The sequence below is a fragment of the Streptomyces sp. NPDC040718 genome (assembly GCF_055593565.1).
Map to the genome: position 1 here is coordinate 342,009 of NZ_JBVIXO010000001.1, position 112,460 is coordinate 454,468.

The 112,460-nt window shown below is 71.6% G+C and carries 108 protein-coding genes, 1 tRNA gene and 4 pseudogenes (2 of these 113 cut by a window edge); 45 read left to right on the top strand and 68 right to left on the bottom strand.

Annotated elements, in window-relative coordinates; all coding sequences use genetic code 11:
* From ACZ597_RS01500 to ACZ597_RS01515, 4 genes are all read left to right on the top strand, one after another.
* A protein-coding gene (locus ACZ597_RS01500; protein WP_471323489.1) for an acetate kinase crosses the window boundary here: on the top strand, positions 1–83 show its 3' end. It extends 1,132 nt beyond the left edge of the window; only the last 83 of its 1,215 coding nucleotides appear in the window; the start codon falls outside the window, past its left edge; it ends in the stop codon at positions 81–83.
* Between the two features lie 61 nt (positions 84–144).
* A complete protein-coding gene (pyk, locus tag ACZ597_RS01505) occupies positions 145–1,575 on the top strand; it encodes a pyruvate kinase (protein ID WP_471323492.1) in 1,431 nt (476 codons plus the stop codon).
* A 516-nt stretch (positions 1,576–2,091) separates the two neighbouring features.
* Positions 2,092–5,832: a hypothetical protein gene (locus tag ACZ597_RS01510; protein ID WP_471323494.1), complete on the top strand. Its 3,741-nt coding sequence runs from the start codon at positions 2,092–2,094 to the stop codon at positions 5,830–5,832.
* Positions 5,829–6,380: a hypothetical protein gene (locus ACZ597_RS01515; RefSeq protein WP_471323497.1), complete on the top strand. Its 552-nt coding sequence runs from the start codon at positions 5,829–5,831 to the stop codon at positions 6,378–6,380. Before ACZ597_RS01510 ends, ACZ597_RS01515 begins: the two co-directional genes overlap by 4 nt.
* 64 nt (positions 6,381–6,444) lie before the next feature.
* Here the strand turns inward: ACZ597_RS01515 and ACZ597_RS01520 are convergent, their stop codons facing one another.
* The 4 genes from ACZ597_RS01520 to ACZ597_RS01535 form a co-directional block, all read right to left on the bottom strand.
* Positions 6,445–7,740 carry a hypothetical protein gene (locus tag ACZ597_RS01520; protein ID WP_471323499.1) on the bottom strand — a complete coding sequence of 432 codons (1,296 nt, stop codon included), beginning with the start codon at positions 7,738–7,740 and terminating at the stop codon, positions 6,445–6,447.
* On the bottom strand, positions 7,730–8,281 hold the full coding sequence (locus tag ACZ597_RS01525) for a DUF6114 domain-containing protein (protein ID WP_471323502.1): 552 nt from the start codon (positions 8,279–8,281) through the stop codon (positions 7,730–7,732). The genes ACZ597_RS01520 and ACZ597_RS01525 overlap by 11 nt, the downstream gene beginning before the upstream one ends.
* A gap of 113 nt (positions 8,282–8,394) precedes the next feature.
* Positions 8,395–9,042 carry a DUF6230 family protein gene (locus ACZ597_RS01530; protein ID WP_471323505.1) on the bottom strand — a complete coding sequence of 216 codons (648 nt, stop codon included), beginning with the start codon at positions 9,040–9,042 and terminating at the stop codon, positions 8,395–8,397.
* A gap of 586 nt (positions 9,043–9,628) precedes the next feature.
* Positions 9,629–10,621 (bottom strand): tetratricopeptide repeat protein, encoded by a 993-nt coding sequence (locus ACZ597_RS01535; RefSeq protein ID WP_471323509.1) that lies wholly within the window; start codon positions 10,619–10,621, stop codon positions 9,629–9,631.
* Positions 10,622–10,851: 230 nt separating this feature from the next.
* Here ACZ597_RS01535 and ACZ597_RS01540 point away from each other — a divergent pair, with 230 nt between their 5' ends.
* Entirely contained in the window at positions 10,852–11,490 is a 639-nt protein-coding gene (locus ACZ597_RS01540; RefSeq protein ID WP_471323511.1) for a TetR/AcrR family transcriptional regulator, read from the top strand.
* A gap of 92 nt (positions 11,491–11,582) precedes the next feature.
* Here the strand turns inward: ACZ597_RS01540 and ACZ597_RS01545 are convergent, their stop codons facing one another.
* From ACZ597_RS01545 to ACZ597_RS01560, 4 genes are all read right to left on the bottom strand, one after another.
* Positions 11,583–13,283, bottom strand: a complete 1,701-nt coding sequence (locus ACZ597_RS01545; RefSeq protein ID WP_471323514.1) for an acyl-CoA mutase large subunit family protein — start codon at positions 13,281–13,283, stop codon at positions 11,583–11,585.
* Positions 13,284–13,401: 118 nt separating this feature from the next.
* Positions 13,402–13,731, bottom strand: a complete 330-nt coding sequence (locus ACZ597_RS01550) for a DUF3817 domain-containing protein (protein WP_468166331.1) — start codon at positions 13,729–13,731, stop codon at positions 13,402–13,404.
* A 90-nt stretch (positions 13,732–13,821) separates the two neighbouring features.
* The gene (locus ACZ597_RS01555; RefSeq protein WP_471323517.1) at positions 13,822–14,331 is read right to left on the bottom strand and encodes a MarR family winged helix-turn-helix transcriptional regulator; all 510 of its coding nucleotides are present in this window, start codon (positions 14,329–14,331) and stop codon (positions 13,822–13,824) included.
* 10 nt (positions 14,332–14,341) lie between these two features.
* Positions 14,342–15,616 carry an MFS transporter gene (locus ACZ597_RS01560; RefSeq protein WP_471323520.1) on the bottom strand — a complete coding sequence of 425 codons (1,275 nt, stop codon included), beginning with the start codon at positions 15,614–15,616 and terminating at the stop codon, positions 14,342–14,344.
* An 84-nt stretch (positions 15,617–15,700) separates the two neighbouring features.
* On the opposite strand from ACZ597_RS01560, the gene ACZ597_RS01565 reads away from it, so the two are divergent.
* Complete coding sequence (locus ACZ597_RS01565) at positions 15,701–16,699, top strand: ArsR/SmtB family transcription factor (protein ID WP_471323522.1); 999 nt, start codon at positions 15,701–15,703, stop codon at positions 16,697–16,699.
* A gap of 189 nt (positions 16,700–16,888) precedes the next feature.
* Here ACZ597_RS01565 and ACZ597_RS01570 read toward each other — a convergent pair whose 3' ends face one another.
* From ACZ597_RS01570 to ACZ597_RS01585, 4 genes and pseudogenes are all read right to left on the bottom strand, one after another.
* On the bottom strand, positions 16,889–17,521 hold the full coding sequence (locus ACZ597_RS01570) for a TetR/AcrR family transcriptional regulator (protein ID WP_471323525.1): 633 nt from the start codon (positions 17,519–17,521) through the stop codon (positions 16,889–16,891).
* The gene (locus ACZ597_RS01575) at positions 17,518–18,198 is read right to left on the bottom strand and encodes a DUF4166 domain-containing protein (protein ID WP_471323528.1); all 681 of its coding nucleotides are present in this window, start codon (positions 18,196–18,198) and stop codon (positions 17,518–17,520) included. The genes ACZ597_RS01570 and ACZ597_RS01575 overlap by 4 nt, the downstream gene beginning before the upstream one ends.
* Entirely contained in the window at positions 18,195–18,893 is a 699-nt protein-coding gene (locus ACZ597_RS01580) for a hypothetical protein (RefSeq protein WP_471325074.1), read from the bottom strand. Before ACZ597_RS01580 ends, ACZ597_RS01575 begins: the two co-directional genes overlap by 4 nt.
* A 170-nt stretch (positions 18,894–19,063) precedes the next feature.
* Positions 19,064–19,234 (bottom strand): annotated as a pseudogene (locus ACZ597_RS01585) (thiamine-binding protein); the annotation flags it as partial.
* Between the two features lie 55 nt (positions 19,235–19,289).
* On the opposite strand from ACZ597_RS01585, the gene ACZ597_RS01590 reads away from it, so the two are divergent.
* Positions 19,290–20,762, top strand: a complete 1,473-nt coding sequence (locus ACZ597_RS01590; RefSeq protein WP_471323531.1) for a recombinase family protein — start codon at positions 19,290–19,292, stop codon at positions 20,760–20,762.
* 926 nt (positions 20,763–21,688) lie between these two features.
* On the opposite strand, the gene ACZ597_RS01595 is transcribed toward ACZ597_RS01590, so the two are convergent.
* Positions 21,689–21,916, bottom strand: coding sequence for a hypothetical protein (locus tag ACZ597_RS01595; RefSeq protein WP_471323534.1), 228 nt, complete (start codon positions 21,914–21,916; stop codon positions 21,689–21,691).
* Positions 21,917–22,322: 406 nt separating this feature from the next.
* Between ACZ597_RS01595 and ACZ597_RS01600 the strand changes: the two genes are divergently transcribed.
* Positions 22,323–22,901, top strand: a complete 579-nt coding sequence (locus ACZ597_RS01600; protein WP_471323537.1) for a recombinase family protein — start codon at positions 22,323–22,325, stop codon at positions 22,899–22,901.
* 308 nt (positions 22,902–23,209) lie between these two features.
* Here ACZ597_RS01600 and ACZ597_RS01605 read toward each other — a convergent pair whose 3' ends face one another.
* Positions 23,210–24,316 carry an XRE family transcriptional regulator gene (locus tag ACZ597_RS01605; protein ID WP_471323540.1) on the bottom strand — a complete coding sequence of 369 codons (1,107 nt, stop codon included), beginning with the start codon at positions 24,314–24,316 and terminating at the stop codon, positions 23,210–23,212.
* A 62-nt stretch (positions 24,317–24,378) separates the two neighbouring features.
* Here ACZ597_RS01605 and ACZ597_RS01610 point away from each other — a divergent pair, with 62 nt between their 5' ends.
* The 4 genes from ACZ597_RS01610 to ACZ597_RS01625 all read left to right on the top strand — a co-directional run bounded on the left by ACZ597_RS01610 (position 24,379) and on the right by ACZ597_RS01625 (position 25,291).
* Positions 24,379–24,564: a hypothetical protein gene (locus ACZ597_RS01610; protein ID WP_471323542.1), complete on the top strand. Its 186-nt coding sequence runs from the start codon at positions 24,379–24,381 to the stop codon at positions 24,562–24,564.
* Positions 24,561–24,791, top strand: coding sequence for a DUF7848 domain-containing protein (locus ACZ597_RS01615; RefSeq protein ID WP_471323545.1), 231 nt, complete (start codon positions 24,561–24,563; stop codon positions 24,789–24,791). Before ACZ597_RS01610 ends, ACZ597_RS01615 begins: the two co-directional genes overlap by 4 nt.
* On the top strand, positions 24,788–25,015 hold the full coding sequence (locus ACZ597_RS01620; protein WP_471323547.1) for a hypothetical protein: 228 nt from the start codon (positions 24,788–24,790) through the stop codon (positions 25,013–25,015). Before ACZ597_RS01615 ends, ACZ597_RS01620 begins: the two co-directional genes overlap by 4 nt.
* A gap of 66 nt (positions 25,016–25,081) precedes the next feature.
* Positions 25,082–25,291, top strand: coding sequence for a DUF397 domain-containing protein (locus ACZ597_RS01625; RefSeq protein ID WP_403560107.1), 210 nt, complete (start codon positions 25,082–25,084; stop codon positions 25,289–25,291).
* Between the two features lie 261 nt (positions 25,292–25,552).
* Here ACZ597_RS01625 and ACZ597_RS01630 read toward each other — a convergent pair.
* Positions 25,553–25,690: pseudogene (locus ACZ597_RS01630) on the bottom strand (thiamine-binding protein); the annotation flags it as partial.
* The gene (locus tag ACZ597_RS01635; RefSeq protein WP_267032597.1) at positions 25,687–26,031 is read right to left on the bottom strand and encodes a DUF3817 domain-containing protein; all 345 of its coding nucleotides are present in this window, start codon (positions 26,029–26,031) and stop codon (positions 25,687–25,689) included. The pseudogene ACZ597_RS01630 and the gene ACZ597_RS01635, both read right to left, overlap by 4 nt.
* 162 nt (positions 26,032–26,193) lie before the next feature.
* On the opposite strand from ACZ597_RS01635, the gene ACZ597_RS01640 reads away from it, so the two are divergent.
* From ACZ597_RS01640 to ACZ597_RS01655, 4 genes are all read left to right on the top strand, one after another.
* Positions 26,194–26,832: an AIM24 family protein gene (locus tag ACZ597_RS01640; protein WP_471323551.1), complete on the top strand. Its 639-nt coding sequence runs from the start codon at positions 26,194–26,196 to the stop codon at positions 26,830–26,832.
* Positions 26,832–27,482: an AIM24 family protein gene (locus ACZ597_RS01645; protein ID WP_042801807.1), complete on the top strand. Its 651-nt coding sequence runs from the start codon at positions 26,832–26,834 to the stop codon at positions 27,480–27,482. The genes ACZ597_RS01640 and ACZ597_RS01645 overlap by 1 nt, the downstream gene beginning before the upstream one ends.
* The gene (locus ACZ597_RS01650; protein WP_471323553.1) at positions 27,479–28,297 is read left to right on the top strand and encodes an AIM24 family protein; all 819 of its coding nucleotides are present in this window, start codon (positions 27,479–27,481) and stop codon (positions 28,295–28,297) included. Before ACZ597_RS01645 ends, ACZ597_RS01650 begins: the two co-directional genes overlap by 4 nt.
* An 85-nt stretch (positions 28,298–28,382) precedes the next feature.
* Complete coding sequence (locus ACZ597_RS01655; protein ID WP_471325077.1) at positions 28,383–28,859, top strand: MarR family winged helix-turn-helix transcriptional regulator; 477 nt, start codon at positions 28,383–28,385, stop codon at positions 28,857–28,859.
* 82 nt (positions 28,860–28,941) lie between these two features.
* On the opposite strand, the gene meaB is transcribed toward ACZ597_RS01655, so the two are convergent.
* Complete coding sequence (meaB, locus tag ACZ597_RS01660) at positions 28,942–29,904, bottom strand: methylmalonyl Co-A mutase-associated GTPase MeaB (RefSeq protein WP_471323556.1); 963 nt, start codon at positions 29,902–29,904, stop codon at positions 28,942–28,944.
* A 10-nt stretch (positions 29,905–29,914) separates the two neighbouring features.
* Positions 29,915–31,117, bottom strand: coding sequence for an acetyl-CoA C-acetyltransferase (locus ACZ597_RS01665; protein WP_471323559.1), 1,203 nt, complete (start codon positions 31,115–31,117; stop codon positions 29,915–29,917).
* Between the two features lie 137 nt (positions 31,118–31,254).
* Between ACZ597_RS01665 and mce the strand changes: the two genes are divergently transcribed.
* From mce to ACZ597_RS01700, 7 genes are all read left to right on the top strand, one after another.
* A complete protein-coding gene (gene mce / locus ACZ597_RS01670; RefSeq protein WP_471323561.1) occupies positions 31,255–31,695 on the top strand; it encodes a methylmalonyl-CoA epimerase in 441 nt (146 codons plus the stop codon).
* 337 nt (positions 31,696–32,032) lie between these two features.
* Positions 32,033–36,622, top strand: coding sequence for a polarized growth protein Scy (gene scy / locus ACZ597_RS01675; protein WP_471323564.1), 4,590 nt, complete (start codon positions 32,033–32,035; stop codon positions 36,620–36,622).
* 194 nt (positions 36,623–36,816) lie between these two features.
* Complete coding sequence (locus ACZ597_RS01680; RefSeq protein ID WP_471323567.1) at positions 36,817–37,755, top strand: cellulose-binding protein; 939 nt, start codon at positions 36,817–36,819, stop codon at positions 37,753–37,755.
* Positions 37,756–37,868: 113 nt separating this feature from the next.
* On the top strand, positions 37,869–38,861 hold the full coding sequence (locus ACZ597_RS01685; protein WP_471323570.1) for an ABC transporter ATP-binding protein: 993 nt from the start codon (positions 37,869–37,871) through the stop codon (positions 38,859–38,861).
* Between the two features lies 1 nt (position 38,862).
* On the top strand, positions 38,863–39,639 hold the full coding sequence (locus tag ACZ597_RS01690; protein ID WP_471323573.1) for an ABC transporter permease: 777 nt from the start codon (positions 38,863–38,865) through the stop codon (positions 39,637–39,639).
* Positions 39,640–39,817: 178 nt separating this feature from the next.
* Entirely contained in the window at positions 39,818–40,942 is a 1,125-nt protein-coding gene (locus ACZ597_RS01695) for an ABC transporter ATP-binding protein (RefSeq protein ID WP_471323576.1), read from the top strand.
* Complete coding sequence (locus tag ACZ597_RS01700; protein WP_471323579.1) at positions 40,939–41,793, top strand: ABC transporter permease; 855 nt, start codon at positions 40,939–40,941, stop codon at positions 41,791–41,793. The genes ACZ597_RS01695 and ACZ597_RS01700 overlap by 4 nt, the downstream gene beginning before the upstream one ends.
* Positions 41,794–41,805: 12 nt before the next feature.
* On the opposite strand, the gene ACZ597_RS01705 is transcribed toward ACZ597_RS01700, so the two are convergent.
* Positions 41,806–42,132 (bottom strand): ATP/GTP-binding protein, encoded by a 327-nt coding sequence (locus tag ACZ597_RS01705; protein WP_385767167.1) that lies wholly within the window; start codon positions 42,130–42,132, stop codon positions 41,806–41,808.
* 248 nt (positions 42,133–42,380) lie between these two features.
* Here ACZ597_RS01705 and ACZ597_RS01710 point away from each other — a divergent pair, with 248 nt between their 5' ends.
* Entirely contained in the window at positions 42,381–43,412 is a 1,032-nt protein-coding gene (locus tag ACZ597_RS01710; protein WP_471325080.1) for an LLM class flavin-dependent oxidoreductase, read from the top strand.
* A gap of 81 nt (positions 43,413–43,493) precedes the next feature.
* Here the strand turns inward: ACZ597_RS01710 and ACZ597_RS01715 are convergent, their stop codons facing one another.
* Complete coding sequence (locus ACZ597_RS01715) at positions 43,494–43,886, bottom strand: SCO5389 family protein (protein WP_007266607.1); 393 nt, start codon at positions 43,884–43,886, stop codon at positions 43,494–43,496.
* 220 nt (positions 43,887–44,106) lie between these two features.
* Here ACZ597_RS01715 and nucS point away from each other — a divergent pair, with 220 nt between their 5' ends.
* Entirely contained in the window at positions 44,107–44,778 is a 672-nt protein-coding gene (gene nucS, locus ACZ597_RS01720; protein WP_471323582.1) for an endonuclease NucS, read from the top strand.
* Between the two features lie 244 nt (positions 44,779–45,022).
* Here the strand turns inward: nucS and ACZ597_RS01725 are convergent, their stop codons facing one another.
* The 4 genes from ACZ597_RS01725 to ACZ597_RS01740 form a co-directional block, all read right to left on the bottom strand.
* Positions 45,023–47,455 carry an ATP-binding protein gene (locus ACZ597_RS01725; protein WP_471323584.1) on the bottom strand — a complete coding sequence of 811 codons (2,433 nt, stop codon included), beginning with the start codon at positions 47,453–47,455 and terminating at the stop codon, positions 45,023–45,025.
* 168 nt (positions 47,456–47,623) lie between these two features.
* Entirely contained in the window at positions 47,624–48,265 is a 642-nt protein-coding gene (locus tag ACZ597_RS01730) for a LysE family translocator (RefSeq protein WP_471323587.1), read from the bottom strand.
* Positions 48,266–48,350: 85 nt separating this feature from the next.
* Positions 48,351–48,674, bottom strand: a complete 324-nt coding sequence (locus tag ACZ597_RS01735) for an STAS domain-containing protein (protein WP_125603340.1) — start codon at positions 48,672–48,674, stop codon at positions 48,351–48,353.
* A gap of 157 nt (positions 48,675–48,831) precedes the next feature.
* Positions 48,832–49,680: a 3-hydroxyacyl-CoA dehydrogenase family protein gene (locus ACZ597_RS01740; RefSeq protein WP_405978573.1), complete on the bottom strand. Its 849-nt coding sequence runs from the start codon at positions 49,678–49,680 to the stop codon at positions 48,832–48,834.
* A gap of 329 nt (positions 49,681–50,009) precedes the next feature.
* Between ACZ597_RS01740 and ACZ597_RS01745 the strand changes: the two genes are divergently transcribed.
* On the top strand, positions 50,010–50,582 hold the full coding sequence (locus tag ACZ597_RS01745) for a cob(I)yrinic acid a,c-diamide adenosyltransferase (RefSeq protein WP_007266601.1): 573 nt from the start codon (positions 50,010–50,012) through the stop codon (positions 50,580–50,582).
* On the opposite strand, the gene ACZ597_RS01750 is transcribed toward ACZ597_RS01745, so the two are convergent.
* Positions 50,583–51,167, bottom strand: coding sequence for a hypothetical protein (locus tag ACZ597_RS01750; RefSeq protein ID WP_471323592.1), 585 nt, complete (start codon positions 51,165–51,167; stop codon positions 50,583–50,585).
* A 180-nt stretch (positions 51,168–51,347) separates the two neighbouring features.
* Between ACZ597_RS01750 and ACZ597_RS01755 the strand changes: the two genes are divergently transcribed.
* The 3 genes from ACZ597_RS01755 to ACZ597_RS01765 all read left to right on the top strand — a co-directional run bounded on the left by ACZ597_RS01755 (position 51,348) and on the right by ACZ597_RS01765 (position 55,217).
* Positions 51,348–52,520, top strand: a complete 1,173-nt coding sequence (locus tag ACZ597_RS01755) for a sensor histidine kinase (RefSeq protein WP_471325083.1) — start codon at positions 51,348–51,350, stop codon at positions 52,518–52,520.
* Complete coding sequence (locus ACZ597_RS01760; protein ID WP_471323595.1) at positions 52,517–53,170, top strand: response regulator; 654 nt, start codon at positions 52,517–52,519, stop codon at positions 53,168–53,170. The genes ACZ597_RS01755 and ACZ597_RS01760 overlap by 4 nt, the downstream gene beginning before the upstream one ends.
* Positions 53,171–53,366: 196 nt before the next feature.
* Positions 53,367–55,217, top strand: a complete 1,851-nt coding sequence (locus tag ACZ597_RS01765; RefSeq protein ID WP_471323597.1) for a glycosyl hydrolase family 18 protein — start codon at positions 53,367–53,369, stop codon at positions 55,215–55,217.
* Positions 55,218–55,307: 90 nt separating this feature from the next.
* On the opposite strand, the gene ACZ597_RS01770 is transcribed toward ACZ597_RS01765, so the two are convergent.
* The 25 genes from ACZ597_RS01770 to ACZ597_RS01890 form a co-directional block, all read right to left on the bottom strand.
* Positions 55,308–55,754 carry a DUF2550 domain-containing protein gene (locus tag ACZ597_RS01770; RefSeq protein WP_267032620.1) on the bottom strand — a complete coding sequence of 149 codons (447 nt, stop codon included), beginning with the start codon at positions 55,752–55,754 and terminating at the stop codon, positions 55,308–55,310.
* Positions 55,755–55,881: 127 nt separating this feature from the next.
* The gene (locus ACZ597_RS01775; protein WP_007266595.1) at positions 55,882–56,256 is read right to left on the bottom strand and encodes a F0F1 ATP synthase subunit epsilon; all 375 of its coding nucleotides are present in this window, start codon (positions 56,254–56,256) and stop codon (positions 55,882–55,884) included.
* Between the two features lie 164 nt (positions 56,257–56,420).
* Positions 56,421–57,863 carry a F0F1 ATP synthase subunit beta gene (gene atpD, locus ACZ597_RS01780; RefSeq protein WP_471323600.1) on the bottom strand — a complete coding sequence of 481 codons (1,443 nt, stop codon included), beginning with the start codon at positions 57,861–57,863 and terminating at the stop codon, positions 56,421–56,423.
* The gene (locus tag ACZ597_RS01785) at positions 57,863–58,780 is read right to left on the bottom strand and encodes a F0F1 ATP synthase subunit gamma (RefSeq protein ID WP_469111073.1); all 918 of its coding nucleotides are present in this window, start codon (positions 58,778–58,780) and stop codon (positions 57,863–57,865) included. Before ACZ597_RS01785 ends, atpD begins: the two co-directional genes overlap by 1 nt.
* Positions 58,781–58,800: 20 nt before the next feature.
* On the bottom strand, positions 58,801–60,396 hold the full coding sequence (gene atpA, locus ACZ597_RS01790) for a F0F1 ATP synthase subunit alpha (protein ID WP_007266592.1): 1,596 nt from the start codon (positions 60,394–60,396) through the stop codon (positions 58,801–58,803).
* Between the two features lie 134 nt (positions 60,397–60,530).
* Complete coding sequence (locus ACZ597_RS01795) at positions 60,531–61,346, bottom strand: F0F1 ATP synthase subunit delta (RefSeq protein ID WP_471323603.1); 816 nt, start codon at positions 61,344–61,346, stop codon at positions 60,531–60,533.
* The gene (locus ACZ597_RS01800; protein WP_362471677.1) at positions 61,343–61,873 is read right to left on the bottom strand and encodes a F0F1 ATP synthase subunit B; all 531 of its coding nucleotides are present in this window, start codon (positions 61,871–61,873) and stop codon (positions 61,343–61,345) included. The genes ACZ597_RS01795 and ACZ597_RS01800 overlap by 4 nt, the downstream gene beginning before the upstream one ends.
* Positions 61,874–61,925: 52 nt before the next feature.
* A complete protein-coding gene (gene atpE, locus ACZ597_RS01805; RefSeq protein WP_007266589.1) occupies positions 61,926–62,159 on the bottom strand; it encodes an ATP synthase F0 subunit C in 234 nt (77 codons plus the stop codon).
* 81 nt (positions 62,160–62,240) lie between these two features.
* Positions 62,241–63,077 carry a F0F1 ATP synthase subunit A gene (gene atpB / locus ACZ597_RS01810; protein ID WP_007266588.1) on the bottom strand — a complete coding sequence of 279 codons (837 nt, stop codon included), beginning with the start codon at positions 63,075–63,077 and terminating at the stop codon, positions 62,241–62,243.
* Between the two features lie 210 nt (positions 63,078–63,287).
* On the bottom strand, positions 63,288–63,725 hold the full coding sequence (locus ACZ597_RS01815; protein WP_471323607.1) for a hypothetical protein: 438 nt from the start codon (positions 63,723–63,725) through the stop codon (positions 63,288–63,290).
* A gap of 286 nt (positions 63,726–64,011) precedes the next feature.
* Complete coding sequence (locus ACZ597_RS01820) at positions 64,012–65,346, bottom strand: MraY family glycosyltransferase (RefSeq protein ID WP_471325086.1); 1,335 nt, start codon at positions 65,344–65,346, stop codon at positions 64,012–64,014.
* A gap of 104 nt (positions 65,347–65,450) precedes the next feature.
* Positions 65,451–66,683, bottom strand: a complete 1,233-nt coding sequence (locus ACZ597_RS01825; protein WP_471323610.1) for a serine hydroxymethyltransferase — start codon at positions 66,681–66,683, stop codon at positions 65,451–65,453.
* Positions 66,684–66,768: 85 nt separating this feature from the next.
* Positions 66,769–67,404, bottom strand: a complete 636-nt coding sequence (locus ACZ597_RS01830; protein ID WP_471323612.1) for an arsenate reductase/protein-tyrosine-phosphatase family protein — start codon at positions 67,402–67,404, stop codon at positions 66,769–66,771.
* Positions 67,401–68,048: an L-threonylcarbamoyladenylate synthase gene (locus ACZ597_RS01835; protein ID WP_007266583.1), complete on the bottom strand. Its 648-nt coding sequence runs from the start codon at positions 68,046–68,048 to the stop codon at positions 67,401–67,403. The genes ACZ597_RS01830 and ACZ597_RS01835 overlap by 4 nt, the downstream gene beginning before the upstream one ends.
* A 52-nt stretch (positions 68,049–68,100) precedes the next feature.
* Entirely contained in the window at positions 68,101–68,946 is an 846-nt protein-coding gene (gene prmC / locus ACZ597_RS01840) for a peptide chain release factor N(5)-glutamine methyltransferase (RefSeq protein ID WP_007266582.1), read from the bottom strand.
* Positions 68,947–68,991: 45 nt separating this feature from the next.
* Positions 68,992–70,071 carry a peptide chain release factor 1 gene (gene prfA, locus ACZ597_RS01845; protein WP_471323615.1) on the bottom strand — a complete coding sequence of 360 codons (1,080 nt, stop codon included), beginning with the start codon at positions 70,069–70,071 and terminating at the stop codon, positions 68,992–68,994.
* 119 nt (positions 70,072–70,190) lie between these two features.
* Positions 70,191–70,409: a 50S ribosomal protein L31 gene (rpmE, locus tag ACZ597_RS01850; protein WP_007266580.1), complete on the bottom strand. Its 219-nt coding sequence runs from the start codon at positions 70,407–70,409 to the stop codon at positions 70,191–70,193.
* 210 nt (positions 70,410–70,619) lie between these two features.
* Positions 70,620–71,723, bottom strand: coding sequence for an LCP family protein (locus ACZ597_RS01855; protein WP_471323618.1), 1,104 nt, complete (start codon positions 71,721–71,723; stop codon positions 70,620–70,622).
* 266 nt (positions 71,724–71,989) lie between these two features.
* Complete coding sequence (gene rho, locus ACZ597_RS01860; protein WP_471323621.1) at positions 71,990–74,059, bottom strand: transcription termination factor Rho; 2,070 nt, start codon at positions 74,057–74,059, stop codon at positions 71,990–71,992.
* 420 nt (positions 74,060–74,479) lie between these two features.
* On the bottom strand, positions 74,480–75,418 hold the full coding sequence (gene thrB / locus ACZ597_RS01865) for a homoserine kinase (RefSeq protein WP_471323624.1): 939 nt from the start codon (positions 75,416–75,418) through the stop codon (positions 74,480–74,482).
* Between the two features lie 337 nt (positions 75,419–75,755).
* Positions 75,756–76,826, bottom strand: a complete 1,071-nt coding sequence (gene thrC, locus ACZ597_RS01870; RefSeq protein WP_471323627.1) for a threonine synthase — start codon at positions 76,824–76,826, stop codon at positions 75,756–75,758.
* Positions 76,827–76,832: 6 nt separating this feature from the next.
* Positions 76,833–78,125 (bottom strand): homoserine dehydrogenase, encoded by a 1,293-nt coding sequence (locus tag ACZ597_RS01875; protein ID WP_007266575.1) that lies wholly within the window; start codon positions 78,123–78,125, stop codon positions 76,833–76,835.
* A gap of 167 nt (positions 78,126–78,292) precedes the next feature.
* Positions 78,293–79,684 (bottom strand): diaminopimelate decarboxylase, encoded by a 1,392-nt coding sequence (gene lysA, locus ACZ597_RS01880; RefSeq protein ID WP_471323630.1) that lies wholly within the window; start codon positions 79,682–79,684, stop codon positions 78,293–78,295.
* Positions 79,685–79,703: 19 nt separating this feature from the next.
* Positions 79,704–80,636: an ArgS-related anticodon-binding protein NrtL gene (gene nrtL / locus ACZ597_RS01885; RefSeq protein ID WP_471323633.1), complete on the bottom strand. Its 933-nt coding sequence runs from the start codon at positions 80,634–80,636 to the stop codon at positions 79,704–79,706.
* A gap of 100 nt (positions 80,637–80,736) precedes the next feature.
* Positions 80,737–81,210: a response regulator gene (locus ACZ597_RS01890; protein ID WP_471325089.1), complete on the bottom strand. Its 474-nt coding sequence runs from the start codon at positions 81,208–81,210 to the stop codon at positions 80,737–80,739.
* Between the two features lie 100 nt (positions 81,211–81,310).
* On the opposite strand from ACZ597_RS01890, the gene ACZ597_RS01895 reads away from it, so the two are divergent.
* Positions 81,311–81,382 (top strand) — tRNA-Arg (locus tag ACZ597_RS01895).
* Positions 81,383–81,921: 539 nt separating this feature from the next.
* Here ACZ597_RS01895 and ACZ597_RS01900 read toward each other — a convergent pair.
* Together ACZ597_RS01900 and ACZ597_RS01905 are read right to left on the bottom strand one after the other, a co-directional pair.
* Positions 81,922–84,399 (bottom strand): helicase-associated domain-containing protein, encoded by a 2,478-nt coding sequence (locus tag ACZ597_RS01900; RefSeq protein WP_471323636.1) that lies wholly within the window; start codon positions 84,397–84,399, stop codon positions 81,922–81,924.
* A 130-nt stretch (positions 84,400–84,529) separates the two neighbouring features.
* Positions 84,530–85,813, bottom strand: a complete 1,284-nt coding sequence (locus ACZ597_RS01905; RefSeq protein ID WP_471323639.1) for an MFS transporter — start codon at positions 85,811–85,813, stop codon at positions 84,530–84,532.
* Positions 85,814–86,040: 227 nt separating this feature from the next.
* Between ACZ597_RS01905 and ACZ597_RS01910 the strand changes: the two genes are divergently transcribed.
* On the top strand, positions 86,041–87,021 hold the full coding sequence (locus tag ACZ597_RS01910) for an XdhC family protein (protein WP_471323642.1): 981 nt from the start codon (positions 86,041–86,043) through the stop codon (positions 87,019–87,021).
* A 244-nt stretch (positions 87,022–87,265) separates the two neighbouring features.
* Positions 87,266–87,661, top strand: a complete 396-nt coding sequence (locus ACZ597_RS01915) for a DUF6479 family protein (RefSeq protein ID WP_471323645.1) — start codon at positions 87,266–87,268, stop codon at positions 87,659–87,661.
* A 42-nt stretch (positions 87,662–87,703) separates the two neighbouring features.
* Here ACZ597_RS01915 and ACZ597_RS01920 read toward each other — a convergent pair whose 3' ends face one another.
* A complete protein-coding gene (locus ACZ597_RS01920; RefSeq protein ID WP_471323648.1) occupies positions 87,704–88,642 on the bottom strand; it encodes an ATP-dependent DNA ligase in 939 nt (312 codons plus the stop codon).
* Positions 88,639–89,523 carry a non-homologous end-joining DNA ligase gene (ligD, locus tag ACZ597_RS01925; protein ID WP_471323651.1) on the bottom strand — a complete coding sequence of 295 codons (885 nt, stop codon included), beginning with the start codon at positions 89,521–89,523 and terminating at the stop codon, positions 88,639–88,641. Before ligD ends, ACZ597_RS01920 begins: the two co-directional genes overlap by 4 nt.
* A gap of 31 nt (positions 89,524–89,554) precedes the next feature.
* Between ligD and ACZ597_RS01930 the strand changes: the two are divergent.
* Positions 89,555–89,680, top strand: a pseudogene (locus tag ACZ597_RS01930) (non-homologous end joining protein Ku); the annotation flags it as partial.
* Positions 89,681–89,782: 102 nt separating this feature from the next.
* Here ACZ597_RS01930 and ku read toward each other — a convergent pair.
* Positions 89,783–90,811 carry a non-homologous end joining protein Ku gene (ku, locus tag ACZ597_RS01935; protein ID WP_471323653.1) on the bottom strand — a complete coding sequence of 343 codons (1,029 nt, stop codon included), beginning with the start codon at positions 90,809–90,811 and terminating at the stop codon, positions 89,783–89,785.
* Positions 90,812–91,020: 209 nt separating this feature from the next.
* Between ku and ACZ597_RS01940 the strand changes: the two genes are divergently transcribed.
* The 4 genes from ACZ597_RS01940 (at position 91,021) to ACZ597_RS01955 (ending at position 94,147) form a co-directional block, all read left to right on the top strand.
* A complete protein-coding gene (locus ACZ597_RS01940) occupies positions 91,021–91,443 on the top strand; it encodes a hypothetical protein (RefSeq protein WP_471323656.1) in 423 nt (140 codons plus the stop codon).
* A 20-nt stretch (positions 91,444–91,463) separates the two neighbouring features.
* A complete protein-coding gene (locus ACZ597_RS01945) occupies positions 91,464–92,873 on the top strand; it encodes a hypothetical protein (RefSeq protein ID WP_471323659.1) in 1,410 nt (469 codons plus the stop codon).
* Positions 92,870–93,403, top strand: coding sequence for a hypothetical protein (locus tag ACZ597_RS01950; RefSeq protein WP_471323662.1), 534 nt, complete (start codon positions 92,870–92,872; stop codon positions 93,401–93,403). The genes ACZ597_RS01945 and ACZ597_RS01950 overlap by 4 nt, the downstream gene beginning before the upstream one ends.
* Positions 93,404–93,643: 240 nt before the next feature.
* The gene (locus ACZ597_RS01955) at positions 93,644–94,147 is read left to right on the top strand and encodes a hypothetical protein (protein ID WP_471323664.1); all 504 of its coding nucleotides are present in this window, start codon (positions 93,644–93,646) and stop codon (positions 94,145–94,147) included.
* Between the two features lie 34 nt (positions 94,148–94,181).
* Here the strand turns inward: ACZ597_RS01955 and ACZ597_RS01960 are convergent, their stop codons facing one another.
* Positions 94,182–95,009: an NERD domain-containing protein gene (locus tag ACZ597_RS01960; protein ID WP_471323667.1), complete on the bottom strand. Its 828-nt coding sequence runs from the start codon at positions 95,007–95,009 to the stop codon at positions 94,182–94,184.
* A 184-nt stretch (positions 95,010–95,193) separates the two neighbouring features.
* Between ACZ597_RS01960 and ACZ597_RS01965 the strand changes: the two genes are divergently transcribed.
* The 3 genes from ACZ597_RS01965 to ACZ597_RS01975 all read left to right on the top strand — a co-directional run bounded on the left by ACZ597_RS01965 (position 95,194) and on the right by ACZ597_RS01975 (position 97,908).
* The gene (locus ACZ597_RS01965; RefSeq protein WP_471323669.1) at positions 95,194–95,838 is read left to right on the top strand and encodes a hypothetical protein; all 645 of its coding nucleotides are present in this window, start codon (positions 95,194–95,196) and stop codon (positions 95,836–95,838) included.
* Between the two features lie 97 nt (positions 95,839–95,935).
* A complete protein-coding gene (locus tag ACZ597_RS01970) occupies positions 95,936–96,679 on the top strand; it encodes a hypothetical protein (RefSeq protein WP_471323672.1) in 744 nt (247 codons plus the stop codon).
* On the top strand, positions 96,676–97,908 hold the full coding sequence (locus tag ACZ597_RS01975; RefSeq protein ID WP_471323674.1) for a histidine kinase dimerization/phospho-acceptor domain-containing protein: 1,233 nt from the start codon (positions 96,676–96,678) through the stop codon (positions 97,906–97,908). The genes ACZ597_RS01970 and ACZ597_RS01975 overlap by 4 nt, the downstream gene beginning before the upstream one ends.
* A 344-nt stretch (positions 97,909–98,252) precedes the next feature.
* On the opposite strand, the gene ACZ597_RS01980 is transcribed toward ACZ597_RS01975, so the two are convergent.
* The 3 genes from ACZ597_RS01980 to ACZ597_RS01990 are packed head-to-tail and all read right to left on the bottom strand — an operon-like array spanning position 98,253 to position 100,204.
* Complete coding sequence (locus ACZ597_RS01980; RefSeq protein WP_471323676.1) at positions 98,253–98,528, bottom strand: hypothetical protein; 276 nt, start codon at positions 98,526–98,528, stop codon at positions 98,253–98,255.
* Positions 98,529–98,538: 10 nt separating this feature from the next.
* Positions 98,539–99,252, bottom strand: a complete 714-nt coding sequence (locus ACZ597_RS01985) for a TetR/AcrR family transcriptional regulator (protein ID WP_471323678.1) — start codon at positions 99,250–99,252, stop codon at positions 98,539–98,541.
* Positions 99,253–99,274: 22 nt separating this feature from the next.
* Entirely contained in the window at positions 99,275–100,204 is a 930-nt protein-coding gene (locus tag ACZ597_RS01990) for an AurF N-oxygenase family protein (RefSeq protein ID WP_386273241.1), read from the bottom strand.
* 189 nt (positions 100,205–100,393) lie between these two features.
* On the opposite strand from ACZ597_RS01990, the gene ACZ597_RS01995 reads away from it, so the two are divergent.
* Entirely contained in the window at positions 100,394–101,500 is a 1,107-nt protein-coding gene (locus ACZ597_RS01995) for a ferritin-like domain-containing protein (RefSeq protein ID WP_471323682.1), read from the top strand.
* A gap of 111 nt (positions 101,501–101,611) precedes the next feature.
* Here the strand turns inward: ACZ597_RS01995 and ACZ597_RS02000 are convergent, their stop codons facing one another.
* Positions 101,612–103,072 (bottom strand): penicillin-binding transpeptidase domain-containing protein, encoded by a 1,461-nt coding sequence (locus ACZ597_RS02000; RefSeq protein WP_471323685.1) that lies wholly within the window; start codon positions 103,070–103,072, stop codon positions 101,612–101,614.
* Positions 103,069–104,439 (bottom strand): FtsW/RodA/SpoVE family cell cycle protein, encoded by a 1,371-nt coding sequence (locus ACZ597_RS02005; RefSeq protein ID WP_471323688.1) that lies wholly within the window; start codon positions 104,437–104,439, stop codon positions 103,069–103,071. The genes ACZ597_RS02000 and ACZ597_RS02005 overlap by 4 nt, the downstream gene beginning before the upstream one ends.
* Before the next feature lie 97 nt (positions 104,440–104,536).
* On the opposite strand from ACZ597_RS02005, the gene ACZ597_RS02010 reads away from it, so the two are divergent.
* From ACZ597_RS02010 to ACZ597_RS02020, 3 genes are all read left to right on the top strand, one after another.
* Positions 104,537–104,926 carry a DUF6325 family protein gene (locus ACZ597_RS02010; RefSeq protein ID WP_361605227.1) on the top strand — a complete coding sequence of 130 codons (390 nt, stop codon included), beginning with the start codon at positions 104,537–104,539 and terminating at the stop codon, positions 104,924–104,926.
* A complete protein-coding gene (locus ACZ597_RS02015) occupies positions 104,926–105,426 on the top strand; it encodes an SHOCT domain-containing protein (RefSeq protein ID WP_471323691.1) in 501 nt (166 codons plus the stop codon). Before ACZ597_RS02010 ends, ACZ597_RS02015 begins: the two co-directional genes overlap by 1 nt.
* Positions 105,427–106,091: 665 nt before the next feature.
* Complete coding sequence (locus ACZ597_RS02020; protein ID WP_471323694.1) at positions 106,092–107,183, top strand: endonuclease/exonuclease/phosphatase family protein; 1,092 nt, start codon at positions 106,092–106,094, stop codon at positions 107,181–107,183.
* Here the strand turns inward: ACZ597_RS02020 and ACZ597_RS02025 are convergent.
* Positions 107,170–107,673: a GNAT family N-acetyltransferase gene (locus tag ACZ597_RS02025; RefSeq protein WP_471323697.1), complete on the bottom strand. Its 504-nt coding sequence runs from the start codon at positions 107,671–107,673 to the stop codon at positions 107,170–107,172. The two genes, ACZ597_RS02020 and ACZ597_RS02025, sit on opposite strands and share 14 nt — an antisense overlap.
* Before the next feature lie 167 nt (positions 107,674–107,840).
* Positions 107,841–108,083 (bottom strand): annotated as a pseudogene (locus tag ACZ597_RS02030) (XRE family transcriptional regulator); the annotation flags it as partial.
* Between the two features lie 197 nt (positions 108,084–108,280).
* Here ACZ597_RS02030 and ACZ597_RS02035 point away from each other — a divergent pair.
* Positions 108,281–109,519, top strand: coding sequence for a C40 family peptidase (locus tag ACZ597_RS02035; RefSeq protein ID WP_471323699.1), 1,239 nt, complete (start codon positions 108,281–108,283; stop codon positions 109,517–109,519).
* Here the strand turns inward: ACZ597_RS02035 and ACZ597_RS02040 are convergent.
* The 5 genes in view from ACZ597_RS02040 to ACZ597_RS02060 are tightly spaced (at most 32 nt apart) and all read right to left on the bottom strand, a layout consistent with a single transcriptional unit that may run on beyond the window.
* Positions 109,462–110,730: a styrene monooxygenase/indole monooxygenase family protein gene (locus tag ACZ597_RS02040; RefSeq protein ID WP_471323702.1), complete on the bottom strand. Its 1,269-nt coding sequence runs from the start codon at positions 110,728–110,730 to the stop codon at positions 109,462–109,464. The genes ACZ597_RS02035 and ACZ597_RS02040 overlap by 58 nt on opposite strands.
* Positions 110,731–110,762: 32 nt before the next feature.
* Positions 110,763–111,425, bottom strand: coding sequence for a GTP-binding protein (locus tag ACZ597_RS02045; RefSeq protein WP_471323704.1), 663 nt, complete (start codon positions 111,423–111,425; stop codon positions 110,763–110,765).
* Complete coding sequence (locus ACZ597_RS02050; protein WP_361605209.1) at positions 111,406–111,789, bottom strand: DUF742 domain-containing protein; 384 nt, start codon at positions 111,787–111,789, stop codon at positions 111,406–111,408. The genes ACZ597_RS02045 and ACZ597_RS02050 overlap by 20 nt, the downstream gene beginning before the upstream one ends.
* Complete coding sequence (locus ACZ597_RS02055; protein WP_471323707.1) at positions 111,786–112,262, bottom strand: roadblock/LC7 domain-containing protein; 477 nt, start codon at positions 112,260–112,262, stop codon at positions 111,786–111,788. The genes ACZ597_RS02050 and ACZ597_RS02055 overlap by 4 nt, the downstream gene beginning before the upstream one ends.
* Positions 112,259–112,460 carry the 3' end of a sensor histidine kinase gene (locus ACZ597_RS02060; protein WP_471323710.1) on the bottom strand. Its footprint extends 2,915 nt past the window's final position, so only the last 202 of its 3,117 coding nucleotides appear in the window; the start codon falls outside the window, past its right edge; the stop codon is at positions 112,259–112,261. Before ACZ597_RS02060 ends, ACZ597_RS02055 begins: the two co-directional genes overlap by 4 nt.

A 112,460-nucleotide genomic window follows, 5' to 3' on the forward strand; every position in this document is an offset into this window, starting at 1 on the left:
ACGCGCGGGTGGCGGTGGCGGTGGTCCCGACCGATGAGGAACTGGAGATCGCCTCCCAGGCGTACGCGTTGGTTACCCAGTAGTCACTTGGACTTTCCGCCAGACGGAATATTCCGCTACGAAACAAACGGATAGGATCCGGTCATGCGCCGTTCCAAAATCGTCTGCACGCTGGGCCCCGCCGTCGACTCGTATGAGCAGCTGAAAGCGCTCATCGAGGCAGGTATGAACGTGGCCCGATTCAACTTCAGCCACGGATCCCAGGCAGAACACCAGGAGCGGTACGACCGCGTCCGGAAGGTCTCCGAGGACACCGGGCGCGCGGTCGGCGTCCTCGCCGACCTCCAGGGCCCCAAGATCCGTCTCGAGACCTTCGCCGAGGGTCCCGTCGAGCTGGTGCGCGGTGACGAGTTCACCATCACCACCGAGGACGTCCCGGGCGACAAGTCCATCTGCGGCACCACCTACAAGGGCCTCCCGGGCGATGTCGCCAAGGGTGACCAGGTCCTGATCAACGACGGGAACGTCGAGCTCCGGGTGACCGAGGTCGAGGGCCCCCGGGTCAAGACCATCGTCATCGAGGGCGGTGTCATCTCGGACCACAAGGGCATCAACCTGCCCGGCGCGGCCGTGAACGTCCCCGCCCTGTCGGAGAAGGACGTCGACGACCTGCGCTTCGCCCTCCGCATGGGCTGCGACATGGTCGCCCTGTCCTTCGTCCGCGACGCCAACGACGTCAAGGACGTCCACCGCGTCATGGACGAGGAGGGCCGCCGCGTCCCCGTCATCGCCAAGGTGGAGAAGCCCCAGGCCGTCGAGAACATGGAGGCCGTCGTCGCGGCCTTCGACGCGGTCATGGTGGCCCGCGGCGACCTGGCCGTCGAGTACCCGCTCGAAAAGGTCCCGATGGTCCAGAAGCGGCTCATCGAGATGTGCCGCCGCAACGCCAAGCCGGTGATCGTCGCGACCCAGATGATGGAGTCGATGATCACCAACTCCCGCCCGACCCGCGCGGAGGCGTCCGACGTCGCCAACGCCATCCTCGACGGCGCCGACGCGGTCATGCTGTCCGCCGAGTCCTCGGTGGGCGCCTACCCGATCGAGACCGTCAAGACGATGTCGAAGATCGTCACGGCGGCCGAGGAAGAGCTCCTCTCCAAGGGCCTCCAGCCGCTGGTCCAGGGCAAGAAGCCGCGCACCCAGGGCGGCTCCGTCGCCCGCGCGGCCTGCGAGATCGCGGACTTCCTCGACGGCAAGGCCCTGGTCGCCTTCACCCAGTCCGGCGACACCGCCCGCCGCCTGTCGCGCTACCGCGCCACGCAGCCGATCCTGGCGTTCACGACGGACGTGAACACCCGCAACCAGCTCACGCTGAGCTGGGGCGTCGAGTCGGCCATCGTCCCGCACGCCGACAGCACGGACGCGATGGTCGACCTGGTGGACGCCGAGGTGCTCAAGCTCCAGCGCTTCAACCCCGGCGACACGATGATCATCACGGCCGGCTCGCCCCCCGGCGTCCCGGGCACGACCAACATGGTCCGCGTCCACCACCTGGGCGGCGGCACCCCCGCCTGAAGCCCGAAGGGCCGCCGGCCTGACGGCCTGACGGCCTGACTCTGCCGCACAGAGACCGAGGGCGGCACCCCGGTCCCGTAACAGGGACCCCCGGGGTGCCGCCCTCGGTGTTTTCCGTGCCGGGGCTTCCGTTGCCTGCGGCTACCGGTCGGTAGTTTCGGCCTACATCCATCGGCTGCGGCCAGAAACGCACTACCGACGGTAACCGTGAACGTGAAACGCTCGAACCGCCTTGGGGGAAGGCAAACGGGGTTGTGCACCTGACCAGTGCACAGGGGGAATCGACCATCTCTGCTCCGCCGTGCCGCCGTACGCGGTTTCACGGCCGTACGCGCACGCCTTCCTTCGGGCTGACCAAACCCCCTGAAGACAGGCAACCACGTGCAACGAACCATCCGCTCACGCAGCCGGAGTACCGGCGTCCGAACAGCGGTCCGGCGAGGGCTGGCCGGTACTGCTCTGGCTACCAGCGCAGCCCTGTTGGCGGGGCTCATCAGTGCCGCTCCGGCGTCAGCCGTGGAGATCCCGCCAGACGACGAGCCGCCTTACCGACCCATCAGCCTGGGCGAGCAAGCACGGCTGGACCGCTGCTCCGCCGGCGTCGCACTTCACATGGGCGGGCCCGAGGCAAAGAGTGTCGCGGCGAAGGCCCTGACCGGCACGGCCCAGGAACTGGCCATCGCAACCGATCCCGTCACGGGCATGTATCCGCTGGCCCAGGCGCGGATCAAGGACCGTGATGCCTACGGGGGCGCCAGCGAGTCGGTCGACCGCCGTAAGCGCTGGGAGGCGTCGAACTACTTCTACTGGGAGACCGGGAACCGTGGTGGGGTCGCCCACGACGCCCCCCAGTTCGACCAAGACGTCGTCGCCTTCTCGGGCATCGAGCGTGAGCTCGCGTACAAGATCGGCTCTGACGGCCACGCCGTAGCGACGAAGGAGTCCACCGATCGGGCGAAGGCGCTTGCCGCCGAGCTCAAGGGCAAGGACCTGAACAACGACTCCGTTGTTGATTCCCTGCTGCGGGATGCGACGAAGACCGAGTACAACTACCGCAGCACAACGGCCAGCGACATCGCCCGCTACCTGCGCCTCGGCGGCTTCATGGCCAAGGCGCCGGCGGAGGACTCGGTCGAATTCCGTCTTGAGGTAGAGGCCCTGAAGGTCGCTTGGGGTGCGTGCGACAGCCGCAACCCCGTTGACTTCTACCGGGTCATGTCGCCGATGGTCGTCACCGCACACCTGGAGTGGGAGCAGGAATACGCCTCCCAGGCCACACCGCGGGCCGAGATCATCAACGCGGACGTGGCCGCGGCCGCTGAGGTCCGCAAGGCTACCGGTGCCATGATCGAGGCCATGGGCCAGGCCTGGCTCGCCGATCAGATCCTCACCTGGCAGAAGTACTGGGCCGGTCGGCCCGCCAACGACACGGACAGGCCGGCCGCGTCCCGTTTCACACAGGCGAACAAGGACCTGGCCACCGCCCGTGCGCGCGCCGCGGACCAGGCGAAGACCGCGGCCACCGCCACTACGACGGCCAAGACCGCCTCCGACAAGGCCAACGCCGCTCAGAACACGGCGTGGGCCATCGCGGACGCGGCCAAGACCCCGCGCGGGCGCGGCCTCCTGTTCGCACAGCAGTCCGTACAGGTGGCGAAGGCCTCGGCCGCAGCTGCCGAGGCGGCCTCAAAGGCCACCCTGACCGCCTCGAACGCCGCCAAGGCGACCGTCTCCGACAGCAAGACCCTCTACGCCCTGGCGCAGACCCAGTCGCACGCCCTGAACACCGAGTTCCGCCGCGTCGCTGCGCAGGAGGCCGCCACCCAGGCGAAGGCCGCCGCCACGTCGGCCGCGGCCCAGGCCAAGGAAGCCGCGGACAACGCCACCAAGGCGAAGACCGCACAGGCCACGGCCGAGGCCGCCCAGGAGACCGCCCGGAAGGCGGCGGACACGGCGAAGACCGAGCGCGCGAAGGCCGAGAAGGAGAAGGCCAACGCCGCCAAGGAACGGCAGAACGCCGCCAACGAACGCGCGAAGGCCCAGGCGGCCGAGAAGCGCGCGGCGACGGAACGCGAGACGGCGGGCCGGGCACGGACCGCATCTCAGGGTGCCGCCGGCACCGCCTGGGGCGAAATGGAGAGGGCCGAGGCCGCCGAGTCCAAGGCCACCGAGGCTCGTGACAGAGCTGTGGAGGCCGAGCGCAACAAAGCAGCCTCAGCTTCACGGGCCGCATCGTTGGAGGCCGCCGCTGCCGCGCACGTGAGTGACGAGGCCGCCGACGCGACCCGCAAGGCCGCCACCGAGGCCCGCACCGCCGCCAACCAGGCGGCGACGGCCGCGACCGCGGCGCGCACGGAAGCCGACGATGCGAGCGCCGCCGCCGTCAGCGCCCGCGCTGCGGCGACCCGCGCCGACGCGGCGGCCCAGCGAGCCAACAGCTCGGCTGACAAGGCCTGGTCCGCGTACCAGACCAGCTTCTCCGCCGCTCTCACCTCGCACGCCGCGGCCGCCGACGCCATCGCTGCTGCCAACGCCGCTTCGGTCAACGCGACCAAAGCCGAGGCCGAAGCGAAGAAAGCACAGGCCGCGTCGCTCCAGGCGAGCAAGGAGGCCGGGGCTGCCCGCACCGAGTCGATCAAGACGGCCGCGTGGGCCGCGGTGACCGCCGGTCACGCCTACGCCACCTCCCAGGCGGCTTCTTCCGCCCGTGACTCCGCGGCCCAGGCGATCGCTCCGGCCAACACCGCGATCGCGATCGGCACCGCCTACCGCGAGACGGACTCGGCGGCCGCGTTCGCCGCGCTCGTCGGGCAGTCGGCCAAGTCCCACGCCGAGCAGCTGGCGGCCGCCGCCACCGCGAAGGCCGAGGAGGCCACCAAGGCTGCGGCTGCCGCGAAGTCCCTGGCCGAGAAGGCCTCCGGCGACGCGAAGCTCGCCGCCCAGGCCGCTGCCGCGGCCGCCGCCGACACCGCGGCGGCGCTGAAGTCGATGGCCGCCGCCCGCGCCTCGGCCGCGGAGGCCGCTCGTGCCGCCGACGCCGCCAAAAAGGCGGACGAGAAGACGAAGGAGTACAGCGCCGAGGCGGGCACCGACGCGATGTTCGCGAAGAGTGCGGCCAAGGACGCCTCCGACGAAGCGCTCGGTGCGAACAACGAGGCCACCGAGGCCGAGAAGAGCGCCGTAGGGGCCCGTGCCTCCGCCGATGCGGCGGCCAAGGACGCGAGTGCGGCCGACAAGGCCGCGACCGACTCCGAAGGCTACGCCGACCGCGCCGAGACGGCCGCCACCAACGCCGACCAGGCAGCGCAGGACGCCGACGCCTCGGCCGACCGTGCCGAGGAGGAAGAGCGACGGCAGCAGGAGGAAGACCGCAAGAAGGCCATGGAGACCGGCAACACCGGTGTGGCCGAGGCGTCCAAAATCGGCGGCCCCCTGGGTGGCGACGACGAAGCCATCCTGCGGGCCGAGTGCGGCCAGAGCTGCGTGGACGAGTACCGCACGGCACTCGCCGCGATGAACGCCGGCATCGTGGACTGGCTGATCGCCAACGGTGGCGACATCCTCATCTCGGTGCTGGGCCTGGACAACATCAAGAAGTGCTTCGCCACCCGTGAGGTCGAGCCCTGCCTGTGGGCACTGTTCGATGTCGCGAGCAACGCCATCCCCCTGAAGAAGGTGGGGGACGTGATCGAGGCCATCTACAAGGTGGTCACGCGCGTGGCAAAGTTCTTCGACGCGGCCGAGGCCGGCGCCCGCGCCGTCAAGCGCCTGAAGTCGATCATCGAGCGGGCGCGGAAGACAGGCGGCAAACTTCCGTCCTTCTGCCCCCTGCCTGCGACCAAGCCCAGGTCCGCAGCACCGGCCATGGCAGGCCCATCGGCTCAGAACCCGGCCGCTGCTGCGGATGATCCCCTCAAGCCGCCGTGCTTCACGAGCATCACCACGAACGACAAGACGTGGAAGAAGCACTGGCAGAGCAAGAAGCCCATGATGGAGAAGCTCCTCGGCAAGACCTACCCGAAGTACAAGGACGACGAGGGCGCCGAGCTGCTCAACGACTGGTTCCAGATGATCAAGGACGGCCGCTTCGCGTTCAAGGGCATCGCCACGATCAAGAAGGACTTCCCCCCGGGCCTGGTCTTCCGGTTCAAGGACCATACTCTGGTCCTTCAGATGAACGGCGAGTTCTGGACGCTCCTCAAGGACGGCAGCGGCATGCAGCCGAAGGACTTCCAGTGGCTGTCCGGAGGACTATGAGCGAGCAGCACGACACCACTCGGGCCATCTACGACCGGATCTTCGCCCCCCTGCGCGCGGTGAGTGTGTGGGACGTCCAGATCCCAGGCTTCATCGACCGGGACCCAACCGTTCCGCGCTTCACCCCGCTAGGGCGCACGGTCTACCTGGCCCTCCAGGAGGGTGGTCATCTACGGATCGATTCCCAGGGCGACCTCGGAAATCTAGCGCTTAGGATGGTCGACGAAGTCGAGCCCCCGGAGGAGCTGGTCGATGCGGAGGACGAGTTCGCGGTGTCCTCCTACGGTGCGCACTTTCTGGGGGACGACGCCCTCACCCAGCGCGTCACGGGCGTCCGCTACGTCGTGAGCGGTCCTGCCGACCTGGAGTTCGGCACCATGCGTTGCATCGAGTTCCAGTTCGAGTACCAGCAGCGGCTCTTTGTGGATCCCAGCTACCACTGGGGCGTCCGCCTCCAGGGTGCCGGGGCGTACGACCGGTGGCTCCAGGAAACGCAGGAACGGCCGGAGTCCTCCGGTCCACCCCTTGAGTACGACTGGACCGCCTGACCACCGTTGAACACGAAGCTCCCGGTACCCATGGGTACCGGGAGCTTCGCCATGGTTCGGCTTCCTACTTCTCCGCCGGGCCGATGTAGTTCTTCAGGCCCGGGACGGTGAGGTTGCCGCCGAACTGGCCGGCCTGGACGACCTTGACCTTCGTGAAGAAGGCGAAGGGGACGTTCACGGGCGGCGGGGTCTTCGGGGTGAACTCGACCGGGATGAGCCCGAAGAGGTTGCCCTTGAGGCTTTCGGTGTACATCGTCACCTTCGCGCCGCGGATCGTGGACGTGGAGCCCGGGCGGGACTTCAGGTGGGCGATGTTGGAGCCCTTGCCCACGGTCTGGTACAGGTCCTTGATGTCCAGCGAGTCCGCCGTGAACTTCAGGACCTTCTTGACCTTGCCGCCCGCCGTCTTCACCTCCACGATGCCCTCGTAGTCGAGGCCGTAGAGGGTCAGCAGCGAGCTGTCCAGGTACCAGGGCTCGTCCGGCAGCAGCGGGATGCCGGGCTCCAGCTTGGCGTTGGCGAAGGCCTCGGCGTCGAAGGTCGGGCAGGGGAAGGGCTGCTTCCCGTTCGGGTCCGTCGTCGCCGACGTCGAGGGGGAAGGGCTGGGCGACGCCCCGTCCTTCTCCGCGTCCTTGGCCGTCTTGCCCGTCTCGTCCTTCGGCTTGGTGACCGTGTCCTTGACGCTCTGCGGGAGCTCCTCGACCTTGACCCCGGCCTTCTTCGCGGCGTCGCGGATGGCGTCGGCGGCGGGGTCCTTCGTCGGGGTGGGCTTGGCGGTCGTGGTGGGCGCGGGCGCCGGGGTGGCCGGCTTCTTCGCGTCCTGGAGGGGCTTGGTCAGCCCGCCCATGAGGTCCTTGAGGGCGTCGCCGACACCCAGCGGGTCCAGCGGGTTCGCCGGCTTGGCGGACGGGGCCGTCGCCGACGGGGACGGGGAGGTGCCCGTCTTCGGGGTCTGGGGCTGCTTGGCGGACGGGGAGGCCGACGGGCTCGCCGCCGGCTTCGGGGCCTTGCTCGCGCCCGGGGACGGGCTCGCACCGGGTGAAGCGGAGGCCGAGGGCGACGGCGAGGTGGACGCGGATCCCGACGGCGTCGGCGAGGGCGACTTCGTGGGCTCGTCCGAGCGTGTCACGCAGGGGCCGGGCGCGAAGGGGATGTCCTTGTCGTCGGCCAGCGCCAGCTTCGGGGCGATGCCCATCCCGACGAGGACCGCGGTCGGCATCGCCGCGAGCGCCATCGTCTTGCCGACGGGTATCTGGATCTTGTTCAGCAGCGACTTCCTGGGCGCCGCGTGGCGCGGGCCCCTTCTCTCACGGGACTCCGCTCCGGGGGTCACCCCCCGCTGCGTCTCGTCACCCCGCACTGTTCCTCCCGCCATCGGCGTGGGCAGTCGTCTCGGTCGCGTACGGCGTTTCCATGTCACGGGGGCCGGGGACGCCGTAGAACGGGTCCGCCGGAGCCATCTCGGCCTTCTCTGCCTGCTCGGGCTCGTCCTCCGCCGGGACGCCCGGCGCCCAGGCCAGGGCGAGGCAGCCGCCGATCATCGAGGCGAGGAAGCCGATGAAGAAGCCGCCGAGGTTGGACACCGGGATCGACACCAGGGCGAGCAGGATCGCGGCGACGCCGGCGAAGACGCGGATGCCCTGCTGGAACCAGAGGGCGACGCCCAGCGTGATCAGCAGCACGCCGATGATGAGCGAGCCGGCTCCGGCCGTCGTCGCCATCGCGAGGGTGATGTTGCCCAGTCGGACGTCCGCGTACGGGAAGTAGGCAATCGGCACACCACCGAGGGCCGTGAACAGACCGGCCCAGAAGGGGCGGCTGCCCCGCCAGGCGCGGAACCGGTGGTGTACGACGGTGAGCCAGTGGTCGTCTGCGGCGCGAACCTGGGACTCGGGGTTCATGGACAACAGCTCCCTGGAAACGGTGGTACGGAGAACTCTGTGGAGCCCGGGCGGGCGCGCGACGGCCGCTGCCGCCGCCCGCCCGCCCGGTCACGTCACAGAACTGAAGCGGCTTACTTCTCGTCCTGGTAGCACGGCTCGTTGCCGCTGATCAGGCGCAGCTTGAGGTCGGGCAGCGTGAAGGTGCCCGCCGTCGTCGCCCAGGCCTTCTGACGCACCTTGGTCAGCGTCGCCGTCTTGGCGCGCTGCGAGAAGAGCGCGCCGTCCGCCACCGTGTTGGGGACGGGCTTGGTGACATGGCTGGGGTCGCCCACCGCGACACCGATGTCGAGCTGGTCGAACTTGGCGTCCGCGTCGAGCTCGGCCACGTCGAGGTAGAGGTTCGTCGCCTCGGCGGGCCTGCCCTTGTTGCCCGTGCGCAGCTGCATGGTGATGGGGCCGAGACCGGGCACCGGGGTGACCAGCGACTGGCACATGTTGGTGATCTTGGCCGAGCTGAAGCCGGAGATCGTGACCGGGTGCTCGCTGACCTTGTCCTTGTCGCCGATCGTCTTGCCCTTGGCGACACTGCCGTACTGGATCAGGTCCTGACCGACGAGCTCGTCGGCCGACACCTTGAAGTCCTGGCCCGAAACGCTGAAGGACGCCGCCAGGGCACCCTGCGCCAGACCCACACCGACCGCCGCGGTGGCCGCCATGCTGGGCACCATGACGAGCGCGAAGCGCTTCCATCTGGTTCCGCCACGAACCTGTGAACTCATCTTGTTCCTCCTTCTCGGACGTACATCTCCGGTCCGGGCCGGGAGGCCCGTCCTGGGATGGGAGAAGTGCTACGTCCTCGGGAAGGAGCGCAGGCGGCCGAGTCGCGGCGCAGCCGCGTCCGATACACCGGCGTTCACCCCCGAGCGACAACCACTGGGCCACGCGTTCGCGCAACCTGGAGGACAGGCCCTGCCGGTGTGGCAGAGACCCCCCTGTCCACGGCCGGTGCCACTGCCACCGGCCGGCCCGGTGGGGACCCTCCGCCGCGGTTCCGGGTGAGCGGTTCTGCGGGAAGGACCGAGCGTCGCCGATCGTGGTCCATTCCCGGCCGGGGCACAAGGGGGGTCGTTACTGGCGGGTAACGGCTGGATAACCGGAGTCTTGCCGGGTGCCGTCGCGCGGCCACACAGGGTGTCACCCTGGGCCACGACAGAAGGGGTGAAGAACGAACCAACCGGACAGTTCACGGGGTTCGATTTACTGCGAGTAACAGCAGCCGCGATTACCAAGTTTTGGCAAAACGCGGCCGCTGTTTATCTCCGTGTCAACAAATCGCCGGTAGCGGCACGCGCAACCGGAGTACGGCTAGAACAGCACCCGGGCCAGCGCCGTACGGGCCTGCGAGACCCGCGGGTCGTCCGCGCCGATCACCTCGAACAGCTCCAGCAGCCGGACCCGCACCGCGTCCCGGTCGTCACCGAAGGTCACCCGGACGGTGTCCACCAGGCGCCCGAAGGCGTCCGCCACGTGCCCGCCCGCGAGGTCCAGGTCGGCCGCGGCCATCTGCGCGGCCGGGTCCTTCGGGTTCGCGGCCGCCTCGGCGCGCACCGTCTGCGGGTCCATGTGCTGCACCCGGGACAGCAGCTCGGCCTGGGCCAGGCCCAGCTTCGCTTCGGTGTTCGCCGGGTCGTCGGCGAGTACGTTCTTGTACGCCTGCACCGCACCGCCCAGGTCACCCGCGTCCAGCGCGACGACGGCCGCCTCCAGCAGGGCGTCGTACGGGCCGGCCGGAACCTCGGCGGGGGCCGCCGGGGCGCCCTCGGCACCCGGGTCGACCTGGAGGCCGATGAGCCCGAAGCGCTCCTCGGCGACCTGGACCAGCTGGGCCAGGGTCTCGCGGATCTGCTGCTCGGGCGCCACGCCCTGGAACAGCGGCAGCACCTGGCCGGCGACCACGGCGAACACGGCCGGGATGCCCTGGATGCCGAACTGCTGCATCAGCATCTGGTTGGCGTCGACGTCGATCTTCGCCAGTACGAAGCGGCCGTTGGCCTCGACGGCGAGGCGCTCCAGCAGCGGGCCGAGCTGCTTGCACGGCTCGCACCACTCGGCCCAGAAGTCGAGGACGACCGGAACCTCGTTGGAGAGCTGGAGCACGTCGCGCTCGAAGCCCGCCTCGGATACGTCGATGACGAGGGCCGAAGGCGGTACGGCGCCACCGGGCGCGGTGCCCGCGCCGCCGCCGGCCTGCCGGGCCGCGTCGTTGCGCGCCTGCTCGGCCTTGGCCTTGGCTTCGCCGGCCGCCTTCACAGCGGCGAGGTCGACCACGCCGCTCATGGACATGTTTCTGGGCTGCATGCGTACATCCTCCCCCGTGTGCGCGCGCCGGCGAAAAGGATCCCGAAAGATCGTCCTGCGTTGTGCGTTGTTCGGCGCCGGGTCCCCACCTGGCGCCAGTAGCTTCGCGTGGTTGTCGCTCTTACGCTACGAGCCGTAGCGTAACTCCCCCGGAGCCCGCGCGCCCCGTGATCTGAACCACAGCGAACGGCCCCCCGCCGGTTCCCCTACCGACGGGTATGGTCTCGGCCATGCGCAACCCCAGCCCCGGTGTCAGCTCCCCGCACGGCCGTACCGGCCGCCCCCGCAGCGCGGCCGCCGACACCGCGATCCTCGCGGCGACCCGGGACGCGCTGGTGGAACTGGGCTGGTCGAAGCTGACGATGGGGGACGTCTCGGCCCGTGCCGGGGTCGCGAAGACCACCCTCTACCGGCGCTGGGCGGGCAAGAACGAGCTGGTCGTGGACGCCGTCGCGGAGCTGTTCGACGAGCTGGAGCTGCCGGACCGGGGCTCGCTCGAAGCCGACATCGAGGACGTGGTGCTCCAGTTCGCGCGGCTGCTGCGGCGCCCGGAGGCCCGTACGGCCCTGATGGCCGTGGTCGCGGAGTCCACCCGGGACGATGCGCTGCGGGACCGGATCCGGTCGGCGATCGTGGACCGGCAGAAACGTCTCGTCGTGCTGGGCCGCGAACGGGCCCAGGCCCGGGGCGAGCTCCCGTCCGAGGAGGACGCGGCCCTGGCCCGCCAGACCACGGACCTGATCTTCGACGTGATCGCCGGCACGGTGGTGCACCGGGCGCTGGTGAGCTGCGAGCCGGTGGACGAGCTGTGGGCGGGGGCCTTCACCGCCCTGCTGATGCACGGCCTCCAGGGCGCCGCCCGGGCCTGAGCGCCCGCGGGGCCCGGGGAGCACGAAGGCCGGTGGTGCCCGCCACCGCAGCGGCGGGCACCACCGGCCTTCCGTGTCCTCGCGGACAGGCCCTAGAAGCCCGGCGGCTCGGTGTAGACGCCCCACTCGTCGCGCAGGACGTTGCAGATCTCGCCGAGCGTGGCCTCGGCGCGTACCGCGTCCAGCATGGCGGGGATCATGTTCGACCCGTCACGGGCGGCGTCCAGCATGGCCTTCAGCGAGGCCGTCACCTTGGCGTCGTCGCGGCGCTCCTTGCGGGCGGCCAGGACGCGGACCTGCTCGCGCTCCACCTCGTGGCTGACCCGGAGGATCTCCAGGTCGCCGGTGACGGAGCCGTGGTGGACGTTGACGCCGACGACCCGCTTGTCGCCCTTCTCCAGGGAGCGCTGGTACTGGAAGGCCGACTCGGCGATCTCGCCGGTGAACCAGCCGTCCTCGATGCCGCGCAGGATGCCGGAGGTGATCGGCCCGATGGGGTGCCGGCCGTCCGGGTGGGCGCGCAGGCCCCGCTCCCTGATCTGCTCGAAGATCTTCTCGGCGTCGGCCTCGATGCGGTCGGTGAGCTGCTCGACGTACCAGGAACCGCCCAGCGGGTCGGCGACGTTGGCGACTCCGGTCTCCTCCATCAGCACCTGCTGCGTGCGCAGCGCGATCTCGGCGGCCTGCTCGCTGGGGAGGGCGAGGGTCTCGTCGAGGGCGTTGGTGTGCAGGGAGTTGGTGCCGCCGAGGACGGCCGCGAGGGCCTCGACCGCGGTGCGCACGACGTTGTTGTACGGCTGCTGCGCGGTGAGGGAGACGCCGGCGGTCTGGGTGTGGAAGCGCAGCCACATGGTCTTGTCGGACTTCGCCCCGTAGACCTCCTTCATCCAGCGGGCCCAGATGCGGCGGGCGGCGCGGAACTTGGCGATCTCCTCGAAGAAGTCGAGGTGCGCGTCGAAGAAGAAGGAGAGGCCGGAGGCGAAGTGGTCCACGTCCAGGCCGCGGGAAAGGCCGAGTTCCACGTAGCCGAAGCCGTCGGCCAGGGTGTAGGCGAGCTCCTGAGCGGCCGTCGCCCCGGCCTCGCGGATGTGGTAGCCGGAGACCGAGAGCGGCTTGTAGGCGGGGATGCCGTTCGCGCAGTACTCCATGAGGTCGCCGATGAGGCGCAGGTGCGGCTCGGGTTCGAAGAGCCACTCCTTCTGGGCGATGTACTCCTTGAAGATGTCGGTCTGGAGCGTGCCGTTGAGCACGGCCGGGTCGACGCCCTGGCGCTCGGCGGCCACCAGGTACATGCAGAAGGCGGGCACGGCGGGGCCGCTGATGGTCATCGAGGTGGTCACGTCGCCGAGGGGGATGTCCTTGAAGAGGACCTCCATGTCGGCGGCGGAGTCGATGGCGACGCCGCAGTGGCCGACCTCGCCGAGCGAGCGCGGGTCGTCGGAGTCCCGTCCCATCAGGGTCGGCATGTCGAAGGCGACGGAGAGCCCGCCGCCGCCGGCGGCCAGGATCATCTTGTAGCGCTCGTTCGTCTGCTCGGCGTTGCCGAAGCCGGCGAACTGCCGGATGGTCCAGGTCCGGCCGCGGTAGCCGGTGGCGTGCAGACCCCGGGTGAAGGGGTACTCCCCCGGCCAGCCGATGCGTTCGAACCCCTCGTAGGAGTCGCCGGGGCGGGGCCCGTAGACGGGGTCGACGTCATCTCCGGAGAGCGTCGTGAAATCGGCCTCGCGCTTGCGGGCCTTGTCATACCGGGCCTGCCAGCGGCGGCGGCCCTCCTCGATGGCGTCAGCGTCCATACCCACGAATTTACTAGGACGTCCTAGTAAATGTCGATGGCAAACCCCCGGGAGTCTTCCCGGGGGTGTCCGGCTCCGGCGGCACGCCAGGCGGTATCAGGCCATTCTCAGGCCGTTCTCAGGCCTTGGCGGTCGCCAGACCGTCGCTGACGAGCGGCTCGACCTCGGCGCGGATGCCGCGCTCGACGAAGAAGGCGGCCAGCGGGATGGTCCCCGAGACCAGCACCCACAGCAGCTTGCCGAACGGCCACTTGGCCTTGGAGCCCAGGTCGAAGGCGAAGACCAGGTAGATCATGAAGAGCACGCCGTGGACCTGCGAGACCGCGAGGGTCAGGCCGGCGCCGGTGTCGAAGCCGTACTTCGCCACCATGCAGGCGCAGAGGATCAGGAGCATGACCGCGGTCACGTAGGCCATGACGCGGTAGCGGGTCAGCACGCTTCGTTTCATGCCGTCGAGCCTAACCGTCCGTTTTGCTCGATCTTGACGCGGCCCCGGCTCCGGGCCCGGTTCCCCGGTCACCCGGCCACCCGGTCCTCCTCAGCGCTCCTCGAAGTCCGCGGCGGCCACCCGCAGCGGGCGCAGCAGCGCGAAGATCTCCGCGCACTCCTCCGCGTCGTACACGCCGAGGCCGAAGTCGACCGCCATCAGGTCCTTCGTCGCCGCCTCGACCACCTCGCGGCCCTTCGCCGTGATCGACGCGAGCGTGCCGCGGCCGTCCTGCGGGTTGGGGCGCTTGTCGACCAGCCCCGACTTCACGAGCCGGTCCACGGTGTTCGTCACCGAGGTCGGGTGGACCATCAGGCGCTCGCCGATCTTCGACATCGGCAGCTCGCCGGCCTGGGAGAAGGTGAGCAGCACGAGCGCCTCGTAGCGGGCGAAGGTCAGCCCGTACGGCTTCACCACCGCGTCGACCTCGGCCAGCAGGATCTGGTGCGCGCGCATGATGGAGGTGATCGCCGCCATGGACGGCGCGGGTCCCCAGCGCTGACGCCAGAGCTCGTCGGCGCGGGCGATGGGGTCGAAGGCGAGGCTGAGCGGCTTGGGCATCCACCAGACCCTACCGGGCGGTCACTTGACCGCGATCCCCCGTCTCATTCCTCGGCCGCCGCACCCCTGCGAGGAGCAGTGCGACGACCACGGTGCCGAGCGCGCCGGACCCGGCGACCACGACGTGCGCCGGGAGGAACTCGGCGGCGGCCCCGGCGAGGGCCACGCCGACGCCCTGGAAGGTCATCAGGCCCGTGCTCAGCAGGGTCATCGCGCGTCCGCGCAGCTCGTCGGGGACGGCGTCCACGTACATCCGGTCCAGCCCGAGGGTGTAGGCGTGCGCCAGGCCCGCGAGCAGCAGCGCCGCCAGGACGACGGCCGGGCCGGGGCGGACGGCGAACAGCAGGAGCGGGAGCAGGGAGGCGGCGGCGAGCGGCGCCGTGATCCGCGAACGCGTTCGGGCGGTGAGCGCCGACCCCGCCCACAGTTCACCCGCGACGGTGCCGACGGGCAGCGCGCACATCAGCACCCCCAGGGTGACGGTCCCGGCCCCGACGTCCTCGGTGTACGGGGCGAGCAGCGCCTCCGGTACGACGGCGAAGGCGGGCGGCAGCCAGCACAGCAGGGTGAGCGCCCGCAGCCGCCGCCCGCCGAGGACGGCCCTCAGCCCGCCGAGCGGTGATTCGCGTACGGCCGTGACGGCCCGGGCGGGACGGGCCCGGGTGCCCAGGCGCAGCAGCAGGGCCGAGGCGAGGAACCCGGCGGCGGTCAGCCCGATGGCCGCCCGCGGGGCGACGGCGGCCAGCAGCAGGCCGCCGAGGCCGAAGCCGGCGAGCTGGGCGCTCTGCGCGACCATCCGCAGCAGCGAGCGGCCGAGCACGAAGGCCTCGCCGGTCCCGAGGATCTCGGCGAGGGAGGCGCTGCGGGCACCCTGGAAGAGCGGGGCCACGAAGGCCATGGCGCAGCGCAGTACGAGGATCCCCGCGACCGGCGTCCCCGGCCAGACCATGCCCGCCGCGCAGGCGGCGCACAGCAGGTCGCACCCGACGAGCACCCGCCGGGCGGGGTACCGGTCGGCGAGCGGGGCGAGGAGGGTGCCGCCCAGGGCGTACGGCAGGAAGCCGAGGGCGAAGGTGAGGGCGCTCATCAGGGGTGAGCCGGTGGCCCGGTAGACGAGGACGGTGAGGGAGATCTCGGCGACGACGACGCCGAGCAGGGACAGCAGGTGCGCGGCGAAGACGGCCCGGAACTCGCGGACGCGGAAGACGGGCCGGTACCCCGTTCCCGGGTTCCCGGAGCCGGGGTCCCCGGTGGCCGGGGTGCTGATCGGGTTGTCGGTGGGCATGGCCCGAACCCTGGCGGGACTACGCTGGCGGCCCTAGGGATTCGGCCCTGCCCGAATCTTCCGGCGGCGATGCGCGGGGGCTGCGTGGGGTTCCACTACCGGTTCGGTCCGGCCGACCTGCTCCGGTGCCGGTTCGCGATCTCCCCGCTCTGGGAGACGCAGGAGGCCGTACGGGTCCTGCTGCGCCCGCACCGGCAGGCCTACCACCTGCCCTGGCTGAGCCGGGTCCGGTCCGCCGCGGCCGGCCTGGACCTGCGTCCGCTGTGGCTGCTGATGCCGAGGAAGGGGCACAACCCGGACCTGCTGAGCCCTCCCCCGGCCGGGCCGGCCGTCACCTTCGGGGAGGAGCTGGCCCGGGTGCGGGCGGCGGCCGGCGATCCGGAGGCCGCGCACGAGGACCTGCGGCGGGCGCTGCTCTGCACCCCGGGGGCGGTGGACGGAGACATCGGGCGCCGGATGCTGGCGGATCCCGCGCGGGCGGTGGAGGAGCTGGCCGACCTGTACGAGCGGGCCTGGGAGCTGTTGGTCGCCCCGCACTGGCCCCGGCTGCGGGCCCTGCTGGAGGCGGACGTGCTGTTCCACTCCCGTCGGCTGGCGGCGGGCGGGCTCCAGGAGCTCCTCGACGGGCTCCACCCGGACCTGCGCTGGTACGGGGAGGAGCAGACCCTGACCATCGAGCGCCCGTCCCACCACGACCGCGAACTGGGCGGGCAGGGGCTGCTGCTGATGCCCAGCGCCTTCGTCTGGCCGGAGGTGGTCGGCGGCTTCGACCCGCCGTGGCAGCCGGCGCTGGTGTACCCGGCCCGTGGCATCGGCGCGCTGTGGACGGCCTCGGCCGGCCCGGCCCCGCGGGCCCTGGCGGGGCTGCTGGGGAGGGGCCGGGCGGAGGTGCTGTGCGCCCTGCACGAGCCCGCCTCGACCACGGCCCTCGCGGACCGGCTGGGCCTGGCGCCTTCGACGGTGTCCGCGCACCTGAAGGCCCTCCGGGCGGCGGGCCTGCTGCTCCCGTTCCGCCAGGGCCACCGGGTCCTGTACGAACGCACCCCGCTGGGCATCGCCCTCGCCGCCGCCCCCGCCGGCTGACACCGGTTCCGCTGCGCGGGGCTTGCCCCTCCCCGCCCTTCACCGTTCTCGCCTCAATCGCCGGCGAGGCTGAATCAGCCCCGCCGGCGTTCGAGGCGCGGGGTCCGGGGCGGAGCCCCTGGGAACGGTGGAAGGGCGGGTAGGGGACCTCGCCCCGCGCAGCGGCACCGCCCCGCCGGGCGGCGGGCGTCAGCTCCGGGTCCCCCGCCGGAGGCCGTGGCGGACCGCCCGCTGCGTCAGCGGCCCGAGGCCCTCCAGGACGGCGGCCAGCCCGGCCAGCTGCTCAAGGGCGTCCAGCGCCCGCCCGGCGCCCTCGGGGTCCACCCCCTCGTACAGCTCGATGCCGACGAACGAGGCGGCCGTGGCCCGGGCCAGCCCCGCCGGATCGGCGAAGCCGGCCAGCGGGGTCGCCGCCAGCAGCCGGCCCAGCACCGCCTCCAGCTCCTCGATCCACAGCCCCAGCCCGGCGGCCGTCGCCGCCGCAAGGGACGGCGAGTTCTGCCCGGCCGCGAGCAGCTGCCCGAGCATGGCCACGTACCCGGCGGCCCGCTCCTCGGCGTGCATCTCCCGGGCGAACTCCAGCAGCTCGGGCAGGCTGCCCAGGGCGGCGAGCCGGTCGCGGTAGCGGTCGACCCGCTGCTCGGCCCCGTACCGGCAGGCGGCGGCGAGCAGGTCGTCCACCGAGCCGAAGTGGTAGAAGATCAGCCCCTGCCCCACCCCCGCGGTGGCCGCGATGGTCCGGGCCGAGGCCTTCGCGATGCCCTGCTCGACGAGGGTGCGCAGGGCGCCTTCGAGGAGCTTCTCCTTCGTCGCCGCGCTCACGCCCGGACCTCCTCGCGGACGGGCCGCAGGTCCCCGCGGACCCCGTGCGCGCGGGCGTCGACGTACTCGGCGGTGAAGGAGCCCTCGTACCCGAAGAGCGGCCCGAAGCGGCGGTTGACCACCCGTACCCGGATCCGGAACCGGCCGGTGGCGTCGTCGAAGGACTCGCGCACCTCGGCGTCGCCGCCGATCAGCTCGGGCACGCGGACGTCGACGGGCCCCTCGCGGAAGCGGTGCTCGCCGGAGCGGATCAGCAGGGAGCCGTCGGGCTCGGCGCTCATGTGCAGGTCGCTGGCGAGGTGCTGGTGGGTGCCCAGGTAGTCGAGGACGCAGTCGCGTTCGGGGCTGTGGACCATCGTGGCGTCGAACCGGCGCGGCCCGTCCGGGAGGTGGAAGGTCCGCGCGAAGGTGACGGTCTCCCGCCCGAAGGAGTCGGTGTAGGGGAGGTTCTCGATGACGAAGGGGATGTTCCGCCCCTCGCGCGGGACCAGGATGTTGCGGGTGCCGCCGAGCCGGAGGAAGGGCTTGACGAAGCTGCGGCCGTGCCAGATGCGCTCCATGGTGCCCCGCCCGACGCAGCCCTCCCCGCTGTCCAGGCCGACGGAGAAGCGGCGCTGGACCTGCGGGTGCAGACGGTCGAAGTCGGCGCCCATGTGGGCCCGGAAGATGGAGGTCACGACGGCTCCAGGGTGGTCAGCAGGCGGGGTGCGGGGGCGGAGGTGCGGCCGGGCGGCGTGCGCAGGCAGCGGCGGGCGGCCGGGGTGCCGGGCAGCGGCGGCAGCAGCAGCGCGGCGGCGAGGGCGAGCGGGGCGAGGGCGAGCGGGGCGTACGCCAGGACCGCGGCGCAGAGCAGGATCCGCAGGGCGGTCTCCGCGAGGGCCCTGGCGAGCGCGCGGCCGGGCGGGGTGCCGCGCTCGCACCACAGCCGCAGCCGGTCGAAGGACCAGGCGGTGCCCCAGCCCATGAGGGGACGGAACACCAGCCGGTCGGCGAAGGCGCCGAAGCGGCCCCAGCGCGGCCGGTAGTCGTAGCCGGTGAGGAAGCGGATCCCGTCGGGGCCGGGGACGTAGCGCCAGTAGCCGCTGCCCTCGGCGAGCAGGGACAGCGGATGTCCCGAGGCGAAGCGCAGGGCCGAGACCCGGGTCCCGTCGGGGCGGCGGCGTTCGCCGGCGGAGATACCGGTGCCGGCGACGGAGAGGAAGGGCAGGACGCGGGTCGCGTAGCGGAAGCGCTGGGGCTCGCCCTCGGCGCGCGGCAGGTAGTCGATGGACGTGAACCTCAGGTCCCACCGCTGGTGCTGCGCCGGATCCTGGCTGCGCTCCCAGAGCGCGTCCATCCCGGTGCGGATCACCGTCTCGACGTACAGGCCCATCTCCACCTCCCCCTCCTTCGTTTTGAGCGGTCGCTCAAAAGGGAAGGTAGGCGATGTTGAGCGACCGCTCAACTGTGAGCCCGGCCATACCGGAACGGGGCCCCGATACACGAAAGCGCCCCCCGCCGACGGGCGGGGGGCGCTTTTCGGGAACGGTGCGGGCGGGCTGCTCAGCCCTCGGCGAGGTGCCGCTCCACGGTCTCGACCTTCGAGGTGATGCCGTCGGTGACGCCGGCCCGGATGTCGGCCTTGAGGACGAAGGAGACCCGGGGCGCCCGCTCCTCGACGGCGGCCACGGCGCGGCGCACCACGTCCATGACCTCGTCCCACTGGCCGGAAAGAAGGTAGCTCTGACAACATAGGACCCCTGTTTGGGGGTCGGAGGGGGATTCAGGCATGCGCATTGCCATTTACCTGCGGTTGTCGCGAGAGTCGGACGACTCCGCATCTCTGGAGACGCAACGCCAGGCGGCCCAACGGTGGCTGCTGGCGAACGGGTACGACCCCGCTGACGCCGTGGAGTACCCGGACACCGGGGTGTCCGGCGCCAAGCCACTTGAGGCGCGAGAGCAGATGAGTGCGCTGATGGCCTCTCGCCCTGATCTCGTCATCGCATGGAAGCTGGACCGGTACGCCCGCAGCGTGTCCGAGTTCCTCCGGCTCGTCGCGTGGGGCGAGCACTACGGCGTGAAGATCGCGACCACCGACGGCACGATCAACACGCTGACCCCGACCGGCCGCATGGTTGCCGTGGTACTCGCGGCGCTGGCCGAATGGGAACGCGAGATGATCAAAGACCGCATCACCGAGGGCCACGCCACCCGTCGCCAGCAAGGACGCTGGGCATCGGGGCGCGCGCCTCGCGGCTACCGGATCGTGCGACGTGACGACGCCGCCTACCTTGAGGTGCACCCGGAGGAGGCTTCGGCCATCCGCGAAGCCATGACCGCCCTGGTGAACGGTGGGACGGTAGCCGGCACAGCCCGGATCGTCGGTGTCAGCGAACCTCAGTGGCGACGACTGTTGAAAGCCCCGACACTGCGTGGCCAGCGGGCGCACAAGGGTGAGCTGATCACTGCTGCCGACGGCGTCACCCCTGTCCAGTTCGCGGACCCGATCCTTTCCGCTGCGGAGTTGAAGGCTGCGCGGGACCGCATGGAGGCCCTGGCCACCGGCAGGAACCGTGCCCCGCGACGCGCCACGCCCATGTGTTCCGACATGTCGGTGTGCTACCGGGGCTGCAAGCTCAACGGCGGAACCTCGGACAAGGGCGTACCGCTCTACCGCTGCAAGGCGGGCCACACCACCATCTACGCGGAGAGTCTCGACCAGCGGGTACGGGACGAGTTTCTGAAGGTGTTCGGCAGGATGCGGGAAGTCCTGGTCCACCTTGAGGGCGGCAACGATCTGTCGGCGGACATGGAAGAGATCCAGGAGCAAGCCGATCGAGTCGCCGAGCGCATGGCGACGGCGGGCAGGCTGATGCTGCCGACCCTTGAGCGCAAGGCGAGGGAGTTGGAGGACGCGTACGCCCGCCTGCTGGCCGCGCACGATCCGGAGACGCGAGAAGTGGCAGTGCCGACCGGGCGCACGATGGGCCAGGCATGGGAGGCCGAGGACACGGCGGGGCGTCGGCGTCTGCTCGCGCTCGTCAACCTTCGGGTGACCCTGCACCCACGTGAGGCAACGGACCGCCTGACGGTCGAATGGGGCCCGGAGCCGGAGGACATCGCGGAAGCAGAGCTTGCCGCCATCGCCAAGATCGAAGCCGAAGCACCGGCCCGCAGGATCGACCCGTTGACACCGGAGCAGCATGAGGAGATCCGGCAGGACCTGTTGGGCGACGTAGCGCGGCAAGAGGCCTTTTAGGCACGCCTGAGCCTCTATCGCGGCCCGTTGCTGGGGAAACCCGGTGGCGGGCCGTTCGGCGTTCCTGTGAGCGTGTGTCGGGTCGGGGACTGTCAGCCGGTCCGCCTACGGTCGTGAGGCGGTGACGGTGTGACGAATGACGATGTTGGCACCGTTCCAACTTCTTCCCTGTGTAGTTTTTGTTTTCGTTTCTCTCTCTTCACCTAAACAGCGGGTGACCTGGTGTTTTGATGCTTCACAGACACACTCTCTGGATGGTGTTCGGGTCACCTTTGGTCACCTGTGAGGGTCCTCGATCGCTTCGCGATCTGCGGACAGCGGGGAGAAAAGGTCTTGAGTGGTTGAAGATCAGGGGGTTTGAGAGTTTTGGGAAAGTACATAGACGACGCGAAGGCGCGCAGCGCCCTTGAAGCCGCAGCACAGCACGCCGACAGGGCAGGGCAACCCGTGCCGTTCCTGTGGAGCGGTGCCCAGTGGACCACCCCCGCTGGCGAGTGGCGGGACTGGCCGCTGGTCCGCCGGGGCATGGGCGAGTGGCTGCGCGCAGTAGTAGAGGGGGTGGACGAGGAGGCGGGGGCATCCATCAGGGAACGTCGATATGCACTCCGGTACTCCGTGGACGAAGCGCGGGACAGGGCAGAAAACGCGGACAGCGACGAAGAGGCAGAGCGTCACTACGCCAAGGTCGGAAGGCTGCTGGAAGAACTGGACGCGCTCCCCGCCCCCGCGAACATCGCCCCTGCCGTCGGAAGCTGGCCGGCTACGAGGGGTGGCGCGGCGTCACCGTGCCGGAATAGTGGACCGCACGCGGGCAGGCCGTCGGCGCTGTGTAGCCTGCCGCAGGTTCGCCCTCGCGTCAGCTATCGACGTGGACCACATGCAGCCGCTCTGCCGTCCGCGCCGCCGACTCAAGGCGTGCTGGAAGTTCAGCCGCAGCCTTCGCCGTTCGGATGCTGGGGCGACACGGGAGAGGCCAGAACAAGTACGTGACACTGCTGCATGTACTCAGTCAGGTTGACCAGCAAACGGCCCACTCGCTGGATTTTGTAAGCACCCTCCGGTGTCGTCGGCACGTCGGCGTGAGCGGGTCCGGTCATCGTGAGCACGGCCCCGGCGAGGGCGCCGGCGGCAAGTAGGCGCTTGGTGTTGTTCATGCGCTGCCAACGATTTTCAACCCGCCAGGGTCACGCCCTGCGTACAGAGGCCGCACTGAGCAATGCCTGACCAGGCAGGCACCCCCGGCCGCCTCCACACCAGAGCGGCAGGGACGTAAGAATCTCCGATGGATCATCGGGGCGCTCCCGTGGGACCCCAGGGGATGACCGCCTGAGCGCCACCCGCAGTATCGGTTAGGTGCTGACCTGCTCGGCGCGTACGCGTCTGGGGAGGAAGCGGGCCCACCGTTGCAGTGCGTGACCACCGACGACCGTCTCTCAAACGAAGGTTTGTGAGACGGCCGCCAGGGGGCGCTCCAGCCCGCCCGAACAGTGTTCCAAAACCCGTCTCAGAACTACTCGAAATCCCTTGAGGTTCTGAGACGGGTTGTGCGACGATTAGTGTATGACGGCGAACGCGGGACACCTGATCGGATACGCACGGGTCAGCACGGATGACCAGGAAGCCCAGTTGCAGCATGACGCGCTGACTGCGGCAGGCTGCGCCCGGATCTTCACGGACAAGGCGAGTGGCAAGAACACGGATCGCCCGGAACTGACGGCCGCTCTCGACTACGCCCGCCCCGGGGACACCCTGTGCGTGTGGAAGCTGGACCGATTCGCCCGGTCGCTGATCGACCTCGTGACCCTCGTGGACTCGCTCGCTGCCCGTGGCATCGGCTTCAAGGTGCTGACGGGAGCGCTGGCGAGCATCGACCCGAACACTCCGGACGGGCGGCTCATGCTTCAGGTGGTGGGCGCCATGGCGGAATTCGAGCGTAGCCTGATCAAGGACCGCACCCGCGCCGGACTGGACGCTGCCCGCGCTCAGGGGCGTACGGGTGGACGCCCTGCCGTGATGGACGCGGACAAGCTCGCTGCGGCCAAGGCTCGCCGGGCCAAGGGTGAGAGTGTCACGGCCATTGCCAAGGCCCTCGGGGTCTCCCGCGCCACGCTGTACCGGGCCTTGGGCGACGACGAGTAGCCCGCACCGACCCGAGAGACCGTCTGCCCTGGTGGTGGACGGTCTTTCTCACGTGCCGCTGTGGGGAGGGGAGGGCACGTCGAAAGTTCAACCGGCGCGCGCCCTGGCGATCCCGGCCCAAGCTCGGGATACGCGCCCTGGGTGCAGCGTCCTTTTTCGGGCCTTGCTTAGCGCTGACCAGCGGGAACAACTCCGCCACCACCCGAGAACGACCGCGTGAGGAGGTGGGGAGGGCCCCGAAACTCCCGGTTAGGGACCGGAACGTGGTGGCAGTCCTGCCCGTGTACGGGTTTCGCGGGCGTCGGCCGTCAGGTCTGCTCGATCTCCGCCATGAGCAACCGCAGCGTGAGGGAGTGCTTTTCCGGCGGGAGGGCATCCAGCGCTGCCCGGGCGTAGGCGGCTCCGCCCAAGACGTCTCCCGACCGGGCGAGCATGAGCCCCCGGTGCATCTCAAGGTGCGTCGCGAAGCGGGGCAGTTCTGCGGGGAGTTCTCGGCGCGCAGCTTCCTGGGCTTCCACGGCTCCCCGTTCGTCTCCCAGACGGGCCAGGAGGAGGGACAGGAACACGTTCATGCGCCACCAGGGCACGGCGTAGTCGCTGGTCTGCTCGTGCGACCCCTCCTTGTCGAAGATGCGCCGGCCCCGGTCCGCCAGGTGGAACGCCGTTGCGCGGTCCCCTCGGATCGCCGCTGCGTGCGCCTTGCCCATGATGGCGTTGAGGAGGCCGAGAGAGGGACGATCCGATATCGCCATGGCTTGGTCAGCCAGTACATCCGCGACCCCGAGGGACGCGCCCTCATAGCCCAGGGCGATAGCCGCACGGCCCCGGACCCACACGCGCGCTTCGTCGTTGCCGGACTCGTCAGCAGCCGTCGCTGCCATCCGGTACCAGTGCACCGCCTTGGAGCCGTCCGCCCCGGGGAACGTCTTGGCGTAGAGGGTCATCAGACGGGAGGCGACGGACCACAGCCGTGGGTCATCGAGTTGCTGCTGCACGGTGACGAGTTCACCGGCGACCCGACGCTGGATGTCCGCCGCACCCATGGACATGTACTCGGTGCCGTACGTCGCGAGCTTGGCCTCCCACTCGTCCGCTGACGGCCCGCCACGCAACCGGGCGGCGAATCCTGCGCTGATCAGATCGGAGGCTACGACAGGGGCTATGGCGGCCCCGGCCACATCGGTAAGGAACTCGCGTCGGTCCACTTCACCTTCAAGGACAGCTAGGGGAACGTCGAGCACGGCAGAAAGAACGGCCAGGTAGAACGCACCGGGCTTGACCTTGGAACGCTCCCAGTTGCTCACGTACTCCCGGGTCAGCGTCGTGCCGTGAACCTTGTTGATCTCCGAAGCTAACCGCCCCTGGCTCCACAGAGGGATTCCGGGGCCCGGGGGACGGTTGCCACTGCGGATCACACTAGTCCGAGGGTCCCGGCAGCGTAACGATGCCCGCACCGAGGGTGACACGGAGGTGCAGCATGGCGACGGCAGCACGACAGGAAGCGACCCGGCCGGAGGCTTCGGAGCCTCCCGCCCATGAATGCGGGGTGTGCCGCGCGCTGGACGCCGACCTGAAGGCGGCCGAAGCGGTCGGAAACCGGAGCGCTGTCGAGTCGCTGCGCACCGAGCTGCGCAACCACTCCCGCGACAGGGGTGCGGCGTGACCGTGCGAGCCGTCCTGCGCTACGTCCGCTACGTGATGCACCGCCATCCGTCGGCGGAGACGACCGCCACGGCACGCTGCCTGAACCCGGACTGCCAATGGGCGGCCGCCCCGACCGGCAACGCGGACGTCTGCACCGACATGTGCATCGAGCACACGGGGCGGACGGGGCACATGACGTTCCTGCGGGAGTTCTCGGAAGTCACCGTGGTGGAGCGGGTCCGGTGAGCGGGCGGTCCCGGCTGACGGTCCGCGTGCTCAGCGGGGGCTCAGCCGGCCCCGTGCTGATCTTCCGCTCCGGTGACCCCGTACGCCCGCTGGTGCGCGACCCGATCGACGTGGCGCGCTTCCGCCGTGAGGGCTACTGGGAGGGGTTCGGGGACGTGTTCCCGCCCTGCGCCTGTCTGCGCTGCCTACGGGCCATGTGGAACTTCGAGACTCCCCGCCCGTGAGGGTGGGGCGCACATGCACGACGGCGCGGGGACCGCTTCCCCGCAGCACTGCGAAGGGAAGGCACCATGACCACGATTCCCGACTTCGAGTTCCGCACGTCCTCAGCGTGCACCTACGAGAACAACAACCCGCGCTGCGTCGAGGTGGCCACCAACGTGCCCGGCAAGGTGGTCGTCCGCAGCTCCGTGACCGGCCGGGCGGTGGAGTTCACCGCCATGGAATGGACCGACTTCCTGAGCGGTGCCAAGCTGGGCGAGTTCGACCTCTCGGCCTAGGAGACGCGGTGCAGGAGTGCCCCCGCTGTGGCGGCGAAGCGGTACCGGACGCGGAGTATCACCGGATGCTCTGGTGCCTGTCCTGCTGGCACTCCTGGGCCCTCCCCAGGGAAGCGCGGTGCGCGGGCCCGCTGCCCCGTCTCGCACCCGGTCTGCGGGTGCTGGACAATCACCGGGACCTGAACCGCTGAGCCCGTGGCCAGCCCCATCCGGCAGATGTCGCAGCCGGGCGGGGCTCTCATGTACTCAGAGGTACACTCGTTCGCCTTCGACGGTGGTGAACATGGCATCGGTGCGGTTCGGCAGCCCGGACTCGCGTACGACGCGGACCGCGTCGGCCACGTACTCGCCGACCTCTTCGCCGACCCCCAGCGGGGTCACGGAGAACGCGACGATCACGCGTCCGCCGCCTGGCGCGCGCGGGCGGCGATGACGCTGTCGGTCTCGTCGCGCTTGAGCAGCTTGTCGCCGTACAGGCCGCCGAAGGGCAGCAGGGCGAGGACGAAGAACAGGGCGACCTTCTTGACCGGCCACTTCGCCTTGTTCCAGACGTCCAGCAGGAAGATCGCGTAGATGACGAACAGGATCCCGTGCAGGATGCCCAGCGGCATCATGAGGTAGTCGATGTCCGATACCCGGCTCAGCAGCGAGCCGAAGATCAGCAGGGCCGGGAACGACAGCGCCTCCGGAACGGAGATGAGGCGCAGCCGGTGCAGGGCGGAAGCGGTCTTGATGTCCACGTGGAACCTTCGGGGCCGGATACCTGGGGTCCGTCCCAGTGTCTCAGCCGCCCTCCGCGATCTTGCCGCGGGGCCCCGGATCCCCCGAAGCCCGGCGATTGTGGCGGATATCGGCCCACCAGGCCCTGTTCGCCCCGGCCCTCTGCCGATACCTTCGTCCCCGTGGCTCAGTTCAGACTCCAAGGCAGCAAGGTGCTCGCCGTCGACCTGACCGGTGACGCCGTGAAAGCGAAGAACGGCGCCATGGTCGCGTACGACGGCCAGATGGCCTTCAAGAAGATGACCGGCGGCGGCGAAGGCCTCCGCGGAATGGTGACCCGCCGGCTGACCGGCGAACAGATGACCGTGATGGAGGTGCAGGGGCACGGCACCTGCTACTTCGCCGACCGCGCGAGCGAGATCAACCTCGTGAACCTGCACGGCGAGAAGCTCTACGTCGAGTCCAGCAACCTGCTGTGCACCGACGCCGGCCTGCGCACCGGCACGACCTTCACCGGTCTGCGCGGCGCGACCTCGGGCAACGGGCTCTTCACCACGACCGTGGAGGGCTCCGGCCAGGCGGCGATCATGTCCGACGGGCCGGCGGTGGTGCTGCGCGTCAGCTCCCAGTACCCGCTGTCGGTCGACCCGGGCGCGTACATCGCGCACACCGGCAACCTCCAGCAGTCCTTCCAGTCGGGGATCAACTTCCGCACCCTGATCGGCGAGGGCTCCGGCGAGGCGTTCCAGATCCGCTTCGAGGGCGAGGGCCTGGTGTACGTCCAGCCGAGCGAGCGCAACACCGTCGGGGGTGACATCTGATGCCGTTCCGCGAGATCAACTCGAAGATGGTCGAGGCCCAGGTGGTCCCCGGCCAGAAGATGTACAGCCAGCGCGGGGCGATGCTCGCCTACCGGGGCGAGGTCTCCTTCACCCCGAGCATCACCGGCGGCCAGGGCGGCGTCATGGGCATGATCGGGCGCCGGGTGGCGAACGAGCAGACCCCGCTGATGACGGTCGAGGGCAGCGGCACCGTGATGTTCGGCCACGGCGGCCACCACATCCAGGTGATCAACCTCCAGGGCGAGACCCTGTACGTCGAGGCCGACCGGCTGCTCGCCTTCGACGGCACCCTCCAGCAGGGCACGATGTTCATGGGCTCGCAGGGCGGGGTCATGGGCATGGTGCGCGGCCAGGTGACCGGCCAGGGCCTGTTCACCACCACCCTGAAGGGCCACGGCGCGGTCGCCGTGATGGCCCACGGCGGAGTCATCGAGCTCCCCATCACCCCGAACCGGCCGGTCCACGTCGACCCGCAGGCGTACGTGGCCCACCACGGGGACGTCCGGAACAAGCTCTCCACCGCGCTCGGCTGGCGGGACATGGTGGGGCGCGGCTCGGGCGAGGCGTTCCAGCTGGAGCTCTCCGGCCAGGGCGCGGTCTACGTACAGGCCTCGGAGGAGAAGCTGTGAACTTTGGCCCCGTGAACCCGGGCCCGGGCGGCCCGACGGTGTTCGACCCGCACAGCCTGCCCTCCGACGACAACGTGAACGCGTACACCTTCTGCGTGGAGCTCAAGGGGAGCCAGTGGTTCCTGCAGAAGGGCAAGATGATCGCCTACTACGGGCGCATCGAGTTCAACGGCATCGGCAACGGCCGCTTCGACCGCCTGCTGCGCACCAGCTTCCACTCGCCGCTGCACGCCAGTGACTGGGTGGTGGCCGAGGGTCAGGGCAAGATGCTGCTGGCCGACCGGGCCTTCGACGTGAACTCGTACGACCTGGACGAGGGCAACCTGACCATCCGGTCGGGGAACCTGCTGGCGTACGAGCCCTCGCTGGCGCTCAAGCAGTCGATCGTCCCGGGTTTCCTGACCTTGATCGGAACCGGGAAGTTCGTGGCGGCGTCCAACGGACCGGTGGTGTTCATGGAGCCGCCGCTGCGCGTCGACCCGCAGGCGCTGGTGGGGTGGGCGGACTGCCCCTCCCCCTGCCACCACTACGACCACGGCTACATGTCGGGCGTGATGGGCGGGCTGCGTTCGCTGACCGGCATCGGCGGCACCTCGGGCGAGGAGCACCAGTTCGAGTTCGTCGGCGCGGGCACGGTCCTGCTCCAGTCGACCGAGCTGCTGATGGCCGAGCAGTCGGTGGGCGCGGTGGGCGCCGGGGCGGCCACGGGCAACGCGCAGGGCGTTCCGGGGGCCGGCCAGGGTCCGCTGGGCCAGCTGGGCGTGCCCCGGATGCCGGGGCAGCTGGGCGATCTCCAGCGGCGCTTCGGGCTGTGAGGCCCGTGGCCCGCACCACCAGAATCCGATGTTCCTATTTTTGTACGTAATTCAACTTCTTAGGTAGAGTTCTTTCATGGAGACGATGGAGACCGAGACGGCCACCCGCTGGCTTACCGACGCCGAACAGTGCGCCTGGCGCACCCACCTGGACGTCAGCAGACTGCTGATGCACCAGCTGGAAAAGGATCTCCAGCCCTTCGGACTCACCAACAACGACTACGAGATCCTGGTGAACCTCTCGGAGTCGGACGGCCTGCGGATGCGCATGAGCGACCTGGCCACGGCCACGCTCCAGTCCAAGAGCCGGCTCTCGCACCAGATCACCCGCATGGAGACCGCGGGCCTGGTCCGCCGGGTGAACTGCGAGTCCGACCGCCGCGGCCTGTACGCGGTCCTGACGGACGAGGGCATGGAGACCATGCGCAAGGTCGCCCCGCACCACGTGGCGTCCGTGCGCGAGCACTTCATCGACCTGCTGCCGCCGGAGGCCCTCCAGGCACTGCGCGAGTCGCTGCGCCCGGTCGCGGAGCACCTGCGCGGCAACCGCGGCAAGATCTGAGCACACGCGGCCCGCACGGCGCACACGGGAAAGGGCGGGGAGCCGATGCTCCCCGCCCTTTCTCCTTTTCGGCCCGCGCCCCTCAGCCCTCGGTCAGACCGTCCAGCAGCGCGTCCGCGGCCGCGTACGGGTCCAGCTCGCCGGCCGCCACCCGGGCCGCCAGCGCGTCCAGGTGCGCGTCCCCGTGCAGGTCCGCCAGGCGCCCCCGCAGGGCGGTGATCGCGATGGTCTCCACCTCCCGGGCCGCCCGCGCCGCCCGGCGCTCGGCCAGCACCCCGCGCTCGTCCATCCACGCCCGGTGCTTCTCCAGCGCCTCGACCAGCTCGTCGATGCCCTGCCCGCGCGCCGCGACCGTCTTGACGATCGGCGGCCGCCAGTCGCCCGGGCCCCGGGTCTCGCCCAGGCCCAGCATGTGGTTCAGCTCCCGGGCGGTGGCGTCGGCGCCGTCCCGGTCGGCCTTGTTCACCACGTACACGTCGCCGATCTCCAGGATCCCCGCCTTCGCGGCCTGGATCCCGTCGCCCATGCCCGGCGCCAGCAGCACCACCGAGGTGTCGGCCTGCGAGGCGATCTCCACCTCGGACTGCCCGACCCCGACCGTCTCGACGAGGATCACGTCGCACCCCGCCGCGTCCAGCACCCGGATCGCCTGCGGAGCCGCCCAGGCGAGCCCGCCCAGGTGCCCTCGGGTGGCCATGGAGCGGATGTAGACCCCGGGGTCGGACGCGTGGTCCGACATCCGGACCCGGTCGCCGAGCAGGGCCCCGCCCGAGAAGGGCGAGGACGGGTCGACCGCGAGCACGCCGACCCGCTTGCCGGCCGCGCGGTAGGCCGAGACCAGCGCCGACGTCGAGGTCGACTTCCCGACTCCCGGGGAGCCGGTCAGCCCCACCACGTACGCACCGCCGGTCAGCGGGGCCAGGGCGGCCATCACCTCGCGCAGTTGCGGGGACGCCCCCTCGACCAGTGAGATCAGCCGGGCCACTGCCCGCGGCCGGCCCTCACGGGCCTGTGCCACCAGCGTGGGGACGTCCACCGTCGTCATGCGCTCGCCCCTACGCCTTCGGAACGCGGATCACGAGGGCGTCGCCCTGGCCGCCGCCGCCGCAGAGGGCGGCCGCGCCGGTCCCGCCGCCGCGCCGCTTGAGCTCCAGCGCCAGGTGCAGCACCACGCGGGCGCCGGACATGCCGATCGGGTGGCCCAGGGCAATGGCGCCGCCGTTGACGTTCACCTTTTCCGGGGTCACGCCGAGGTCCTTCATTGACTGCACGGCGACCGCCGCGAAGGCCTCGTTGATCTCGATGAGGTCCAGGTCGGAGACCTCCAGGCCGTCCTTCTCCAGGGCGTGCAGGATCGCGTTCGAGGGCTGCGACTGGAGGGAGTTGTCGGGGCCGGCCACGTTGCCGTGGGCACCGATCTCGGCGAGCCACTCCAGGCCCAGCTCCTCGGCCTTGGCCTTGCTCATCACGACCACGGCGGCGGCGCCGTCGGAGATCTGCGAGGAGGTGCCGGCGGTGATCGTGCCGTCCTTGGCGAACGCCGGGCGCAGCTTGCCCAGGGACTCCACCGTGGTCTCGGGACGGATGCCCTCGTCCGCGGCGAAGATCACCGGGTCGCCCTTGCGCTGCGGGATCTCGACCGGGGTGATCTCGGCCTCGAAGACGCCGTTCTTCTGCGCGGCGGCGGCGCGCTGGTGCGAGGCGGCGGCGAACTCGTCCTGCGGGGCGCGCTCGATGCCCAGGCGGGTGTTGTGCTTCTCGGTGGACTCGCCCATCGCGATGTTCTCGAAGGCGTCGGTCAGGCCGTCGTAGGCCATCGCGTCGAGCATCTCGATGGCGCCGTACTTGTAGCCCTCGCGGGACTTCGGCAGCAGGTGCGGGGCGTTGGTCATCGACTCCTGGCCGCCCGCGACCACGATGTCGAACTCCCCGGCGCGGATGAGCTGGTCGGCCAGCGCGATGGCGTCCAGACCCGACAGGCACACCTTGTTGACGGTGAGCGCGGGCACGTTCATGGGGATGCCGGCCTTGACGGCGGCCTGGCGGGCGGGGATCTGGCCCGCGCCGGCCTGGAGCACCTGGCCCATGATCACGTACTGGACCTGGTCGCCGGAGATCCCGGCCCGCTCCAGCGCGGACTTGATGGCGAAGCCGCCGAGGTCGGCGCCCGAGAAGGACTTCAGCGAGCCGAGCAGCCGCCCCATGGGCGTGCGGGCCCCGGCGACGATCACTGAGGTGGTGTTGTTCGTTCCGGACATGAGGCACAGCCCCTTGAGGATGAGGAGTGAACGAGGGTTTACCCGAATGTACTGAGCGGTACCCGCGCAGTCACCGGGCAGTCGGTGTGATCGCTGGCACGTTGCGTGACTGCCCTCCTCGGCGGTGCACTGGTCCCATGCTGACAAGAATCGACCACATCGGGATCGCCTGCTTCGACCTGGACAAGACCGTCGAGTTCTACCGTGCCACGTACGGGTTCGAGGTGTTCCACACCGAGGTCAACGAGGAGCAGGGCGTCCGCGAGGCCATGCTCAAGATCAACGAGACCTCCGACGGCGGGGCCTCCTACCTCCAGCTCCTGGAGCCCACCCGCGAGGACTCCACGGTGGCCAAGTGGCTGGCCAAGAACGGCGAGGGCGTCCACCACATCGCCTTCGGCACGGCCGACGTCGACGGCGACGCGGAGGCCGTCCGCGGCAAGGGCGTCCGCGTCCTCTACGACGAGCCCCGCACCGGCTCCATGGGCTCCCGGATCACCTTCCTGCACCCCAAGGACTGCCACGGAGTCCTCACCGAACTGGTGACGAGCAACCCCGATCAGCCGACCGCACACTGACGCGAGCCCCCGTCACGGCGCACCACCGGATGTGGTGTGCCGTCCGCGTCCAGCCGCCCTGCCGGTCCGTCCGGACATCGCGGATCCGCGCATGGCGGGCCCGTCGATCAGGACGTCCCACCCCCCGGCCCGGGGCCGCCCGGCAGCAGCGCACTGATGTCCCCATTCCCCGGCCGGTAGAGTGGCCATGGCTCGGCCGGGGTTCGGTGCGGAACGGGGTCGGGGCCTGCAAGCCCTGCCCCGACATCTGACACCATTCCCCGGGGGCGTCGTTCAGCGGGCGAGCGATGCTCATTTGGGAGTGAGCTTGCGACCAGGGGACGGATGGGACCGCGCTGTGCGGGGCTACGAAAGCCAGGAGAGCCATCAGGCCGAAGCCGACCATCTCTCGCGCTTCGAAGCCGAGATGGAGCGGCTGAAGAAGGAGCGCGGGAAGGCCGTCCAGCACGCCGAGGACCTCGGGTACCAGGTCGAGGTGCTGCGCGCCAAGCTGCACGAGGTGCGGCGCGCGCTCGCGTCCCGCCCTGCCTACGACGGCGCGGACATGGGCTACCAGGCGGAGCAGCTGCTGCGCAACGCCCAGGTGCAGGCCGACCAGATGCGGTCCGACGCCGAGCGCGAACTGCGCGACGCCCGGGCGCAGACCCAGCGGATCCTCCAGGAGCACGCCGAGCACCAGGCACGCCTCCAGGCCGAGCTGCACGCCGAGGCCGTCAACCGGCGCCAGCGCCTGGACCAGGAGCTCAACGAGCGCCGCCAGACCGTCGAGGCGCACGTCAACGAGAACGTCGCCTGGGCCGAGCAGCTGCGCGCCCGCACGGAGTCCCAGGCCCGCCGGCTCATGGAGGAGTCCCGCGCCGAGGCCGAGCAGGCGCTGAACGCCGCCCGTGCCGAGGCCGCCCGGACCGCCGAGGAGGCCCGCCGCCGGCTCGCCGCCGACGCGGAGGCCGCGCGCGCCGAGGCCGAGTCCGCGCTGCTGCGCGCCCGCAAGGAGGCCGAGCGGCTGCTCGCCGCCGCCTCCGCGCAGGCCCAGGAGGCCACCGAGCACGCGGAGCGGCTGCGCACCACCACCACCGCCGAGGCCGAGCAGACCCGGCAGCAGACCATGGACCTGGGCCGGGTCGCCGAAGCCCGCGTCCAGGAGGCCGACGGGGCGCTGCGCGCCGCCCGGGCCGAGGCGGAGAAGCTGCTCGCGGACGCCAAGGAGAGCGCCGCCCGGCAGCTCGCCTCGGCGGAGTCCGTCAACGACCAGCGCACCCGCACCGCGAAGGAGCAGGTCGCCCGGCTGGTCGGCGAGGCCACGAAGGAGGCCGAGGTCCTCAAGGCCGAGGCCGAGCACGCGCTGGCCGACGCCCGCGCCGAGGCGGAGCGGCTGCGCACCGAGGCCGGCGAGCAGGCTCGTACGGCCGCCGCCGAGGACACGGCGGCGCAGCTGGCGAAGGCGGCCCGCACCGCCGAGGACGTACTGAACAAGGCCTCGGAGGATGCCCGGGCGACGACCCGCGCCGCCTCCGAGGAGGCCGAGCGGATCCGCCGCGAGGCGGAGAGCGAGGCGGAGCGGCTGCGCGCCCAGGCGGCGGCCACCGCCGACGAGCTCAAGGGCGCCGCGAAGGACGACACCGAGGAGTACCGGGCCCGCACGGTCGAACTCCAGGAGGAGGCGCGGCGGCTGCGCGGCGAGGCCGAGCAGCTGCGCGCGGAGGCCGTCGCCGAGGGCGAGCGGATCCGCGGCGAGGCCCGCCGCGAGGCGGTGCAGCAGATCGAGGAGGCGGCCAAGACCGCCGAGGAGCTGCTGGGCAAGGCCAAGGCGGACGCGGACGAGCTGCGCTCCGGCGCGACCGCCGAGAGCGAGCGGGTCCGCGCCGAGGCCGTGGAGCGGGCCACCACCCTGCGCCGGCAGGCCGAAGAGACGCTGGAGCGGACCCGCGCCGAGGCCGAGCGGCTGCGCGCGGAGGCCGAGGAGCAGGCCGAGGCCCTGACCGCGGAGACGGACGCCGCCGTACGGGCGCGCCGCGAGGAGACCGAGCAGGCCCTGGCCGCCAAGCGGGCCGAGGCCGACGCGGAGCTGGTCCGGCTGCAGGCGGACGCCGAGGCCCGGCTGGCGTCGGCGGAGCAGACGCTGCGCGAGTCCCGCCTGGCCGCGGAGAACATCCGCAAGGAGACCACCGAGGAGAACGACCGGCTGCGCGCCGAGGCGGCCGAGCGGATCCGTACCCTCCAGGCGCAGTCGGAGGCGGAGTCCGAGCAGCTGCGCTCCGAGGCCGCGCAGGACGCGGGCCGGGTCCGCGCGGAGGCCGAGCTGGTCTCCGTACGGCTGCGCGCCGAGGCGGAGGCCGAGTCCGAGCGGGTGCGCACGGAGGCGCAGGAGACCGCGGACCGGCTGCGCGCCGAGGCGAAGGCGGCGGCCGAACGGGTCGCCGAGGAGGCCGCGGAGGCCCTGGCGGCCGCCCAGGAGGAGGCCGCGCGGCGCCGCCGGGAGGCCGAGGAGACCCTGTCGGCGGCCCGGACGGACGCGGGCAACGAGCGGGCGCAGGCCCGTGAGCAGAACGAGGAGCTGCTGGCGCAGGCCCGCAAGCGCTCGGAGGAGGCGCAGGCCGAGGCGGCCCGCCTGACCGAGGAGGCGGAGCGCCGCGCGGCGGAGCTGGTCGCCGCGGCCGAGGCCACCGCGCAGCAGGTACGGGATTCCGTGGCCGGGCTGCACGAGCAGGCCGAGGAGGAGATCACCGGGCTGCGCAGCGCGGCCGAGCACGCGGCGGACCGTACCCGCACCGAGGCGGAGGAGGAGGCGGACCGGGTCCGCGCCGACGCCCACGCGGAGCGCGAGCGCGCGGCCGAGGACGCCGCGCGGGTGCGCAGCGAGGCCCGGGTGGAGACGGACGCGGCGAAGGAGCTGGCGGCCCGGACCGTCGGCGACGCGATCACCGAGTCCGAGCAGCTGCGGGCCGACACGGCCGAGTACGCGCAGCGGGTGCGCACCGAGGCGACGGACGCCCTGGCGGCGGCCGAGCGGGACGCGGCGCGGACCCGGGCGGACGCCCGTGACGACGCGAACCGGATCCGCGGCGAGGCGGCGGAGTCCCTGGAGGCCTCGCGTACCGAGGGCGCCCGGATCGTGGCCGACGCCGAGGCGGAGGCGGAGCGCCTCACCGAGGAGACCCTCGCGGCGAACGCGGCGACCGTCGCCGACGCCCGGGCGGAGGCCGAGCGGCTCACCGGCGAGGCCGCCGAGGCGGCTGACGCCACCCGCACCGAGGCCGCGGGCACCCTGGACGAGGCGCGGGCGGAGGCCAACCGGCTGCGCACCGAGGCCGCCGAGCAGGCGGACCGGCTCATCACCGAGGCGGCGTCCGAGGCGGACAAGCTCACCGAGCAGACCCGCAGGGACAACGAGCGCACGGTCGGCGAGGCGGCCGCGGAGGCCGAGCGCCTGACGGCCGAGGCGGCACGGGTCCTGGAGGAGGGCGAGGCGCGAGCCGCTGCCCTGAAGGCCCAGGCGGCCGACACCCTGGCCGCCGCCGAGCGGGACTCGGCGCGGATCCTGGTGGATTCGCGCGCGGAGGGCGACCGGCTCATCGAGGAGACCCGCGCGGCCAACGAGCGCACGGTCGGCGAGGCCGCGGCCGAGGCCGACCGGCTCGTCGCGGAGGCGGCGCGGACGCTGGAGGAGGCCCGCGCGGAGGGCGGCCGGATCATCGGCGAGGCCACCGCGGAGGCGGAGCGCGTCACGGCCGCGGCGAACGAGACCCTGGAGGCCGCCGAGCGGGACGCCGAGCAGACCCTGGACGAGGCGCGCGCCGAGGGCAACCGGCTGCGCACCGAGGCCGCCGAGCAGGCGGACCGGCTCATCACCGAGGCGGCGTCCGAGGCGGACAAGCTCACCGAGCAGACGCGCAAGGACAACGAGCGCACGGTCGGCGAGGCGGCGGGCGAGGCCGAGCGGCTGCGTGCGGAGGCCGCGGAGGCGCTGGCCTCGGCGCAGGAGCACGCGACCCGTACCCGGTCCGAGGCGGAGCGGGTGAAGGCGGAGGCGGCGACCGACGCGGAGCGCACCCGTACCGAGACCCGCGAGGAGTCGGAGCGGCTGCTGGACGAGGCCCGCGAAGAGGCCAACAAGCGGCGTACGGAGGCCGCGGAGCAGGTGGACCGGCTCATCACGGAGGCGGCCGCCGAGGCGGACAAGCTGACCTCGGAAGCGGGCCGGCAGGCGCTGGCCGCGACCACCGCGGCGGAGGAGCAGGCCGACGCGATGGTCGACGCCGCCCGCAAGGAGGCGGCGCGCATCACGTCGGAGGCGACCGTCGAGGGCAACTCCACGGTGGAGAAGGCCCGGACGGACGCGGACGAGCTGCTGGTCGGCGCGCGTACGGACGCGGCCGCCATAAGGGAGCGGGCGGAGGAGCTGCGTTCGCGCGTCGAGTCCGAGGTGGAGGAGCTGCACGAGCGTGCCCGCCGGGAGTCGGCCGAGCAGATGAAGTCGGCCGGCGAGCGCGTGGACAAGCTGGTCCGTGCGGCGACCGAGCAGAGCGCCGCGGCGGAGGCGAAGGCCAAGGAGCTGGTGTCGGACGCGAGCAGCGAGGCGAGCAAGGTCCGCATCGCGGCCGTGCGCAAGGCCGAGACGCTGCTCAAGGAGGCCGAGACGAAGAAGGCGGAGCTGTCGCGGCAGGCCGAGAAGGTGCTCGCGGAGGCGACGGCGGAGGCGGAGCGGCTGGTCGACGAGGGTCGTCGCGAGCTGGAGGTCCTGGTGCGCAGGCGCGAGGACATTCAGGCGGAGATCTCCCGTGTCCAGGACGTTCTTGAGGCGTTGGAATCATTCGAGGCACCTTCGGGTGGCGGAAAGCCCGCATTGGGCGGTCAGGGCGCGGGGGGCGTGAAGGCCGGCGCATCAGCGGGTTCCACTCGTTCGGGTGGCAAGGCGTCAGAGGGGTAGCCAGAACACAGGATGTGTGCTTCTGAGGGAGGTTCAGTCGAAGGAGTGACAATCATTCCGTCGCCTTGCCACTCAAAAGGGGTGTCATTGTCCAGGGCAAACCCGGATTGACTCGATGACACGCCGCCGGGGCGCCTAGGATTCCCCTTAACACCTCACGTAGCACCTCATCGGTCTCATTCGACAGGAACCCCATGAGCGACACTTCCTCCCCCTTCGGCTTCGAGCTCGTGCGGCGTGGTTACGACCGCGGTCAGGTGGACGACCGCATTACCAAGCTGGTCTCCGACCGCGACAGCGCCCTAGGACGTATCAACTCTCTGGAAAAGCGGATCGAGGAGCTGCACCTCGAAACGCAGAACGCCCAGGCCCAGGTGAGCGACGCCGAGCCGTCGTACGCCGGTCTCGGCGCCCGGGTCGAGAAGATCCTGCGGCTGGCCGAGGAGGAGGCGAAGGACCTGCGCGAGGAGGCCCGTCGCGCGGCCGAGCAGCACCGCGAGCTGGCCGAGTCGGCGGCCCAGCAGGTGCGCAACGACGCCGAGTCGTTCGCGGCGGACCGGAAGTCGAACGCGGAGGACGAGGGCGTCCGCATCGTCGAGAAGGCCAAGGGCGACGCGGCCGCCCTGCGCGCCGAGGCCCAGAAGGACGCGGCCTCCAAGCGCGAGGAGGCCGACGCCCTGTTCGAGGAGACCCGCGCCAAGGCCGCCCAGGCCGCCGCGGACTTCGAGACCAACCTGGCCAAGCGCCGCGAGCAGTCGGAGCGCGACCTGGCCTCGCGTCAGCAGAAGGCCGAGAAGCGCCTGGCGGAGATCGAGCACCGGGCCGAGCAGCTGCGCCTGGAGGCCGAGAAGCTGCGTACGGACGCCGAGCGCCGGGCCCGGCAGACGGTGGAGACCGCGCAGCGCCAGGCCGAGGACATCGTGGCCGACGCCAACGCCAAGGCCGACCGCATCCGCAGCGAGTCCGAGCGCGAGCTGGCGGCGCTGACCAACCGCCGCGACTCCATCAACGCGCAGCTGACCAACGTCCGCGAGATGCTGGCGACGCTGACGGGCGCCGCGGTGGCGGCCGCCGGCTCCCCGATCGACGACGAGCCGGTCAGCCGGGGCGTCCCGGCTCAGCAGAGCCGCTAGTACGCCCGCGCGTACGCCGCCGTCTACCCACTGGTAGTCGAACCGGCACATCAGGGGCCGTATGTCATCTTTTTGAGGTGGCGTACGGCCCCTGGCCGTTCTAGCGTGGCCGCATGATCGAGCTCGAGGGCCTTACGAAACGATTCGGCGCGAAGACCGCCGTGGACGACCTCAGCTTCCAGGTCAGGCCGGGGGTGGTGACCGGCTTCCTGGGCCCCAACGGGGCGGGGAAGTCCACGACCATGCGCATGATGCTCGACCTCGACCGCCCGTCGGGCGGTTCGGTCCGGATCGACGGGAAGCACTACCGGGACCTGCCGGAACCGCTGAAGCACATCGGGGCGCTGCTGGACGCGAAAGCCATGCACGGCGGTCGCAGCGCGTACAACAACCTCCTCTGCCTGGCCCAGTCGAACCGGATCCCGGAACAGCGGGTGGCCGAGGTCCTGGACCTGGTCGGCCTGACGGCCGTGGCCAAGAAGAGGTCGAAAGGATTTTCGCTCGGAATGGGCCAGCGGCTGGGAATCGCCGCTGCGCTGCTGGGCGATCCGGAGATCCTGATGTTCGACGAACCCGTCAATGGTCTCGACCCCGAGGGAATTCTCTGGATCCGCAATCTTATGAAGGGTCTGGCCTCGGAAGGGAGAACGATCTTCGTCTCCTCCCACTTGATGAGTGAAATGGCGCTGACCGCAGACCATTTGATCGTCATCGGACAGGGAAAGCTCCTTGCCGACATGTCGATGTCCGATTTCATCCGGCAGAACTCCCGCAGTTACGTACGGTTGCGCTCGCCGCAGCAGGAACGGCTCAAGGACGTACTGCACGAGGCCGGCATCAACGCGGTCAGCGTGCCCGCCACCGGCACCCTGGAGATCGACGGCGTCGAACCCGAGCGGCTCGGCGAACTGGCGGCCCAGCACCAGATCGTGCTGCACGAACTCAGCCCCCAACGGGCCTCACTGGAGGAAGCGTTCATGCGCATGACGGCGGACTCCGTCGAGTACCACGCCCACGCCCCCGGCGCCCCCGGCGCGGCCGTGCCCCCGCCCGGCGGCCCCGCCTGGGGAGCCGGCTTCGAGGCCACCCGCAAGGGCGGTGAGTGACGTGGCCTACTCCGCCGCCCTCCGGTCCGAGTGGACCAAGATCCGCACCGTCGCCTCGACGAGCTGGACGCTCGTCATCGCCTTCCTCGCGACCGTCGGTTTCAGCGCCGCCTTCTGTGCCGCGGTCAACGCAGGCTTCGACGACATGAACGAGGCCGAGCGAGCCACGTTCGACCCCACCCTGCTGAGTTTCAGCGGGATGGCTTTCGGCCAGCTGTCGATGATCGTCTTCGGCGTGCTGGTGGTCAGCACCGAGTACAGCACCGGCATGATCCGCACCTCGCTGGCCGCCGTCCCCGGACGCGCGGGCTTCCTGCTGGGCAAGGTCACCGTGGCCACGGCCCTGGCCCTGGTCGTCGGGCTGCTGACCAGCTTCGTGTCGTTCTTCCTCGGCCAGGCGATCCTGGGCGACCACGGCATCGGCATCGACGGGGCGAACGTCTTGCGCGCCGTGATCGGCGCAGGCGTGTACATGGCGCTCCTCGCGCTGTTCTCCATGGGTGTGGCCGCCATGCTGCGCAGCTCGGTCGCCTCGATCAGCATTCTGATCCCGCTCTTCCTGATCGTCTCCAACCTGCTGAGCGCCTTCGCCACGACCCGCAGGTACGCCCAGTACCTGCCCGACAAGGCGGGCTCCAAGATCATGCAGATCGTCCCGGACGTCATGAACCAGGTCCAGGCGCCCTACGGCCCCTGGGGCGGGCTTGGGATCATGGCCCTGTGGGTGGCCGCCTCAGTACTGGGGGGCTACCTGGTCCTGAAGAACCGCGACGCGTGACGGACCGGAGTGACACGGTGTCCTCCTCGTGACGGACGCCCCGCGTACTACGGGACATCCCCGGGTCGGATCTCAGGGGCAGCTCAGGGATCCGGCCCGGGAGGGAACCGCAGGAGCCTCGATATCCTCTTAAGGCGTACGCGGGCGAGAGCCGTCCGGGCTGGCAAGGGGCACAAGGATGATCGAGGCAGTCGGCCTGACCAAGCGCTTCGGCGCCAAGACCGCCGTCGACCAGCTGTCCTTCCAGGTCAAGCCGGGTCACGTGACCGGCTTCCTGGGACCCAACGGCTCCGGCAAGTCCACCACCATGCGCATGGTCCTCGGGCTGGACCGGCCCACCTCCGGCCGCGTCACGATCAACGGCCTCCCCTTCCGGGAGCTGCCGAACGCACAGCGCCACGTCGGCGCCCTGCTCGACGCCAAGGCCATGCACGGCGGCCGCCGGGCCCGTGCACACCTGCTGGCCATCGCCCAGCTCTCGGGGATCCCCGAGAAGCGCGTGGACGAGGTCCTCGGCGTGGTCGGCCTCCAGGACGCCGCGCGCCAGCGCACGAAGGGCTTCTCCCTCGGCATGGGCCAGCGCCTCGGCATCGCGGCCGCCCTGCTCGGCGACCCGCAGGTGCTGCTCTTCGACGAGCCGGTCAACGGCCTCGACCCCGAGGGCATCCTCTGGGTCCGAAACCTCATGCGGAAGCTGGCCGCCGAGGGCCGGACCGTCTTCGTCTCCTCGCACCTGATGAGCGAGATGGCCCTGACCGCCGACCACCTGATCGTGATCGGCCGGGGCCGGCTGCTGGCCGACATGAGCACCCAGGACTTCATCACGCACAACTCGGCCGGATTCGCGCGGGTACGCGCGGCCGCCGGCCCCGCGGCCGGCGGTTCCGACGGCCGGACCGCCCTCGCCGCCGCGCTGACGCAGGCGGGCGGGCGGGTCCTCCAGGAGCCCGACGGGGCGCTGCGGGTGACCGGGCTGGAGCTGCCCCGCATCAGCGGCCTCGCGCACGGGGCGGGCGTACTGCTGTGGGAGCTCTCTCCGCACCGGGCCTCGCTGGAGGAGGCGTACATGCGGATGACCCAGTCCTCCGTCGAGTACACCTCCACCGAGGACCCGCGTGCCGAGCTGTGGGAGCCCGAGCCGCTGACCGTCCCGGAGTGGGAGGAGGAGGCGGCCGTCCCGGCCGATACCGCGGCGAGCTTCTTCGCTCCGCCTCCGCCCGGATCCGGGCGCCCCTTCCTGATGCCGGGCAGCGCGGCCGAACTGGCCCGCGGCTCCGAGAACACCCCCGAGGACCCCCGATGACCCCCACCCCCGCCGGCCCGCCCGCGGCGAGCGCGGAGCAGCCCCAGGCGTACAGCTCGCCGCTGCCCACGCCGCGGCCGCACCTGGGGCACGCCATCGCCTCGGAGTGGACGAAGCTGACCTCCGTGCGCTCCACCCTGTGGACGCTCGGCTCCCTCGTGGCGCTGGTCGTCGGCGTCGGCATGATCGCCGTGCTCCAGACCGCGCCCGCCGACTACCAGTACCTCCCGTTCACCGGCCCCGCCCTCTTCGGGCTGATGGCCGGCCAGGTGTCCGTGATCGTGCTGGGCGTGCTGACGATCTCCTCCGAGTTCGGCACGGGCCTGATCCGCACCACCTTCACCGCCGCCCCCGGGCGGCTGCGGGTGCTCACCGCGAAGTACCTGGTCTTCGGGACGGCCGCGTTCCTCGTCACCCTGGGCTCGGTGCTGTTCGTCGGCCTCTGGGCCGCGATCCTGCACAACGGGCCCGGCGCCGGGGTGCACGGCCTGAGCGACTGGACGGGCGCGGCCGTCGGCTCCTTCTACGTGACCCTGCTGGGCGTCCTCGCGCTCGCGGTCGGCGCGCTCGTACGGCACTCCGCGGGCGGGATCGCGGTCATGCTCGGCGTGGTCACCATGCCCCCGGTGCTCGGGGCGATACTGACCTCCTGGCCGGTCACCTCGGGGCTCGGCGGACTGGTGCTGCGCTACAACGCCCCGGTGGGCCTGGTCCAGCTGTTCGGGCTGCAGGGCGTGGACATGGAGGGCCGGTCGGCCCCCAGCGACGTGGTCCAGCTCGTACTGCTGGTCGCGGTGACCACGGGCGCGGTCATCGCCTCGTACGCGGTGGTGCGCCGCCGCGACGTCTGACGGCCGCCCGCTCTAGTAGCGGGGCGCGTTGCGGGACCGCTGCACCTTGGAGGTGCGGCGGTCCTTCGCGTTCCAGCAGGCCTTGTGCCAGTGCCGCCGGTCGTCGACGCCGCCGTACTCGGGCCACGCCACCAGGTGCGGGGTGCCCGACGGGATCTCCTGGTCGCAGCCCGGGCAGCGGTAGCGCTTGCCCGCCGCACTGGCCCCCGCGACGTGCCGGACCTTCCAGTCCTCGCCCAGGTACTCCTCGGTGCGCTCCAGGCCGAACCGGTCGAGGCCGGTGCCGGGTCGTTCGTCCGGAGTCTCGCCGCCCCTGGGGCGGTTGTGGCGCGGTGACACGTATACCTCACGAAAGGGCGGGCGACAGTGACTTTCTCCCAGACTACGCGCAGCGAGCCGGGGTACCCGCAGGGTGGCTGGTGGAGGCCGGCCCTCCGCAGGGAGCTGGCCCGACAATCTCAATAACTTTCCTGTCAGGCCGTGCCTTTGGCACGTGTCAGACGTTGTTGCCAGCAGACGTCGATGCCGTCGACGAGTCGGTCCGCCTGGGGGAGGCCGCGTCAGCCGCGAGGAGGCAAAGGGCGATGATGCGCGTAGGAGCGTTTGTACTGGCGGCCCAGTTCCCGGGCCAGGGACAGGGCGAGGCACTGCACCGTGCGGTGCGGACCGCCGAGGTGGCCGAGGAGTCCGGGCTGGACTCGGTCTGGCTCGCCGAGCACCACTTCGTGCCGTACGGGGTCTGCCCGTCGGCGGTCACCCTGGCGGCCCTGCTGCTGGGCCGGACCCGGCGGCTGCGGGTGGGCACGGCGGTCAGCGTGATGCCGAACACGCACCCGGTGGCCCTCGGCGAGCAGGCGGCCCTGCTGCACGTCACCTCGGGCGGCCGGTTCACCCTGGGGGTGGGGCGCGGCGGGCCGTGGGTGGACCTGGAGGTGTTCGGGGGCGGCCTGGAGGCGTACGAGTCCGGCTTCCCGGAGGACCTCGACCTGCTGCGGCGCTGGCTGGCGGAGCCCAGGGTGGGGGCGGCCGGGCCGCGGCACTCCTTCCGCGAGGTGGCCGTCGTACCGCGCCCGGCCGACGCGCTGGACGGCGACGGGACGGGGCCGGAAGTGATCGTCGCCTGCACCTCCCCGGCGTCGGTACGGCTGGCCGCGGAGCGCGGGCTGCCGATGCTGCTGGGCATGCACTGCGGGGACGAGGAGAAGGCCGAGCAGGTCGCGCTGTGGCGGCGGACCGCGCTGGCGCACGGGCATCCGCCCGAGTCCGTACGGGCCGCCGGGCACGTGTCGGCCGGGGTCTGTCAGCTGGCGGACCGCACGGCCGACGCGCGCGAGACCCTGCTGAAGTCGATGCCGGGCTGGTTCCGGCAGGGCTTGGACGCCCACGTGACGGTGGACGGCCGGCAGCGCGCGATGCGGGACCCGCACGCGTACACGGAACTGCTGTGCTCCCTGCACCCCGTCGGCAGCCCCGCCCTGGCGGCGGACCGGCTGGCGCAGACCGCGGAGCGGACGGGCATCACCCGCTTCGCCCTGCTGACGGAGGGGTCGGGTGACCTCGCCGCCACGGAGGACAACGTCCGCCGCCTCGGCGCGGAGGTCCTCCCCCTGCTGGTGTGACCCCGCACGGGGCCTGGGGCTGCCGCTCCTGTGTCAGTCGCACCTCCCGCGACACGGAGCGGCAGCGGAGTACCGGTACTGCTAGCAGTCCCGAAGTTCCGGGGACTGGTTGAGCAGCTGGCCGCGGATCGAGGTGAACTTGGCCAGCCGGTCGTCCACCGAGGAATCCAGCGGGAACACGGCCACACGGTGGCAGTTCTGGAATGCCAGGCGCACCCCGAAGTGCCGCTGCAGCGCACCCCGTATCGCGTCACTCGCGAGCGCGCGCAGCAGCTGCCCGCGCGCCTGCTCGTCCGGCGGCGGCGTCTGGTTGTCGGCGAACTCTCCGCCCTCAACCTCCAGCTGGGCCACCAACGAGCTGATCATCTCCCATGCGTAAGGCAGGGAGGTCCGGACGCAGTCGACGAAAGCGGCTTCGTCGACCTCGCCTCGCTCGGCCTGTTCGAGTAGGGCCGGTGAGACGTCGAGCGACATGGGTTCTCCTCTCGTGACCCAGGCAGTTTGGGCTGCCGGAGTCCTACGGGCAGGGAGGGAGGCCGCGACGCAGTGTGCACGCTCGACAACCTCCCGCTCACCACGGTAGGCGCCCACCGGGTGCCGCACCAGGAGAATGCGCATACAACGCGCCATCGGCGAACGGGGCTTTCAGGGGCGAATCGCGTGGAGGCCCGTCGGTCGAGTAGCGTTGCCGACCATGCGTCTCGTCATTGCCCGCTGCTCCGTCGACTACGCGGGCCGGCTCACCGCCCATCTGCCCTCGGCACCCCGTCTGATCCTCGTGAAGGCCGACGGCAGTGTCTCGATCCACGCGGACGACCGGGCGTACAAACCGCTCAACTGGATGTCGCCTCCGTGCACCCTCAAGGAAGGGAGCGGGGACGACGCGAACGTCTGGACCGTCGTCAACAAGGCGGGCGAGAAGCTCATCATCACCATGGAGGAAGTCCTCCACGACTCCTCCCACGAGCTGGGCACCGACCCGGGCCTCATCAAGGACGGCGTCGAGGCGCACCTCCAGGAGCTGCTGGCCGACCGCATCGACACGCTGGGCGAGGGCTACACCCTGATCCGGCGCGAGTACATGACGGCGATCGGCCCGGTCGACATCCTGTGCCGGGACGCCTCCGGCGCGACGGTGGCGGTGGAGATCAAGCGGCGCGGCGAGATCGACGGCGTCGAGCAGCTGACCCGGTACCTGGAGCTGCTGAACCGCGACCCGCACCTGTCGCCGGTGCGCGGCGTCTTCGCGGCGCAGGAGATCAAGCCGCAGGCGCGGGTTCTGGCCAATGACCGCGGGATGGACTGCGTGGTCCTCGACTACGACGCCCTGCGCGGCATCGAGGACGACAAGCTCCGCCTGTTCTGATCCTTTTGACGCGCCCCTCGCACCGCTCAGCGCCGGCGCGCTTCCCGGGCTTCGGCGCGCTGCGCCGGACTCCGTCCGGCGGGTGCGGGGCGGGGTGCCGCCCCTCTTCGCCTTCGTGTGCGGCCCGTCACCGCCCCGGCCCCCTGAGCCCCTCCGGCTCGGGGGCCGTTTGTGTGCGCGGCCGCTGGAGGGGCCTGCCCCTCCCCGCAGGGTCGACGGACCGCACCCGCACGCCCCGGCCGGGTCAGATGGTCTTCGGGGACTCCGACGCCGTCGGCGACTGGGCCTCCGTCGAGGTCGTCGGGGTGGTCGGGGCCGTCGGGGTGGCGGGCGGCGGGGTGGTCACCGGCGGGGGTGTCGTGGCCGGCGGCGGGGTGGTCGCCGGAGGCGGGGTCGTCGCGGGCGGGGGCGTCGTGGCCGGCGGAATCGGCTGCGGCTGCTCCGGGCCCGGAGTGTGGGCCGGCGGCGGGGTCGCCGGCCGGGGCGCCCCACCCCGGGTCGGGTCGGCGGCGGCAGCCGGCGGCTCCGGCGGCGAATCGATACCGCTGTTCCCCGGCACCTGCGGCGGGGCCACCGCCGGCGCGTCCGGGGTCGAGGACACGGCCGGCGCCGCCGGCTGCTCCGGGTCCTCCCCCGCCGTCAGCGACAGGCCGACGACCGTGCCGAGGGCCACCACTGTCAGCGCCCCGGCAGCGGCCAGCAGCACCGTCTTGCGCCGCTGGACGGGTTCGGGCTCCGGGCGGCGCACGAACGGCGCCGGCTCCGGAGCCGGCGGGAACGCGTCCGCGTAGACCTGGGACAGGGTCGTCGGCGAGCCCGCCGGCTTCCCGATCACCGGGGTCAGCCGGGTGACCGCCTCCGAGGCGGCGGCCGGCTTCGCGGCGGCGCCCGCACCGGGCGGCAGGGCCGGGAGGACCGGCGGGGCCTCCAGGCGCAGCGGCGGCGAGGCCTTCGCCCCCATCGCCTCCCGGTCCCGGTCCGTGACCAGCGCCAGCGCCCGACGCCCGGCGACCGTTCCCCGCTTGTCGGCGAGGGCCCCGCGCAGCCCGATCGAAGCCTCCAGTTCGGCCCGCGCCCGGTCCAGACGCCCCTCGCAGAGGGCGAGCACACCGAGCTCGTGGTGGAAGTACGCCTGCTCGGCGACCTCCCCCGCCTTCCGCGCGGCCTCCGCACCCGAGCGCAGCGCCCGCCCCCAGGCCTCCCAGTACGGCGCCGCCGCCAGGGCGGGGGCGGCCGTGCGGGCCAGGAGCACGGCGGCCACCACATCGGCGCCGGCCAGCGCGGCGAGCACCGCGTCGGCCTCCGCCGCGACCCGCTCCGGGGTCACCGAGGCGTGCCCGGTCCACCAGGCGTAGTGCCGGGCGGCGGTACGCGCCTCCTCGGCGGCGCTCTCCCCGTACCCGGCCTCCTCCAGCTGCCGCGCGACCCCCTCGGCGAGCCGGTAGCGCGGCCCGACGGGGGTGATCAGCCCGCAGCCGAGGAGTTCCGCGACGGCGGCGTCGGCGTGGGTGTCGCCGACCAGCGCGGGCAGGTGGGCGTGGTGCGGGAGCTCCCCGCCCAGGGCGCAGGCGGTCCGCAGGGCGGCCCGGGCCGACTCGCTCACCCGGGAGGCCAGCAGCTCGGCGGGGGCCGCGGCCTGCGCCAGGGTGGGCAGCGGCACGTGGGAGGGGTCGCGGGGGCGCCCCTCGAAGACCCCGGGCTCCTCGTCCTCGTCGTCGGCGGAGCTGTGGTTGAGCTCGTCGCGCTGCCGCAGCAGCGCGGCGGCCTGTACGAAGCGCAGCGGCAGGCCCTCGGAGGCGAACCGCAGGTCCTCCGCCCAGGCCGTCTCCTCGTCGGTGAGCGACCGGCCTGCGGCGGCCTCCAGCAGCCGTACGCAGTCGGCCCGGCCGAGTCCGCCGAGGAAGACCTCCTCCAGGTGCGAGTCGTCGGCGGGGGCCTTGGTGTCGGGGGTGGCGGCGAGCAGGTAGGCGCATTCCGGGGTGGCGTGCAGCAGCTCTTCGAGGGCGGCGCCGCCGAGCTCCAGGTCGTCGAGGAGCACGATGGCCCCGATCTCGGCCACGCCCGCGAGGAGTTGCGTACGGTCGGGGCGCTCGTCCCGGGTGTCGTACACGGTGGAGTACAGGGTGTGGAGCAGCTCGGCGGGCTGCTGCCGGCCGTGGCCGCCGAGCCGGACGACTCCGTCGGGCGCGAGGTCCGCGCAGTCCGCGGCGACGGCGTCGAGGAGGGCGGAGCGGCCGGATCCGGCGGGGCCGGTCAGCCGTACGGAGCGGCCGCGGCCGAGGAGGCGTACGAGCCGCTCCCGCTCGTCGGCGCGGTCCAGGAGCGGGCGGTCGGGGAGGGGCGGCCCGGGCAGTACGGGCGGGCGGGCGGCGGCGTCCCGGTCGGCGCGGGAGGCGGCGTCGCGCTTGGCGGGGAGTCGGCCCGCCGCCGCGCGGGCGTCGGGCCGCAGGGGCTCGATCTCGCTGCCGTCGACGGGGTTGACGGTGAGGGCGAACTCCCCGGCGGTCAGGGTCACGACGCGGGCGGGGGCCGGCGGCTGTGCGGCGGAAGCCGGGGCCGCGGCCTTGGGGGCCGCCGCCTTGGGTGCCGCACCCTCGGGGGCCGCCGCCGGTGTCCCGGCCGGCCCGCCCGCGGCGGCCTGTTCGTCCTGGCCGGGCTGCCCCTGTGTACGGTCCATGCCCCTGTCCCCCGATCGCGCCGCGCGCCCGCCGCCGTCTTCGTCGTGCCCGGCGCCCGCTCACGTCGTTGTCGCCACCGGTCCGGTTTCCGCCCGACCCTAGACCGTGGCCGGGGCCCCCGTCACCGCAGGGGTGCCTTCACCACCGGACCGTTACGGTTCCTGCGATCAATCCTTGCGGCCGGTCACGGCCACGGTGACGCCGAGGCCGATCATGGCGAGCCCGCCCGTGCCGCCGATCATGGAGAGGCGGCGCGGGGATCCGGCGAACCAGTCCCGGGTGGTGGCGGCGGCGAGTCCCCAGAGGCTGTCGAAGACGATCGCGATCAGGTTGAAGACCAGGCCGAGCAGGAGCATCTGGAGGGTGACGTGCCCCTGGTCGCGGTCGACGAACTGGGGCAGCACGGCGGCGAAGAAGACGATGGTCTTGGGGTTGGCCACGCCGACCGCGAAGCCCTCTCCGAGGGTCCGCAGGGTGCCCTGGCCGGCGGGGGCGGCCGCGGCGACGGCGGCGTGCAGCGAGCCGCGGCCGCGGAAGGCCTTGACGCCCAGGTGGACGAGGTAGGCGGCGCCGGCCAGCTTCAGGGCGGTGAAGACGAGGACGGAGCGTTCGACGACGGCGCCGACGCCGAGCGCCACGGCCACGACGAGTACGTACGCTCCGAGCGTGTTCCCGGCCACCGTGGTCAGCGCGGCCCTCCGGCCTTGTGCCAGCGCCCGTCCGACGACGAAGAGCACGCTGGGGCCGGGGATCACGATCAGCACGAGGGACATGGCCGCGAAGGCCAGCAGTCTGTCGGTGGACACCATGGATCCATGTAAGCCGAGGCCGCCCCGGAGCCGCAGCCCCTTTTCCCCGGGTCCGGACCCGGCCCGGCCGCGCCCATCGGCCCCGTCACACCCGGGGCAGGGACTCCGCTTCCAGCCCGCCCTCGATCGCGAGGATGCGGTGCAGCCGGGTCGCGACGAGCAGCCGCTGCATCCGGTCGGGGACGCCGCGCAGGACCAGGCGCCGCCCGGTCCGGCCGGCCCGCCTGTGCGCCCCCATGATCACGCCGAGTCCGGTCGCGTCCCAGGAGTCGAGGCCGGTCAGGTCGAGCACGAGGTCGCCGTGGCCGTCGTCGAGGGCGGTGTGGAGGACCGTACGGGCGTCAGCCGCGCTGCGCACGTCGAGGCGGCCCCCGACGGCCAGTTCGGCGTGGTCGCCCCTGATGTGCATGTGTGCTCCCCGGCTTTACTGCGTACGTGTGGTCCGACGGGTCCGTGGTCGGCAACTCTCACTGCAACTGACTGCCGCGCGGGCAGTGAAGTTGCCGACCGTGAGCGAACCGATACCTAATTCACCCCGTAGGGTGCGGGGATTCGAACGGCCGTGCTCAGTGCTTGTAGAAGCCCTGGCCGCTCTTGCGGCCGATGTCGCCCGCGTCGACCATGCGGCGCATCAGCTCCGGCGGCGCGAACTTCTCGTCCTGGCACTCGGTGTAGATGTTGCTGGTGGCGTGCAGCAGGATGTCGACGCCGGTGAGGTCGGCGGTGGCCAGCGGGCCCATGGCGTGCCCGAAGCCCAGCTTGCAGGCGATGTCGATGTCCTCGGCGGTGGCCACGCCCGATTCGTAGAGCTTCGCGGCCTCGACGACGAGCGCGGAGATCAGGCGGGTGGTCACGAAGCCGGCGACGTCGCGGTTGACGACGATGCAGGTCTTGCCGACCGACTCGGCGAACGCGCGGGTGGTGGCGAGGGTCTCGTCGCTCGTCTTGTAGCCGCGGACCAGCTCGCAGAGCTGCATCATCGGGACGGGCGAGAAGAAGTGCGCGCCGACGACCCGCTCCGGGCGCTCCGTCACGGCAGCGATCTTGGTGATCGGGATGGCGGAGGTGTTGGAGGCCAGAATGGCGTCCTCGCGCACGATCTTGTCGAGCGTGCGGAAGATGTCGTGCTTGACCTCGAGCTTCTCGAAGACGGCCTCGACGACGATGTCCACGTCGGCGACCGCGTCGAGGTCGGTGGTCGTGGTGATCCGCGCCAGCGCCGCCTCGGCGTCCTCGGCGGTCATCCTGCCCTTGGAGACGAACTTGTCGTAGGAGGCCTTGATGCCGTCCGTGCCCCGGGTCAGCGCGGCGTCGGTGACGTCCCGCAGGACGACGTCCCAACCCGCCTGAGCGGAGACCTGAGCGATCCCGGAACCCATCAGTCCCGCGCCGATGACGGCGAGCTTCCCAGCCACTGCACACCCCTAGTTGTTCTCAGTACGACCCGGCCTCGTAGCCTCTCCGGCGGAGACTAGCGCCCGTGAGGGGTGGAGTGACCGTGAAGTAACACGCGTCACGTCTCAGATGACGGACATCACACTGATACGGACCATCGGGCGTGCCCCGCCTCACAGTTCGGATTTCGCCACCCCCGTAACGGGCCTCCGGATCCCGGAGCGCGGTCGCCTCGTTCCGGGGCGGCCGCCCCGGGGGAGCTCCGCGCGCAGCAGGTCCTCGGCGTGGTCCCGGGCCCGGGCGCCCGGCCCGGCGGCAAGCGGCCGGAGGGCCGGTCTACGCTGGCGCCATGGTGAACCTGACGCGCATCTACACCCGTACCGGCGACAAGGGCACGACCGCCCTGGGGGACATGAGCCGGACGCGGAAGACGGACCTGCGGATCTCCGCGTACGCCGACGCCAACGAGGCCAACGCCGCCATCGGGACGGCGATCGCGCTGGGTGCGCTGCCGGAGGAGGTGGTGAAGGTCCTGGTCCGCGTGCAGAACGACCTGTTCGACGTCGGCGCCGACCTGTGCACCCCGGTCGTGGAGGACCCCGAGTACCCGCCGCTGCGGGTGGAGCAGTTCTACGTGGACCGGCTGGAGGCGGACTGCGACGTCTTCAACGAGCAGCTGGAGAAGCTCCGCAGCTTCATCCTCCCCGGCGGCACCCCGGGCGCGGCCCTGCTGCACCAGGCCTGCACGGTGGTCCGCCGGGCCGAGCGCTCCACGTGGGCGGCGCTGGAGGAGCACGGCGAGGTGATGAACCCGCTGACGGCCACCTACCTCAACCGCCTGTCCGACCTCCTGTTCATCCTGGCGCGGACGGCCAACAAGGAGGTCGGCGACGTGCTCTGGGTCCCCGGCGGCGAGCGCTAGCTAGCGCTTGGTTTCGGCCAGTTCGGCGTCCCGGTCCGCCGTGTCCGCCGTGTCCGCCGGAGCCTTGCGGGGCCAGATCGTGTAGCTCGCGGCGATCAGGGCCTGGATGCCGAGCACCCGCAGGGCGACGCCCTGCCACGACTGGAGCTGGGCCGTGTCGGTGGCCGAGCCGACGTACCAGATGCCGGCCTGGAGCAGCCCGACCGCGACCGCGGCGCCGCCCAGGGTCCGCGCCCACAGCTTCCACTCGTGGACGGCGCGGGCCTTGCCGTACCGGGCTCCGGGCGGCTTCGGGCCCCCGGCGAAGCGGTGGGCGGCGTGCCCGTCGAGCCACTTCACGGTGGCGTGCCCGTGGCCGACGGTGTAGCCGACGTAGAGGGCCGCGACCCCGTGCCGCCAGCTCGGTTCGCCGCCGTTCTTCAGGTCGATGAAGGACGCCACCAGCAGCACCAGCTCCAGCAGCGGCTCCAGCAGCAGCAGCGCGGCCCCGAGCCGGGGCATTCCGGCCAGGTAGCGCAGCGCCAGTCCGCCCGCCAGCAGCACCCAGAAGCCGACCTCACAGGCGATGATCAGCCCGACGAGCATGACGGCCCTCCCTTCCTTCCCCGGATCTCCCGTTCTCCTCCAAGGGTTCCGGCCGCCGCGCCCCGCCGCGTCGTCGCCAGTGACGAAAGTCCACTGCATCCTTCGATGTAGCGCCGTCTCAGCCCGGGCGCCGAGGCCCCGCCGCGGCGGACCGTGTTGGATGGGACCGTGCTCCCGAAGATGCCCCGCCCGCACCGCGACGACGTACTGCTCGCGGGTGTCAGCGTGCTCGCCGGCCTGTTGCTGTGGGCGCTGGGCGTGCACAGCACGCCCAGCCGGCACTTCCTGCCCGACTGGGCGGTGCTGGTCCCGCTGCTGGTGCTCGGCGCCCTGGAGCTGCTGCGCCGCACCATGCCGAACGTCACCCTGTCCGTCGGCACCGTCGCCGTGGTCGTGGACCAGTTCACCCTCGGCAACATCGCCTCCGTCATCATCTTCACCGACCTGATGTACGCGGCCGTGGTCTACGGCAAGCCCGCGATGGCCCGCCGGCTGCCGGTCAGCACCGGTCTGATCACCGTGGCCGTGACCATCGGCTCCCTGGTCTGGCTGCGCACCCCGCAGGCCCTGCTCATCGGCGTGGTCACCGGCATCGTGAGCTTCGCCCCGGCCCTGACCGGCGCCACCCTGCGCAACCACCGCGAGGCCGCCGAGGCCGCCCGGCTGCGCGCCGAGCAGACGACGCTGCTGGCCGAGATGGACCGCGCGCAGGCGGTGACCGCCGAGCGGGCCCGGATGGCTCGGGAGCTGCACGACATGGTGGCCAACCACCTCTCGGCGATCGCCATCCACTCCACCGCGGCACTGTCCATCGACTCCCCCGCCACCAGCCGCGAGGCGCTCGGGGTGATCCGGGAGAACAGCGTGCAGGGGCTGGCCGAGATGCGCCGGCTGATCGGGCTGCTGCGTGACGCGGGGGCGGAGCAGGAAGCCGTCGCGGTGCCCTCCCTGGACGGTCTGGACGCCCTGCTGGGGCAGGCCCGTACGAACGGGTCGGCGAGCGGGCTGGACTTCGTCCTGGCGGACGAGCGGCCCGCCGGGTCGCCGCTGCCGGCGCCGGTGGAGCTGGCGGCGTACCGGATCGTGCAGGAGTCGCTGACCAACGCCCTCAAGCACGCCGCGCCCGGCACGGTCCGGGTCCGGGTGGCGCACGGGGCGGGGCTGCTGACGGTGGCGGTGGACTCCCCGTACGGGGAGCGGCCGGGCCCGCGCGCGCCGGGTTCCGGGGCCGGGCTGATCGGCATGCGGGAGCGCACGGAGCTGCTGGGCGGGAAGTTCACGGCGGGTGCGTCGGACAGGGTGTGGCAGGTGCGGGCGGTGCTGCCCGCCGAGGAGAGGGCGGTGCAGTCATGACCATCAGGGTCGTCGTGGCCGAGGACCAGCGGGCGGTACGGGCCGGTCTGGTGCTCATCCTGCGCAGTGCGGGCGACGTCGAGGTGGTGGGAGAGGCCGCCGACGGCGAGGAGGCGGTGCGGCTGGCGGGCGAGCTGCGGCCGGACCTGGTCCTCATGGACGTGCAGATGCCGAAGCTCGACGGGGTGTCGGCCACCCGGCAGGTGGTGGAGCGGGGGCTGGCGGACGTGCTGGTCCTGACCACGTTCGACCTGGACGAGTACGTCTTCGGGGCGCTGCGGGCGGGGGCGTCGGGCTTCCTGCTGAAGGACGCGGACGCCGCGGAGCTGATCGCGGCGGTGCGGACGGTGGCGCGGGGCGAGGGGCTGATCGCCCCGGCGGTGACCCGGCGGCTGATCGCCGAGTTCGCGGCGCCGAAGGCGGTACGCGCTCCCGTGCGGCCGGAGGCGGCCGCGGCGGTGGAGTCGCTGACGCGGCGCGAGCGGGAGGTGCTGGGGGCGCTGGGCGAGGGGTTGTCGAACGCGGAGATCGCCGTGCGGCTGGACATGGCGGAGGCCACGGTGAAGACCCACGTCAGCAGGCTGCTGGGGAAGCTGGAGCTGCGCAGCCGGGTCCAAGCGGCGGTGTTGGCGCAGGAGTTGGGGATCTAGGCGGGCTGCACGGCCGACTCCGCAGCTAAGGTCTGGACCTCTTGACGCTTGGTCCAGACCTTTCTAGTCTCACCGCATCACTGTGGTGAGCGTGCCATGACAAAGAGCGACACGAGGCGTGCTCACGGGCGGCGCAGGTCCCACCCCCATGTACCGGTCGGCCCCACGATCGGTACGGACCTACGGAGGAGCACCCTTGAGCACAGCACCCCCACGACGCAATCGTCTGTTCAGGAGGCTGGCCGCCACCGTGGCGGCCCTCGCCCTGCCCGTCGCCGGCCTCGTCGGCCTGGCAGGCCCGGCGCAGGCGGCCGCCTCCGCGACCGCGACCTACACCAAGGTCTCCGACTGGGGCTCCGGCTTCGAGGGCAAGTGGACGGTGAAGAACACCGGCACCACCGCCCTCAGCAGCTGGACCGTGGAGTGGGACTACCCGGCCGGCACCCGGGTGACCTCCGCCTGGGACGCCACCGTGACCAGCTCGGGCAACCACTGGACCGCCAAGAACGTCGGCTGGAACGGCACCCTGGCCCCCGGCGCCACCGTCAGCTTCGGCTTCAACGGCACCGGCGCCGGCGCCCCCTCCGGCTGCAAGATCAACGGCGGCTCCTGCGACGGCGGCACCAACCCCACCGACAACCCGCCCTCGGCCCCCGGCACCCCCACCGCGACCGGTGTCTCCGAGAACGCGCTGACCCTGTCCTGGTCGGCGGCCACCGACGACAAGGGCGTCAAGAACTACGACGTCTACCGCAACGGCGGCAAGCTCACGACCGTCACCGGCACCACCTTCAACGACGGCGGCCTGACCAAGGGCACCACGTACACGTACTCGGTCACCGCCCGCGACACCGCCGACCAGACCGGCCCCTCCTCCGGCGAGCTCTCGGTGACCACCCCGGGCGGCGGCGGCACCGAGCCCCCGGACCCGGGCGCGAAGGTCAAGCTCGGCTACTTCACCGACTGGGGCGTCTACCAGCGCAACTACCACGTGAAGAACCTGGTGACCTCGGGCAGCGCCGCCAAGATCACCCACATCAACTACGCCTTCGGCAACGTCCAGAACGGCAAGTGCACCATCGGCGACGCCTACGCCGACTACGACAAGGCCTACACCGCCGACCAGAGCGTCGACGGCGTCGCCGACAACTGGGACCAGCCACTGCGCGGCAACTTCAACCAGCTGCGCAAGCTGAAGGCCAAGTACCCGAACATCAAGGTCCTCTACTCCTTCGGCGGCTGGACCTGGTCCGGCGGCTTCGGCCAGGCCGCCCAGAACCCGGCCGCCTTCGCCGACTCCTGCCACGCCCTGGTGGAGGACCCGCGCTGGGCGGACGTCTTCGACGGCATCGACATCGACTGGGAGTACCCCAACGCCTGCGGGCTGTCCTGTGACACCAGCGGCGCCGCGTCCTTCAAGAACCTGATGTCGGCCCTGCGCGCCAAGTTCGGCGGCTCCAACCTGGTCACCGCCGCGATCTCCGCCGACGGCTCCAACGGCGGCAAGCTCGACCTCGCCGACTACGGCGGCGCCGCCCAGTACGTCGACTTCTACAACGTCATGACGTACGACTTCTTCGGCGCCTGGGACGCCAAGGGCCCCACCGCCCCGCACTCCCCGCTGACCTCCTACGCCGGCATCCCGATCGCCGGCTTCAACTCCGAGGCCGCCATCACCAAGCTCAAGGGCAAGGGCATCCCCGGCTCCAAGCTCAACCTCGGCATCGGCTTCTACGGCCGCGGCTGGACCGGAGTCACCCAGGACGCACCCGGCGGCACCGCCACCGGGCCCGCCCCGGGCACCTACGAGCAGGGCATCGAGGACTACAAGGTCCTCAAGACCGGCTGCCCGACGACCGGCACCGTCGCCGGCACCGCCTACGCCAAGTGCGGAAGCAACTGGTGGAGCTACGACACCCCCGCCACCATCGCCGGGAAGATGACCTGGCTGAAGAACCAGGGCCTCAAGGGCGCCTTCTTCTGGGAATTCAGCGGCGACACCGCGAACGGCGAACTCGCCAACGCGATCCACACCGGGCTGCAGTAACCCCCACGCACTGCACGGCCCGGTGTACGACGAAGCCGGGGAGGCGGGACCGTCCCCCGCCTCCCCGGCTTCTTCACGTACCGGCCGGTATCAGGCCACGTTCACCCGCTGCCCGGGCGGCGCCGCCTCCAGCCATGCCAGGAACCCGGTCAGCGCGTCCTCGCTCATCGCCAGCTCCAGGCGGGTCCCCTGGTGGGAACAGCCGAGCACGACGGCGTCGGACAGCAGGGCCAGCTCCTCCTCGCCCTCGGGCGCACGCCGTGCGAGCACCTCGATGGAGGAGCGCTCCAGCAGCCGGCGCGGGCGCGGGGAGTAGGAGAAGACGCGGAACCACTCGATCCGGTCACCGCTGTAGCGGGCGACCCCGTAGACCCACCCCTTGCCGGAGACGTCGGGCTCCTCGGCCACGCCCCAGCGCAGGCTGCAGTCGAAGGTCCCGCCGGACCGCTGGATGAGTCTGCGGCGCAGCCCGAACACGAACAGCCCGATCACCACCAGGGCTACGACCAGGCCGCTCACAAGCAGAGCGAGGAGCATCTTCACCGACCTCCTCGCTCATCGAAAACCGCACAAACAAAAGTACGTACATCGCCTCAGCCGCGACCCGGTCCGGAAAATTCCGGACCCGACCGCGGCTGAGGTATCAAACTGTTCGGTACGGGGCTCAGTGCCCCGCGACCGCGCGCAGCCGGACATCGGCGCGACGTTCGGCGGCCGCGTCGGCCTCCGACTTCGCGCGCTCCAGTGCCCGCTCCGCCCGCTGGACGTCGATCTCGTCCGCGAGCTCGGCGATCTCGGCCAGCAGGGACAGCTTGTTGTCCGCGAACGAGATGAATCCGCCGTGCACCGCGGCGACGACAGTGCCGCCCTCGCTGGTACGGATGGTCACCGGGCCCGATTCCAGCACACCGAGAAGCGGCTGGTGACCGGGCATGACGCCGATGTCGCCGGACGTGGTGCGGGCGACGACCAGGGTGGCCTCGCCGGACCAGACATTGCGGTCCGCCGCGACCAGCTCGACGTGCAGCTCAGCAGCCAAGGTGGCTCCTCGGGTCACCACCCGGCGGGTCAGCCGGGTGTTGGGTCAAATTCTAATGGGCGTGTGGAGAGGGACGGGACACTCCCGCCCCTCTCCGGTGGGGGCCCTCCCGGCGTTAGCTGGGGGACTGTGAGCCGGATGCGCTCCTCGCGGAGCGCGCCGGATCAGGAGACGCCCAGCTCCTTGGCGTTGGCCTTCAGGTCCTCGATGCCACCGCACATGAAGAACGCCTGCTCGGGGAAGTGGTCGTACTCACCGTCGCAGATCGCGTTGAACGCGGTGATCGACTCGTCGAGCGGAACGTCCGAACCGTCCACGCCGGTGAACTGCTTGGCGACGTGGGTGTTCTGCGACAGGAAGCGCTCGACACGACGGGCACGGTGGACAACGAGCTTGTCCTCCTCGCCCAGCTCGTCGATACCGAGGATCGCGATGATGTCCTGGAGGTCCTTGTACTTCTGCAGGATCCCCTTGACGCGCATGGCGGCCGCGTAGTGGTCCGCGGCGATGTACCGCGGGTCGAGGATGCGGGACGTCGAGTCCAGCGGGTCCACGGCCGGGTAGATGCCCTTCTCGGAGATCGGACGGGAGAGAACCGTCGTCGCGTCGAGGTGGGCGAAGGTGGTCGCCGGCGCCGGGTCGGTCAGGTCGTCCGCGGGGACGTAGATCGCCTGCATCGAGGTGATCGAGTGACCACGGGTCGAGGTGATGCGCTCCTGGAGGAGACCCATCTCGTCGGCCAGGTTCGGCTGGTAACCCACCGCGGAGGGCATGCGGCCGAGCAGGGTCGACACCTCGGAACCCGCCTGGGTGTACCGGAAGATGTTGTCGATGAAGAACAGCACGTCCTGCTTCTGAACATCGCGGAAGTACTCCGCCATGGTCAGACCGGCGAGCGCGACGCGCAGACGGGTGCCCGGGGGCTCGTCCATCTGGCCGAAGACGAGCGCCGTCTTGTCGATGACGCCCGAGTCGCCCATTTCCTCGATGAGGTCGTTGCCCTCACGGGTACGCTCACCGACGCCCGCGAAGACCGACACACCGTCGTGGTTGTTGGCGACGCGGTAGATCATTTCCTGGATCAGAACGGTCTTGCCGACACCGGCACCACCGAACAGACCGATCTTTCCACCCTTGACGTACGGGGTGAGCAGGTCGATGACCTTGACGCCGGTCTCGAACATCTCGGTCTTCGACTCGAGCTCGTCGAAGGCAGGCGCCTTGCGGTGGATGGGCCAGCGCTCGGTGACCTCGGCGTTCGCCTCGGGGTAGTTGAGCACCTCACCCAGGGTGTTGAACACCTTGCCCTTGGTGAAGTCACCGACGGGGACGGTGATGCCCTCGCCCGTGTCGGTCACCGGGGCCTGGCGGACCAGACCGTCGGTGGGCTGCATCGAGATCGTGCGGACCATGCCGTCACCCAGGTGCTGGGCGACCTCGAGGGTCAGCGTCTTGAGCGCGCCGTCCTCGGCCGGGTCGGCGACCTGGACCTTCAGCGCGTTGTAGATGTCGGGCATCGCGTCGACGGGGAACTCCACGTCGACGACCGGGCCGATGACCCGGGCGACGCGGCCCGTGGCGGCGGCCGTCTCAACAGAGGTCGTCATTACTTGTCACTCCCCGCGGTCGCGTCGGCCATGGCGCTGGCGCCACCGACGATCTCGCTGATTTCCTGGGTGATTTCGGCCTGGCGGGCCGCGTTGGCAAGCCGGGAGAGGCTCTTGATGAGGTCTCCGGCGTTGTCGGTCGCCGACTTCATCGCGCGGCGGCGGGCGGCGTGCTCGGAAGCGGCCGACTGCAGCAGTGCGTTGTAGATCCGGCTCTCGACGTAGCGCGGCAGCAGGGCGTCGAGGACGTCCTCCGCCGACGGCTCGAACTCGAACAGAGGAAGGATCTCGCCCTTCGCGCCGTCCTCCTCCGCAGCCTTGTCGAGGCTGAGCGGCAGCATCCGGCCGTCCACCGCGTTCTGCGTCATCATCGACACGAATTCCGTGTAGACGATGTGCAGTTCGTCGACGCCGCCCTCGGCCGTGTCCAGCTGGATGGCCTCGATCAGCGGCGCCGCGACGCGCTTGGCGTCGGCGTAGGCCGGGCTGTCGGTGAAGCCCGTCCACGACTCCGTGACCTTGCGCTCACGGAACCCGTAGTAGGCGACACCCTTGCGGCCGACGATGTAGCTGTCGACCTCCTTGCCCTCAGCGCGCAGCCGCTCGGTGAGCCGGTCCGCCTGCTTGATGGCGTTCGAGGAGTAGCCGCCGGCCAGACCGCGGTCGCTCGTGATGAGCACGATCGCGGCGCGGGTCGGCGCCTCGACCTCGGTGGTCAGGGCGTGCTTGGTGTTCGAACCGGTCGCCACCGCGGTCACCGCACGGGTGAGCTCGGTCGCGTACGGCATCGACGCCGCCACCTTGCGCTGCGCCTTGACGATGCGCGAGGCGGCGATCATCTCCATCGCCTTGGTGATCTTCTTGGTCGCCGTGATGGCACGGATGCGACGCTTGTAGACCCGGAGCTGCGCTCCCATGAGTCAGGTCCCTTCCGTCGTCACTTGGAGACGTTGACGGCCGGAACGTCCTCGCCCAGGAGCTTTCCGTCCGAGGTCTCGAACTGGCGCTTGAAGGCGGCGATCGCGTCGGCGATCGAGCCCAGCGTGTCGTCCGACATCTTGCCGCCGTCGGCGATGGAGGTGAGGAGGTCCTTGCGCTCGCGGCGCAGGTGCTCCAGCAGCTCCGACTCGAAGCGGCGGATGTCCTCGACCGGGACGTCGTCCATCTTGCCGGTGGTGCCGGCCCAGACGGAGACGACCTGCTCCTCGACGGGCATCGGCTGGTACTGGCCCTGCTTCAGCAGCTCGACCATGCGCTTGCCGCGCTCCAGCGAGGCCTTCGACGCGGCGTCCAGGTCGGAACCGAAGGCGGCGAACGCCTCCAGCTCGCGGTACTGGGCCAGGTCGACGCGCAGACGGCCGGAAACCTGCTTCATGGCCTTGTGCTGCGCGGAACCACCGACGCGGGAGACCGAGATACCGACGTTCAGTGCCGGGCGCTGGCCCGCGTTGAACAGGTCGGACTCCAGGAAGCACTGGCCGTCGGTGATGGAGATGACGTTGGTCGGGATGAACGCCGACACGTCGTTCGCCTTGGTCTCGACGATCGGCAGACCGGTCATCGAACCGGCGCCCATCTCGTCGGAGAGCTTCGCGCAGCGCTCCAGCAGACGGGAGTGCAGGTAGAAGACGTCACCCGGGTAGGCCTCGCGGCCCGGCGGGCGGCGCAGCAGCAGCGACACGGCGCGGTAGGCGTCGGCCTGCTTCGACAGGTCGTCGAAGATGATCAGGACGTGCTTGCCGGCGTACATCCAGTGCTGACCGATGGCGGAACCGGTGTACGGCGCCAGGTACTTGAAGCCGGCCGGGTCGGACGCCGGGGCGGCGACGATCGTCGTGTACTCGAGCGCGCCGGCCTCTTCCAGGGCGCCGCGAACGGACGCGATGGTCGAGCCCTTCTGGCCGATGGCGACGTAGATGCAGCGGACCTGCTTGTTCACGTCGCCGGAGCGCCAGTTGTCACGCTGGTTGATGATCGTGTCGACGGCCAGAGCGGTCTTGCCGGTCTGACGGTCGCCGATGATCAGCTGACGCTGGCCGCGGCCGATCGGCACCATGGCGTCGACGGCCTTGTAGCCGGTCTGCATGGGCTCGTGCACCGACTTACGGACCATGACGCCCGGGGCCTGCAGCTCGAGGGCGCGGCGGCCCTCGGTCGCGATCTCGCCGAGGCCGTCGATCGGGTTGCCGAGCGGGTCGACGACGCGGCCGAGGTAGCCCTCGCCGACGCCTACGGAGAGGACCTCACCGGTGCGCTGCACCGGCTGGCCCTCCTCGATACCGCTGAACTCGCCGAGGACGATCGCACCGATCTCGCGCTCCTCGAGGTTGAGGGCGAGACCGAGGGTGCCGTCCTCGAACTTCAGCAGCTCGTTCGCCATGGCGGAGGGCAGGCCCTCCACCTTCGCGATGCCGTCGCCGGCAACGCTGACCGTTCCGACCTCCTCGCGCGAGGCCGCGTCCGGCTGGTACGACTGGACAAAGGTCTCCAGTGCGTCCCGGATCTCCTCCGGCCGGATCGTGAGCTCCGCCATCTGGGTTCCCTGCTCTCCTTGTTGGGCCTGAAGCTTCTTAGGGGTCTGGGGGTGACCCCCAGGAATCTTCTGCAAGTTCTGCACGGCCCAACCGGGCCGCTAGGAATGCTTTGTATCTGTGTGGTGGCGGCTGGTCAGCCGGCCATGCGGCGCGACGCCTCGGCGAGGCGGTCCGCGATGGTGCCGTCGATGACCTCGTCGCCGACCCGCACCGAGATCCCGCCGAGGACCGCGGGGTCCACGTCGAGGTTCAGGTGCATCTGGCGGCCGTACAGCTTGGCCAGCACCGCGCCGAGACGCTGCTTCTGCACGTCGCTGAGCGGGATCGCGCTGGTCACGGTGGCGACCATGCGGTCCCGGCGCTCGGCGGCGAGCTTGGACAGGGACTCGAGTCCCGCTTCCAGGCTACGTCCACGCGGGTGCGTGACGAGACGGATCACCAGGCGCTCGGTGACGGCGTTCACCTTGCCGCCGAGCAGGCTGCGCAGCAGCTCGCTCTTGGCGGAGCCGGTGGCGGCGCGATCGGTCAGCGCGGAGCGCAGCTCGGTGCTGGAGGCGACGATCCGGCCGAAGCGGAAGACCTCGTCCTCGACGTTGTCGAGCCCGTCGGCCTGCTGGGCCGCCGTGAGGTCGGCGGTGGCCGCCAGCTCCTCCAGCGCGTCCACCAGGTCGCGGGACTGCGACCAGCGGGAGCGCGCCATGCCGGACACCAGGTCCAGGGTGTCCCCGGAGACCTGGCCGGACAGCAGCCGGCCGACCAGCTCGGCCTTGGCCTCGCCGGACTGCGCCGGGTCCGTGATGACCCGACGCAGCGAGACCTCACGGTCGAGCAGCGCGGTGACGGCTGCCAGCTCACCGGCGAGCTTCGCCGCGTCGACGGACGTGTTGTCCGTCAGCGCGTCGAGACGCTCGCGCGCGGAGGCCAGCGCCTCGCGGCTCGCTCCGTTCATCGGGCCGCCTCGGCCTTCTCCTCAAGCTCGCTGAGGAAGCGGTCGATGGTGCGGCTCTGGCGGGCGGCGTCCTCGAGGGACTCGCCGACGAGCTTGCCGGCCAGGTCGGTGGCGAGCTTGCCCACGTCCTGACGCAGCGCCTGAGCGGCGGCCTTGCGGTCTGCCGCGATCTGGGCGTGACCGGCAGCGATGATCTCCTCACGCTGCCGCTGGCCCTCTGCGCGCAGTTCTTCCTTGAGCGCAGTGCCCTGCTCCAGCGCGTCCTGGCGCAGGCGCGCGGCCTCGTGCCGGGCCTCGGCGAGCTGGGCCTTGTACTGCTCCAGCACGCTCTGGGCCTCGGTCTGAGCGGCTTCGGCCTTCTCGATACCGCCCTCGATCTGCTCGCGGCGCTCGTCCAGAACCTTGTTGATGTTCGGGAGGAGCTTCTTCGCGAGGAAGCCGAAGACGATGACGAAGGCGATCAGACCGATGACGAGCTCGGGGATCGGCGGGATGAGAGGGTTTTCCATCTCAGCCGCGAGAACCATGAGGTTCACATCAGTGCCTTTCGTCTAGTGGGCTGTTCGTCGAGACCGAGGATCAGGAGCTCGGGTAGACGAACGGCATGACCAGACCGATCAGGGCGAGCGCCTCACAGAAGGCGAAGCCGAGGATCTGGTTGGCGCGGATCAGGCCGGCAGCCTCGGGCTGGCGGGCGAGGGCCTGGGTGCCGTTACCGAAGATGATGCCGACGCCGACGCCGGGGCCGATGGCCGCGAGACCGTAACCAACGGAGCTGAGGGAGCCGGTGACGGCGGCAAGGGTCTGGGACATGCCAGTTCTTCCTTCTCTTTCACGGACCGGTGGGGGTTGGCCACCGGACGAATACGGGGGGCTGAGCGGGGCGGGCCTGGCTCAGTGGTGCTCGGCGAGCGCGCCCTGGATGAAGCTGCAGGCCAGGAGGACGAAGACGTACGCCTGGACAGCCTGGATGAAGAGCTCGAAGGCGGTCATCACGATCACCATCACGAACGACACACCGGCGTAGGCGATGCCGATGCCGTTCAGCAGGTACCAGCTGGCGATCGTGAAGAGCAGCAGCAGGGTGTGACCGGCGAACATGTTCGCGAAGAGTCGGACCGCGTGGGTGAACGGGCGCACCAGGACGTTCGAGAAGAACTCGATGACCATGATGAGCGGCAGGACGCCGCCGAGGCTCTTGTCGTAGCCGGTGAGGTTCTTCAGGCCGCCGACGAAGCCGTGGCGCTTGAAGGTGACCGACATCCAGATCACGTAGACGATCAGGGCGAGCACGGCCGGGTACGCGATGATCGAGGTCACCGGGAACTGGGCCACCGGGACGATCGACCAGACGTTCAGGATCCAGACGAAGAAGAACAGCGAGACCATGAAGGGGACGTACTTCTCGCCCTCCTTCTTGCCGAGGGTCTCGTAGACGATGCCGCGGCGCACGAAGTCGTAGCCGGCCTCGCCGACCATCTGGAGCTTGCCGGGGACGATCTTCGCCTTGCCGAAGGCGGCCCAGAAGAAGGCCACGATGATGATCGAGCCCAGGAGGGCCAGCAGCATCGGCTTGTTGAAGTAGGCATTGCTGCCCGCTTCGCCCCAGAGCGGCTCGAAGAGGAACGAGTGCAGGCCCGGGCCGGGGAAGCCACATCCGTCGAAGATGTGACAGTCGGTCTCGAAGGCGAGGACCTGCGTCGGGTCAGCACTCACCGCGGGCTCCTTCAGCGTGGCGCATAGGTACGGCAACCTCGTTGTGTCGGCGCGGCGCGAGGCCGCGGTTCGGCACTGGACTGGTGTAACGGGTGTGGGGGCGGCAGTCAGGCATCGAGCCTCGCGATGGAACAGGCGTCAGCTCAGATGCCCGCGCCCGCAGAGCCGCAGTTGGAACCGGACGATAGCAGCATCTCGAACGCACACTTATCCCGGCCCTACCCCTCACGACTTCGACCCCGGGTTTTCGGGCTTTTCACCCTTCGTCGAGTCCGGCTCGACGTAAAGGATCTTCGCCTTCATGTGAGCACGCGTCTGTGCGCCGATCCACACGAGGGTGGTGGCGACCAGCGTGATGGCGAACGCCCGGGGGTGGAACAGCGTCGTGTTCTTGAACACGGCGAGAAAGACGAAGAGCAGCAGGATCTGCGCGGCGTAGAGCATGAGGCCCATGGCCTGGAACAGATGCGGCAGGGATTTCGCAGTGCGCTGCAGGACGACGAATCCGAGGCCCATGAACAGGATCACGACCACGGTCGCGACGACTGATCCGACGGCACCCTTGCCTCCGACGACCAGACCGCTGATCAGGGCCGCGATGGCGCCGGCGGCAGCGGTGGGTACGGCGGTTTGCAGGAGGGATCGGACGTCATCTGACCGCATGGCGGTTTGCTCCGCGTGGTGGTGGGGGCACGGACTCGTACGGGAACTCGTACGGGGACGAGCGTAAGCCCGGTCCGAGTGAGAGCCTCGGGCCAATGGACCGTCGCACTACGGTCCTTCGGCTCTGTCGCCGGGTTTAGTGAACGGTATCACAAACTATTTGATGAGAGCTTTACCTGTCAGGTGTGCTGACTGTCACACATGAGGGCTAACGCGCCCGTGTGTGCAAGACAAGCCGCCTCATTGTCTGGTAAAGGGCGCCCATGTCGGAAATGCGCCCAGGGCGTCAGCGTGCCGATCCGGCCTTACGCCGGTCGGGGAGGCGCGAACGGGGGCCTACCGCGGTCGCGCCGTTGACGCCCGACACCCCCGCCACGACGGGCCGCGCCGGCTCCGGCTCCGTGCCCGCGTCCTCCCGTACGGCCGCCTCCGCGGCCCGCTCGGCGTGCCGGTAGCGCGGCGGGACCAGGCCCTCGGCCCAGCGCGGCGCCCGCGGGGTGAACCGCGGCATCAGGAGCAGTACGAGGCCCAGCGCACTCAGCGCGGCGAGCGAGAGCACGATCCACATCGAGGCCGAATGAACCGAATAGGCCACCGTGCCGAATGCGATCAGGCCGGACCAGAAATACATGATGAGTACGGCGCGGCTGTGCGAATGCCCGAGTTCCAGGAGCCGGTGGTGCAGGTGGCCCCGGTCCGCCGCGAAGGGCGACTGGCCGTTCCAGGTGCGCCGCACGATCGCCAGGACCAGGTCCGCCATCGGAATCGCGATGATGGTCAGCGGAAGCAGCAGCGGAATGAAGACCGGCAGCATCGCGTGCGTGGCGTTGCGCTCACCGCCGACGAAAATGGCCATCGTGTCGGGATCCACCTGCCCCGTGATCGAGATGGCCGAGGCGGCCAGCACCAGGCCGATCAGCATCGAGCCGGAATCCCCCATGAAGATCCGGGCGGGGTGCATGTTGTGCGGCAGGAAGCCCAGGCACATGCCCATCAGGATCGCCGCGAAGAGGGTGGCGGGCGCCGCGGACTCGATGCCGTAGCCGAACCAGATCCGATAGGCGTAGAGGAAGAACGCGCACGTGGCGATGCAGACCATGCCCGCCGCCAGACCGTCGAGGCCGTCGACGAAGTTCACCGCGTTGATGGTGATCACCACCAGCGCCACGGTGAGCAGGGTGCCCTGCCACTGCGTGAGCGACACCGTCCCGATGCCCGGAACCGGAATCCACAGGATGGTCAGGCCCTGCATGACCATCACGCCCGCTGCGATCATCTGGGCGCCCAGCTTGATCAGCGCGTCGAGCTCGAACTTGTCGTCCAGGACGCCGATCAGCCAGATCAGCGCGGCTCCCGAGAGCAGTGCTCTGGGCTCGTTGGACCGTTCGAAGACCCCGTTGAGGTTCTGCAGGTGGTCGGCGATCAACAGCCCCGCGCACATGCCGCCGAACATGGCGATGCCGCCCAGCCGCGGAGTGGGCTCGCGGTGCACGTCGCGCGCGCGGATTTCCGGCATCGCGCCGGCCGCGATCGCGAACTTCCGCACGGGCCCGGTCAGCAGGTAGGTCACCGCGACCGTGACGCAAAGCGTCAGCAGATATTCACGCACTGGCTGCCCCAGATGTATCGCCGGCCATCTCAGCCCCACACATTAGCCGCGATGTCTCCGGGGACGAGGACGCACGAAGGCCCCGTTCCGGTTGCACTACGCCATGCTCGTACCGGTTACGCCCCGTAAGGAGGAAATCCACCGGTCAGTGCGGCCACCCCGGCCCGCGTCCGGGCCGCTTCCCCTGCCAGCGCCGCGGCGAACAGCTCCGCGATCCGGGCCATCTCCGGCTCCCCCATCCCCTGCGTGGTCACCGCCGCCGTGCCCAGGCGGATGCCCCGCTGGTCCCCGTACGGCAGCGCGCAGGTGTCCAGGACGATCCCCGCGGCGGCCAGCCGGCCGCGCGCCGTCGGCCCGTCCACACCGAGCGCCGCGGGGTCGGCGCTGATGAGGTGGGTGTCCGTACCGCCCGTCGTGACGGCGAACCCGCGCTGCTCCAGGGCGGCGGCCAGGGCGCGGGCATTGGCCACGACCCGGTGCGCGTACCGGGCGAACGGCGGGGCGGCCGCCTCGCCGAAGGCCACCGCCTTCGCGGCGATGGTGTGCATCTGGGCGCCGCCCTGGGTGAAGGGGAACACCGCCCGGTCGACCCGCTCGGCGAACTCGGCGCCGCACAGGAGCATCCCGCCGCGGGGGCCGCGCAGCACCTTGTGGGTGGTCGCGCAGACCACGTCGGCGTACGGGACGGGGCTGGGCGCGGCCCCTCCGGCCACCAGCCCGATGGGGTGGGCGGCGTCGGCGATCAGGTACGCCCCGACCTCGTCGGCGATCTCGCGGAACGCCGAGTACTCCAGGTGCCGGGGATAGGAGATGGACCCGCACACGATGGCCTTCGGCCGGTGCGCCCGCGCCAGCCGCTGCACCTGCTCGTAGTCGACGAGCCCGGTCTCGGCGTCGACGCCGTAGCCCACGAAGTCGAACCACCGGCCGGAGAAGTTGGCGGGCGAGCCGTGCGTGAGGTGCCCGCCGTGCGCGAGCCCCATGGCCAGGACGGTGTCCCCGGGCCGCAGCAGCGCCGCGTAGGCGGCCAGTACGGCCGCGGAACCGGAATGCGGCTGGACATTGGCGTGCTCGACCCCGAAGAGCGCCCTGGCGCGCTCCACGGCGGTCCGCTCGGCGAGGTCCACGTACTCGCAGCCCCCGTGGTAGCGGGCTCCGGGGTACCCCTCGGCGTACTTGTTGGAGAGCACCGAACCCAGCGCGGCGAGCACGGCCGGCGAACTGAAGTTCTCGGCGGCGCTCATCTGCAGCGTGTCCGCCTGCCGCCGCCGCTCCCCGTCCAGCACATCGGCCATCTGCGGATCCTGCTGCCGCAGGAGATCCGCCGCCTGCTCGGTGGTGACAGTCATGGCGACTCCCGCACGGTGGGCCTACCGGTACCAGCCACTGTAGGCCGCCCCCACCCGCCCCGCCCGCCGCCGTGCCCGGCAGGGCTCAGTGCGGCGCGTCGACGCCCGTCAGGGCCGTGACCACGGGGTCCAGCGCCTGGTTGATCTCGTCGCCGATCGACCGGAAGAAGGTGATCGGCGCCCCGTACGGGTCGTACACCTCGTCCGCGTCGGCGGACGGCGCCAGCAGCCACCCGCGCAGCGCCGCGGCGGCCCGTACCAGCGCCCGCGCCCGCTCCGCCATACCGTCGTCCAGCGGCGGCAGCGTGGCCGGGTCTATCGCCCGTACGAGCCGGGTGAACTCCTTCAGCGTGAAGGTGCGCAGCCCCGCCGAGTGGCCCATGGAGATGACCTGCGCCCGGTGGTCCCGCGTGGCGGTGAGCACCAGGTCGGCGCGTATGACGTGCTCGTCCAGCAGTTCCCGCCCGGTGAACCCGGACGCGTCGGCGCCGAAGTCGGCCAGCACGGCGGCCGCGTTGGCCTCCATCGGGGCGCCCTCGTGGCCCCAGGTGCCGGCGCTCTCCACGATGAGGTCCTCGGCCGGCAGGCCCAGCACGCCCAGGCGGTGGGCCAGCGCGTGCCGCGTCAGCCGCTCGGTGATGGGCGAGCGGCACACATTGCCGGTGCTGACGTGGAGTATGCGGAAGGACTCGCTCGCTATGCCACGCCCCTGAGGGCTCACGGAGCCACCTCGAGGTCGGGTACGACCTCCCGCAGCTGTGCGGCGCTCAGCGCCCCCTCGCGCAGCAGTACGGGAACCTTCCCGGTGACGTCGACGATCGACGAGGGCTCGGTGCTCGGGGTGGGGCCGCCGTCCAGGTACACGGAGACGGAGTCGCCCAGCATCTCGCGCGCCGCGTCGCAGTCGGCCGGCGCGGGGTGCCCGGACAGGTTGGCCGAGGAGACGGCCATCGGGCCGACCTCGGTCAGCAGCTCGATCGCGACGGGGTGCAGCGGCATGCGCACGGCGACGGTCCCGCGGGTCTCCCCCAGGTCCCAGGCCAGCGACGGCTGGTGCTTGGCGACCAGCGTGAGCCCGCCCGGCCAGAAGGCGTCGACGAGTTCCCACGCCTGCTCGGAGAAGTCCGTGACGAGGCCGTGGAGGGTGTTCGGGGAGCCGATGAGGACCGGGGTGGGCATGTTGCGGCCGCGCCCCTTGGCGGCGAGCAGGTCGCCGACGGCCTCCGCGCTGAAGGCGTCCGCGCCGATCCCGTACAGGGTGTCGGTGGGCAGCACGACGAGCTCTCCGCGGCGCACGGCGGAGGCCGCTTCGCGCAGACCCGTCTTGCGGTCCGTCGCGTCGTTGCAGTCGTATCGCCGGGCCATCAGCGGATCTCCTCGTGCAGCGTGGGGGTGGCGGGGGAAGCGGTCGCGCGGATCACGGCATGGCCTTGCGGGCGGTCGCGAAGCGCGGGCGGTTGTTCAGGTCGGGGTGGTCGGCGGCGTCGGCCCAGCCCCGTTCGTCGGCGAAGATCCACGGCACCTGGCCGCCCTGGGTGTCCGCGTGCTCGATCACGACGATGCCGCCGGGCCGCAGCAGCCGGTGGGCGGTGCGCTCGATGCCGCGGATGGTGTCGAGGCCGTCCTCGCCGGAGAACAGCGCCATCTCGGGGTCGTGGTCGCGGGCCTCGGGTGCGACGTACTCCCACTCGGTGAGCGGGATGTACGGCGGGTTGGAGATGACCAGGTCGACCTGTCCGTCCAGCTCGGGCAGCGCGGTGAGCGCGTCGCCCTGGTGCACGGTGACCCGGGAGCCCTCGGCGTTCTTGCGGGTCCAGCGCAGGGCGTCCTCGGACAGCTCCACGGCGTGCACGCGCGAGCGCGGCACCTCCTGGGCCATGGCGAGCGCGATGGCGCCGGACCCGGTGCACAGGTCCACGATCAGCGGCTCGACCACGTCCATGGCCCGGACGGCGTGTATGGCCCAGTCCACGACCGACTCGGTCTCGGGCCGGGGCACGAACACCCCGGGACCTACCTGGAGCTCCAGGTAGCGGAAGAAGGCCCGGCCGGTGATGTGCTGGAGCGGCTCGCGCGCCTCACGGCGGGCGACGGCCTCCCAGTAGCGGGCGTCGAAGTCCGCGTCCTTGACGTGGTGCAGTTCCCCCCGCTTGACGCCGTGCACGAAGGCCGCGAGCTCCTCCGCGTCGAAACGCGGTGAGGGCACGCCGGCGGCGGCCAGCCGCTGGGTGGCCTGGGCCACCTCGGCAAGCAGCAAGTTCACGCTGGTCCTCCGGGCTGCTGTCGTACGGGGGGGGTGGGGCGAAGGTCAGTGCGCGGCCGCGAGCTTCGCCGCGGAGTCGGTGTCGACACAGGCCTGGATGACCGAGTCGAGGTCGCCGTCGAGCACCTGGTCCAAGTTGTACGCCTTGAAACCGGTCCGGTGGTCCGAGATCCGGTTTTCCGGGAAGTTGTACGTACGGATCTTCTCGGATCGGTCCACGCTGCGCACCTGGCTGCGGCGCTGGTCGGAGGCCTCCTGCTCGGCGGCTTCCTGGGCGGCGGCCAGCAGGCGCGAGCGCAGGATGCGCATGGCCTGCTCCTTGTTCTGGAGCTGGCTCTTCTCGTTCTGGCAGGAGGCGACCACACCGGTCGGGATGTGCGTGATGCGCACGGCCGAGTCGGTGGTGTTGACGGACTGGCCGCCGGGGCCCGAGGAGCGGTACACGTCGATGCGGAGGTCGTTCATGTTGATCTCGACCTCGACCTCCTCGGCCTCCGGGGTGACGAGCACGCCGGCGGCGGAGGTGTGGATGCGGCCCTGGGACTCGGTGGCCGGCACGCGCTGTACGCGGTGCACGCCGCCCTCGTACTTCATCCGGGCCCACACGCCCTGGCCGGGCTCGGTGGCACCGTTGCCGCCCTTGGTGCGGACGGAGACCTGGACGTCCTTGTAGCCGCCGAGCTCGGACTCGGTGGAGTCGATGATCTCGGTCTTCCAGCCCACGCGCTCGGCGTAGCGCAGGTACATGCGCAGCAGGTCGCCGGCGAACAGGGCGGACTCGTCGCCGCCGGCGCCCGCCTTGATCTCCAGGAGCACGTCCTTGTCGTCGCTGGGGTCGCGCGGGACGAGCAGCAGGCGGAGCTTCTCGGTGAGCTCTTCGCGCTGCGCGCTCAGTTCCTTGACCTCTGCGGCGAAGTCGGGGTCCTCGGCCGCCAGCTCCTTGGCCGTCTCGATGTCCTCGGCCGACTGCTTCCAGGCGCGGAAGGTCGCCACGATCGGGGTCAGCTCCGCGTAGCGCTTGTTCAGCTTGCGGGCGTTCGCCTGATCGGAGTGGACCGAAGGGTCGGCGAGCTTCGTCTCGAGGCCGGCGTGCTCGCCGACCAGTTCCTCGACCGCTTCGAACATCGGATGCTCCTGGGGTGAAAAGTCAAAAATGGGCTGGGCTCGCTGAACGACGACAAAGGCGCCGGTCCGGCCGCCCCCGCGTGGTCAGGGGGCGGCCGGTGACCGGCGCCTGGGTCGCGCTACTTCTTGGCCGCACCCTTGCCGAAGCGGGCCTCGAAGCGGGCCACGCGGCCACCGGTGTCGAGGATCTTCTGCTTGCCCGTGTAGAACGGGTGGCACTCGGAGCAGACCTCGGCACGGATGGTGCCCTCGGTCAGGGTGCTGCGGGTGGTGAACGACGCGCCACAGGTGCAGCTGACCTGGGTCTCGACGTACTCGGGGTGAACATCGCGCTTCAAGGTGTCTCCTAGATTCGGGAGGGCGCCGGGTCGCAGGAGCCGAATTGCGCACTGCGTGAACCGGGGCCGACAGACCAGTCTGCCAGGACCGGGCCGCCTGTCAAAATTCCGGGAACGCTCTCCTCAACGGGGAGGGGTCCCGGTCTATTCCTGCCCGGTCCTGCCGGATCCCGGCAGCTCCCGTTCCGCGGGGGTGCCGCGCGGGTGCCGCTACTGGACGATCGAGCCCGCGGTGCTCTTGTCCCCGGTGGAGTGCTCGGTGGCCGCGGCGGGGATGGGCTGGTCGGCCAGCAGGGCGTCCCAGACCATCTTGGAGTCCTTGGGCAGGATCGCGACACGGTCCTTGTCGAGCGGGTCCCGGGTCACCGGCAGGGTGATCATGCGCATGTTCTCGGCGCCGATGCCCTGGAGCCCCTGGGCGAAGCTCGCGAGGGACTTCATGTCGCCGAGCGCCTTGTCGGTGGTGATCGCCTTGGTGGCGGAGTCGGCGAGGCCGAACAGCTTCTTGGGGTTGTCGAACACGCCGACGCCCTTGACCTGCTTGATCAGCGCCTTGATGAAGGCCTGCTGGAGCTGTATTCGGCCCAGGTCTCCGCCGTCGCCGACGCTCTTGCGGGTGCGGACCAGGCCGAGGGACTGCTCGCCGTTGAGCTTGTGGGAGCCGGCCGGCAGGTCGAGGTGGCTGCCGTCGTCCTTGATCGGCTTGGTGGTCGTGAGCTCGACCCCGCCGAGGTTGTCGATGATCTTCTTGAAGCCGGTGAAGTCGACCTCGATGTAGTGGTCCATGCGGATCCCCGACATCGCCTCGACGGTCTTGACGGCGCAGGCGGCCCCGCCGATGGTGAAGGCCTCGTTGAACTGCGCGCGCTGCCTGGGGGCGCTGGTCTTCCCCTTGCCGGTGGGGCAGGCGGGCCGCGGGAGCATCGTGTCGCGCGGGATCGACACGACGCTGGCCTGCTTGTGGCCCTCGTAGAGGTGCACGATCATCGCGGTGTCCGAGCGGGCCGAGCCGCCGTCGTCCGCCCCGTACTCGCCGTTCGCCCCGTCGCGGGAGTCGGAGCCCAGGACCAGGATGTCCATCGAGCCGTTGTCGACGTTCGGCGGGCGGTCCTTGCCGAGGGCCTGGTCGATGTCGACGCTGTGCAGGTTGCCGTTGAGCTTGAAGTAGAACCAGCCGAGGCCTCCCCCGCCCAGCAGGACCACCCCGGCGGCGGTCCAGGCGGCGACCCTGAGGCCCTTGCGGCGGCGCGGCTGCGCCCGGCGCCCGCGCGTGCGTGCCGCCCTGCGACCGCTGCCCCTGCTGTCCTCGCTCATGCTCTCCTCGGTCCTGGCTCCGTTGCCGGCTGTCACTCACACAGACGGACTAGCGCATTCCAGGGTTCCACGGAGCGTGGACCACTCCACACGCCCCCTCCCCCGCGGGCACGACCCGTGACCGGACACCCACCGAGGGTCCCGATCCGGGGGTTCAAGGGTGTCTTGCAAGGCCGCGCGGGCGCAGGCGTGTGGCGAAGGTCGCACAAACGGAGCCGCCCCCGCCGCGGATGCGGCGGGGGCGGCTGCGTGTGCGGGCGACCCGGTCAGTCGTCGTTCTTGCCGGCCGGGGTCGTCTTGGCGATCTGCATCAGGAACTCGGCGTTCGACTTCGTCTGCTTCATCTTGTCGAGCAGCAGCTCGATCGCCTGCTGCGAGTCGAGCGCGTGCAGCACCCGGCGCAGCTTCCAGACGATGGCGAGCTCCTCGCTGTTGAGGAGGATCTCCTCCTTGCGGGTGCCCGACGGGTCGACGTCGACGGCCGGGAAGATGCGCTTGTCGGCGAGCTTCCGGTCGAGCTTGAGCTCCATGTTGCCGGTGCCCTTGAACTCCTCGAAGATCACCTCGTCCATGCGCGAGCCGGTGTCGACCAGCGCGGTGGCCAGGATGGTCAGCGAGCCGCCGTCCTCGATGTTGCGCGCGGCACCGAAGAAGCGCTTCGGCGGGTACAGCGCGGTCGAGTCGACACCACCGGACAGGATGCGGCCGGAGGCGGGCGCCGCCAGGTTGTACGCGCGGCCCAGACGGGTGATGGAGTCCAGCAGGACGACCACGTCGTGACCCAGCTCGACGAGGCGCTTGGCGCGCTCGATGGCCAGCTCGGCGACGGTGGTGTGGTCCTCGGCCGGGCGGTCGAAGGTCGAGGAGATGACCTCGCCCTTGACCGACCGCTGCATGTCCGTGACCTCTTCCGGACGCTCGTCGACCAGGACGACCATCAGGTGGCACTCGGGGTTGTTCGTGGTGATCGCGTTGGCGATCGCCTGCATGATCATGGTCTTGCCGGTCTTCGGCGGGGCCACGATCAGACCGCGCTGTCCCTTGCCGATCGGCGACACGAGGTCGATGATGCGGGTGGTCAGCACGCCCGGGTCGGTCTCCAGGCGGAGCCGGTCCTGCGGGTAGAGCGGGGTCAGCTTCTGGAACTCCGGTCGGCCGCGGCCCGATTCGGGCGCCATGCCGTTGACGGAGTCCAGGCGCACGAGGGCGTTGAACTTCTCGCGGCGCTCCCCGTCCTTGGGCTGGCGGACCGCACCGGTGGTGTGGTCGCCCTTGCGCAGGCCGGCCTTGCGGACCTGGGCGAGGGAGACGTACACGTCGTTCGGGCCGGGCAGGTAGCCCGAGGTCCGGATGAACGCGTAGTTGTCGAGGATGTCGAGGATGCCCGCGACGGGGATCAGGACGTCGTCGTCGGCGACCTGCGGCTCGTTCGGCGCGAACTCGTCACGGCCGCGACGGCCGCGACGGTCGCGGTAGCGACCGCGGCGTCCGCGACGGCCGTCCTCGTCGAAGTCGTCCTGCGGGCCGTTGTCCTGACGGTCCTGCCGGCCCTGTCCGCGGCCACCCTGCTGCTGCTGGCGGTCGGCGCGGTCCTGGCGGCCGCCGCCCTGCTGCTGGCCCTGGCCGCCCTGCTGCTGGCCCTGCTCGTCGGCCTTGGCGCCGCGCTCGCGGCGGCCCTGCTGACGCTCACCGCGCTCACCGCGCTCACCGCGCTCACCGCGGTCGCCGCGGTCACGGCGGTCGCGGCGGGTACGGCCCTCGCCGGCCTCCTGCGCCTGGCCTTGGGGCTGGGCGGAGACGGCGGTGGCGGCCTCGGCCTTGGCCTCGGGCTGCGCGGCCGGGGCGGCCTCGGTCTTCTGCTCGACCTGCACGGCGACGGGGGCCGAGGACTCGGGGCTGCCCGAGGGGGCGGTGGCCCGGCGGCGGCGGCGCTCGCCGATCGGCGCGTCGTCGCTGGCCGGCTGGCCCGGGATCTCGATCTGGGCCTGGGCGGCGGGCTTCTCGGCGGGGGTCGCGGCGGCGGCCTCGCCCGTACGGGCCTTGCTGGTGGCGCGGCGCTTCGGCTTGGCCTCGGCGGCGTCGGCGGCGGGAGCCGCGGCGGCGGCCTTGGGGGCGCTGCCGCCCTGCGCCTCCTTGATGACCTCGATCAGCTGGCTCTTGCGCATCCGCGCGGTGCCCCTGATACCGAGGCCCGACGCGACCTGCTGCAGCTCGGCCAGGACCATGCCCTCGAGGCCGGTGCCGGAGCGGCGGCGCTTGGGGGCGGCGCCCGCGGCGGGGGCACTGGTGTCGACGTTGGTGTCGGCAGCGCCCATCAGATCGGTGGTGTCGCTCACGAAGGGTCCTTCCCTGGAGCGGACGTCGGCCTGTCTGGCTCGGCGACCGGTTGTGCTGTCCGACAACGGTCCTAGGTGTGTGGACCGTGCCGGGGCGGTGGTCCGCCGGTAAGAGTTACGGCGGAGAGAAACGTGCATGGTGGTTCCGGCGAGAAGCCCCCGAGCTGGAAGCGTGGGAATGTCACGCCGATTCCGGAGCGTGCCCGAAACTGCTGGCAGCGATCAAAGCAGTCGGGGAGGCTCCCGGAAGAAATGTGGTCCCGGATGGGGACACTGAGCACCGAGCCATGGCGGCTTCGGATGCGCACTTGAGGTTAACACTACCGGATCCAACAGACATTCCCCCTCTCAATCACCGGCAATCGCCCCGCCCGGGGGCGGACGGCCTGCCCGGCCGCCCGCCCCCGGCGGGCCGTGTCACTACGACACGGACTGACCGCCCTGGGCGCCCAGCGGAAGGACGCTCGCACCCGCGGCGTCGAGGGCGAGCCGGTTGGCGGCCCACCCCTCGCCCGCGAGCTGCGCGACCTTGTCGGCCGCGCCGTTGTCGACCAGCGCGAGGACCGTGGGGCCCGCGCCGGAGATGACCGCGGGGATGCCGTCCGCCCGCAGCCGGTTGACGAGTGCCACGCTCTCCGGCATCGCCGGGGCCCGGTACTCCTGGTGCAGCCGGTCCTCGGTGGCGGGCAGCAGGAACTCGGGACGCCTGGTCATGGCCTCCACGAGCAGGCCCGCGCGGCCCGCGTTCACGGCCGCGTCCACGTGCGGGACGGCGCGCGGCAGCAGGCCGCGGGCGGTCTCGGTCAGGACCGGCTTCGAGGGCACGAAGACCACCGGAACGATGGAATCCGCAGGGTCCATCCGGATCGCCTTGGCACTGCCCCCCTCCATCCACGCCAGGGTGAAGCCGCCGAGCAGGCAGGCGGCGACGTTGTCGGGGTGGCCCTCGATCTCGGTGGCGAGCTCCAGCAGCGCCGCGTCGTCGAGCTTGGCCTCTCCGCCTATCGTCACGGCGCGGGCGGCGACGATGCCGGCGCAGATCGCGGCGGAGGAGGAGCCGAGGCCCCGGCCGTGCGGGATGCGGTTGGCGCAGACGACCTCGAGGCCGCGCGGCTGCCCGCCCAGCAGGTCGAAGGCGGTGCGCATGGAGCGTACGAGGAGGTGGCTCTCGTCCCGCGGGAGGGTGTCGGCGCCCTCACCCGCGATGTCGATGTCCAGGCCGGAATCGGCTACCCGGACGACGACGTCGTCGTAGAGCCCCAGGGCAAGGCCGAGGGCGTCGAAGCCGGGGCCGAGGTTGGCGCTGCTGGCGGGGACGCGCACCCGTACGGCGGCGGCGCGGAACGCTGGACCTGCCATCGGTCGATGACACTCCTTGTGACTGTGCGGGATCCGGCTGCTGCGCGGGATCTTCGCTGCGAATGTACTGGAGAACGTACGACACCCGAAGGCCCTTGGGGCAGCACCGCGGTCATATGCGCGGTGGCGGATGTGAGGACAGCGTATCGAAGGAAGGTTCTCCCGCGACATAGGGCGCACAGGAGGCGCACGATGCGTGTCGGTGTCTTCCGCCGGTTCCCGCTGGACGGCCGTTGGCCTTTGGTGCCGTACGGCCCCGTTGCCGGATTCCGGAGACTTCCGGAATCCGGCAACGGGGCTCGGGGCCCCCGAGGGGGCCGGGTGCCAGGGGCCCGGGTCAGACCAGGCCGAGGCGGATGGCCGCGGCCTCGGCGTCCACCGGGACGGTGACCGGCTGCGGAGCACCGGCGACGGCCCAGTCGGGGTCCTTCAGGCCGTTGCCGGTGACGGTGCACACGATCTTCTGGCCGGGGTCGACCAGGCCGGCCTCGGCGGCCTTCAGCAGACCGGCGACCGACGCGGCCGAGGCGGGCTCGACGAAGACGCCCTCCTGCGCGGCCAACAGGCGGTAGGCGGCGAGGATCTGGCGGTCCGTCACCTCGTCGATGAGGCCGCCCGACTCGTCGCGCGCGGCGAGCGCGTAGTCCCAGGAGGCCGGGTTGCCGATGCGGATCGCGGTGGCGATGGTGTGCGGCTCCTTGACGACCTCGCCGCGCACGATCGGCGCGGAGCCGGAGGCCTGGAAACCCCAGACTCGGGGCGTACGGGAGGCCAGGCCGTCGGCCTTGTACTCCTTGAAGCCCTTCCAGTACGCCGTGATGTTGCCGGCGTTGCCGACGGGCAGCACGTGGATGTCGGGGGCGTCGCCGAGCGCGTCCACGATCTCGAACGCGGCCGTCTTCTGGCCCTCGATGCGCACCGGGTTGACGGAATTGACCAGCGCCACCGGGTAGTTGTCGGACAGCGCGCGGGCCAGGTCGAGGCAGTCGTCGAAGTTGCCGTCAACCTGCAGGATCTTGGCGCCGTGCACCAGGGCCTGGCCCATCTTGCCGAGGGCGATCTTGCCGCGGGGCACGAGGACCGCGGACACCATGCCGGCGCGCACCGCGTACGCGGCGGCGGAGGCCGAGGTGTTGCCCGTGGAGGCGCAGATGACGGCCTTGGCGCCGTCCTCCTTGGCCTTGGTGATGGCCATGGTCATGCCGCGGTCCTTGAAGGACCCGGTGGGGTTCGCACCCTCGACCTTGAGGTGCACCTCACAGCCCGTGCGCTCGGAGAGCACCTGGGCGGGGACGAGGGGAGTGCCGCCCTCGCGGAGCGTGACCACGGGAGTCGCGTCCGTGACCGGCAGGCGGTCCCGGTACTCCTCGATGATGCCGCGCCACTGGTGGGTGCGATTGCTGCTCATGGGTCCTTACTCCCCTTCAACACGCATGATGCTGGCGACACCGCGCACGGTGTCCAGCTTCCGCAGCGCCTCGACGGTCCCGGAGAGGGCGGCGTCGGGTGCGCGGTGGGTGACGACGACGAGGGAGGCCTCGCCGTCCTTGCCCTGCTGGCGGACGGTGTCGATGGAGACACCGTGCTCCGCGAAGGTGGTCGCCACCTGGGCGAGGACGCCCGGCTTGTCCGCCACATCGAGGCTGATGTGGTAGCGGGTGACGACGTCCCCCATGGGGCTGACCGGCAGCTGGGTGTACGCCGACTCGCCGGGCCCCGTTGCCTCGGCGAGCTTGTTGCGGCAGACGGCGACGAGGTCGCCGAGGACCGCGGACGCGGTCGGCGAGCCGCCCGCGCCGGGCCCGTAGAACATCAGCCGTCCGGCGGCCTCGGCCTCGACGAAGACGGCGTTGTACGCCTCGCGGACGGAGGCGAGCGGGTGGCTGAGCGGGATCATCGCCGGGTGGACGCGGGCGGTGACGGACTCGCCGTCCGCGGCGCGCTCCAGGATGGCGAGGAGCTTGATGGTGCAGCCCATGCGCTTGGCGGAGGCGAAGTCCGCGGCGCTGACCTCGGTCATGCCCTCGCGGTAGACGTCGTCGAGGCGGACCCGGGTGTGGAAGGCGATGCCGGCCAGGATCGCGGCCTTGGCGGCGGCGTCGTAGCCCTCGACGTCGGCGGTGGGGTCGGCCTCCGCGTACCCGAGGGCGGTGGCCTCGTCGAGCGCCTCCTGGTAGCCGGCGCCGGTCGAGTCCATCTTGTCGAGGATGAAGTTCGTCGTGCCGTTGACGATGCCCATCACCCGGTTGATCTTGTCGCCGGCGAGCGACTCGCGCATCGGGCGGACCAGCGGGATGGCGCCGGCGACGGCGGCCTCGTAGTAGAGGTCCAGCCCGGCCTGCTCGGCGGCGGCGTGCAGGGCCGCGCCGTCCTGGGCGAGCAGCGCCTTGTTCGCGGAGACGACGGAGATGCCGTGCTCGAAGGCGGTGGTGATCAGGGTGCGGGCGGGCTCGATGCCGCCGATGACCTCGATGGCCACGTCGATGTCGCCCCGTTTGAGGAGGGCGGTCGCATCGGTGGTGACGAGGGCGGGGTCGATGCCCTCGCGCACCTTGGAGGGACGGCGCACGGCCACGCCGGCGAGTTCGACGGGCGCGCCGATCCTGGCTGTCAGATCGTCGGCGTGCGTCGTCATGATGCGCGCCACCTCTGAGCCGACCACTCCACAGCCCAGCAGCGCCACCTTCAGCGGACGCGTACGCATCATTGACCTACGCCTTTCGATCTTTCTTCGCTCCCGGCGCGCGGTCTTGCGCGCCAGGTATGAACCAGTCTCACTCAATGGACAGGAGTTTCCATCTCCGGTCCATTGAGTGAGACGTGTACTGAACGTCTATTTTGGGGGCCCGGACCGTTCCCCCAGAAATATGGGAGTCATCCGAGGTCGAGGGACAGGAGATCTTCTTCCGTCTCGCGGCGGACGATCACCCGCGCCCCGCCGTCGCGCACGGCCACGACGGGCGGGCGGAGCGCGTGGTTGTAGTTGCTGGCCATGGAGCGGCAGTACGCCCCGGTGGCGGGCACGGCGAGCAGGTCGCCGGGGGCCAGGTCGGCCGGCAGGAAGGCGTCCTTCACGACGATGTCACCGCTCTCGCAGTGCTTGCCGACGACCCGGACGAGCATCGGCTCGGCGTCGGAGACGCGGGAGACGAGGGTGACCGCGTATTCGGCGTCGTACAGGGCCGTGCGGATGTTGTCGGACATGCCGCCGTCGACGGAGACGTACGTGCGCAGCCCCTCCAGCGGCTTGATGGTGCCGACCTCGTAGAGGGTGAAGGCGGTGGGGCCGACGATGGCGCGGCCGGGCTCGACGGAGATGCGGGGCGCCTTGAGCCCGGCGCTCTCGCACTCCCGCGCGACGATCTCGGTGAGCGCCTTGGCGATCTCGTGCGGCTCGCGCGGGTCGTCGGCGGAGGTGTAGGCGATGCCGAGCCCGCCGCCGAGGTCGATCTCGGGCAGCTCGACGCCGTGCTCGTCGCGGACGGCGGCCAGCAGGCGGACCACCCGCTTGGCGGACACCTCGAAGCCGGCCATGTCGAAGATCTGCGAGCCGATGTGGGAGTGGACGCCGAGCAGCTCCAGCGAGTCGTGGCCGAGCGCCCGCCGTACGGCCTCGGCGGCGGACCCGTCGGCGACGGCGATGCCGAACTTCTGGTCCTCGTGGGCCGTGGCGATGAACTCGTGGGTGTGCGCCTCGACGCCGACGGTGACGCGGATCTGCACGGGCTGGCGTACGCCCAGCTCGCGGGCGATGTGCGCGACGCGGGCGATCTCCTGGAAGGAGTCGAGCACGATCCGCCCGACGCCGGCCGTGATCGCACGGCGGATCTCCGCCTCGGACTTGTTGTTCCCGTGGAAGGCGATCCGCTCGGCGGGCATCTCGGCGGCGAGGGCCGTGGCCAGCTCCCCGCCGGAGCACACGTCGAGGTTCAGCCCCTCTTCCTTCAGCCACCTCACGATGGCCTTGGACAGGAACGCCTTCCCGGCGTAGAACACGTCCGCGTCCTTGCCGAAGGCGTGCGCCCAGGCGCGGCAGCGGGCCCGGAAGTCCTCCTCGTCGAGGAAGTAGGCGGGGGTTCCGAACTCCTCGGCGAGCCGGGTCACTTCGATCCCGCCGACGGTGACGACGCCCTCGTCGTTCCGCGTGACGGTACGGGACCACACCTTCTCGTCGAGCGCGTTCAGGTCGGCCGGCGGCGGGGCGTAGTGGCCCTCGGGCAGGACGTCGGCGTAGCGGGGCCCGGCGGGGTGCGCGGAACGGCTCATCGGTATCTCTCTTCGCGGTTCACAGGAAGTCTGGGGCGTCTATGCCGAGGAGGGCGAGGCCGCCTGCCAGCACCGTCCCGGCGGCTTCGGCGAGTGCCAGCCGGGCGCGGTGGGCGGCCGAGGGTTTCTCGTCCCCCTTGGGCAGGACGTGGTGCTGGAAGTCGAGGAGCGCGTCGGCGACGGCGACGAGGTGCCGGGTGAGCCGCTCGGGCGCCTGGTGGTGCGCGGCGGCTTCGAGCACGAGCGGGTACTCGCCGAGCAGCCGGAGCAGCTCACGGCCGTGCGCGTCGTCCCCGGGCTCACCGCGGAACCCGAGATGGGCGGCATTGCTCGCGAGCGCCCGCGCGCGCGCATGGGCGTACCGCACGCGGAAGAACTCGCTGGACTCGTCCTGGACGAGCAGCCCGGGGGTGAAGGAAGGGGTCTCGCGGGCCGGTACGCGGAGCATGGCCCAGGCGGCGGCGTCCGCCCCGTACGCGGCGACGACGTCCCCGTCGCGGCGGGCGACGGGTGCGACGCGGATCTCGGGCCCGTCGGGGAGGCCCTGGCTCTCCCGGATCCGCCGCACGGCCGGCCGCAGGGTGCTCCCGCGCGGTTCCCGGCCGGGCGCGTGCCCGTACCGGACGCCGTTCTCCCTCACCTCCCGGACGAGGGCGGCGGCGGAGACGGGGGCGAGGCTGAAGTTCAGGAAACCCGGGCCGGTGATCTCCACGCCCTCGATCCCCGGCTCGTCGGCGAGCAGCCGGCCCGCGAGCACCCGGGCGACCTCACGGGGTTCGAGCCTGGCGCCCTTCGCCACCTGGAGCGCGACGGGTGTGGCGTACTCCCCCACTCCGCCGGGGCGGGTCCGCTCGACGACCACCCGCTCGGGGACGCTCGCGGCGAGTTCACCGCTCTCGACGGCACGGCGTACGGCTTGTACGACGGCACGAGAGAGGTCGGCGGGGATCACGGAACCCAGCCTAGGCGAGAAGCCCCTGGGCCATGCATCGGGTTTCGCCATGTGAAATAGGAGGCGGGCCCCAGGCCCCTTCAGGCCTCCCCAGACCCCTTCAGGCCCCTCGCCCGGCCCTCCCGGCCCGCCCGGCGGGCGCCCCCTTCCGCTCGACGAGCCGCCGTACGACCCGCACCAGCTCGGCGGGCTCGAAGGGCTTGGCGACGAACGCGTCCACCCCGGCGGCGATCCCGGCCTCGACCTCGTGCTGCGTACAGGCGCTGACGATGGCGACGGGCACGTGCCGCGTCCGCGGATCGGCCCGCAACTGCGCGGCGGCCCCGAACCCGTCCAGCCGGGGCATGACCACATCAAGGGTGATCGCGTCGGGACAGACCCGGTGAACGACGTCCAGACACTCGGCACCATCGTTCGCGGTCACGACCTCGAAGCCCTCCAGCTCGAGATTGACCTTGATCAGCTGCCGGATGACCTTGTTGTCGTCGACAACAAGCACCCGGCCCGAGGCGCCTGGCACAACTTGAGAGTAGGTCGCCCTAAGCCCCCGCGTCCGGGTTTTTGCCACTTCCACCCCCTCCGGGCGACCGACCTCCCCGTCCCGCCCAAATCGGTTCCTGATCACCCCGCGGAAGCTGGTAGTGTTCAACCCGTCGCCGCAACGCGAACGACACGCCCCCGTAGCTCAGGGGATAGAGCAACGGCCTCCGGAGCCGTGTGCGCAGGTTCGAATCCTGCCGGGGGCACTTCGCAAGAAGTGCTAAAGAAGCCTCTGACCTGCAGAAATGCAAGTCAGGGGCTTTCTTGTTCCTATCAAGAGACACACGGCCTGTCTGACCGTTGCGCTTTCTGGCACCTCGCCCCTCACACCTCCCCGACCTGGATCGCCGTGTCCTGGCCGAGGACGCGGCCGACAACGGCTACATGTCCCGGTGTCTGGCAGCGGGTTGGCGCGTTCGCGCCCCCGACGGCTGGGAGCTCGTGGCACTGCTGCGCGAGAGGCAGCAGTCCGCGTCGGGAGAGGGAGGGGACCGGGGATGAGTGCCGTAAGGGCGCGAGTCGCTGTCGCACCGCAGGCCAACGGGGACATCCGGCGCGTCGATTCGGGGACCGGGGACGCGGTCGGCGAGTTCGTCCGCCGGCTGCGCGCCGACCGGTCCGGCCGCGCCCTGCGGCTCACGCCTCTGCGCGCCGCCGGTGACGATCGCACCCTTCCCCACCCCTGTCGCCCCGGTACCTTGTGCGCCGGACGCGGGCACCGTCGCCGACGTCCGGCGGGCGCCTCCTAGCCGCCCGGGGTGAGGGTGGCGGCCAACAGGCGGGCGCTGGAGGGGATGGCGTGGGCCGGTTCACCGTAGGCGGCGTGAGCCTGGTCCAGGGTGGGCATGAGGCTCGGGGCGCGGTCGTCGGGGGCGCGTTCGAGGAGCGTGATGCCGGTCTCGGCCTCCTGAGTGGGGGCGTAGCCGGCGGCGCGCAGGGCGGTGAGGGTCTCCTCCGGGGGTGCTGTGGAAATCAGGACGGTGGGGGCGATGCGGCGCAGCCGGAGTTTGGTCAGGCCGCGGGCCCGGGCCACCTCGGCGATCAGGGCGGTGTCGTCGGAGCGGATGCAGCAGGCGGAGCGGACGACCTTGAGCTGTCCGTGGGTGCGGGCGGTGTCCTTGATCGTGTAGGCGAGCGGCTGGGGCAGAGGGGTGCCGCGCTCGCTTGCCGCCGTGAGGCCGTTGAGGAGTTCGTCGGCGCTCCAGCCCGCGTCCAGGGCCCGGCGTACGGAGGTCGCCGTGATCCGCCAGACCACGGCGTGTCCTTCGGACTCGATGTCGCCGACGGCGGAGAGCAGGTCGGCCAGTGCCGGTGCGGGCGCGCCGGTGACGGTGGCGGTCAGGTCGCTCTGGAACCGGGCCGTGTCACTGGGCTCGGGCAGCGCGGCGTACAGGTCCTCGCGGAGGGTGGTCACCGCCTTCGCCAGGGTGGGGCGCAGGGACAGGTCCTCGCTCAGGCCCTCGGAGCCGCGGGCCGACGGGTCCGTGTCCGCGCCGGGCACGGCCGGGTAGTGGTGGGCGGCGCCCGCCTCCAGCAGGCGGCACAGGGACCGGCCGACGGGGGTGAGCGCGCCGTGGGCGACCACGCCGAGCAGGGCCGCCTCGGTCAGGGTGGCCGCCATGCGGTCCATGACTCCGTCCAGGCCGGTCAGCTCCCCCGTGGCGTCTGCGGCCAGGTGAGCGCGCAGGGCGGGCTGGAACCATGCGGCCAGGGAGAGTAGTTCGGTGTATCCGCGCGCGTTCGCGGTCAGCCCGTGGCCGTCGGGGAGGACGGCGAGCGCTCGTAGGACCCCGGTGCGGAGGGTCACGGCGTCCTCGTCCCGCGGGCTGATGAGCGCGACCGGGGTCTCGTCGGGGTCCGGCCAGTGGGTGAGAACCGCGGGGAGCGCAGCCCAGGCGGCGAGCAGCGGCAGCAGCTTGCCCGCTGCGGGGGCGGCGGCCCAGGAGTCGTAGCGGTCGCTCGGCAGCAGCCGGGCGGAGGGCTTGGGGGCCTTGGAGTTCCGGCGGCCCCGGGAAGGCGGAGCCGGTTCGTCGTTCTGGGGTGCGGCCAGGCCGGCGTTCACCGCGAGGTCCAGCCACAGCCGGGTGCCGGCCTCATCGGCCCCGGCCGCCCTGGCCAGCCGGCGGGTGTCCCGTACGGCGATCCCGCCCGCCTTGCGGATCGCGACCGGCTCGGCGGCCAGTGCCCGCAGGACCAGTTCGGCCCGCCAGGCGGCTGCCGCGGCGGCCGTGCCGCCCTCGCCCTCCCAGCCGGACGGCAGCGGCGCGGTGGCGGTGAACGGCTCCGGTTCCAGCCGGGGGCTGGGCACCGCGCCCTCATCGCGGAGCGCACGGGCGACCTCGTACGGAAGTTCCACCAGGTCGAGGCCGCAGGGGATCAGCAGTCCGCGCCCGGCCAGCCAGTCGGTGCCCTCGTCGCCGCTGCCGCCCTCCCGGAAGACGTACTTGGCGTCCGGGCCCGCGTACTGCGACGCGTACCGGCCGACGAAGCAGTGGGTGCGCAGCAGTGGCGGGCCGGGTACCAGGTGGTCCAGCAGCTCCAGCGCCCGGACCGGGGCGTCCGCCAGCAGTGCCCGCACGCGGGCGGGATCGGCGAGCAGGGCGGTGATCAGCTCCTGGGCCCGGTCGCGGGTACGCGCCGCGCCCTCGCCGAAGAGGTTCGCGGCGATCCGTTTCACCTCGGGGGCGTTGTAGGCGTTGGTCAGCAGCCGGTCGGCCGTGCGCCCGTAGCCGTCGAACCCGGCGGCGCGGACGTGCAGCAGTGGCGGCAGCGCCAGTTGGCCCTTGGGCGCGGGGAGCAGCAGCGCGCGCTCCCGCAGTCGGGCGAGCGTGTGCTCCGCCCGCCGCCGCTCCTCCCCCGGCTCGAACCAGGCCAGCACGTCCCGCTCGGGCACCAGGCGGTCCGCGGGCACCACCGGGGCAAGCGGCTTGCGCTGTTGCCAGGGATGGCGGGGCCCGTCTTCGGCCTCGCCGCCGGCTACGGGGCCGTGCCGCTCCAGGGCGAGGGAGGCGATGGAAGCGAGCAGTTCGAGTTCTCCGGCGGTGCCCGCCATCAGGCCCTGGCACACCGACTCGTCGGTGAGCAGGTGTTCGGCGAGCTCGCGGAGGTCGGTGATCCGCCGGTACTCGGCGGCGAGCGGCAGATCACGCTCCTCCAACAACGCGGTGAGCCGCTCGGAATCCAGGGTGCCCAGCCATTTCGCGAGGGTGGTACGCGCATTCACCCGGCCAGGCTAGCGTCGCCCGGTCACCCCTCGGGGGTGAACCGGCCGTGCCCGTCCTCTCGGACCGCCGCGCTCAGTACCGGCGCGGGTACCTCACCGTGCCCGCTCCTGGCGGCCCGCGCCCTGAAGGTCACGCCGATGGTTCGCCCTTGGTGGGGGTCGCGTCCTGTTCGCGTGCGGGGTCCGGTCCTGCGGCGGTCTGGGCGGGGGGTGGGGGGCGGGGGGTTGCCGTCAGGGTCAGGGCCGTGGCCGTCAGGGAGACGAGGCCGCCTGCCGAGAGGGACCAGCGGGGGCCCCAGTGGTCGGACAGCCAGCCCGTCAGGAGGGCGCCCAGGGGGGTCGTGCCCATGAAGATCAGGGTGAAGAGGGCCATCACGCGGCCCCGGTAGGCGGGGTCCGAGCCGAGCTGGATGCGGTGGTTGGCCGCCTGGGCGAAGTACATCATCGCGAAGCCCGTGAGGGCCAGGAGGAGGCAGGCCGTCGGGAGGGTGGGGGCCAGGCCCGTGAGGGCTTCCGCGGCTCCGAAGGCCAGGGCGGAGCCGGTGACCACGGCGGCCGTCGGGCGGGTGCGGCGGGCCGTTGCCGCGAAGGCCGCCAGCAGGGAGCCCGCCGCGAGGGAGCTGCTCAGCAGCCCGAAGGCGGCCGAGCCGGTGTGGAACTCGGCCTTGGCCAGCAGGGGCAGCGTCAGCTGGAAGTTGAAGCCGGCCAGGCCCAGCACGCCGGTCAGGGCGAGGGGGAGGACCAGGTCGGGGCGCCGGGTCACGTAGCGGATGCCGTCCCGGATGCGGGGCGCGGACGCAAGGGAGGGCGGGCCCTGGAGTTCCGCGGGGCGCATCAGCGCGAGGCCCGCCACGGCACCCAGGTAGCTGCACGCGTTGATCAGGACCACCGGCCCGACGCCCAGGCGTGCGATGAGCAGGCCGGCCGCCGCCGGACCCGCCACCCGGGCGGCGTTGAAGTAGGCGCCGCTCAGGGCCGAGGCGTTGGGCAGCAGTTCACCGCCCACCATCTCCCCCGTGAAGGCGATGCGGGTGGGCACCTCCACCGCGCCGACCGTCCCGAGGGCGAGGGCGAAGAGCCAGATGTGCCACAGGCGGACCTCGCCCAGGAGGATCCATGCGCCGAGGAGGAAGGACAGGGCCCCCGACGCCAGGTTGGCGAGGATCAGGATGCGGCGTTTGCTGTGGCGGTCGGCGAGCCGGCCGCCGTAGAGGGTGAGGAGGAGTACGGGTGTGAACTGGAGGGCGGTGACGACGCCCAGGGCCGTGCCCGAGTTCCCCGACAGCTCCAGCACCAGCCAGTCCTGCGCGACCACCATCATCCAGGTGCAGGTCACCGACAGGAGCTGGCCGAGGAAGAAGAGCCGGAAGTTGCGTATGGAGAGGGAGTCGAAGGCGCGTTTCAGGGTGTGCACGGTCGCTCGTTTCCCTTCACCCCGTTCCCTCGATTCTCCGTGGTGAGGGGGGACCGGCCACTCGGCGAGGCTTCCGGTGGTCCGTACGAGGGCGACGGGCCGGGGTTGGTGGGTTTGGGGGGTGGGTGGCGGGCGGGGGCGTGCGTAGGGTGGTTCGTGAGGCCGCTTTGTGCCCGTTGACCAGGTGCTTTGCGGCGAGGGAGCGCACAGAGGATGGGGCGACGAGGATGCGTGAGCTTGCGGGGACGGCGCGGCAGTGGGCGGCCGAGGGGCGGGTGGCGTTCCTGGCCCGGCCCGTGACCGAGCAGGGGTTCGGGCCCCGGGACCCCGCCGGGGCCGTGCTGGTGGACGCCCGCGGGGAGTGCGTCGGGGGCCTGTACCGGGGGGTGTTCGACGCCGAGCTGATCGCGGAGGCCGGGGCCCTGGGCTCGGGGGAGACCGCGCGGGTGTGCGAGGTGTCGGTCGGGGCCGGTGAGGCCACGGAGGCGAAGCTGACCTGCGGCGGGCAGGCCGAGGTGTTGCTGCAGCCGTTGTCCGCGATCCCCTCGGAATGGTGGGAGCTGCTGGGCACCGGGGCCGGGGTGGCGCTCGTGACCCGGCTCAGCGAGGGCGCGGACGGCGCCGTGAGCGAGGTCGTACGGGCCGACGACGTACCGGCCGACGACGCCGGGCGGCGTGCCGGGGAGCTGCTGGGGACCCGGCGGCCCGGGCGGGACGCCCTGTACGGGGGCTCCGGGCTGGTGCTGGTGGAGGCGTACCCGTCGGCCCCGTACGTGGTGATCGGCGGGTCCGGGGAGCTGGCCGAGGTGATCGGGGCGCAGTCGGCGCTGCTCGGCTGGGAGTCCGTGGTGGTGGAGAACGCGGCGGACGCGGAGAAGGTGCTGACCGCGCACCGGGACGCCGCCTGCCTGGTGCTGCTCAGCCACGACCCGGACTTCGACGTGCCGACCCTGCTCGGCGCCCTGTCGCTGGAGATCCCGTACGTCGGCGCGCTCGGCTCCCGGCGGACGACCGCCCGGCGCCAGGACGGGCTGGTGGCCGCCGGGGTGGGGGCGTCCGACCTGGCGCGGGTGCACGGGCCGATCGGGCTGGACCTGGGCGCCAAGACCCCGGCGGAGACGGCGCTGGCCATCTGCGCCGAGATCCTCGGGGTGCTCGGGGGCCGGGACGCGCGGGGGCTGCGGGACTCGGACGGGCCGCTGCGCTGAGGGGCCCCGTTTGCGGCTCCCGTTGCGGCTCCCGTTGCGGCCGCCGGTTCCGGCCGCCGGTTCCGGCCGCCGGTTCCGCCGTTCACGAGGTGCGGCCGCCCCCCGTCATCCATTCGGAGTAGAGGGGCGGTGTGCGCCCCGCGGCCGTCGGCCCCGGCCCGGGGCGGGGCGGGCGGCCGTTTCCGGGGGGATTCTTTGCGGTGGCCCCACGTGCAAACAGGGCGAAAACGGGAAAATGCTCTCTATGGACACGATCCTCAGCGTGGACAAGATCCTGAGCGACATCGCGTGGTTCTTCGTCGTCGGCCTCGTCATCGTCGGCGTCCTGCTCGCCGGCTTCAAGCTGGGCCAGCGGGTCCGGGCGAAGGAACCGCCGCCGCCCACCCCCGAGAGCCAGCCGCACCTGCCCGAGGGCGGGGCGGTCCACGAGGTCCGCGAGGAGCGTGACCCGGTGGAGATCCCCGAGGGCGGTCTGCGGCCGCACGAGATGCAGGGCTACGGGAACTTCGGCTCCACCACCTCCAGCCATGCCGACGAGGTACGGGCCGAACGCGAGTCCGGCTACAAGAAGCCGGAGGGCCCGGGGCCGCACCCGCAGCCCGGGGCCCCGCCCGACGCGGGACGCGGCGCACACGCCTGAACACCACACCGACGGGCCTCTGACCCGCGCCTCCCGCGCAGGTCAGAGGTCCGTCCGTAGCCGCAGCACCTCCGGTGGCGGGTGGCGCGCCGAGCTGTGCCGGACCTCCGCCGCCAGCGGCGGGTCCAGCAGGCTGAACGGCACCTCGCCGAGCCCGGTCGCCGTGACCGTGGCACCGCCCGCGCCCCCTCCCCGGCCCCCTCCCCGGCCCCCTCCCCCGGCGGCCCGCACGCGCTCGGCGACGGCCGCGGCCAGCTCCGTGCGCAGCACCGCCGAGAGCGGGCTCGACACCAGCGGCGCCTCGTCCTCCTCCCCCGGCAGGACCAGTACGAGCGCCAGCGGGCGGCGCGGGGTGCCCGTGTAGCCGATCACCGCCGCGTCCCGCACGTTCGTGTGGCGGAGTTTGCGCCAGGCGCGCCTCCCGGCCGGGTAGGACTGGTCCAGCCGCTTCACGACCAGGCCCTCGATGCCGCTGGCGGGCAGGGTCTCGTACCAGGTCTCGGCCAGCTCCGGATCCGTCGTCATCGGCACCGGCTGGAGCGGCGGGCCGAGCGGCAGCAGCAGGTCGACCAGCAGGGCCCGGCGCCGTGCGTAGGAGCGGCCGCGCACGTCCACCCCGGCCAGCTCCAGCACGTCGAAGGCCGCGTACGAGGCCGGCAGGCTCTGCGCGAGCACCGCTGCGCGGGCCGCGGTGGCCGCCGCGCGCCGCTGGACCAGCGCGAAGTCCGTGCGGCCGGCGTGCCAGACGACCACCTCCCCGTCCAGCACGGTCCCGGCGGGCAACTGCCGTGCGGCCGCCGCGAGATCGGGGAAGGCCGCGGTGACGATCCGCCCGGAGCGGGCCTGGAGCGCCACGTCCTCCGCGGTGCGCAGCACGACCATGCGGTGGCCGTCGAACTTCGGCTCGTACGCCAGGCCCGCCGCCCGCGGCAGGGTCCGTACGGCGGTGGCGAGGGCGACCTGGACGGCCGGCGGGGTCACGGCAGGCTCCCGGCCCGTCCGGGGTCGGTCAGCGGGGCGAGGAGGTCGCCGTCGCGGGCCAGCCGGGGCGGGATGTCGTCGGCGAGGAACACCAGGTCGGAGGGGTCCCGGCAGGCTTCGACCTCCGCCCAGGAGACGGGCGCGGAGACGGTCGGCATGGGCCGGGCGCGCAGCGTGTAGGGGGCGGCGGTGGTCTTGGCGGCGGCGTTCTGGCTGTGGTCGACGAAGACCTTGCCGGGGCGGAGCGCCTTGGCCATGCGGTGCACGACGAGGTCGGGGAGCTCGGCCTCGGCCTCCTGGGCCAGGGTCTTGGCGTACGCGGACACGTGCGCGGAGGGGACCGGTTCGAGCGCCACGGCCAAGTGGAGGCCCTTGGAGCCGGAGGTCTTGGCGTACGCGGTCAGGCCGTCGGCGGCGAGGCGCTCGCGCAGCCACAGGGCGGCGGCGCAGCATTCGACGACGGTGGCGGGCGGGCCGGGGTCGAGGTCGAGTACGAGCCGGTCGGCGACGGCGGGAGCGCCGGCCCGCCACTGGGGGGTGTGGAACTCGACGACGAGGTTGGCCGCCCACATCAGGGACGCCAGGTCGGACACCACCACCTGTTCGGCCCGCTCGTCCTCGGAGCGGGGCACGGGGGTGGTCTTCACCCAGGCGGGCGTGCCGGGCGGCGGGTTCTTCGTGAAGAAGAGCTGGCCGTCCGGGCCGTCCGGATAGCGCAGGAAGGAGAGCGGGCGGTCCTTGATGTGCGCGAGGAGGGAGTCCGCGACGGTGGCGTAGTAGTGCAGCACCTCGCCCTTGGTGAAGCCGGTCCCCGGGTAGAGGACCTTGTCCAGGTTGCTGAGCGCGATGCGACGCCCCTCCACCATCGTGATCGGCGTCATACGATGAGATTGCCACGAATCAGGAGGAACCGTGCGATCCATTTGGAACGGGGCGATCTCCTTCGGCCTGGTCGGCATCCCGATCAAGCTCGTGAACGCCACCGAGAGCCACTCGATCTCCGTCCGTCAGATCCATGTGACCGACGGCGGTTCTCTGGGGGGGTAACGGCTGTCGCGCGCTGTTCTGCGGAGAATCAGGGCAGGTCAGAACCGATCGGGTGATCGCGTCGGCGTGCAACAGGTGTGGCGCGGGGTGGGTTCAGGCAGAGGCCCGCTTGGTGGTCTTCTTGGCCGCGGTCTTCTTCGCGGTGGCCTTGGCCGTGCTCTTCGTAGCGGCGGTGGTCTTCTTCCCGCCGGCTTCCTTCGGTGATGCGGCCGTCTTCTTCGCCGCGGAGCCTGTCGTCTTCCTGGCCGGAGCTGCCTTCTTCGCCTGAGCCTTCTTCGCGGTCTTGCGGACAGGCAGGGTCCGGACCTCGGCCGTCGTCTCCTCGGCAGCACCGCGCTCCCCACGCGACTCCTTGGCCGCGCGAACGCTGTTCTCCAAGGCGGCCATGAGGTCGATGACCTTTCCGCCCGTCGGGGCGGCTTCCTCTTCGTGCGGTAGCTCAACACCCTGGAGCCTGGCTTCGATCACCTGCTGGAGGGCTTCCTGGTACTCGTCGTGGAGGGTGGACAGGTCGAAGTCCTGGGACAGCATGTCCATGAGGGACCTGGCCATCTGCAGTTCCTGGGGGCGGATCGTGACCTCTCCCTCCGGCGCGACACCGGCGGCGGGCCGGACCTCGTCGGGCCAGAGACAGGTCTGCAGCACGAGCGTGTCCTCGTGCACTCGGAGCACGGCGAGCGACTCTCTCGACCGGATGGCGATCTTCGTGACGGCGATCTGTCCGGATTCGGTCAGGGCCTCTTTGAGCAGGGCATAAGGCTTGTCTGCCGCGCGATCGGAAGTGCCGACGTAATAGGCCTTGGAGAACATCAGCGGATCGATGGTCTCGGCATCGACGAAGGCCAACACGTCGATGAGCCTCTTGCTGGGGAGGGGGAGATCGGCGAGGTCTTCGTCAGACAGCATGATCACGCTGCCGTCCGGGGCCTCATAGCCCTTGGTGATCTCTTCGTACGGAATCTCGACGTCCTCGGCCTCACATACGCGCCGCAGCCGCACCCTGGAGCCGTCCTTCTCGTGCACCTGGCGAAGCGTAATGTCGTGCTCCTCCGTGGCCGTGAAGAGCTGGACTGGGATCGTGACCAGCCCAAACGATATAGCCCCCTTCCAGGTCGCCCTCATACCGCGCTCCTTCCCTGGGACCCTCAGGCTAAGCCGAGGGCAGGCACCGCGACACTCGGCGACTGCCCAGCACTGAAGGCCAGGCAGCAGGTCGGCGGTCGGCGCCCCCACCTCGATGCGATCCCGCCACGTAGCCACGGATCTGCGTGCCCGGCGGCCGGTCCGGTCATTAGGCTGCGAACCGGGGATCAAGATCAACGGGGGTGGACATGTCATTCGACGACGAGTGGTCGCAGATCAGGTCCGAGCAGGCCAGGATGCGCCTGAACCAGCTCGACGACGGCGGAGGTGGTGGGAGCGGCAGCGACGGGGCACCCGATCTGAAGACTTCGGCCGGTGACAAGAAGGCCGCGGCCGAGGCGATCCGGCAGATCTTGTGCCCGGACACTGCCAAGGCAGGCGACCATGCAGACGCGGCGACGACCGCCGCCCGGACCGCCTTCGGTGGCTGGGAAACGGCCTCCGCCCTGAAAACGGTCGACGAGACCTGGTCGGGCCAGGTGAAGCTGCTCCTGGGCCGGCTTACTGGCGAGGCCAACGCACTGAGCGGGGCCGGGCTGCTCTTCCAGCAGCAGGATCTTGCCGTCAGGGACGGGTACCAGCAGCTTCTGGGCGGGCAGGGGCGAAGCTGATGCTGAATTACCACGAGGTCATGACTACCGACTTCACCACCCTGGGCTCGGCCGCGACGGCCTGGGATGCCATGGCAGGGAAGTTCGAGTCGCTCAGGACAACGTACGAGAAGAAGGTGCCGTCCACCACTACCAGCGGCGTGTGGCTGGGCCAGGCCCAGCAGGTTGCCGCTCCCCGCTTCGCCGTCACCCGCAACGAGTACAGCAACGCCCAGATCCAGGCACGGGCCGTCGCCGCCCTGCTCCGCGACGCGGAGACCCTCTTCAACGAGCTGCGCGGCAAGGTCAAAGCCGCCGTGGATGAGGCGGTGGCCGCCGGGATGAAGGTCAGCGAAGGCGGGAACGCCTCGTTCGACTTCTCCAAGGTCGACGCCGCCACCGCGAACGCCGCCCGGCACGATCCCGACCTGGCAGAGGTGGAACGTTCCTGGACCCACCGGATCCAGCAGGCCGTGGACGCCTTCGAGGAGGCCGACCACGGCGTGAAGCTGGCGCTCGTGGACGCCGTCACCGATACGAACTTCAACGACGGCACCTTCGGCGGGTTCAACGGCAGCCGCCCCTACCCCTCGCTGGCAGCCGCCGCCAAGGGTGAGAACATGCCCAAGGATCGGGCGAAGGTCGCGGATTGGTGGCGCAGCCTGGACCCGGTGACGCGCGGCATCCTGCTGGAGGAGCAAGGCGACGCCCTCAAGAAGGCCGGGATCCTCGACCCTGCCTACCAGTGGCGTCAGGCTGACCCGGGCGCGGGTGGTTTCGGGACCGAGGAGCCCACCGCGCACGACGCCTACTTGCTGGCGCAGGCCGAGGCAATGATGGCCGGCGGGGACTTCGTCGGGAACACCGAGGCCTCCCGCAATCTCGCCCGCTATCTGGGCGGTACGGGTACGACGCTGCGGCTCGACATCGACCGCGCCATGAGCGACGACGGCAGCTTCCGCGCGGCGGTCGCCTCGGACATCTCCAACCACCAGGAGCAGTGGAAGCAGGAGGCACTGGAGGCTTTCGAGAAGTCAGGCGGTGCGCCGGTGTCGATCCCGGTGGAGACGAAGGCGGTCGGCGGCACATTCGAGGACCGCAATTGGTACCTCGGAGTCGGCTCCCACATGCGCAATGTCTCGGGGAATGTCTCGGTCGTGCCGGATGCGCAGGGACAGCCGAAGATCACCATGGATTACCAGGTCAACGTGTGGGACCGCTACAACTGGGATGCGGGCAAGGAGACCCCCATCGGTCCGGTCACCATCAAGGACACCGACATGGCCCGCCTCCACACCGTCGGTCTGGCACAGGAATTCGACATGCAGGGAAGCAGTTCAGCCAAACAGCACGACCTGGGTAGCGCCGACGCACCGGTAGTGCCCGCCGGGGATCCAGGACGCGACGGTACCCGCAAGGACCCCGCCCGGGGTGAGCAGGAAAACCGGTGAAGCGTACGACCCCCCTCGCCATCCGCATCGCTTATGCAGCGGTGACGGTCCTGCTGGCCCTCTCGGCCACTGCCTGTACCCACAGCGGCGACAGCAGCGCCCCGAAGACCCGAAGCGGGGGACCCGTCTGGGTAGAGGGCCAAGGCGCCACTGAGGCAGCCGGGTTCATGCGCGTCCAGACACCGACCGGCGCCACCGAAATCAAAGGGGCGGTGCAAAACAGCTTCCAGGACACCACCTACCTGATCGCCTTCACGGCAACGACGGCCGCCGCCGAGGCGTTCATCACCGATCTACGCCCCGAGGAAGCCCCGCGGGCCAGCACCCCGCGCGACCCCAAGACGTACACAACCATCACCCCGTGGTCCCACCTCGGCCTGCCGGAGCCGGAAACCGAGCAGAAGGTCCGGACCGCTTCGGTGTGCCCGCCCTGCATCAAGGACGAGCGCAGGTCCAACGTCCAGTCCATCACCATCTTCATCCAAGACATCGGCGACGGCCGTGCACGGGTCTACCTGAAGGCATTCTGACCTGGTGGGGTACGGCAGCGGTGGCACCTAAACGTCCCAATCCTCGGCTCACCCGGGTCGGTTCAGTGCCCGGGTGAGTTCACGATTGGCGGCTCGGGCTGCTTGCAGCTCTTCAGTCCGCTCGTCGAGCTGGGTGCGGAGATCGACTGCTTGCTGCTGGAGGGTGGTGATCTGACGCTGAAGGTGGTCGATGTCCACTGAAGCGCCAAGGCCGGAGTCGACGATCGAGATCGTTCGTTCGTGCCCGCCGACGAGATCGATCCGCTCCAGATGGACGCCGCGTACTACCTCGCGGCGAAGGCGGGCGGGGCGTTCGAGCCGGCGGAGGCGGTGGTGGAGCCGGCCGGCGGGCAGGTGATCGACCTGATGGCGGCGCTGGAGAACAGCGTGCGGGCCGCCAAGGCCTCGCGGGGCGAGGAGGGCCGGGACGGCGGTACGGAGGCGGAGGTGACCCCGATCCGGCGGAAGGCGGCGGCCGCCGCACCGAAGGCGGTGGGTGGGAAGAAGTCGACGGCCGGGGCCGCCGGCCGCAAGACGGCCGCGGCGGGGAAGAAGACCACGGCGAAGTCCGCTTCGACGGCCTCGGCCGCCAAGCCGGACCGCAAGAAGTCGACTTCGGCCGCCACCAAGTCCGTCTCCACGGCCAGGAAGTCCACCTCGGCGACCGTCAAGTCCGCGTCCACCGCCGCGAAGAAGACGGCAGCCGCGAAGAAGGCCGCGCCCCGCAAGCGGAGTTCGGCCTGAGGGAGACGGCTCCCTCCAGGGCCTGACCGGTGGATCAGGGCCTCGGCCGCGATCCGCCGCACAGGCCCTGGACCCACGCCGGGCGAGCGCGGGCCACGGCAAAGAGGGCTTCGACCTCAGGGGGTTTGAGGGTCGCCGGCGTGCCCCGCAGGAGGGTCGTCAGGGTCGGGGGCTGGAGGACCAGGACGTCACGCTGCGTCGGGGCCACCTCCACCCGGGAGGCGTCGGCCAGCGCGAGGGCCGGGGTGACCGGCGCGGCCAGCACCCGGGCGGCACGCGCCGCGGCCCGCCGGATCCAGCGGGGGTCGGGGCGGGGCTCGCCCCGGCCCACCGTCAGCAGCAGGTCCCCGACCAGGGCGCGCTGGCGGCGGCCCGGGACCGTACGGACGGCGAGGACGCCCGGCGGGCCGATGAGCAGGTGGTCCAGCAGCCCCAGACCGGGCAGGGGGACGTCGTGCAGGGCCCGCCAGTCCGACGCCTCCAGCAGGTCGACCTCCGCGCCGGTGCGCTGCCGGGCGTGGAGCTCCTGCCGCATGCGGTGCCGGGCGCGGCTGCCCGGTGAGCCGTACGCCAGCTCGCCCAGCAGGGTCTCGCCGGGCCGGTTCGGGGCCAGGTCCCGGTCGGGCGGCAGGCTCAGGCCGCGCAGCTCGGCGGGGGTGGGCACCGGGGGCGGGCCGATGGTCCAGCCGCGGGTCAAGTACGGGCGCAGGGCCGCCAGTACCGCCTCGCGCTGGTCGTCCGCCAGGACGCTGATCCGGTTGGCCTGCCGGTCGTACCAGGCCACCGCCCGGCCGTCGGGCCGGTTGACGTAGAGCCGGCCTCGGCCGGGCCGGCCGCTCGGAAGGACCTTGAGTCCGCGCATCGGCCTCACCCCCGCCGTCCATGGGAGCAGGCGGCGCGCCCCTGGGCAATCCCTCGGTTGTGTAACAGCTCCGTCGGCTCCCTGCGGCCTTCCTGTTACAAGGTCATCGCCCTACCGCAACGGCCGGGGCCTACTTTTGTGCCGTCTGGAAGCGCCAGGCCCTGACCGTTGCCGAGGGAATCCCGTGGAAACCGCCCGCCGCCGCACCATCGTTCGCGCCACCGCCGTGACCGCATGCGCCGGCGCACTGCTGGCACTGCCGACCGCCGCCGCGCTCGCCGACGGGGCACCGGCCGCCTCCGGCGCGCAGCGGACCCTGGTCAGCAGCATCTCCCTCGCGGACGGCCGGTCCACCGCCAAGGTGTACCGCCTCGCGAAGGACGCGTACCAGGCCGAGATCCTGCGCGCCGGCTCCAAGGTGGCCACCCTGACCAGCCGCGACGGGTCCACCGGGGTCGGCGCCGCCGGTGAGCTGCACGCCGCCCTGCGGCCCGACGGGCGGCTGTCCTCCTGGGTCGGCGACACCGTGCCCGGGGACGGCTCCCACGCGGTGGCCGGGGACGGCCACAAGACCGGCACCCGGCACGGCGGGGGTGGCGGCGGCCAGGTCGTGCCCGCTTCGCTGGACACCCCGGCGGGCGCCCCGGCGGACACCCCGGCCAAGGGGGGCTCCGGCGCTCCCGGCACCGCCGAGGCGCTGCGGCTGAACACCCTGGCCGACGGGCCGGGCGACGGCGTGCTGCTGCTCGCCGCGGGCGGCGGCATCGCGGCCATCGGCGCGGCCGGGCTGGGCTTCGCGATGCTGCGGCGCGGGCGTACGGACGGCTGACCGACACCTCTGGGCGACAAATGGGGTGGAGCTCCGCATAAGGTTGGCGGGATATCGACCATCGCCGACCGGCCGCGCGCAGAGGAGGGCCCCGTACGTGCGAACGCCCTCCGCCGCGGCGCTGCTGGCGGCGGCCCTGCTGCCGCTGGCCGCCGCCTGCGGGAACACCGGCGGTCTCGCCTCCGCCGGGCCGACCCCGACGGTCGGCGGACCCGTACACCTGTGGCCCGAGCGGAAGGGCGCCGAGGTGCCGCCCGCCGACCCCGGGGGCGCGCCGCCGGAGTACGTACGGGGGCTGCCGAAGGTCACCGACCAGAACGTGCACGAGGTCGACCCCGTCGCGCTGGTGCAGGCGGAACTGCGCGCCCACCCCGACATCAGCGTCGGCGCGGACGGCATGCCCGCGGAGACCGCCGCCGCCATCCGCGCCTGCGGGAAGACCGGACAGGACCCGGCGGCGTGCCCGGTGCGGCAGCCGTACTACCGGGACCTCACCGGCAACGGCAAGGACGAGCTGGTGATCGGCATCGAGTTCCCCGACCGGATGATGTCCGTACGGGTGTACACGGTGGACGCGGGCGGCCGGATCAACCGGATCATGGCCACCACCGAGACGGTGATCAGCGTGGAGCTGGCGGGGCGGGACGTCATCCTGCGCGTGCCGAGCGGCAACCCCGGCTACGAGCTGATCACCGCCTGGTCCTGGGACGCGAAGCAGCGGACGATGCTGCCGGAGCGCGAGCAGATCGTACGCGTCCCCGCCGGGTCGGCACCGCAGCCGGCTTCGCCGTCGAGTACGCCTCCGAACACCCCGTCGAGCAGCGCGTCGGTCACGCCGTGAGGGCGTGGCTGCCGGCCTGGACGGCCACGCTGACCTGGAAGTCCGCCTGCTTCATCGTGGTGATGTGCTGCTCGCTCGCGGCAGTGCTGGGCGTACTGGTGCACGTCGAGGTGACCCGGCAGACGGTGGCGGCGGCCCGGGACAAGGCGCTGGGCAAGCTGGACGAGGCCTCGTACGCGTACGAGGCGGGCGAGGCCCTGCCGCCGCAGTCGGGGCTCGACCCGGCGGGGCTGCCGCCGGAGCTGCGGGCGCTCGCGCTGAGCGGTCAGCGCGGGACGGTCGTCGGCGACGTCGGCGGACGGCCGGTGATGTGGGCGGCGGCCCCGGCCGACGGGCGGGCGCTGGCCACCCTCATCGACTACGGCCAGAGTGCGGGAACCATCCGGGGCCTGGACAACGCGATCATCGGCTCCTCCGTACTGGCCCTCGGCGGCACCCTGCTGATCGGCGCCTTCGCGGTGACGCGGGTGACGCGCCGGCTGCACCAGACGGCGACCGTCGCCCGCCGGATCACCCAGGGCGACCTGGACGCGCGGGTCGGCGACCCGCGTACGGAGGACCCCTCACGGCACCCGGACGAGGTGTCGACGGTCGCGGGCGCGCTGGACACGATGGCGGGGACGCTCCAGCGGAAGCTGCAGAACGAGCAGCGGTTCACGGCGGACGTGGCACACGAGCTGCGCACGCCGCTGACGGGTCTGCAGGCGGCGTCGGAACTGCTCCCGGAGGGACGGCCGACCGAGCTGGTGCGGGAACGGGTGCGCACGATGCGGCAGCTGACGGAGGACCTGCTGGAGATCTCCCGGCTGGACTCGGGGAGCGAGCGGGTGGACACCGACCTGCACCAGCTGGAGCGGCTGGCACGGCGGGTGGTGCGGGCGTCGGGGCTGGAGACCGAGGTGGTCGTGGTGCGGGACGCGCACGTGGAGACGGACCGGCGACGGCTGGAGCGGGTCCTCGGCAACCTCCTCGCCAACGCGCACAAGCACGGGCGGGCGCCGGTGGTGCTGACGGTCGACGGGCCGGTGGTGACCGTACGGGACCACGGGGACGGGTACCCGGAGTACATCCTCACGGGCGGACCGCAGCGGTTCCGCAGCGGGGGCAAGGGACACGGCCTGGGCCTGACGATCGCGGCGGGCCAGGCGGAGGCGATCGGTGCCCGCCTGGAGTTCCGCCGCGCGGCGGGCGGCGGCGCGGAGGCGGTCCTGACCCTGCCGTCGCCCTAGCCGGGCGGGGGGTACGGGGCTTGCGGCGCGGGCCCGCCATCGCCCCCTCGACCCGGTGGGGCGGGGCGGCGGTTGCCCACCCGCCTCCCGTCTGCGGGCCGGTGGGGCGGGGAGCGGTGTCCCCTCGGGCGGTCTCACAGTCGGCTTGGGGGCTTCCCGTCAGTCCCATCGTCCTTCCGTGTCGGGCCGGTCCCTCAAGGGCGCTCCTTCGTCGCGTCGCTTCGCGATGGCCTTCGGCCACCCTTGACCGACCGACCCGCCCCGGAAAGCCGAAAGACTGCCGGGAAACCCCCAAACCAGCCCTGACACCGCCCCGCCAGGACCCCGCCCCCGAAGCCCCCGCCTCAGCGGCCGCCGCTCCGGGGCTTCGTCCACGGCCAGCGGAGCTTCGGCCTTTCGCCCGTCGGGGAGTAGGTGTACTTCCACCCCTTCTGGAGCCCCAGCCGCTTCGTGTAGCCCGACGGCACGCGTTCGTACAGCAGTACCGTCGGGGGGCCGCCGTCCGCCGACGGGACCGGGATCTCGTACCACTTCGGCGGGTGGCCCGTCGGGCCCACGAGGATCGGGAGGACGCGGCCGTCCATCGGCCCGCCCTCGAAGGGGGTCGGTTCGCTTCTCACCCCACCAGTGTCACAGCAGGTGCGCCGCCTCGGAGACCACCGGGATCACGCGGCGGGCCAGGACTCCCGCCGGGCCGTCGGGCCGTTCCAGGGCGAGGGCCGCGCGGGCGGCGGTGGCCGTCTCGGGGTCGGTGGCCGCCGTGGCGGTGAGGAGGGCGATGAACTGGTCCACCAGCCAGTCGCGGAGGGTGGCCACCTCGGGCTGTTTGCCCTCGTCGATCCAGATCAGCGAGGCGGCCTCCACGGCCGTGATCCAGGTGCGGACCATCATCCGCAGACGCGGGCCCGGGGCGGGCACGCCGAGGTGGAGCAGGATCTGCTCGGCGGCTGCGCGGCGGATGCCGTCCACCGTGGCCGTGGTGCGTGAGGTCTCCACGACGCTGCCGCCCTGGAGCAGCGCGGCGAAGCCGGCGTCGTGCTCGTCGACGAAGGACAGGTAGCGGTCCAGGACCCGGGACAGCCGCTGGGTCAGCGGGCCGGTCTGGGGTTCGGCGAAGCAGAGTTCGAGGACGTCCGCCGCCGAGCGCAGCGCGGCTTCGTACAGCTGCTGCTTGCCGCCCGGGAAGTAGCGGTAGACCAGCGGGCGGGAGACGCCCGCGGCCTCCGCGACGTCGTCGAGGGAGATCTCCTCCGGGGCGCGGTGCGCGAACAACGACAGTGCGGCGTCGAGGAGCTGGGCGCGCCGCTCCTCGACGCTCAGTCTGCGGTACGCCCGTACGGTCATGCCCGCAGAGTAGACGACCCGTCTACGCGAGGAGGCCGGAGCTGCGCCAGAGCCTGCGGCCGACGCCGCGCAGGACGCCGATGTCGTCGAGGAAGTCGGTGAGCCGCTTGGCGCCGGTCTGCATCACCTCGCGGCGGTGGCCGCTGGCCTTGACCTGGGCGACGGCTTCGCGGCGGTCGAGGCCGACGTTCTCGTAGACGGCGGGGTTGACGAAGGCCACGGAGAAGACGCGGGCGGCCTCGCCGCAGCTGATCCGGGTGAGTTCCTGCTCCCAGCGCGGGGCGGTCAGCATCTGGCGGCGCAGTTCCTCGCGGGCGTAGCGGACGTGCCGGGCCTCTTCGATGACGTGGATCCGGGTGACGCCGCGGACGAGGGGCTGGATGCGCTCGTCCGGGAAGGTCAGGCGCTGCATCCAGTCGAGGATCTCCTCGCCGAGGAGGGTGCAGGCGAAGGAGCCGGGGGTGGTGGAGACCGTCTTGAGGACGCGGGCGAGGTTGTGGTTGAGCCGGGTGACCGGGTACTCGGGGGCTCCGCCCTTCTGGATCATGCGGGCGAACATCATCGAGTGCCGGCACTCGTCGGCGATCTCGGTGAGCGCGTACCGGACGTGGTTGCTGGTCAGCGATTTGTCGTAGATGTGCCGGACCAGGAGCTGCATGAGGATGATCTCGAACCAGATGCCGAGGGAGGCGAGGGACGCCGCCTCGTGGCGGGAGAGGTCGATGCGCTGCTCCTCCCCCATCTTCTTCCACATCGGGGTGTCGTAGAGGGAGAGCAGCTCGGGCGGCCAGTAGTACTTGCCGTCGATCGGCGGTGCGTCCCAGTCGAGTTCCCGGTCGGGGTCGAAGGAGTGCTTGGCGGAGGATTCGAGGAGTCGTTCGGCGATCTGCTCGCGGTCCTTGAGGAGGCCGAGGGCGTCCCTCAGCGCGGCTCGTTCCGTCACTGTCGTCATGGCTTCGGGCACCTCGCGGTCGGGTTACCTGCGGTCACCCCTTATGAGACTCCCTGTCAGCAAGGTCGTCAATCCCTCCCGCACGACTTGTTGACCCCGCGTCTACCAACGTGTGACTCTGCCAACTGTCCACTCCCGCAAGGCAGTACGCGAAACGCGGTACGCGGTACGCGAGACGAGGAGGCGTCAGTGTCGACGCACGAGCTCTACACCCAGGCCCCGGACGAGCCCGTGTGGCCGGTGCCCGCCTCCGGTGCGGCCCGCTTCAGCTGGGAGTACGACGGGGGACGCGACCGCCTCCTCGCGCTGTACCAGAAGGGCAAGGACAAGCAGTGGGACGGCGCCAAGCGCATCGACTGGGACATCGAGGTGGACCCGTACGACCCGCTCGGCACCCCCGACGAGATGCTGACCCTCCACGGCACCCGGCACTGGGACCGGATGACCGAGCGGGACAAGGGCGAGCTGCGCCAGCACTACAGCGCCTGGAACTTCAGCCAGTTCCTGCACGGCGAGCAGGGCGCGATGGTGTGCGCGGCGCGCATCGTGGAATCCGTACCGGACCTGGACGCGAAGTTCTACTCCGCCACCCAGACCATGGACGAGGCCCGGCACGCCGAGATCTTCGGACGCTTCCTGCACGAGAAGGTCGGGATGCTCTACCCGATCAACGACAGCCTCCAGGGGCTGCTCGGCGACACCCTGCGCGACTCCCGCTGGGACATGCCCTACCTCGGCATGCAGGTGCTCATCGAGGGGCTGGCGCTGGCCGCCTTCGGGATGATCCGCGACACGACGGACAAGCCGCTGCCGAAGCAGATCCTCGCGTACGTGATGCAGGACGAGGCCCGCCACGTGGCCTTCGGCCGCATGGCCCTGCGCGACTACTACAAGCAGCTGACGGACGCCGAGCTGCGCGAGCGCGAGGAGTTCGTCATCGAGGGCTGCCACCTGATGCGCGACCGGCTGCGCGGGGTGGAGGTCCTGGAGAACTTCGGCATCCCGAAGCGGGAGGCGGTGGAGTACACCGAGCGGTCGGAGTTCCTGCACCTGTTCCGGAAGCTGCTGTTCAGCCGGATCGTGCCGTGCGTCAAGGACATCGGGCTCTGGGGGGACCGGCTGCAGAAGGCGTACCTGGAGATGGGGGTCTTCGAGATGGGCGACTCCAACCTCGACCTGCTGATGACCCAGGACGAGGAGATCGCCGAATCGCTGGACCGCGAGCGCTTCGCGACCGAGGAGCGGGAGCGGGTGGCGGAGGTGGAGGCCGCCATCCAGGAGGGCGCGCAGGCCTGACGGTGCCGGCGGCCCCCGCCGGCGGGGGCCGGGCGGGCGCCGGCGGGGGCCGGGCGGGCGCCGGCGGGGGCCGGGCGGGCGCCGGCGGGGGCCGGGCGGGGGCCGCGGGCGTCACCGCGGGGTCAGCGCCGCCTCCATGACCGCCCGCGCGATCGGGGCCGCCGCGCCGTTGCCGCTGATGTCCCCGCGCACCGCCGAGGCGTCCTCGACCACCACCGCCACCGCCACCCCCGGCTGCGGGGCGTCCTGCCCGCGGGCCCAGGCGATGAACCAGGCGTAGGGGGTACCGGCGTTGCCCACGCCGTGCTGCGCGGTGCCGGTCTTGCCGCCGACCAGTGCGCCGGGGATCGCCGCGTTGCGCCCGGTGCCGTCCTCCACCACCTTCACCATCAGCTCCTGCACGCGCAGCGCCGTCGCCGGGCTCATCGCCCGGCTCAGGGTGCGCTGGTCGGCGCGCCGCACCAGGGAGCCGTCGTCCTGGGTCGTACGGTCCACCAGGTAGGGGGTCCGGAGCTCGCCCCCGTTGGCCACCGCCGCCGCGACCATGGCCATCTGCAGCGGGGTGGCCTTGGTGTTGAACTGCCCGATCGAGGAGAGTGCCAGCTGGTCGGGGCTCATGTCGGTGTCGAAGTTCGACCGCGACACCCACGACGGCACCCGCAGTCCGTCGTCGTTGAACCCGAAGCGGGCCGCCGCCTCCGCCATCCCCCGCAGCCCGACGCGCACCCCGATGTCGGCCATCACCGTGTTGCAGGACCACTGCACCGCCTCCGCCATCGAGGCCTCCGCGCAGCCCGTGGCCGCGTTCGGCAGCAGGGTGCTGGTGCCGGGCAGCCGGTACGGGTCCGGGGTCCGGGTCGGGGCGTCGACGTCGGTGACCACGCCCGCGTCGAGGGCGGCGGCCGCCGTCACGATCTTGAAGGTGGAGCCGGGCGGGTAGGTCTCGCGCAGCGCCCGGTTGAGCATCGGCCTGGTGGGGTCCGCGTTCAGCCGCTCCCAGGCCGCCTTGACCCGCGTACCGGTGCCGGAGAGCAGGCCCGGGTCGTACGAGGGGCTGCTGACCAGGGCCAGGATCCTGCCCGTGGCCGGTTCGATGGCGGCGACCGCGCCGCGCTTGCCCCCGAGGCCCCGGTACGCGGCCTGCTGTACGGCGGCGCGCAGGGTGGTCGCGGCGTTGCCGCCGCCGGGGCGGCCGCGCGAGAGGTCGTACCAGAGCGGGAAGACGGACAGTCCCGGGTCGGTGCCGGAGAGGACGGCGTCCTCGGCCCGCTCGACGAAGCTGGTCCCGTACGTCTGGGAGGAGAACCCGGTGACGGGCGCGTAGAGGGGGCCGTCGGTGTAGGTCCGCTCGTAGCGGAGCAGCTGGCCGCTGTCGCGGGAGCCGGTGACGGGCCGGCCGTCGACCAGGATGTCCCCGCGGGGTTCGGAGTAGCGCTCGATGGCGGGGCGTTTGTTGGCGGGGTTCGCCCCGTAGGCGGCGGACTCCCACACCTGCACCCGGGCGATGTTGGCCAGCAGGGCGGCGAGCAGCAGGGCGCAGAAGTACGCGCACCAGCGGATGTAGCGGATCATGCGGCCGCCTCCTGCGCGGGTCGGGGCCTGCGGGCGCTGTCGCTGAGCCGGACGAGGAGGGCGACGATGATCCAGTTGGTGACCACGGAGGAGCCGCCCTGTGCGAGGAAGGGCATCGCCATGCCGGTGAGCGGGATCAGCCCGGTGACGCCGCCCGCGATGACGAAGACCTGGAGGGCGACGATCGAGGCGAGCCCGGTGGCGAGCAGCCGGCCGAAGGGGTCGCGCAGCGCGAGCCCGGCGCGGAAGCCCCGGGACACGAGGAGCCCGTAGAGGAGCAGGATGGCGGTGAGGCCGACGAGGCCGAGCTCCTCGCCGGCGGTGGCGAGGACGAAGTCCGACTTGGCGGCGAAGCCGATGAGGAAGGACTGGCCGTGTCCGAGGCCGGCGCCGAGCAGGCCGCCCGCGGCGAAGGCGAAGAGGGACTGGGCGAGCTGGCCGGGGCCGTCGCCGCGCTCGATGGAGGCGAAAGGATTCATCCAGTCGTTGACGCGGCTGTGCACGTGCGGCTCGAAGGTCCCGACGGCGTACGCGCCGAGGGCGGCGAGCAGCAGCCCGATGGCGATCCAGCCGATCCGCCCGGTCGCGGTGAACAGCATGATCACGAAGAGGCCGAAGAAGAGCAGCGAGGTCCCGAGGTCCCGCTCCAGTACGAGCACTCCGACGCTGAGCAGCCAGATCGCGAGGATCGGCCCGAGCACCCGGCCGGGCAGGAGGCGGAGCTTCCAGAAGAGCCGGCGGCCGGTGAGGGCGAGGGCGGTTCGGTTCGCGGCGAGGTAGGCGGCGAAGAAGAGGGCGAGCAGGATCTTGGCGAACTCCCCTGGCTGGAAGGAGAGCCCGGCGAAGCGGATCCAGATGTGGGCGCCGTTGACGGCCGGGAAGAACACGGGGAGCAGCATGAGGGTGAGGGCGGCGGTGACGGACAGGTACGCGTACCGCTGGAGCGTCCGGTGGTCGCGCAGCAGGGCGAGCACGAGGACGAACAGCACCACCCCGAGCGCCGACCACCTCAGCTGGTCCCCCGCCCCGGGCTGCCCGGGGGTGGCCAGGTCGAGGCGCTGGATGAGGACCAGGCCGAGCCCGTTGAGCAGGACGGCGATGGGCAGGAGGAGCGGATCGGCGTACGGGGCCCGGAGCCGCACGGCGAGGTGCGCGAGCAGCGCGGCTCCGCCGAGCCCGGCGGCGTAGGGGGCCGCTGGCCGGCTGGTCTTGCCGTCGGCCGCGAGGCCCACGTAGAGGTGGCCCAGTACGGAGATCAGGACCGCGCCCGCGAGGAGCGTCAGCTCGATGCCGCGGCGCTTGGCGGCGCGGGCGCCGGGGGGCGGTGGCGGAGCGGGCTCCGTCACCTTCGCCGTCAGAGCGGTCATATGGTGAAACGTAGCAAGGTCGCGGCTGGTATGTCCGCTTATGTCATAGGGTGCCGAAGAGTCGTCAGAAACGGTCAGGAGTGAGGAGCCCCGGCTCATGGGACCTGTGGAATTCATCGTCCTCGCCTTCCCGGAGGAACAGCTCCGGGTCCCGGCGGTCGAGGCCGTGATGGGGCTGCGGAAGACCGGGGTGGTCCGGCTGATCGACGGCCTCGTCACGACGAAGACGGCCTCGGGGGAGGTACTGGCGGCGGAGTTCGACGAGTTCGTGGAGCTACGGGGCATCCTGGCCGGCCGTGACGTGGCCCGGCTGATCGGCCCGGAGGACGTCCACGAGGCGGCGGAGCTCCTGGACCGGGGCAGCTGCGCGCTGCTGCTGGTGGTCGAGCACGTGTGGGCCCAGGACGCGGCCGTCGCCGTACGGGCGGCGGGCGGGCGGATCGTCGGCTCGGTCCGGATCCCGGCGGAGCGGGTGGGGGTGGCGTGATGTTCATCCGGCCGGTGGGCGTCACGGTCAAGGCAGCGGTCCGCCCGGCAGGCCGCCCGCTCCTGCGGGGCCTGCTGCGACGGGCGGCGGGCGCGGCGGAGTGGGCGCAGGCGGAGGACAGCGGGGAGGCGGTGGTGGAGGGGTTCGGGGACGAGTACGGGGACGAGTTCGGGGACGAGTTCGGGAATCGGGTGGGGGGCGGTTACGGGGATCGGGTCGGGGGCGAGTTCGGGCACCGGGTCGGGGAGGTGGGCGAGGGGCCTTGGGCGGAGGAGCCCGGCCCGGCCCCCACCGCCGAGGAGGAGCCGCAGCCTGCTCCGCCGGAGGCCCCTTCCGCCCCCGGCCCGGGGGCCCCGGCGGCCCCACCGCCGGCCGGGAGCCTGGTGGCAGAGCTGCGCCAGCTGGCCGACCTGGTCCGGGAGGATCTCCTGACCCCGGAGGAGTTCACGACGGCGAAGGCCCGCCTGCTGGGGGGCGGGGGTGCGGGGGCGGCGTCCTAGCGGGGCGGTCTCAGGGCTGGTTTGGGGGCTTCCCGTCAGTCCCATCGTCCTTCCGTGTCGAGACGGTCCCTCAAGGGCGCTCCTTCGTCGCGTCACTTCGTGATCGCCTTCGGCGACCCTTGACCGACCGTCCCGCCCCGGAAAGCCGAAAGACTGCCGGGAAACCCCCAAAGGAACGGTCACGGGGCAGGAGGGGAGGAGCGGCCGCGTCAGCGACGAGGCGGCGGGGCCGGGCGTCGGCCGGCCGGGCATGCGGGCCCCTGGAGCCCTGCTTCAGGGCTGGCGGCCCGGCCACCCGCACCCACATGCCGGCCGAACCAGCCCAAGGAACCGCCGGCGCAGCAGATCGCTACGCGCTCCTCATTCTTTTCAGCGGCCGACGGCCGTCCAGGGCTGATACCTGCACCTAATGCTGATCAGAGCGGTGCGGGAAGCGGATGGGCGCGGCAGATCGCTACGCGCTCCTCATATCTCGGCGTCCGACGGCCGCCTGGGGCTGATACCTGCACCACATGACGAGCAGAGCAGCGGACGGCCTGCTCGCCCATCCGGGACTGGTGGTCGATCCGGCCGTAGGCCGGGCGGCCTACGGCCGGATCGCCGCATCGCAGCGGTGATCCTAGATTCGGGACGTTCGCCCGCTTTTCACCGAAAGGGCCGCCCGTATGACACGCCGTTGGTTCGCATCCGTTCTGTGCACGCTCGCACTGCTCGCGCCCGGGTCCGCGGCCTCGGCCTCGGCCTCGGCCTCGGCCGCCAATCCCCCGACCGAGCTGCGGGTACTGACCCGCAATCTGTACCTGGGGGCCGACCTCGGGCCGGTGCTCGCGGCGACGAGCCCGCAGGGGCTCGTCGCCGCGGTGACCGCGGCCTATGCGAACGTCCAGGCGACGGACTTCCCCGAGCGGGCCCAGGCGCTGGCCGACGAGATCGTCCACGCCGACCCCCACCTCGTCGGTCTGCAGGAAGCGGTGCTGTGGCGGAGCCAGACCCCCGCCGGGCCGGGCGGCGCCACTCACGTCGAGTACGACTTCCTGCGGATCCTCCTCAAGGCGCTCGCCGCCCGAGGCAAGCACTACAAGGTCGTCGCGAAGATCACCGTGGGCAGCGACTTCGAGGCCCCGAGGTCCACGCCGAACGGACTGCAGGACATCCGGCTCACCGACCGGGACGTGCTCCTGGCCCGCACGGACCTGCGCGACTTCTCCGTGGCCAACGTGCAGACCGGCCGCTTCCAGAACTTCCTGCCGATCTGCCGCCCCGTTCTGGGCTGCCCGCCCAATCCGCCCCTGCGCATCGAGCGCGGCTGGGTGGCGGCCGACGCCACCGTGCACGGCCGCACCGTCCGGGTCGCCACCACGCACCTCGAACCCGCCTCACCCGCCGTCCAGGAGGCACAGGCCGGCGAGCTGCTCACCGGCCCCCTGAACACCAAGCTGCCCACAGTGCTCCTCGGCGACCTGAACTCAGCGGCTGACGGAACCGGCACCCAGAGCTACAGCCGTCTCCTCGCCGCCGGTTTCAAGGACGCCTGGACCGCCACCCGGCACCGCGACCCGGGGTTGACCTGCTGCCAGGCCCCGGACCTGCGGAGCCCCTCCTCCACCCTCACCCGGCGCATCGACTACGTCCTCTTCCGGGGGCGCATCACCGCCCGGACGGCCCACACCCTGGGCGACACCCAGGCCGACCGCACCCCGTCGGGCCTGTGGCCCTCCGACCACGCCGGCGTCAAGAGCGTCCTCAGGCTCTCGTAGCCAGTGCCTTCTGATACCACGACACGTCCCAGAAGCGCCCGAACTTCCGTCCCACCTGCTCCAGGCGGCCGACGTGCCGGAAGCCGAGGCGTTCATGGAGCCGCTGGGACGCGTCGTTGGGCATGGCGATGCCGGCGAGCGCCATGTGGACGTCCTCGTGCGCCAAGGCCTCGAAGAGCGATCCGTACAGCAGACCCCCGACCCCGCGTCCCACGTGCTCGGGCGCCAGATAGACGCTGGTCTCCACGGAGGTGGCGTAGGCCGGCTTCGGCCGGAAGGCGCTGCTCGTCGCATACCCGAGGAGCTTCCCGCCCTCCTCGGCCACGAGGAGCCGGTGCGGCCCTGACGCGGGATGGGCCAGCAGCCAGGGCCGCCGCTGGACGACGGTCAGCGGCTCGACGTCGAAGGTTACGGGGGTCTCGGTGACGTAGTGGTTGTAGATGCGGGTCAGCTCTTCGAGGTCGTCCTCGACACCGGGCCGGATAGTCATCCACGCGACGGTACACGGGACTCGTTACGCCGCCGTTTCGCCCTCAGGCGGGTTCCACGCACTGGGCTCGCCGCCACTGTCTGGTGTCCCGCTGCAGGCACAGTTGCACACAGGCCGCTCCCTATCGTCGCCAGGTCGATGAAGTACGACGTTAGAGAGGGATCCCGCTACGCGGCCAGAAGGCCTATGTCCACGGCCAGGCGGCTGGCTCGCTGTCGCCGCCCGGGGAGACGGGATGCCGTTTCCTCCAGCACGATGGCCCGCGCGTAGCCGTTGTACCGGGTCGTCTCCGGAGCCACCGCGTGGGCCTGCTCCAGCGTTGCCAGCGCCGCGTCCGGCTTTCCGTCCAGCTGGTAGGCGCGAGCCTGCTCGATCCGGTGTCGGGCCCGGCGGGGCAATGACGGAATGACCGCCCTTGAGGGACCGGCACGACACGGGCAGGGAGGCGGGTGGGCAACCACCGGCCGGTCCCGAGGGGTCGAGGGGGAGATAGCGGGCCCGAACCGTAGCCCCCCGCCCCCAACCGGGTGACGCCCCCCGACCCACCACGGCGGCTGGCCGCCCCTTCCCCCTCCCCGTGGCAGCATCGGGCGGCGGAGGTGATTACATGACAAAACGACTGCTGCGGATCGCCTGCCTCGCCGCCGTCTTCGTCGCCGCGGGCCCGCCGGCCGGCGTCCACGCCGAGCCGGCGCCGCGCCCCGGGCCCGCCGTCGCCGAAGGGCCCCTTCCCGAGGCCCGCGCCGCCCCCGCCGCCGCCCCCGCCGCCGTTCCCGCGCGCGGGGTCGGGGAGTTGCTCACCCGGCTCCAGGGCCTCTATCAGCAGGCCGAGGAAGCCACCGAGGCCTACAACGCCGCCGAAGTCGCCCTCAAGGCCCGCCAGGCGGAGGAGGAGCGGCTCACCACCGCGCTCGGCCGCACCCGTTCCGCACTCGACTTCGAGCGGGCCACCGCCGGGCGGCTCGCCCGGGAGCAGTACCAGGGGGTCCGCGGCGGGAGCCTCTCCCCGTACCTGCGGTTGTTGCTCTCCGGTGATCCCCAACAGGCCGTCGACCAGCGCCGGCTCGCCGCCCGTGAGGGCGCCCGGCGGGCCGGGGTCGTGGCGCGGCTGGAGCGGGACCGGAAGCAGGCGGGGGCGCTGGCCGGGGCGGCCCGCAAGGCCCTGGACGACCAGGAGGCGCTCGCCGCGCGGCAGAAGGAGGCCCAGGGGGAGGTGACGGGCCGGCTCAAGGAGGTCGAGCGGCTGCTGGCGGCGCTCACCCCCGAGGAGCTCGCCGGGCTCGGGGCGCGCGAGGCGGCCGTGACGGCCGGGGCGCAGCGGACGCTGGTGGACTCGGGCCGGCTGCCCGCCCGTACGACCACGCCGACGGCGGCCGGCGGGGCCGCACTGCGGTACGCGGCGGCGCAGATCGGCAAGCCGTACGTGTGGGGCGCCGAGGGGCCGGGTTCCTTCGACTGCTCCGGGCTGACCTCTCAGGCCTGGGAGCACGCCGGGCGGTCCATCCCGCGGACCAGCCAGGAGCAGTGGGCGCGGTTGGCCCGGGTGCCTCTGGACCGGCTGCGCCCGGGCGATCTGGTGGTCTACTTCCCGAAGGCCACGCACGTGGCCCTGTACATCGGGGACGGCAAGGTGATCCAGGCGCCCCGTCCGGGGGCCACGGTGAAGGTGTCCCCGATCGCGGCGAACCCGCTGCTGGGGGCGGTCCGCCCGGATCCGGAGGGGACGCCGCTGGCGGAGTTCACCCCGCCGCCGCTGCCGGAGGCCGCGACGGCGGGGGACGACGCGGGCTACTCGTCGGAGGAGGAGCCGGACGGGGAGACCGACGCGGCGACCTCCGCGAGGTAGTCGGCCGTGTCCTCGGGGTCGTAGAAGTACGAGTCGAAGTCGGCCGGGTTGTCGAAGCCGTTGGCGAATCGATTCGCCACCGGCTGGAGCTGCCCGGCCGCGCCGATCAGGTTCAGCACGTGCTCCGGCGGGACGCCCAGCATGGCGTTGGTCCACTGGGTCACCGGCTTGCCGGTCGTGAACCAGTACTTGTCGAAGGTGGCCTTCATCCACGCTTCGTCGAACGGCTTGTCGCCGTGCATGAGGATCGAGGAGAGGTACGAGGCCGCGCACTTGGCCGCCGCGTTCGAACCCTGGCCCGTGATCGGGTCGTTGGCCACGACCACGTCCGCGACGCCCAGTACGAGGCCGCCGCCCGGGAGGCGCCCGACGGGGTTGCGGACGACCGGCGCGTAGCGGCCGGAGAGCGTGCCGCCCGCGTCCGTGAGCTCGACCTTCGTCGCCCGCGCGTACTCCCACGGGGTGTACTTCTCCATGAGCTCCAGCGTCAGCGCCAGGTGCTCGGAGGGGTCGTTGACGCCCTTGAAGACGTCCAGCGGCCCGCCCGGCAGACCCTCCCAGAACAGGATGTCGGCGCGCCCCGAGGTGGTCAGGGTCGGCATGACGAACAGCTCGCCGACGCCCGGGACCAGGTTGCAGCGCACGGCCTCGGTGTCCGGGTGCTCGCGGCGCGGCCCGAGGCCGTGGACGTAGGAGACGGCCAGCGCGCGCTGCGGGGTGTCATAGGGGGAGCGTGCCGCGTCCCGCCCGAACATCGACACCAGCTCGCCCTTGCCGGCGGCGACGAGCACGAGGTCGTACGTGCGGGAGAAGAAGTCCAGGTCGGCGACGGACGCGCCGTGGACGACCAGCTGCCCGCCGCGCTGGGTGAAGGTGTCGAGCCAGCCGGCCATCTTCACGCGCTGGTCCACGGACTGCGCGTACCCCTTGAGGCGGCCGAGCCAGTCGATGGCGCGGGAGCCGTCGGGGGCGGCGACCGAGACGCCCAGGCCCTGGATCCTCGGGGCCTGCTTCTCCCAGAAGTTCAGCCGGAGGTCCCGCTCGTGCTGGAGCGCCGTGTCGAACATGCACTGTGTGGACATGACCCGTCCGGTGCGGATCTCGTCCGCGGTCCGGTTGGACATGAGGGTGATCTCGTAGCCCTTCGCCTGGAGGCCGAGGGCGAGCTGGAGACCGGACTGGCCGGCCCCGACGACGAGTATCTTGCGCATCACGTTCTCGATTCGGGGGAGGGGGAACGGGCCTACTGCTCGGGAGTGGCGTCCAGTGCGTGGCCCACCAGGGTCAGCAGGGACTCCACGACCGTGGCCCGGCGCCGCGCGTCCATGATCACGACGGGGACGTGCGGCGGGATGGTGAGCGCCTCCCGCACGTCCTCCACGTCGTAGGAACGCGAGCCCTCGAAGTGGTTCACGGCGACCGCGTACGGCAGCCCGCAGGTCTCGAAGTAGTCGAGCGCGGGGAAGCAGTCGCGCAGCCGGCGCGTGTCGGCGAGCACCAGGCCGCCGATGGCCCCGCGTACGAGGTCGTCCCACATGAACCAGAACCGCTCCTGGCCGGGGGTTCCGTACACGTAGAGAACGAGGTCGTCGTCCAGGGTGATGCGGCCGAAGTCCATCGCGACGGTGGTCGTGTTCTTGTCCGGGGTCCCGGTCAGGTCGTCGGTGGGGACGCTGGCCTGGGTCATCACCGCTTCGGTGCGCAGCGGGGTGATCTCGGAGACGGAGGACACGAAGGTGGTCTTGCCGACGCCGAAGCCGCCGGCGACGAGCACCTTGACGGCGACGGGGGCGCGCGAGCGGTCGTACTGCCAGGGCTGGACGGGCTCGTCGTCCACGAGGCCCCTCACGTCGGTGACGGCGTCGGCGGCGGAGGCTGAGGCGAAATCAGAGACGGCGGAGGCCACTGAGCACCCTTTCCAGCAGCGCGCGGTCGGGCCGGCCGGTGCCGTGGCCCGTGCCGTAGACGCGTATCCGGCCCTGGTCGGCGAGGTCGCTGACGAGGACCCGGACCACGCCGAGCGGCAGCTTGAGCAGCGCGGATATCTCGGCGATGGTGCGCATCCGGCGGCACACCTCGACTATGGCGCGCATCTCGGGCATGCGGTCGGGCGTCTTGGCCGGGCCGCTGTCGAGGGTGGCGACGAACGTCTCCACCAGCAGCACCTGCGGGAAGCGGGTGCGGCCGCCCGTCAGGGAGTACGGGCGGACGCGGGCGGGGCGGCGGTCGGCGCCGCGTATCGGCAGCCGGTCGGAGGCCGTACTCCTCACGGGTTTTTCTCCATCGACTGGCGCAGCTCGCTGCGGACTTCGGGGGTCAGGACGTGGCCGGCGCGGCCGACGAACAGGGCCATGTGGTAGGCGACGACGCTCATGTCGCAGTCGGGCGTGGCGTGCACGCCGAGCAGGGAGCCGTCGCTGATGGACATGACGAAGACGGAGCCGTTCTCCATGGCGACCATCGTCTGCTTGACCGTGCCGAACTCCATGAGGGCGGCCGCACCGGTGGTGAGGCTGCCGAGTCCGGACACGATGGTGGCGAGGTCGGCCGATGCGCCGCGGGGGCCCTTGGGACGGTCACCCCGGTCGGATTCCGCCGTCGGCTCGGAGGAGAGCAGCAGCAGCCCGTCCGAGGACACGACGGCCACGGAGTTGACCCCGGGCACCTCCTCGACCAGGTCGGTCAGCAGCCACTGCAGGTTGCGGGCCTGGGTGCTCAGTCCGTACGTACTGGGCGCGGTCATGTGCGTGCCTCCTGTGCGGTGTCCCCCTGGTCGGTGTGCCCCTGCCCCCGGTCCTGCGCGAGTTCTTCCGCGACGACCCGGCGCCCGTCCTGGGCGCCCTGGTAGAACCCGCCGAGCCGACGGCGCAGTTCCTCGGCGTCGACCCGGCGCGGCTCGGGGCGGGCCGCCGCGGGGTTTCCGATGCCGGGGGCCGCCACG

Coding starts and splice junctions, on each gene's coding strand:
- pyk (WP_471323492.1), top strand. CDS start 145: ATGCGCCGTTCCAAAATCGTCTGCACGCTGGGCCCCGCCGTCGACTCG.
- ACZ597_RS01515 (WP_471323497.1), top strand. CDS start 5,829: ATGAGCGAGCAGCACGACACCACTCGGGCCATCTACGACCGGATCTTC.
- ACZ597_RS01525 (WP_471323502.1), bottom strand. CDS start 8,281: ATGAACCCCGAGTCCCAGGTTCGCGCCGCAGACGACCACTGGCTCACC.
- ACZ597_RS01530 (WP_471323505.1), bottom strand. CDS start 9,042: ATGAGTTCACAGGTTCGTGGCGGAACCAGATGGAAGCGCTTCGCGCTC.
- ACZ597_RS01535 (WP_471323509.1), bottom strand. CDS start 10,621: ATGCAGCCCAGAAACATGTCCATGAGCGGCGTGGTCGACCTCGCCGCT.
- ACZ597_RS01540 (WP_471323511.1), top strand. CDS start 10,852: ATGCGCAACCCCAGCCCCGGTGTCAGCTCCCCGCACGGCCGTACCGGC.
- ACZ597_RS01545 (WP_471323514.1), bottom strand. CDS start 13,283: ATGGACGCTGACGCCATCGAGGAGGGCCGCCGCCGCTGGCAGGCCCGG.
- ACZ597_RS01550 (WP_468166331.1), bottom strand. CDS start 13,731: ATGAAACGAAGCGTGCTGACCCGCTACCGCGTCATGGCCTACGTGACC.
- ACZ597_RS01555 (WP_471323517.1), bottom strand. CDS start 14,331: ATGCCCAAGCCGCTCAGCCTCGCCTTCGACCCCATCGCCCGCGCCGAC.
- ACZ597_RS01560 (WP_471323520.1), bottom strand. CDS start 15,616: ATGCCCACCGACAACCCGATCAGCACCCCGGCCACCGGGGACCCCGGC.
- ACZ597_RS01580 (WP_471325074.1), bottom strand. CDS start 18,893: ATGGGCCTGTACGTCGAGACGGTGATCCGCACCGGGATGGACGCGCTC.
- ACZ597_RS01590 (WP_471323531.1), top strand. CDS start 19,290: ATGCGCATTGCCATTTACCTGCGGTTGTCGCGAGAGTCGGACGACTCC.
- ACZ597_RS01595 (WP_471323534.1), bottom strand. CDS start 21,916: ATGAACAACACCAAGCGCCTACTTGCCGCCGGCGCCCTCGCCGGGGCC.
- ACZ597_RS01600 (WP_471323537.1), top strand. CDS start 22,323: ATGACGGCGAACGCGGGACACCTGATCGGATACGCACGGGTCAGCACG.
- ACZ597_RS01610 (WP_471323542.1), top strand. CDS start 24,379: ATGGCGACGGCAGCACGACAGGAAGCGACCCGGCCGGAGGCTTCGGAG.
- ACZ597_RS01625 (WP_403560107.1), top strand. CDS start 25,082: ATGACCACGATTCCCGACTTCGAGTTCCGCACGTCCTCAGCGTGCACC.
- ACZ597_RS01645 (WP_042801807.1), top strand. CDS start 26,832: ATGCCGTTCCGCGAGATCAACTCGAAGATGGTCGAGGCCCAGGTGGTC.
- ACZ597_RS01655 (WP_471325077.1), top strand. CDS start 28,383: ATGGAGACCGAGACGGCCACCCGCTGGCTTACCGACGCCGAACAGTGC.
- meaB (WP_471323556.1), bottom strand. CDS start 29,904: ATGACGACGGTGGACGTCCCCACGCTGGTGGCACAGGCCCGTGAGGGC.
- ACZ597_RS01665 (WP_471323559.1), bottom strand. CDS start 31,117: ATGTCCGGAACGAACAACACCACCTCAGTGATCGTCGCCGGGGCCCGC.
- mce (WP_471323561.1), top strand. CDS start 31,255: ATGCTGACAAGAATCGACCACATCGGGATCGCCTGCTTCGACCTGGAC.
- ACZ597_RS01680 (WP_471323567.1), top strand. CDS start 36,817: ATGAGCGACACTTCCTCCCCCTTCGGCTTCGAGCTCGTGCGGCGTGGT.
- ACZ597_RS01685 (WP_471323570.1), top strand. CDS start 37,869: ATGATCGAGCTCGAGGGCCTTACGAAACGATTCGGCGCGAAGACCGCC.
- ACZ597_RS01695 (WP_471323576.1), top strand. CDS start 39,818: ATGATCGAGGCAGTCGGCCTGACCAAGCGCTTCGGCGCCAAGACCGCC.
- ACZ597_RS01700 (WP_471323579.1), top strand. CDS start 40,939: ATGACCCCCACCCCCGCCGGCCCGCCCGCGGCGAGCGCGGAGCAGCCC.
- ACZ597_RS01710 (WP_471325080.1), top strand. CDS start 42,381: ATGCGCGTAGGAGCGTTTGTACTGGCGGCCCAGTTCCCGGGCCAGGGA.
- ACZ597_RS01715 (WP_007266607.1), bottom strand. CDS start 43,886: ATGTCGCTCGACGTCTCACCGGCCCTACTCGAACAGGCCGAGCGAGGC.
- nucS (WP_471323582.1), top strand. CDS start 44,107: ATGCGTCTCGTCATTGCCCGCTGCTCCGTCGACTACGCGGGCCGGCTC.
- ACZ597_RS01725 (WP_471323584.1), bottom strand. CDS start 47,455: ATGGACCGTACACAGGGGCAGCCCGGCCAGGACGAACAGGCCGCCGCG.
- ACZ597_RS01730 (WP_471323587.1), bottom strand. CDS start 48,265: ATGGTGTCCACCGACAGACTGCTGGCCTTCGCGGCCATGTCCCTCGTG.
- ACZ597_RS01735 (WP_125603340.1), bottom strand. CDS start 48,674: ATGCACATCAGGGGCGACCACGCCGAACTGGCCGTCGGGGGCCGCCTC.
- ACZ597_RS01745 (WP_007266601.1), top strand. CDS start 50,010: ATGGTGAACCTGACGCGCATCTACACCCGTACCGGCGACAAGGGCACG.
- ACZ597_RS01750 (WP_471323592.1), bottom strand. CDS start 51,167: ATGCTCGTCGGGCTGATCATCGCCTGTGAGGTCGGCTTCTGGGTGCTG.
- ACZ597_RS01755 (WP_471325083.1), top strand. CDS start 51,348: ATGCCCCGCCCGCACCGCGACGACGTACTGCTCGCGGGTGTCAGCGTG.
- ACZ597_RS01760 (WP_471323595.1), top strand. CDS start 52,517: ATGACCATCAGGGTCGTCGTGGCCGAGGACCAGCGGGCGGTACGGGCC.
- ACZ597_RS01770 (WP_267032620.1), bottom strand. CDS start 55,754: ATGCTCCTCGCTCTGCTTGTGAGCGGCCTGGTCGTAGCCCTGGTGGTG.
- atpD (WP_471323600.1), bottom strand. CDS start 57,863: ATGACGACCTCTGTTGAGACGGCCGCCGCCACGGGCCGCGTCGCCCGG.
- ACZ597_RS01785 (WP_469111073.1), bottom strand. CDS start 58,780: ATGGGAGCGCAGCTCCGGGTCTACAAGCGTCGCATCCGTGCCATCACG.
- atpA (WP_007266592.1), bottom strand. CDS start 60,396: ATGGCGGAGCTCACGATCCGGCCGGAGGAGATCCGGGACGCACTGGAG.
- ACZ597_RS01795 (WP_471323603.1), bottom strand. CDS start 61,346: ATGAACGGAGCGAGCCGCGAGGCGCTGGCCTCCGCGCGCGAGCGTCTC.
- ACZ597_RS01800 (WP_362471677.1), bottom strand. CDS start 61,873: ATGGTTCTCGCGGCTGAGATGGAAAACCCTCTCATCCCGCCGATCCCC.
- atpE (WP_007266589.1), bottom strand. CDS start 62,159: ATGTCCCAGACCCTTGCCGCCGTCACCGGCTCCCTCAGCTCCGTTGGT.
- ACZ597_RS01815 (WP_471323607.1), bottom strand. CDS start 63,725: ATGCGGTCAGATGACGTCCGATCCCTCCTGCAAACCGCCGTACCCACC.
- ACZ597_RS01825 (WP_471323610.1), bottom strand. CDS start 66,683: ATGACTGTCACCACCGAGCAGGCGGCGGATCTCCTGCGGCAGCAGGAT.
- ACZ597_RS01835 (WP_007266583.1), bottom strand. CDS start 68,048: ATGGCCCGGCGATACGACTGCAACGACGCGACGGACCGCAAGACGGGT.
- prfA (WP_471323615.1), bottom strand. CDS start 70,071: ATGTTCGAAGCGGTCGAGGAACTGGTCGGCGAGCACGCCGGCCTCGAG.
- ACZ597_RS01855 (WP_471323618.1), bottom strand. CDS start 71,723: ATGAGCGAGGACAGCAGGGGCAGCGGTCGCAGGGCGGCACGCACGCGC.
- thrB (WP_471323624.1), bottom strand. CDS start 75,418: ATGGCAGGTCCAGCGTTCCGCGCCGCCGCCGTACGGGTGCGCGTCCCC.
- thrC (WP_471323627.1), bottom strand. CDS start 76,826: ATGAGCAGCAATCGCACCCACCAGTGGCGCGGCATCATCGAGGAGTAC.
- ACZ597_RS01875 (WP_007266575.1), bottom strand. CDS start 78,125: ATGATGCGTACGCGTCCGCTGAAGGTGGCGCTGCTGGGCTGTGGAGTG.
- lysA (WP_471323630.1), bottom strand. CDS start 79,684: ATGAGCCGTTCCGCGCACCCCGCCGGGCCCCGCTACGCCGACGTCCTG.
- ACZ597_RS01910 (WP_471323642.1), top strand. CDS start 86,041: ATGCGTGAGCTTGCGGGGACGGCGCGGCAGTGGGCGGCCGAGGGGCGG.
- ACZ597_RS01915 (WP_471323645.1), top strand. CDS start 87,266: ATGGACACGATCCTCAGCGTGGACAAGATCCTGAGCGACATCGCGTGG.
- ligD (WP_471323651.1), bottom strand. CDS start 89,523: ATGACGCCGATCACGATGGTGGAGGGGCGTCGCATCGCGCTCAGCAAC.
- ku (WP_471323653.1), bottom strand. CDS start 90,811: ATGAGGGCGACCTGGAAGGGGGCTATATCGTTTGGGCTGGTCACGATC.
- ACZ597_RS01940 (WP_471323656.1), top strand. CDS start 91,021: ATGTCATTCGACGACGAGTGGTCGCAGATCAGGTCCGAGCAGGCCAGG.
- ACZ597_RS01945 (WP_471323659.1), top strand. CDS start 91,464: ATGACTACCGACTTCACCACCCTGGGCTCGGCCGCGACGGCCTGGGAT.
- ACZ597_RS01960 (WP_471323667.1), bottom strand. CDS start 95,009: ATGCGCGGACTCAAGGTCCTTCCGAGCGGCCGGCCCGGCCGAGGCCGG.
- ACZ597_RS01985 (WP_471323678.1), bottom strand. CDS start 99,252: ATGACCGTACGGGCGTACCGCAGACTGAGCGTCGAGGAGCGGCGCGCC.
- ACZ597_RS01990 (WP_386273241.1), bottom strand. CDS start 100,204: ATGACGACAGTGACGGAACGAGCCGCGCTGAGGGACGCCCTCGGCCTC.
- ACZ597_RS02000 (WP_471323685.1), bottom strand. CDS start 103,072: ATGATCCGCTACATCCGCTGGTGCGCGTACTTCTGCGCCCTGCTGCTC.
- ACZ597_RS02005 (WP_471323688.1), bottom strand. CDS start 104,439: ATGACCGCTCTGACGGCGAAGGTGACGGAGCCCGCTCCGCCACCGCCC.
- ACZ597_RS02010 (WP_361605227.1), top strand. CDS start 104,537: ATGGGACCTGTGGAATTCATCGTCCTCGCCTTCCCGGAGGAACAGCTC.
- ACZ597_RS02015 (WP_471323691.1), top strand. CDS start 104,926: ATGTTCATCCGGCCGGTGGGCGTCACGGTCAAGGCAGCGGTCCGCCCG.
- ACZ597_RS02020 (WP_471323694.1), top strand. CDS start 106,092: ATGACACGCCGTTGGTTCGCATCCGTTCTGTGCACGCTCGCACTGCTC.
- ACZ597_RS02025 (WP_471323697.1), bottom strand. CDS start 107,673: ATGACTATCCGGCCCGGTGTCGAGGACGACCTCGAAGAGCTGACCCGC.
- ACZ597_RS02035 (WP_471323699.1), top strand. CDS start 108,281: ATGACAAAACGACTGCTGCGGATCGCCTGCCTCGCCGCCGTCTTCGTC.
- ACZ597_RS02040 (WP_471323702.1), bottom strand. CDS start 110,730: ATGCGCAAGATACTCGTCGTCGGGGCCGGCCAGTCCGGTCTCCAGCTC.
- ACZ597_RS02055 (WP_471323707.1), bottom strand. CDS start 112,262: ATGACCGCGCCCAGTACGTACGGACTGAGCACCCAGGCCCGCAACCTG.